This window comes from Corynebacterium sp. AOP40-9SA-29, assembly GCF_052377405.1.
Taxonomy (GTDB): domain Bacteria; phylum Actinomycetota; class Actinomycetes; order Mycobacteriales; family Mycobacteriaceae; genus Corynebacterium.
The window spans coordinates 170,051-281,994 of sequence record NZ_JBQSWR010000006.1 but is presented as its reverse complement, the minus strand read 5'-3'; the positions used below and the strand labels follow the sequence as shown (position 1 = coordinate 281,994).

The 111,944-nt window shown below is 67.1% G+C and carries 107 protein-coding genes and 3 tRNA genes (1 of these 110 cut by a window edge); 29 read left to right on the top strand and 81 right to left on the bottom strand.

Annotation, left to right across the window (positions count from 1 at the left end; genetic code table 11):
* Positions 1 to 127: 127 nt before the first annotated feature.
* The 18 genes from ACT3SZ_RS12405 to ACT3SZ_RS12320 form a co-directional block, all read right to left on the bottom strand.
* On the bottom strand, positions 128 to 427 hold the full coding sequence (locus ACT3SZ_RS12405; protein ID WP_444619027.1) for a hypothetical protein: 300 nt from the start codon (positions 425 to 427) through the stop codon (positions 128 to 130).
* Positions 427 to 660, bottom strand: coding sequence for a hypothetical protein (locus ACT3SZ_RS12400; RefSeq protein WP_444619026.1), 234 nt, complete (start codon positions 658 to 660; stop codon positions 427 to 429). Before ACT3SZ_RS12400 ends, ACT3SZ_RS12405 begins: the two co-directional genes overlap by 1 nt.
* Positions 661 to 772: 112 nt before the next feature.
* Positions 773 to 1,960, bottom strand: a complete 1,188-nt coding sequence (locus ACT3SZ_RS12395; RefSeq protein WP_444619024.1) for a DNA cytosine methyltransferase — start codon at positions 1,958 to 1,960, stop codon at positions 773 to 775.
* The gene (locus ACT3SZ_RS12390) at positions 1,957 to 2,160 is read right to left on the bottom strand and encodes a hypothetical protein (protein WP_444619022.1); all 204 of its coding nucleotides are present in this window, start codon (positions 2,158 to 2,160) and stop codon (positions 1,957 to 1,959) included. The genes ACT3SZ_RS12395 and ACT3SZ_RS12390 overlap by 4 nt, the downstream gene beginning before the upstream one ends.
* Positions 2,157 to 2,531, bottom strand: coding sequence for a hypothetical protein (locus ACT3SZ_RS12385; protein ID WP_444619020.1), 375 nt, complete (start codon positions 2,529 to 2,531; stop codon positions 2,157 to 2,159). Before ACT3SZ_RS12385 ends, ACT3SZ_RS12390 begins: the two co-directional genes overlap by 4 nt.
* On the bottom strand, positions 2,528 to 3,070 hold the full coding sequence (locus ACT3SZ_RS12380) for a hypothetical protein (protein ID WP_444619019.1): 543 nt from the start codon (positions 3,068 to 3,070) through the stop codon (positions 2,528 to 2,530). The genes ACT3SZ_RS12385 and ACT3SZ_RS12380 overlap by 4 nt, the downstream gene beginning before the upstream one ends.
* Positions 3,049 to 3,924 carry a hypothetical protein gene (locus tag ACT3SZ_RS12375; protein ID WP_444619017.1) on the bottom strand — a complete coding sequence of 292 codons (876 nt, stop codon included), beginning with the start codon at positions 3,922 to 3,924 and terminating at the stop codon, positions 3,049 to 3,051. The genes ACT3SZ_RS12380 and ACT3SZ_RS12375 overlap by 22 nt, the downstream gene beginning before the upstream one ends.
* A 185-nt stretch (positions 3,925 to 4,109) precedes the next feature.
* A complete protein-coding gene (locus ACT3SZ_RS12370; RefSeq protein WP_444619015.1) occupies positions 4,110 to 4,556 on the bottom strand; it encodes a single-stranded DNA-binding protein in 447 nt (148 codons plus the stop codon).
* The gene (locus tag ACT3SZ_RS12365; RefSeq protein ID WP_444619013.1) at positions 4,553 to 5,392 is read right to left on the bottom strand and encodes a hypothetical protein; all 840 of its coding nucleotides are present in this window, start codon (positions 5,390 to 5,392) and stop codon (positions 4,553 to 4,555) included. The genes ACT3SZ_RS12370 and ACT3SZ_RS12365 overlap by 4 nt, the downstream gene beginning before the upstream one ends.
* Positions 5,393 to 5,403: 11 nt before the next feature.
* Positions 5,404 to 5,796, bottom strand: coding sequence for a hypothetical protein (locus ACT3SZ_RS12360; protein ID WP_441582977.1), 393 nt, complete (start codon positions 5,794 to 5,796; stop codon positions 5,404 to 5,406).
* Positions 5,793 to 6,782, bottom strand: coding sequence for a hypothetical protein (locus ACT3SZ_RS12355; protein ID WP_444619011.1), 990 nt, complete (start codon positions 6,780 to 6,782; stop codon positions 5,793 to 5,795). The genes ACT3SZ_RS12360 and ACT3SZ_RS12355 overlap by 4 nt, the downstream gene beginning before the upstream one ends.
* Positions 6,779 to 7,024 carry a hypothetical protein gene (locus ACT3SZ_RS12350; protein WP_444619010.1) on the bottom strand — a complete coding sequence of 82 codons (246 nt, stop codon included), beginning with the start codon at positions 7,022 to 7,024 and terminating at the stop codon, positions 6,779 to 6,781. The genes ACT3SZ_RS12355 and ACT3SZ_RS12350 overlap by 4 nt, the downstream gene beginning before the upstream one ends.
* Entirely contained in the window at positions 7,021 to 7,299 is a 279-nt protein-coding gene (locus ACT3SZ_RS12345) for a hypothetical protein (protein ID WP_444619008.1), read from the bottom strand. Before ACT3SZ_RS12345 ends, ACT3SZ_RS12350 begins: the two co-directional genes overlap by 4 nt.
* Entirely contained in the window at positions 7,296 to 7,508 is a 213-nt protein-coding gene (locus tag ACT3SZ_RS12340; RefSeq protein WP_444619006.1) for a helix-turn-helix domain-containing protein, read from the bottom strand. Before ACT3SZ_RS12340 ends, ACT3SZ_RS12345 begins: the two co-directional genes overlap by 4 nt.
* 73 nt (positions 7,509 to 7,581) lie before the next feature.
* Positions 7,582 to 7,896, bottom strand: a complete 315-nt coding sequence (gene mihF, locus ACT3SZ_RS12335) for an integration host factor, actinobacterial type (RefSeq protein ID WP_441582972.1) — start codon at positions 7,894 to 7,896, stop codon at positions 7,582 to 7,584.
* 506 nt (positions 7,897 to 8,402) lie between these two features.
* Positions 8,403 to 9,188: a BRO family protein gene (locus tag ACT3SZ_RS12330; RefSeq protein ID WP_441582971.1), complete on the bottom strand. Its 786-nt coding sequence runs from the start codon at positions 9,186 to 9,188 to the stop codon at positions 8,403 to 8,405.
* Complete coding sequence (locus ACT3SZ_RS12325) at positions 9,185 to 9,382, bottom strand: hypothetical protein (protein WP_441582970.1); 198 nt, start codon at positions 9,380 to 9,382, stop codon at positions 9,185 to 9,187. The genes ACT3SZ_RS12330 and ACT3SZ_RS12325 overlap by 4 nt, the downstream gene beginning before the upstream one ends.
* A 64-nt stretch (positions 9,383 to 9,446) precedes the next feature.
* On the bottom strand, positions 9,447 to 9,680 hold the full coding sequence (locus ACT3SZ_RS12320; RefSeq protein ID WP_441582969.1) for an XRE family transcriptional regulator: 234 nt from the start codon (positions 9,678 to 9,680) through the stop codon (positions 9,447 to 9,449).
* A gap of 151 nt (positions 9,681 to 9,831) precedes the next feature.
* Between ACT3SZ_RS12320 and ACT3SZ_RS12315 the strand changes: the two genes are divergently transcribed.
* The 4 genes from ACT3SZ_RS12315 (at position 9,832) to ACT3SZ_RS12300 (ending at position 12,746) form a co-directional block, all read left to right on the top strand.
* Positions 9,832 to 10,338: a hypothetical protein gene (locus ACT3SZ_RS12315; RefSeq protein WP_441582968.1), complete on the top strand. Its 507-nt coding sequence runs from the start codon at positions 9,832 to 9,834 to the stop codon at positions 10,336 to 10,338.
* A complete protein-coding gene (locus tag ACT3SZ_RS12310) occupies positions 10,313 to 10,711 on the top strand; it encodes an ImmA/IrrE family metallo-endopeptidase (protein WP_441582967.1) in 399 nt (132 codons plus the stop codon). The genes ACT3SZ_RS12315 and ACT3SZ_RS12310 overlap by 26 nt, the downstream gene beginning before the upstream one ends.
* 150 nt (positions 10,712 to 10,861) lie before the next feature.
* On the top strand, positions 10,862 to 11,470 hold the full coding sequence (locus ACT3SZ_RS12305) for a DUF4352 domain-containing protein (protein ID WP_444619002.1): 609 nt from the start codon (positions 10,862 to 10,864) through the stop codon (positions 11,468 to 11,470).
* Positions 11,471 to 11,570: 100 nt separating this feature from the next.
* The gene (locus ACT3SZ_RS12300) at positions 11,571 to 12,746 is read left to right on the top strand and encodes a tyrosine-type recombinase/integrase (protein ID WP_441582965.1); all 1,176 of its coding nucleotides are present in this window, start codon (positions 11,571 to 11,573) and stop codon (positions 12,744 to 12,746) included.
* Between the two features lie 87 nt (positions 12,747 to 12,833).
* Here ACT3SZ_RS12300 and rplS read toward each other — a convergent pair whose 3' ends face one another.
* From rplS to ffh, 9 genes are all read right to left on the bottom strand, one after another.
* Positions 12,834 to 13,175, bottom strand: a complete 342-nt coding sequence (gene rplS / locus ACT3SZ_RS12295) for a 50S ribosomal protein L19 (protein ID WP_301443798.1) — start codon at positions 13,173 to 13,175, stop codon at positions 12,834 to 12,836.
* Positions 13,176 to 13,331: 156 nt separating this feature from the next.
* Positions 13,332 to 15,767, bottom strand: coding sequence for a Tex family protein (locus ACT3SZ_RS12290; RefSeq protein ID WP_444619000.1), 2,436 nt, complete (start codon positions 15,765 to 15,767; stop codon positions 13,332 to 13,334).
* On the bottom strand, positions 15,764 to 16,141 hold the full coding sequence (locus ACT3SZ_RS12285; protein WP_444618998.1) for a hypothetical protein: 378 nt from the start codon (positions 16,139 to 16,141) through the stop codon (positions 15,764 to 15,766). The genes ACT3SZ_RS12290 and ACT3SZ_RS12285 overlap by 4 nt, the downstream gene beginning before the upstream one ends.
* A gap of 42 nt (positions 16,142 to 16,183) precedes the next feature.
* Positions 16,184 to 16,903: a hypothetical protein gene (locus ACT3SZ_RS12280; protein ID WP_444618997.1), complete on the bottom strand. Its 720-nt coding sequence runs from the start codon at positions 16,901 to 16,903 to the stop codon at positions 16,184 to 16,186.
* Positions 16,904 to 17,038: 135 nt separating this feature from the next.
* Entirely contained in the window at positions 17,039 to 17,893 is an 855-nt protein-coding gene (gene trmD, locus ACT3SZ_RS12275) for a tRNA (guanosine(37)-N1)-methyltransferase TrmD (RefSeq protein ID WP_444618996.1), read from the bottom strand.
* 11 nt (positions 17,894 to 17,904) lie between these two features.
* Positions 17,905 to 18,498, bottom strand: coding sequence for a ribosome maturation factor RimM (locus ACT3SZ_RS12270; protein WP_301444166.1), 594 nt, complete (start codon positions 18,496 to 18,498; stop codon positions 17,905 to 17,907).
* A 64-nt stretch (positions 18,499 to 18,562) separates the two neighbouring features.
* On the bottom strand, positions 18,563 to 19,906 hold the full coding sequence (gene gdhA, locus ACT3SZ_RS12265) for an NADP-specific glutamate dehydrogenase (protein WP_444618995.1): 1,344 nt from the start codon (positions 19,904 to 19,906) through the stop codon (positions 18,563 to 18,565).
* Between the two features lie 372 nt (positions 19,907 to 20,278).
* Entirely contained in the window at positions 20,279 to 20,773 is a 495-nt protein-coding gene (gene rpsP / locus ACT3SZ_RS12260; protein WP_444618994.1) for a 30S ribosomal protein S16, read from the bottom strand.
* 276 nt (positions 20,774 to 21,049) lie between these two features.
* Positions 21,050 to 22,663 carry a signal recognition particle protein gene (gene ffh / locus ACT3SZ_RS12255; protein ID WP_444618993.1) on the bottom strand — a complete coding sequence of 538 codons (1,614 nt, stop codon included), beginning with the start codon at positions 22,661 to 22,663 and terminating at the stop codon, positions 21,050 to 21,052.
* 22 nt (positions 22,664 to 22,685) lie between these two features.
* On the opposite strand from ffh, the gene ACT3SZ_RS12250 reads away from it, so the two are divergent.
* Positions 22,686 to 22,862, top strand: a complete 177-nt coding sequence (locus tag ACT3SZ_RS12250) for a hypothetical protein (RefSeq protein ID WP_444618991.1) — start codon at positions 22,686 to 22,688, stop codon at positions 22,860 to 22,862.
* Here ACT3SZ_RS12250 and ACT3SZ_RS12245 read toward each other — a convergent pair.
* From ACT3SZ_RS12245 to ACT3SZ_RS12205, 9 genes are all read right to left on the bottom strand, one after another.
* Positions 22,859 to 24,268 carry an ammonium transporter gene (locus ACT3SZ_RS12245; RefSeq protein ID WP_444618989.1) on the bottom strand — a complete coding sequence of 470 codons (1,410 nt, stop codon included), beginning with the start codon at positions 24,266 to 24,268 and terminating at the stop codon, positions 22,859 to 22,861. The genes ACT3SZ_RS12250 and ACT3SZ_RS12245 overlap by 4 nt on opposite strands.
* A gap of 178 nt (positions 24,269 to 24,446) precedes the next feature.
* Positions 24,447 to 26,135, bottom strand: coding sequence for a signal recognition particle-docking protein FtsY (gene ftsY, locus ACT3SZ_RS12240; protein ID WP_444618987.1), 1,689 nt, complete (start codon positions 26,133 to 26,135; stop codon positions 24,447 to 24,449).
* A 248-nt stretch (positions 26,136 to 26,383) separates the two neighbouring features.
* Positions 26,384 to 30,019, bottom strand: a complete 3,636-nt coding sequence (locus ACT3SZ_RS12235) for a hypothetical protein (protein WP_444618985.1) — start codon at positions 30,017 to 30,019, stop codon at positions 26,384 to 26,386.
* Positions 30,020 to 30,030: 11 nt separating this feature from the next.
* Positions 30,031 to 33,570, bottom strand: coding sequence for a chromosome segregation protein SMC (gene smc / locus ACT3SZ_RS12230; RefSeq protein ID WP_444618984.1), 3,540 nt, complete (start codon positions 33,568 to 33,570; stop codon positions 30,031 to 30,033).
* A 16-nt stretch (positions 33,571 to 33,586) separates the two neighbouring features.
* Positions 33,587 to 33,883: an acylphosphatase gene (locus tag ACT3SZ_RS12225; protein WP_444618982.1), complete on the bottom strand. Its 297-nt coding sequence runs from the start codon at positions 33,881 to 33,883 to the stop codon at positions 33,587 to 33,589.
* 101 nt (positions 33,884 to 33,984) lie between these two features.
* Entirely contained in the window at positions 33,985 to 35,220 is a 1,236-nt protein-coding gene (locus tag ACT3SZ_RS12220) for a HipA domain-containing protein (protein WP_444618980.1), read from the bottom strand.
* Positions 35,221 to 35,238: 18 nt separating this feature from the next.
* Positions 35,239 to 35,538 carry a helix-turn-helix transcriptional regulator gene (locus tag ACT3SZ_RS12215; protein WP_444618978.1) on the bottom strand — a complete coding sequence of 100 codons (300 nt, stop codon included), beginning with the start codon at positions 35,536 to 35,538 and terminating at the stop codon, positions 35,239 to 35,241.
* Between the two features lie 73 nt (positions 35,539 to 35,611).
* A complete protein-coding gene (locus ACT3SZ_RS12210; RefSeq protein ID WP_444618976.1) occupies positions 35,612 to 37,090 on the bottom strand; it encodes an alanine/glycine:cation symporter family protein in 1,479 nt (492 codons plus the stop codon).
* A 301-nt stretch (positions 37,091 to 37,391) separates the two neighbouring features.
* Positions 37,392 to 39,227, bottom strand: coding sequence for a GmrSD restriction endonuclease domain-containing protein (locus tag ACT3SZ_RS12205; RefSeq protein WP_444618975.1), 1,836 nt, complete (start codon positions 39,225 to 39,227; stop codon positions 37,392 to 37,394).
* A gap of 258 nt (positions 39,228 to 39,485) precedes the next feature.
* Here ACT3SZ_RS12205 and ACT3SZ_RS12200 point away from each other — a divergent pair, with 258 nt between their 5' ends.
* The gene (locus tag ACT3SZ_RS12200; protein ID WP_444618973.1) at positions 39,486 to 40,742 is read left to right on the top strand and encodes a hypothetical protein; all 1,257 of its coding nucleotides are present in this window, start codon (positions 39,486 to 39,488) and stop codon (positions 40,740 to 40,742) included.
* Here the strand turns inward: ACT3SZ_RS12200 and ACT3SZ_RS12195 are convergent.
* Positions 40,715 to 41,413 carry an SGNH/GDSL hydrolase family protein gene (locus ACT3SZ_RS12195; RefSeq protein ID WP_444618971.1) on the bottom strand — a complete coding sequence of 233 codons (699 nt, stop codon included), beginning with the start codon at positions 41,411 to 41,413 and terminating at the stop codon, positions 40,715 to 40,717. The two genes, ACT3SZ_RS12200 and ACT3SZ_RS12195, sit on opposite strands and share 28 nt — an antisense overlap.
* Positions 41,414 to 41,871: 458 nt before the next feature.
* Positions 41,872 to 42,330 (bottom strand): GyrI-like domain-containing protein, encoded by a 459-nt coding sequence (locus tag ACT3SZ_RS12190; RefSeq protein WP_444619047.1) that lies wholly within the window; start codon positions 42,328 to 42,330, stop codon positions 41,872 to 41,874.
* Positions 42,331 to 42,567: 237 nt separating this feature from the next.
* Between ACT3SZ_RS12190 and ACT3SZ_RS12185 the strand changes: the two genes are divergently transcribed.
* Positions 42,568 to 43,566 (top strand): HNH endonuclease, encoded by a 999-nt coding sequence (locus ACT3SZ_RS12185; RefSeq protein ID WP_444618970.1) that lies wholly within the window; start codon positions 42,568 to 42,570, stop codon positions 43,564 to 43,566.
* Positions 43,567 to 43,729: 163 nt separating this feature from the next.
* On the opposite strand, the gene ACT3SZ_RS12180 is transcribed toward ACT3SZ_RS12185, so the two are convergent.
* The 12 genes from ACT3SZ_RS12180 to ACT3SZ_RS12125 form a co-directional block, all read right to left on the bottom strand.
* A complete protein-coding gene (locus ACT3SZ_RS12180) occupies positions 43,730 to 44,011 on the bottom strand; it encodes a helix-turn-helix domain-containing protein (RefSeq protein ID WP_444618968.1) in 282 nt (93 codons plus the stop codon).
* A 79-nt stretch (positions 44,012 to 44,090) separates the two neighbouring features.
* Positions 44,091 to 44,921: a bifunctional DNA-formamidopyrimidine glycosylase/DNA-(apurinic or apyrimidinic site) lyase gene (gene mutM, locus ACT3SZ_RS12175; RefSeq protein ID WP_444618966.1), complete on the bottom strand. Its 831-nt coding sequence runs from the start codon at positions 44,919 to 44,921 to the stop codon at positions 44,091 to 44,093.
* A 25-nt stretch (positions 44,922 to 44,946) separates the two neighbouring features.
* Positions 44,947 to 45,678, bottom strand: coding sequence for a ribonuclease III (gene rnc / locus ACT3SZ_RS12170; protein WP_444618964.1), 732 nt, complete (start codon positions 45,676 to 45,678; stop codon positions 44,947 to 44,949).
* Positions 45,678 to 46,265 (bottom strand): YceD family protein, encoded by a 588-nt coding sequence (locus ACT3SZ_RS12165; RefSeq protein ID WP_444618962.1) that lies wholly within the window; start codon positions 46,263 to 46,265, stop codon positions 45,678 to 45,680. The genes rnc and ACT3SZ_RS12165 overlap by 1 nt, the downstream gene beginning before the upstream one ends.
* Before the next feature lie 37 nt (positions 46,266 to 46,302).
* The gene (locus tag ACT3SZ_RS12160; protein ID WP_444618960.1) at positions 46,303 to 47,097 is read right to left on the bottom strand and encodes a DivIVA domain-containing protein; all 795 of its coding nucleotides are present in this window, start codon (positions 47,095 to 47,097) and stop codon (positions 46,303 to 46,305) included.
* 94 nt (positions 47,098 to 47,191) lie between these two features.
* Positions 47,192 to 47,680, bottom strand: coding sequence for a pantetheine-phosphate adenylyltransferase (gene coaD, locus ACT3SZ_RS12155; protein WP_301441852.1), 489 nt, complete (start codon positions 47,678 to 47,680; stop codon positions 47,192 to 47,194).
* 53 nt (positions 47,681 to 47,733) lie between these two features.
* Positions 47,734 to 48,306: an RsmD family RNA methyltransferase gene (locus ACT3SZ_RS12150; RefSeq protein ID WP_444618958.1), complete on the bottom strand. Its 573-nt coding sequence runs from the start codon at positions 48,304 to 48,306 to the stop codon at positions 47,734 to 47,736.
* Between the two features lie 6 nt (positions 48,307 to 48,312).
* Positions 48,313 to 48,525, bottom strand: a complete 213-nt coding sequence (locus ACT3SZ_RS12145) for a biotin/lipoyl-containing protein (RefSeq protein WP_444618957.1) — start codon at positions 48,523 to 48,525, stop codon at positions 48,313 to 48,315.
* A 59-nt stretch (positions 48,526 to 48,584) separates the two neighbouring features.
* Positions 48,585 to 50,873, bottom strand: coding sequence for an ATP-dependent DNA helicase RecG (locus ACT3SZ_RS12140; protein ID WP_444618955.1), 2,289 nt, complete (start codon positions 50,871 to 50,873; stop codon positions 48,585 to 48,587).
* Positions 50,874 to 52,511: a DAK2 domain-containing protein gene (locus tag ACT3SZ_RS12135; RefSeq protein WP_444618953.1), complete on the bottom strand. Its 1,638-nt coding sequence runs from the start codon at positions 52,509 to 52,511 to the stop codon at positions 50,874 to 50,876.
* Entirely contained in the window at positions 52,505 to 53,236 is a 732-nt protein-coding gene (locus ACT3SZ_RS12130; protein WP_444618951.1) for a uracil-DNA glycosylase, read from the bottom strand. Before ACT3SZ_RS12130 ends, ACT3SZ_RS12135 begins: the two co-directional genes overlap by 7 nt.
* A complete protein-coding gene (locus ACT3SZ_RS12125) occupies positions 53,229 to 54,221 on the bottom strand; it encodes a thiamine-phosphate kinase (RefSeq protein WP_444618950.1) in 993 nt (330 codons plus the stop codon). Before ACT3SZ_RS12125 ends, ACT3SZ_RS12130 begins: the two co-directional genes overlap by 8 nt.
* Positions 54,222 to 54,325: 104 nt before the next feature.
* Here ACT3SZ_RS12125 and ACT3SZ_RS12120 point away from each other — a divergent pair, with 104 nt between their 5' ends.
* A complete protein-coding gene (locus tag ACT3SZ_RS12120) occupies positions 54,326 to 55,303 on the top strand; it encodes a DUF3515 domain-containing protein (RefSeq protein ID WP_444618948.1) in 978 nt (325 codons plus the stop codon).
* 27 nt (positions 55,304 to 55,330) lie between these two features.
* Here ACT3SZ_RS12120 and ACT3SZ_RS12115 read toward each other — a convergent pair whose 3' ends face one another.
* Together ACT3SZ_RS12115 and ACT3SZ_RS12110 are read right to left on the bottom strand one after the other, a co-directional pair.
* Positions 55,331 to 56,419 (bottom strand): D-alanine--D-alanine ligase family protein, encoded by a 1,089-nt coding sequence (locus tag ACT3SZ_RS12115; protein ID WP_444618946.1) that lies wholly within the window; start codon positions 56,417 to 56,419, stop codon positions 55,331 to 55,333.
* Between the two features lie 36 nt (positions 56,420 to 56,455).
* Positions 56,456 to 57,493 (bottom strand): NAD(P)H-dependent glycerol-3-phosphate dehydrogenase, encoded by a 1,038-nt coding sequence (locus ACT3SZ_RS12110; protein ID WP_444618945.1) that lies wholly within the window; start codon positions 57,491 to 57,493, stop codon positions 56,456 to 56,458.
* Between the two features lie 218 nt (positions 57,494 to 57,711).
* On the opposite strand from ACT3SZ_RS12110, the gene ACT3SZ_RS12105 reads away from it, so the two are divergent.
* Complete coding sequence (locus ACT3SZ_RS12105) at positions 57,712 to 58,791, top strand: NUDIX hydrolase (RefSeq protein ID WP_444618943.1); 1,080 nt, start codon at positions 57,712 to 57,714, stop codon at positions 58,789 to 58,791.
* Between the two features lie 21 nt (positions 58,792 to 58,812).
* Here the strand turns inward: ACT3SZ_RS12105 and ACT3SZ_RS12100 are convergent, their stop codons facing one another.
* The 3 genes from ACT3SZ_RS12100 to leuC are packed head-to-tail and all read right to left on the bottom strand — an operon-like array spanning position 58,813 to position 61,821.
* Positions 58,813 to 59,712, bottom strand: a complete 900-nt coding sequence (locus tag ACT3SZ_RS12100) for a VOC family protein (protein ID WP_444618942.1) — start codon at positions 59,710 to 59,712, stop codon at positions 58,813 to 58,815.
* Between the two features lie 21 nt (positions 59,713 to 59,733).
* Complete coding sequence (gene leuD / locus ACT3SZ_RS12095) at positions 59,734 to 60,321, bottom strand: 3-isopropylmalate dehydratase small subunit (protein ID WP_444618940.1); 588 nt, start codon at positions 60,319 to 60,321, stop codon at positions 59,734 to 59,736.
* Between the two features lie 6 nt (positions 60,322 to 60,327).
* Positions 60,328 to 61,821 carry a 3-isopropylmalate dehydratase large subunit gene (gene leuC / locus ACT3SZ_RS12090; RefSeq protein ID WP_444618938.1) on the bottom strand — a complete coding sequence of 498 codons (1,494 nt, stop codon included), beginning with the start codon at positions 61,819 to 61,821 and terminating at the stop codon, positions 60,328 to 60,330.
* 113 nt (positions 61,822 to 61,934) lie between these two features.
* On the opposite strand from leuC, the gene ACT3SZ_RS12085 reads away from it, so the two are divergent.
* Together ACT3SZ_RS12085 and ACT3SZ_RS12080 are read left to right on the top strand one after the other, a co-directional pair.
* Positions 61,935 to 62,681 carry an IclR family transcriptional regulator gene (locus ACT3SZ_RS12085; protein WP_444618936.1) on the top strand — a complete coding sequence of 249 codons (747 nt, stop codon included), beginning with the start codon at positions 61,935 to 61,937 and terminating at the stop codon, positions 62,679 to 62,681.
* Positions 62,682 to 62,802: 121 nt separating this feature from the next.
* Positions 62,803 to 62,937 carry a hypothetical protein gene (locus ACT3SZ_RS12080; protein ID WP_444618934.1) on the top strand — a complete coding sequence of 45 codons (135 nt, stop codon included), beginning with the start codon at positions 62,803 to 62,805 and terminating at the stop codon, positions 62,935 to 62,937.
* Between the two features lie 116 nt (positions 62,938 to 63,053).
* Here ACT3SZ_RS12080 and ACT3SZ_RS12075 read toward each other — a convergent pair whose 3' ends face one another.
* From ACT3SZ_RS12075 to ACT3SZ_RS12065, 3 genes are all read right to left on the bottom strand, one after another.
* Positions 63,054 to 63,704 carry a hypothetical protein gene (locus ACT3SZ_RS12075; protein ID WP_444618933.1) on the bottom strand — a complete coding sequence of 217 codons (651 nt, stop codon included), beginning with the start codon at positions 63,702 to 63,704 and terminating at the stop codon, positions 63,054 to 63,056.
* Positions 63,701 to 64,489 carry a hypothetical protein gene (locus tag ACT3SZ_RS12070; RefSeq protein ID WP_444618931.1) on the bottom strand — a complete coding sequence of 263 codons (789 nt, stop codon included), beginning with the start codon at positions 64,487 to 64,489 and terminating at the stop codon, positions 63,701 to 63,703. The genes ACT3SZ_RS12075 and ACT3SZ_RS12070 overlap by 4 nt, the downstream gene beginning before the upstream one ends.
* Before the next feature lie 164 nt (positions 64,490 to 64,653).
* A tRNA-Glu gene (locus ACT3SZ_RS12065) sits at positions 64,654 to 64,726 on the bottom strand.
* Positions 64,727 to 64,843: 117 nt separating this feature from the next.
* On the opposite strand from ACT3SZ_RS12065, the gene ACT3SZ_RS12060 reads away from it, so the two are divergent.
* Positions 64,844 to 65,863, top strand: a complete 1,020-nt coding sequence (locus ACT3SZ_RS12060; protein WP_444618929.1) for a winged helix DNA-binding domain-containing protein — start codon at positions 64,844 to 64,846, stop codon at positions 65,861 to 65,863.
* 27 nt (positions 65,864 to 65,890) lie between these two features.
* Here the strand turns inward: ACT3SZ_RS12060 and ACT3SZ_RS12055 are convergent, their stop codons facing one another.
* The 5 genes from ACT3SZ_RS12055 to ACT3SZ_RS12035 form a co-directional block, all read right to left on the bottom strand.
* A complete protein-coding gene (locus ACT3SZ_RS12055) occupies positions 65,891 to 66,703 on the bottom strand; it encodes a histidine phosphatase family protein (protein ID WP_444619046.1) in 813 nt (270 codons plus the stop codon).
* Between the two features lie 129 nt (positions 66,704 to 66,832).
* A tRNA-Glu gene (locus ACT3SZ_RS12050) sits at positions 66,833 to 66,905 on the bottom strand.
* A gap of 36 nt (positions 66,906 to 66,941) precedes the next feature.
* A tRNA-Gln gene (locus ACT3SZ_RS12045) sits at positions 66,942 to 67,013 on the bottom strand.
* 151 nt (positions 67,014 to 67,164) lie between these two features.
* Entirely contained in the window at positions 67,165 to 68,664 is a 1,500-nt protein-coding gene (gene gltX / locus ACT3SZ_RS12040) for a glutamate--tRNA ligase (RefSeq protein ID WP_444618928.1), read from the bottom strand.
* An 11-nt stretch (positions 68,665 to 68,675) separates the two neighbouring features.
* A complete protein-coding gene (locus ACT3SZ_RS12035) occupies positions 68,676 to 69,437 on the bottom strand; it encodes a TIM barrel protein (RefSeq protein ID WP_444618927.1) in 762 nt (253 codons plus the stop codon).
* Positions 69,438 to 69,519: 82 nt separating this feature from the next.
* On the opposite strand from ACT3SZ_RS12035, the gene ACT3SZ_RS12030 reads away from it, so the two are divergent.
* The gene (locus ACT3SZ_RS12030; protein ID WP_444618925.1) at positions 69,520 to 70,290 is read left to right on the top strand and encodes an SDR family oxidoreductase; all 771 of its coding nucleotides are present in this window, start codon (positions 69,520 to 69,522) and stop codon (positions 70,288 to 70,290) included.
* Between the two features lie 53 nt (positions 70,291 to 70,343).
* Complete coding sequence (locus tag ACT3SZ_RS12025) at positions 70,344 to 71,486, top strand: isochorismate synthase (RefSeq protein ID WP_444618923.1); 1,143 nt, start codon at positions 70,344 to 70,346, stop codon at positions 71,484 to 71,486.
* Positions 71,487 to 71,530: 44 nt separating this feature from the next.
* On the opposite strand, the gene ACT3SZ_RS12020 is transcribed toward ACT3SZ_RS12025, so the two are convergent.
* The 3 genes from ACT3SZ_RS12020 to ACT3SZ_RS12010 are packed head-to-tail and all read right to left on the bottom strand — an operon-like array spanning position 71,531 to position 75,060.
* Positions 71,531 to 72,337, bottom strand: coding sequence for a fumarylacetoacetate hydrolase family protein (locus ACT3SZ_RS12020; RefSeq protein WP_444618921.1), 807 nt, complete (start codon positions 72,335 to 72,337; stop codon positions 71,531 to 71,533).
* Between the two features lie 60 nt (positions 72,338 to 72,397).
* Positions 72,398 to 73,069: an exonuclease domain-containing protein gene (locus ACT3SZ_RS12015; RefSeq protein ID WP_444618919.1), complete on the bottom strand. Its 672-nt coding sequence runs from the start codon at positions 73,067 to 73,069 to the stop codon at positions 72,398 to 72,400.
* 2 nt (positions 73,070 to 73,071) lie between these two features.
* Positions 73,072 to 75,060, bottom strand: coding sequence for a putative nucleotidyltransferase substrate binding domain-containing protein (locus tag ACT3SZ_RS12010; protein WP_444618917.1), 1,989 nt, complete (start codon positions 75,058 to 75,060; stop codon positions 73,072 to 73,074).
* Between the two features lie 134 nt (positions 75,061 to 75,194).
* Here ACT3SZ_RS12010 and ACT3SZ_RS12005 point away from each other — a divergent pair, with 134 nt between their 5' ends.
* From ACT3SZ_RS12005 to ACT3SZ_RS11995, 3 genes are all read left to right on the top strand, one after another.
* The gene (locus ACT3SZ_RS12005; RefSeq protein WP_444618915.1) at positions 75,195 to 75,809 is read left to right on the top strand and encodes a PadR family transcriptional regulator; all 615 of its coding nucleotides are present in this window, start codon (positions 75,195 to 75,197) and stop codon (positions 75,807 to 75,809) included.
* The gene (locus ACT3SZ_RS12000; protein WP_444618913.1) at positions 75,806 to 77,869 is read left to right on the top strand and encodes an oxidoreductase; all 2,064 of its coding nucleotides are present in this window, start codon (positions 75,806 to 75,808) and stop codon (positions 77,867 to 77,869) included. The genes ACT3SZ_RS12005 and ACT3SZ_RS12000 overlap by 4 nt, the downstream gene beginning before the upstream one ends.
* Positions 77,870 to 77,940: 71 nt before the next feature.
* Positions 77,941 to 79,467, top strand: coding sequence for a hypothetical protein (locus ACT3SZ_RS11995; protein ID WP_444618911.1), 1,527 nt, complete (start codon positions 77,941 to 77,943; stop codon positions 79,465 to 79,467).
* A 297-nt stretch (positions 79,468 to 79,764) separates the two neighbouring features.
* On the opposite strand, the gene ACT3SZ_RS11990 is transcribed toward ACT3SZ_RS11995, so the two are convergent.
* Positions 79,765 to 80,820 (bottom strand): 3-isopropylmalate dehydrogenase, encoded by a 1,056-nt coding sequence (locus ACT3SZ_RS11990; protein WP_444618909.1) that lies wholly within the window; start codon positions 80,818 to 80,820, stop codon positions 79,765 to 79,767.
* A 175-nt stretch (positions 80,821 to 80,995) separates the two neighbouring features.
* On the opposite strand from ACT3SZ_RS11990, the gene ACT3SZ_RS11985 reads away from it, so the two are divergent.
* On the top strand, positions 80,996 to 82,354 hold the full coding sequence (locus ACT3SZ_RS11985) for a glycosyltransferase 87 family protein (protein WP_444618907.1): 1,359 nt from the start codon (positions 80,996 to 80,998) through the stop codon (positions 82,352 to 82,354).
* A gap of 42 nt (positions 82,355 to 82,396) precedes the next feature.
* Here ACT3SZ_RS11985 and ACT3SZ_RS11980 read toward each other — a convergent pair whose 3' ends face one another.
* The 3 genes from ACT3SZ_RS11980 to serA all read right to left on the bottom strand — a co-directional run bounded on the left by ACT3SZ_RS11980 (position 82,397) and on the right by serA (position 85,875).
* Positions 82,397 to 83,617 carry an MFS transporter gene (locus tag ACT3SZ_RS11980; RefSeq protein ID WP_444618905.1) on the bottom strand — a complete coding sequence of 407 codons (1,221 nt, stop codon included), beginning with the start codon at positions 83,615 to 83,617 and terminating at the stop codon, positions 82,397 to 82,399.
* Entirely contained in the window at positions 83,614 to 84,135 is a 522-nt protein-coding gene (locus tag ACT3SZ_RS11975) for a MarR family winged helix-turn-helix transcriptional regulator (protein WP_444618903.1), read from the bottom strand. The genes ACT3SZ_RS11980 and ACT3SZ_RS11975 overlap by 4 nt, the downstream gene beginning before the upstream one ends.
* A 144-nt stretch (positions 84,136 to 84,279) precedes the next feature.
* Positions 84,280 to 85,875, bottom strand: coding sequence for a phosphoglycerate dehydrogenase (gene serA / locus ACT3SZ_RS11970; protein WP_444618901.1), 1,596 nt, complete (start codon positions 85,873 to 85,875; stop codon positions 84,280 to 84,282).
* 281 nt (positions 85,876 to 86,156) lie between these two features.
* Here serA and ACT3SZ_RS11965 point away from each other — a divergent pair, with 281 nt between their 5' ends.
* Positions 86,157 to 87,521, top strand: coding sequence for a CitMHS family transporter (locus tag ACT3SZ_RS11965; protein WP_444619044.1), 1,365 nt, complete (start codon positions 86,157 to 86,159; stop codon positions 87,519 to 87,521).
* On the opposite strand, the gene ACT3SZ_RS11960 is transcribed toward ACT3SZ_RS11965, so the two are convergent.
* Complete coding sequence (locus ACT3SZ_RS11960) at positions 87,518 to 88,492, bottom strand: cation diffusion facilitator family transporter (protein WP_444618899.1); 975 nt, start codon at positions 88,490 to 88,492, stop codon at positions 87,518 to 87,520. The genes ACT3SZ_RS11965 and ACT3SZ_RS11960 overlap by 4 nt on opposite strands.
* A 203-nt stretch (positions 88,493 to 88,695) precedes the next feature.
* Between ACT3SZ_RS11960 and ACT3SZ_RS11955 the strand changes: the two genes are divergently transcribed.
* Positions 88,696 to 89,388 carry an NADPH-dependent F420 reductase gene (locus tag ACT3SZ_RS11955; RefSeq protein WP_444618897.1) on the top strand — a complete coding sequence of 231 codons (693 nt, stop codon included), beginning with the start codon at positions 88,696 to 88,698 and terminating at the stop codon, positions 89,386 to 89,388.
* Here the strand turns inward: ACT3SZ_RS11955 and ACT3SZ_RS11950 are convergent.
* From ACT3SZ_RS11950 to ACT3SZ_RS11935, 4 genes are all read right to left on the bottom strand, one after another.
* Positions 89,385 to 89,804 carry a hypothetical protein gene (locus tag ACT3SZ_RS11950; protein WP_444618895.1) on the bottom strand — a complete coding sequence of 140 codons (420 nt, stop codon included), beginning with the start codon at positions 89,802 to 89,804 and terminating at the stop codon, positions 89,385 to 89,387. The genes ACT3SZ_RS11955 and ACT3SZ_RS11950 overlap by 4 nt on opposite strands.
* A gap of 308 nt (positions 89,805 to 90,112) precedes the next feature.
* On the bottom strand, positions 90,113 to 91,126 hold the full coding sequence (gene ilvC, locus ACT3SZ_RS11945; RefSeq protein WP_444618893.1) for a ketol-acid reductoisomerase: 1,014 nt from the start codon (positions 91,124 to 91,126) through the stop codon (positions 90,113 to 90,115).
* 153 nt (positions 91,127 to 91,279) lie between these two features.
* Positions 91,280 to 91,786: an acetolactate synthase small subunit gene (gene ilvN, locus ACT3SZ_RS11940; RefSeq protein WP_301443547.1), complete on the bottom strand. Its 507-nt coding sequence runs from the start codon at positions 91,784 to 91,786 to the stop codon at positions 91,280 to 91,282.
* Positions 91,786 to 93,663, bottom strand: coding sequence for an acetolactate synthase large subunit (locus tag ACT3SZ_RS11935; RefSeq protein WP_444618891.1), 1,878 nt, complete (start codon positions 93,661 to 93,663; stop codon positions 91,786 to 91,788). The genes ilvN and ACT3SZ_RS11935 overlap by 1 nt, the downstream gene beginning before the upstream one ends.
* Positions 93,664 to 94,032: 369 nt before the next feature.
* On the opposite strand from ACT3SZ_RS11935, the gene ACT3SZ_RS11930 reads away from it, so the two are divergent.
* The 3 genes from ACT3SZ_RS11930 to ilvD all read left to right on the top strand — a co-directional run bounded on the left by ACT3SZ_RS11930 (position 94,033) and on the right by ilvD (position 98,615).
* Complete coding sequence (locus ACT3SZ_RS11930; RefSeq protein WP_444618889.1) at positions 94,033 to 95,796, top strand: mechanosensitive ion channel family protein; 1,764 nt, start codon at positions 94,033 to 94,035, stop codon at positions 95,794 to 95,796.
* A 122-nt stretch (positions 95,797 to 95,918) separates the two neighbouring features.
* Complete coding sequence (locus ACT3SZ_RS11925) at positions 95,919 to 96,551, top strand: PH domain-containing protein (protein WP_444618887.1); 633 nt, start codon at positions 95,919 to 95,921, stop codon at positions 96,549 to 96,551.
* A 216-nt stretch (positions 96,552 to 96,767) separates the two neighbouring features.
* Positions 96,768 to 98,615: a dihydroxy-acid dehydratase gene (ilvD, locus tag ACT3SZ_RS11920; protein ID WP_444618885.1), complete on the top strand. Its 1,848-nt coding sequence runs from the start codon at positions 96,768 to 96,770 to the stop codon at positions 98,613 to 98,615.
* A 10-nt stretch (positions 98,616 to 98,625) separates the two neighbouring features.
* Here ilvD and ACT3SZ_RS11915 read toward each other — a convergent pair whose 3' ends face one another.
* Positions 98,626 to 99,366 carry an SDR family oxidoreductase gene (locus tag ACT3SZ_RS11915; protein WP_444618883.1) on the bottom strand — a complete coding sequence of 247 codons (741 nt, stop codon included), beginning with the start codon at positions 99,364 to 99,366 and terminating at the stop codon, positions 98,626 to 98,628.
* 31 nt (positions 99,367 to 99,397) lie between these two features.
* Between ACT3SZ_RS11915 and ACT3SZ_RS11910 the strand changes: the two genes are divergently transcribed.
* The gene (locus ACT3SZ_RS11910) at positions 99,398 to 101,806 is read left to right on the top strand and encodes an ATP-binding cassette domain-containing protein (protein ID WP_444618881.1); all 2,409 of its coding nucleotides are present in this window, start codon (positions 99,398 to 99,400) and stop codon (positions 101,804 to 101,806) included.
* A 90-nt stretch (positions 101,807 to 101,896) separates the two neighbouring features.
* On the opposite strand, the gene ACT3SZ_RS11905 is transcribed toward ACT3SZ_RS11910, so the two are convergent.
* Complete coding sequence (locus ACT3SZ_RS11905; protein ID WP_444618879.1) at positions 101,897 to 102,691, bottom strand: TetR/AcrR family transcriptional regulator; 795 nt, start codon at positions 102,689 to 102,691, stop codon at positions 101,897 to 101,899.
* A gap of 70 nt (positions 102,692 to 102,761) precedes the next feature.
* Here ACT3SZ_RS11905 and ACT3SZ_RS11900 point away from each other — a divergent pair, with 70 nt between their 5' ends.
* The 3 genes from ACT3SZ_RS11900 (at position 102,762) to ACT3SZ_RS11890 (ending at position 104,965) form a co-directional block, all read left to right on the top strand.
* Complete coding sequence (locus ACT3SZ_RS11900) at positions 102,762 to 103,742, top strand: ATP-binding cassette domain-containing protein (protein WP_444618877.1); 981 nt, start codon at positions 102,762 to 102,764, stop codon at positions 103,740 to 103,742.
* Positions 103,739 to 104,521: an ABC transporter permease gene (locus ACT3SZ_RS11895; RefSeq protein ID WP_444618875.1), complete on the top strand. Its 783-nt coding sequence runs from the start codon at positions 103,739 to 103,741 to the stop codon at positions 104,519 to 104,521. The genes ACT3SZ_RS11900 and ACT3SZ_RS11895 overlap by 4 nt, the downstream gene beginning before the upstream one ends.
* A 102-nt stretch (positions 104,522 to 104,623) precedes the next feature.
* Positions 104,624 to 104,965: a hypothetical protein gene (locus ACT3SZ_RS11890; protein ID WP_444618874.1), complete on the top strand. Its 342-nt coding sequence runs from the start codon at positions 104,624 to 104,626 to the stop codon at positions 104,963 to 104,965.
* 68 nt (positions 104,966 to 105,033) lie between these two features.
* Here the strand turns inward: ACT3SZ_RS11890 and ACT3SZ_RS11885 are convergent, their stop codons facing one another.
* Entirely contained in the window at positions 105,034 to 105,915 is an 882-nt protein-coding gene (locus ACT3SZ_RS11885; protein WP_444618873.1) for an ArgP/LysG family DNA-binding transcriptional regulator, read from the bottom strand.
* A 70-nt stretch (positions 105,916 to 105,985) separates the two neighbouring features.
* Here ACT3SZ_RS11885 and ACT3SZ_RS11880 point away from each other — a divergent pair, with 70 nt between their 5' ends.
* The gene (locus ACT3SZ_RS11880) at positions 105,986 to 106,741 is read left to right on the top strand and encodes a LysE/ArgO family amino acid transporter (RefSeq protein ID WP_444618871.1); all 756 of its coding nucleotides are present in this window, start codon (positions 105,986 to 105,988) and stop codon (positions 106,739 to 106,741) included.
* A 19-nt stretch (positions 106,742 to 106,760) separates the two neighbouring features.
* Here ACT3SZ_RS11880 and ACT3SZ_RS11875 read toward each other — a convergent pair whose 3' ends face one another.
* Positions 106,761 to 108,158: a DoxX family protein gene (locus ACT3SZ_RS11875; RefSeq protein WP_444618869.1), complete on the bottom strand. Its 1,398-nt coding sequence runs from the start codon at positions 108,156 to 108,158 to the stop codon at positions 106,761 to 106,763.
* Between the two features lie 192 nt (positions 108,159 to 108,350).
* On the opposite strand from ACT3SZ_RS11875, the gene ACT3SZ_RS11870 reads away from it, so the two are divergent.
* Positions 108,351 to 109,412 carry a glutathione S-transferase C-terminal domain-containing protein gene (locus tag ACT3SZ_RS11870; RefSeq protein WP_444618868.1) on the top strand — a complete coding sequence of 354 codons (1,062 nt, stop codon included), beginning with the start codon at positions 108,351 to 108,353 and terminating at the stop codon, positions 109,410 to 109,412.
* 18 nt (positions 109,413 to 109,430) lie between these two features.
* Here ACT3SZ_RS11870 and pntB read toward each other — a convergent pair whose 3' ends face one another.
* On the bottom strand, positions 109,431 to 110,933 hold the full coding sequence (gene pntB / locus ACT3SZ_RS11865) for a Re/Si-specific NAD(P)(+) transhydrogenase subunit beta (RefSeq protein WP_444618866.1): 1,503 nt from the start codon (positions 110,931 to 110,933) through the stop codon (positions 109,431 to 109,433).
* Position 110,934: 1 nt separating this feature from the next.
* Positions 110,935 to 111,944, bottom strand: partial view of a Re/Si-specific NAD(P)(+) transhydrogenase subunit alpha gene (locus ACT3SZ_RS11860; protein ID WP_444618865.1) — the 3' portion only. 553 nt of this gene lie beyond the right edge of the window; only the last 1,010 of its 1,563 coding nucleotides appear in the window; its start codon lies beyond the right edge, outside the window; the stop codon is at positions 110,935 to 110,937.

Genomic DNA, 111,944 nt, shown 5'->3' with positions numbered 1-111,944 from the left:
TGCGAGGGTCGCAGGCGGGGCGGGGACGTGACGGAAGATGGCGCGGGCGACCGAGTCATGAGCGCGGCCCTTATTGGCATGCGCCCATTCGTGCGCCTTGCGGTCGTCGTCGGTCGCGGGGGTCTGGTCAGGCATCAGGGGACTCCTGTCGGTACGTCGGGGTGGTTGGCGCGTCCGGGGGGTCGTCGACCTCCGGCACCTCGATGTCGGCGGTACGGCTGCGGGAATCCTCGAGGGTGAGGAGTCGGGTGTCGTGGTTGATCAGGCGGCGCTCATGGTCCGGCACCTCCACGTAGGCGACGTCGTAGAAGGTCGGTTCCATCGCGTCCAGGTCTCGTCGGAGTCGCCGGCGGACTCGCCACACGGCGACGGCGAGGCCCACGACGGCCCACACCAGGGCGATGAGGACGATGTCGGTGGGGGTCATCAGAGGTCACCCCACTGGTTCCGGTAGTTGTTTAGCTCCTCGTCGACAGTGTCGAGCATCCGCTTTAGCCGCTCGATCTCCTCCGCCTGGTCGATGACGGTGCGGGCGAGATCCGGGGCCGCAAGAGCCAGCTTGGCGACTCCGGTAGGGAATCTGGCGCCCATCGTCAGCCCCCAGTTTCCGGGGGTGTGTGCGGCGAGTAGCTGCCGCGCCTGGTCAGGGGTGATGGTCATCGTGATGTCCTTGTCTGGTTGTGGGTGCGGGGGATGTGCCAGCCGACGAGCCAGCGGGCGGCGCGGATACGCCACGGCAGGCGGCGGATCGGTCGAGTGTGTGGGGTGCGGGTCATGCGTCCTCCGTGAGTAGGTGGGTGAGTGCGGCCGCGGCCTGGGCGGGGCAGACCCCGTTGCCGATGGCCTTGAGTTGCTGTGCGCGGGTGACGCCGGGGACGGCGGTGACCCACCCCGAGGGCAGGCCCATCATCCATTCGGCGAAAGCCGAGTTCAGCCGGGGTTTTCCGTTGCGGTTCAGTTCGGTCGGGGCGGGCGCGGGGACACCTCGGATGGCCTCCCAGCGGCTGACGACCGGGGCGTACTTGCCGAAGACCGATTCCCCGTTCTCCATGACCGTGATGATCGTTCCGAGGAAGGTCGCCTTCTCGATCGGACGACCACTGGTGCGGGGCCGGCCCATCATCCCGTCCGATGCCTTCGGAGTCGGTAGATGGTCGATCCTGCCTCCGGTCTTCATGAGGTCGAGGTCGAGGACGGCGTCGATGAGCTGATGGGAGTGGCCCTGGCGCTTGTCTGTGGTCTGGCCTCCCCCGCTGCCGTCGGACGCATTGGGGGTTGGCAGGTGGGTCAGGTCGTCGGGAAGTGCACGCTGACGGTCGACAGGCTCGGTGACTTCCGCCGTGCCTGACTGGGGTTGTCCTCCCGCTTGTACTCCGATGCGCTCGGCGTCGGCAGGGTAGGCGATGAGGAAGACCCTGGCTCTGTGGTGCGGGGCTCCCACGTCGGACGCTCGAACAAGCGTCCACTGCGCGTCATACCCGAGCTCGGCAAGGTCTCCGAGAACACGTCCGAGTGCCCGAAGATGTCCTGACCTCCCCAGCCCCTCTCCCAGAGGTCCGCCGCCGGGTTCCATGTCGCTTTCGGATGCTGCTGTGGCACTTAGTGCTCCTCGAACGTTCTCCCAGACGACGAGCCTGGGTCGTAGTTGGTTGATGGCTTCGCGCATGTTCACCCAGAGGTTCGAGCGGGTGCCCTCCGTCATCCCGGCACGCCTGCCGGCAGCGCTGAGGTCCTGGCAGGGTGAGCCTCCGGTGATGATGTCAACCGGCTCAACCTCCGACCAGTCGATGGTTGTGATGTCGTGGTGGTTCGGTACGTCCGGCCAGTGGTGGGCGAGAATCTTGGAGGGCGCGTCGTCGAACTCGCAGTGCCACGCGGTACGGGCGCCCGTGACCGACTCGACGGCGAGATCCAGGCCGCCGTAGCCGGAGAAAAGGGAGCCGATGGTGAGGGTGCTCATTCGTCTTCCGCCCATTCGCCGTCGTCGGTGAGGGTGAGGCCGTAGAATTCGGCGGCTTCGTCCCAGTCGGCGCCGTGCTCTTCTGCCCACTCCCGGCAGGCGGGGCAGTGCGGGTGGGGCATGCGTACCTCCCCTTCCCGGTACGGGTCGCGGGGATCAGGACGGCCAGACGGGACAACGTCGCACACGGTGTGGGTCATGGTGGGTCTCCGATCGTGATGGTGAGCCAGAGGCCTGGGCCGTCTGGCGATGGTGGGTGGATTTTCGGCATGAGCTTGGTCATGTAGGCGCTGGTGTCGTCCGGGACTATCCCGGCGTCGACTAGCCCGTCCCACAGGGGTTTCGCCGTGGCGATGAGGTTGTCCTCGTCCCGGCGTCGGCGGTCCGGTGCTTGGTAGTGCAGGCGGGTGGTGATGTGGCCCAGGCCGGTGGGGACGCCGATCTTCCGGGCGGAAACCTTGGCCCAGGCGCGGAGGGCCTTGCGGTGCTGGTCGGTCTTAGCCCAGTGGCCGCGCTGGTTCAGCGTCAGCGGGGGCTTGTCGTACGACAGGGGCATGGTCCAGGTGGTCATGGGCCCTCCGGTTCGGTGACGTCGAGACGAGCCCGGACCTCGTCGGCCTGATAACGCTCGGCGACGCGGCGCTCACGGGCGCGCTGCGCGATCTGCGCTCGCGTCTCCCGCCACCGGTTCGTGGTGTCTGCACTCCGCGGCTCGATCGCGACCATGCCGGTGTCGCCGGTGGCCTCCGGTGCCGTGCCTGGCGGCAGTTCGCCACGCGCTTCCCGCGCCCGTAGACGGGACGACCGGTGCTCTTCGAGGATCCGCCGCCTCTCCGGGTGGGTTTCCCACACGTCACGGACGATGTGCTGCGCGGCGTCCTTGAGCTCTCTCGGGGTGGCCATCCGGTCACTGGCGGAGTTCATGGACCACCAGGCGATCGCTTCTGGCCACACGTCCGCGGGGACGCGCATCTCGCCGAGGACCATGCCCCAGGCGGTGAGCGCCTCCGGCGTTGGTCGGGGGAATCGGTCGGGGGTCAGGGACTTTCCGAACGCCAGCACGCTCGCGGCCAGCTTCTCGCGGTCGGTCAGTGTTCGATCTCCGGCCATGAGACCAGCTCTCCTTCCAGGACGTCGGGTGATCCGGGGTTGTTAAAGCCCTGCAGCCAGTCCTCCGGCCGGGTGCCGAAGGTGTGCGAGGGCCGAGGTTCAGCGACTTGCTGGTCGGTTTCCGTGACGGTTTCCCACTTGTGGCCCTTCAGCCACCGGTGGGCGTCAGGGCAGTAGTCAACGTCTGAGACGCCGGGATGGTCGGCGTACTCGCTGGTGAGGCGGAGCAGGTCGTCCGGGGCGATGATCTTGGTCGCCTTGCGCCACTCGGCGTAGGCGTCCTTCTTCGACCCGTTCTTGTGCTTCGGGTAGGTGCGCCACCACTCGTCGAACTCGGGCGGGTATGTGACTCGTTTCGGCTCGGTCGCCGGAACCGGAGGTTCGGGCGAAGTAGTTATCCCCTGCTCCCCTGCTCCCCTGCTCCCCTGCTCCCCTGCTCCGGGCAGTGAGGGTTCAGTGAGTCCTCCGTGAGTCCTCAGTGAATCACGGTATGCTTCCACCGTTTCCGCAGTTGGGAGGGGGTAGCAGTGCCCCTTCGACGGTCGGTTGATGACCTGATGCTCTTTCCACGTCGTGATGTGCAGCAGTCGCTTCTTCCCGACCATGTACCGCACGATCAGACCCGCGTTTTCAAGTGCGTTGAGGTCGTCATGAACCCTCACTGAGGCCTCAGTGAAGTCTCTTGCAATGTCCTCCGCGTAGAGGTCAGCGGCGATTACCGCCTCCCTCGCATCCCCCACACCGTTGTCGTCGGCGTAGTTCCACAGGCCGATGAACGTCAGCCGAGAGGAGATCGGCAGGGAGGTGATGTCCTCCGATCGCCAGAACTCCGGCTTAATCGACCGTATGCGCATCTTTTCCTCCTTCCAGTGGTTTGAGAATTTGAGAAATGGACTCAGCCGCGGCGACTGTGAGGTACACGGGCCTGCCGCGTTGGCAGCGCTCGCATCCCATCCAGCCGGCCACCCCGCGGGCGGTCATGTCGTCGGCGTGACGGTGGCAGTCACGGCCCGGTCGGACGATTCGAACAGGCATGCGCTTAGAAGGGCGGCGGGGTGCCGTCGTCGAATCCGGACGTTTGGGGGGTGCTCGGCGACGAGCTCCACGACCCTCCCCCACCCTGCTGCGCCTGGCCCTGGGGCTGCTGCTGCGGAGGGTTCGGAGAATCAGGCCGGATGTAGAACTCGAAGCCGGTCAGCTGGTTCTGCGACCGCTTGTTGCCCTCCCGGTCCTCCCACTGACTCGTCACGGGCTTCGCCTTCACCACGATCTGCTGCCCCTTGACCAGCTGGCCGGCAGCCTCGGCCCATCGGCCGAAGATCGTGACCGACCAGTAGACGGACTGGGTGTTCTCCCACTGTCCGGGGCTGACCTGCTTACTGTCGGACTCTCCGATGCGGAACCGGCAGCGCGGCTTCCCCTCGGGGCTGTACTCGAGTTCGGGGTCGGCGACAAGGCCGCCGGAGTAGTACTGGGGTGTGATCACGCCTGCTCCCCCTCGGTTACGAGTCCGAGTTCGTCGGCGCGCTGCCCGGCGGCTTCGGCCAGGGTGTTGATCTGCTCCCCGGCCAAGCCGAGGGTTTCGGCGTGGCCCATGATGCGGTCCAGGTCTTCGGCGGACTCCGCCGACCCGATCGCGGCGAGGGCCTTGTCTACTGGCCCCGGCCCCGACTCCTGCTTCTTCTTCGCCCGCTCCAGGGCAGACTGGCCACCCCGCGGACGATCCGTTCGCTCCGCGGTGGCACGGACGGGCTGGGACTGTTCGATGTCCTCCTTGACCGGCATACCGCCGGTGAGGTGCGGGATCATTCGGTCCGTGAGCTCACCGATGCACTTCCAGTACAGCATCTTCGACGGGCGGGACTTGTACTGCGCGCTGTTGCCCTTCACCAGGCCCTCCTGCTCGGCGCGCTGGATGGTGTAGCGCACCTCCATGCTCTGGCCGGCGGGGCTGGTCATGCGGACGGTGACGGCCTCGGCGGAGTCCTCGACGGTGTCAGCGGTGTATCCGTGCTGCAGGGCGATGGCCAACGACGTCTTGCCGTACAGCGCGGGGGCACCGTGCACGACGTAGATGGCTTTGCCGATGCTGGCGGCGGGGATGCCGAGTTCCGCGCCCTTGAGGATTGCGGCGGCGAGGTCGGCGGGCTTGCCCTTGAACGGTCCGGCGAAGTCGGTGCGGGCGAGCTGCTCGGCGATCTGCGCGGCGGCTCCCCATGCTTCGGCCTGCTGCTGGAGACCGGCGAGGACGCTGGTGTCGACGGGCGCCATCGGCATCAGGTCCGCGTCGTGGGCGGTGGTGTTGAGTTCGGTGCTGGTCATGATGTGTCCTTTCAGAACGGTGCCGCGGCGTCGTCAGCCTGCGGCGGGTTGAGGATGGTGGTGGCCTGGTCGACGAGGTTGCGGGCACCGTCCGGGTTGATGCCGATGGTCTGGCGGGCCTTCCGGAGCAGTTCGATGGCCTGCGCGTCTTCCTTCTCGTGGGTGTCGATGACGACCTGGAGCCGGTCGACGTCCTTGCGGAACATCGCTTCCCGGTTCTCGGCCATGTGCTGCTTGTAGGCGGCGTCGCGGAGCTGGTCGCGGGTCTCCTTCAGCGTGTCGGTGACGGCGTCGAGTTCGCTCTCGGTGACCTCCAGGATCTTCCGGGTGGAGTAGAGGACTTGCTGGAACCGGTCAGCCCGAATAGCTCTGCTGGTCGCGGTGTCGATCGGGTGGTCGGTCATGACCAGGCCTTCCTTTCGAACTGGAATGAGGGGTCGCCGACGGCCTGGGCGTAAAGGTCCGGGTGGTCGGCCTTGAGTGCGGCGGTGTCGAGCTTCTCGGTGGGCACCATGTACTTGGAGAGGATCCCCTGCTCGGGGAACCGCTTCTGCGCGAAGCGTCCGGGGCTGCGTCCGGCGACCTTGCGGCCGTCGAACACGGCTTTGCCGGTGTCGCCCATCGCGGCCATGACACGGTTCTCGGCGGTTTGGGCGGCGTCCTTGGCATCGGCGAGGCGGTCCCACGCGGTCTGCAGGTCGTCCATCACGTCCTGCTCCAGCACGGTCTCTGCCGTCTTCTCCGGGGTGGGGTGCAGTGCGGCGAGGACGTGGGCGGCGTTCTCGCTGCCGCCGGCGTCCGGCGGGGTGCCAGCTTCGAGCAGGCTCCAGAAGTGGGCACAGTCTGCGATGATCGCTTCGGCGAGGTCCTCGTCGTACTCCACTGGGATGATGCGCTCTTCTCCGTACTGGGGCATGAGGACGACGTCGGCGGCGTGGATGCCGGACAGTCGCATCTGCAGGGTGACCTGGATCAGCCACTTGTCGTGCACGCCCTGGTCCTTGCGGGGCGATTTCACCTCGACGATGCGGCGCGAGCGGCCCCGGCTGGCGCGGAGGTCTATGGTCGCCTGGTTCGGGAACGGCAGATCAGGATCAGTGAACGCGACCTCACCGGGCGACACGCGCCAGCCGGGGTTTGACCAGCGCCAGAACTCGCGCGCGGCGGGCTCCATCCAGTGGCCGCGTGCCATGAGCTTCTCGTCCGGCGGGTCGGGGGTCCAGGTGCCAGCCATGTCGTGGAAGAGGCTGTAGGCGTCGGTGTAACCAAGGCCGAGGTACTCACCGGTCAGCCCGTCGCGGATCATGGCGGGGGCCTTGGAGGCGGTGATCATCCGTCGCCACTGCGGTGTGCCCGGCGCGGGCGGGTTGCGTACGGGCTGGGGGGTCATGCGTGTTCTCCTTCTCGGCGTGCAAGGCGGGCCATGCGGCGCTCAACGATGCGGGCGGTGCGGCGGGCGGTGCGAGCCTCGGCTGATTGGCGTTGCTCTTGGGCGCGGCGTCCGGTGGCGATGAGGTAGTCGGCATCTTCAATGGCGTCGGACCAGGTGGCGTGCTGGTCGGTCTCGCCGTGGTCCTGGTCGAGGTGCCACAGGCCGGTGGCGTGGTCCTTGTGGATGTGGATGCGGTTCATCGGCGGTCCCAGGCGGCGACGACGAGCAGGACGATGATCGCGGCTGCGCCGGTGAGTCCGACCCACCCCCAGGCGTGCCAGGCCTGGACGGTGACCGCGGCGGCGATGATGAGGCCGAGGACCAGGCCGACGATGACGGCGAAGCCGCCCTCGCTGGCGGAGCCGATCCAGCCGGTGCGATCGGGCTGGCGGTGACGTCCCGGCGCGCCGGTTCCCGCGGGGTGGTTGACCATCGCGCGCATCAGCCGCTCCTGGTCGGTCATGTCGCGGATCATGCTGCTGTTACCTCCCCCGCGACCCACCGGTCGACGGCTTGCTTGGACCACGTGATCGTGCGGCGGACCTTCAACGGGCCGAGCCGCAGCACCGCGGCGTCTTTGTCGTTGATGCCCTCGCGGAGCGTGGTCTCGCTGATGCCGACCAGGCGGGCGACCTCGTCGGTGGTGTAGTACGTCCGGTCCTCGACCGGTATCCTGGTGTTCACGGTGACCTCCTAGTGGTCTCGTGTGAGCCGCCCCGGCCTTGGACAGTGGGGGCGGCTCTCGTGTGGGGTGGGGTCAGTCGGTGTAGCCGAAGCGTTCGAGCAGCGCGTCGCGCTGCCGCGGGCCGAGCCCACCGACCTTTCGGGTGGGGGCAATGTCCAGCTCGGTCATGATGTCGGCGGCTTTGACCTTGCCGATCTTCGGCAGGGCGGTGAGGATCTGGACCACTCGGGTTTTCTTCACGATGGGGTCGTCGCTGGCGATGACGTCGGCGATGCTGGTGGTGCCCATGCGGAGGCTGTGTCGTAGGTTGGCTCGGGCGGTTCGTGCGGCGGCGGCTTTGGCGAGAGATTCCTCGCGCTGCGGGCCGGTCAGGGGCGGGAGGGACATGGCGTTCTCCTTGTTGTCGGTGTGGGGGTTTCGGGGAGGGGTGGGGTGCAGCGGTCTCCTCGTCAGGCGAAAGTGGACCCGGTCCTGGGCCGGTGATGAAGCACCGGTGCCACGTATGCGGGCAAGACGCTTTCGCTCGGCGGAGCTTTCGGTACCGTGCTTGCGCACCCCACCCCCAGTGCCCTGATTCGTCCGTGACGACGGCGGCAGGCTCACCTGCGACCAGGGCTATAAGGGGGTCTGGATACCCCGATCGGTCGTTACCTCACGCGCTCCTGCATGGATGACAGCGTGGTGTGGGGCGGTCATGGCGCGTCTAAGTACCAGCGCTCACGTCCCGTATCTCCCCGATCGGGTTCCAGGATTCAGTTCTCAAATATCAGGGCCACCAGGGGCCTTGCTGCCAACGAGGGATTTGCACCCTCCCCACAGGAAGTGCGGTCCTGCAGGGCACTACGCGAAGGCAATGTGCTCGCCCGTGCTTCCCCACACAGGCGAACGGGGGGTCAGGCGACGGCGACGGAGTCCTGATCAAGCTGCGACAGCCAGCGCCTCACCGCACGGGCAACCGACATCGCCCCGTCCGGGGTGATCTTCAGGGTGTGCATCACCTCGCCACGGAACCTTGGGGCGTCGTGCACCTCCTGGCGCTGGAAGTACGGCTTCTTGTCCGCGTACTCGCTGTAGCGGTAGACCGTCTTCTTCTCCCCCGTCTTCGATGACCGGCGGGTGGACTCCTCCTTGTAGATCCACCCATGCTCGATCAGCAGCTCACGGAGGAACTTCTCAGTAATGCCGATGGTCGATGCGACCGTGGAGAAGCGAAGCAAGTCCTCGGTGCACACGAAGTCATCGTGATACGAGACCTTGTGCTCATCGGCGGACACCTTCGCCTGCAGTTCCTGCACCTGGCGGTAGGTAATCTGCAGGGCCTTCTGCACGACCTCTTCCTCCGTGAGGGCGGGTGCCCCGTAGGAGCCGGTGCGGCGGATAGCGGGGAGGACCTCGTCGGTGACCCAGTCCTGGAATTCCTCGGCGTCCGGGCGGCGGGACTTGAGGACCGCGGCGTAGAGGCCGGCCTCGGTGATGACCGTCATGGTCTGATCTCCGGAGGGGGTACCCACAGTGTGGGTACCCCGGTGACGGTCACGGAGGTTGCGAACCATCTTCTCGGAGTCGCGGTAACCGAGGACCTTGGCGACGTCGGCGGCGACCCAGCGGGGCTCGCCATCCTCGGCGGTGATGACGCGGACCTGATGCCCGTGGAAGTCGAACGGAGCGATGATGCTCATGCCGCCACCTGCTTTGCGGTGGTCTCGGCTTCCTGGGCGCGGCCGTCGAGTTCGGCGGCGAGGGCTTCGAGCTCGAGCCAGCCGGTAACGGACGCGGACGCCTTCAGTTCGGCGGCGCGGCGGCGGGCTTCGGTCGCGGCGGTGCGGTAGCCGACCGCCCTGCCGTACTCGTAATCTGCGGCAGTGTGCTGCATGGTGTACACTCCTTTGTGGTTGGTCCCCCGCTTCGGCGGGGGGCTTTTTCTATGTGCGGGTGGGCTACGCGGCGGCGAAGTCCTCCAGGGGCTCCGCGGCGACCAGGATCCGGTTCGGCCGGGCCCCGAGCTGCGCGAGAGCGTCGAGGATGTCCGGGGTGGGGCGTCGGGTGTTCACTGCCCGGGTCCACGTGGCCCGGCCCATCTCGGTCTTGCGTGCCAGGTCGCTGGTGCTACGCAGCCCGTTGATGCGCTTGACCCGGTCAAGTTCGTCGAGACTGATAAGAAAACGGCTCATTTGGTCACCTCCTCGGTTGCCGATGAACCAACTATGAACCACTATCGAATCAGGGTCAAGCCAGACACGCCATCGATGAACCATCTTCTGACCAAACGTCCACGTAGTGAACCACTTGCTGTATCGAAATTGAGTCACTAAGATGTGCGGCATGACAGACTTCCGCCACTGGCTCCGCGATCTCAACGGCCGCCGAGTTACCGCCGACGACATCGCCCACAAGCTCGGCGTATCCCGCACAACAGTCACGAGACGACTGGTCAGCGACGAACTAGCGACCGACGAGCTGATCACGCTCAGCCGTGCATACGACGTCAACCCCCTCCAAGCCCTGGTAGACCTCGGTCGCATTACCGATCAGGAAGTCTGGGCCTACCTAGAGTCCGAGGGTCAGCTGGTCGAAACCGCTGACGAGGGAGAGCTCGCCATCGAGCTGGCCAAGAGACTCAACCCCGCGACCCGCGCCCCCGAGATCGACCAGCTGGCTCAGCGTCGTGCTGCACGAATGCAGTCGAACGAACAGGGGCACCCACGTCCGGCCAGCAAGCATGATGGAACGGTGAAGCAGTTCGACTGGGCACCTGGCACGTACGCGGCAGACAGCTCACCGGACGAGCGAGCAGGAAGGGAGGATGAGGGCTCTGACCCCATCGATTGACGAACTGATCCACGAAGCGCGTGCCTACGACATCTGGGTTGACTGGCACCGCGGCGGACCGAAAGGCGCGTGGTGGCCCCCGGACACGATCAGCATCCAGCACGGCCTAACCGACGAGGAGTCGCTGACGACGATCGCCCACGAGCTCGCGCACGTCGCTAACGACGACCCGTGCGGCGAGGACCAAGCTATGGAGAATCGAGCCTGGAGGCAGGCTGCCGAGTGGCTGATATCCCCGAATCGGTACGCCGAAGCAGAGAGGACGTACGGAGCGCATGCGCAACTGATCGCCGCCGAACTGGGCGTGACGCGATATCTCGTCGAGGTGTGGCGAGAGCTCCACCCGGTGCCGCAGCTGCTACGGGTGATCTAAGTTCACCCATCCGCCCCTGCTAATACCCCCCGTGGCATACGCTAATGAGGATCTGGGAACTGCCAGATTCACACTGACCGCCGAGATGCTCGGCACCCCACAAACCTCGCCGTGACGTGGCGAGGGACTTTTCGAGAGGATCGATCCCCTATGACTGACCAGAACCAGTACGGCCAGCCCCCGCAGCAGGCTGCGCCGCAGAAGAAGCCGTTCTATAAGCGCGCATGGTTCATCATCCTGCTGATCATCGTCGTGATCATCGTCCTGGCTTCCGCGCTCAGCGGCGGCGACGATGAGGACTCGAGCAACTCCGACACCTCGTCCAGCAGCTCGAACAATGGCAATGACGGCGAGGACCAGGCCGAAGGCAACGAGGGCGGCGACGGGGGTGCCGCGCAGCTCGGCGACACCGTCCACACCGACAAGGCCGACATCACCGCCAGCAACCTCCGGCCCTCCAGCAGTGCCCTCGGTGGAGAGTACCTGTGCGTCGACGTGAACTTCGAGGTGACCGGCGAGGACTCTCTGAGCCTCAATGGCGCAATGGACTGGAAGCTGACCGACCCCAACGGGGTCACCCACAGCCAGACGTTCACCGAAGAGGCGAACTACGACACTGTGGAGGTCGGCCCCGGCGGTAACTACTCCGGGACCGCGTGCTTCGAGTCAGCAGCCGCCCCCGGCGACTACCGTCTGAACTTCGAGGAGGCCATGGCCTTCCTCAACTCGGCCGAGGCGGAGTGGAACGCCACTCTCTAAGAGAGGCTCCACACGACTGAAAGGCCCCCACTGCCGGGCAAGGGCGGTGGGGGCCGGGGTGTCCAACGTATATCCGCATGTCAGACAGGAGAAGACTACCATGAGCGTGCAACGACGACCGAAGACCGGCAACCCCGCCGGCGGCGGCCGACCGAAGTGGGTGGTGCGCTACCGCGACCCGAGCGGCCGCGAGCACTCCCGCACCTTCACCTACAACGACTACAAGAGACCCGAGAAAGCAGCGAAGGACTTCGACGCCGAACAGTCGAGAAACCTCGCTCAACGGACGTGGATCGACCCCGCACGACAGAAAACCACGCTCCGCACCCTCACCCAAGCGTGGATCGACGCCGCCGACAAGCCGGAAACCCGGACGACACGCCAGTCCCTCCTCGTTTCCCTCGGGCCATGGGCCGACTGGCCCGTGTCCGAAATGACCGCCGCCGAGATCCTGAAGTGGCGCCGGAAACTCCTGGATGGGCGGGACTGGCTCCCCGCCCCGAAGAAGGGGGCACGAGACCTCCGGAAACTGTCCCCGGCGACGACCGCGAACACCGTGGGCCAGCTGATGACGGTGTTGAAGGCAGCACACGAGGAGGGACTGATCGCCAAGATGCCGGTCGTGAAGGTGCCTAAGGGGGCGCCGTTGCGGGCGGTATCTCGTGGGGATCTGCTGACCATCGAGGATGTGCAGCGTATCGCCACCGCAGCCAACGCCGCGCACGGCCGGCTGAATGCCCGCCCGTGGCTGCGGTCCATGATCCTCGTCGCAGCGGGTACGGGGCTGCGGGTATCGGAGCTGTGCGCGCTGCGGGTCGAGGACATCGGCGTCGGGGTCGTCCGGGTGCGGCGGCAGATGGGGCGCGGGTGTGTGCCGATGGCTCCGAAGTCGGAGAAGTCCGTCCGGGATGTCCCCGTGGCGGAGTGGGTCACCACGGAGCTAACGGGGTGGGCTCTCGACCATCCTGGCGCGAGTGGGTGGGTGTGGACGCGGGAGGATGGTCGCCCGCATGACCGGAACTCGGCGACCCATGCCCTCGCCCGATTGGTGAAGCACTACGGCGGGCGACGGCTCACGTTCCACGATTTCCGGCACTTCTTCGCCTCGGCGCTGATTCACTCCGGGGTGCCGGTGCCGGCGGTGCAGCAGGCGATGGGGCACGCGAGCCCGTCGACGACGCTGGAGGTGTACTCGCATATCTGGCCGGGGTCGGATGATCTGGTGCGGACCGCGGGGTCCGGGGTGAGTGCCGTGCGGGATGAGTGCGGGATATGACGCAGAAACGGCCCCGTCCTGCGTGCTCTCTAGTGCGAGAACATGCAGGCCAGGGCCTGTTTCTTGTGCCCGTGGGGGCCTAGAAGCTCAGCGCTTCTCCTTGATCTTCGCAGCCTTGCCGCGCAGGTCACGGAGGTAGTACAGCTTCGCACGACGAACCTTACCGCGGGTCAGGATGTCGAGGTGATCGATGTTCGGGGAGTGAACCGGGAAGGTACGCTCCACGCCGACGCCGAAGGAAACCTTGCGGACCGTGAAGGTCTCGCGGATGCCGGAGTTCTGGCGACGGATGACCACGCCACGGAACACCTGGACACGGCTCTTGGCGCCCTCGATGACCTTGACGTGGACGTCGACGGTGTCGCCGGGACGGAAGTCGGGGATGTCGCTACGCAGCTGTGCGGCGTCGACCTTGTCGAGATAGTGCATGTTGTTTCCTTGCTTTGTCTTCGATCGGACAGAGGACCCACGACCTGCCCCGAGAGGCGGTACGCGTTCGTGCCCACACCATTGAATTTTGACGCGCGAATACCCCGCATCACGGGGAAGTTTCACGCAACCCGGCCATTATGCCAGCGTCAGGCCCTAGCGGCCAAACCCGGCCCGCTTCAGGGCGTCGGCCATGGAGCCCGAGGCGTTGGACGACTGCTGGTTGCCGCCTCCCTTTCCGCCACGACCACCGTTGCCGCCGTTATCCCGGCCGCCCTTGCGCGCCTGTCCGGGCTTCTTCCCGCCGCCGTTGCCGCGACCACCGCGGTCCCCACGACCACCGTCGCCGCGTCCACCGCCGTTGCCGCCATTCCCGCCACCTCGGCGGGCCGGCTCGCCCGGCTCGTCCTGCAGTCGCAGGCTCAGGCCGATGCGCTGGCGGTCGACGTCGACCTCCATGACCTTGACCTTCACGACCTGCCCGGAGCTGACCACGTCGTGCGGGTCGGAGACGAACTTGTCCGACATCGCCGACACGTGCACCAGCCCGTCCTGGTGCACGCCCAGGTCGACGAAGGCTCCGAAGGCGGCGACGTTGGTCACCGTGCCCTCCAGCACCATGCCGGGGCTCAGGTCGGAGAGCTTCTCGATGCCCTCGGCCAGCGAGGCGGTGCGGAATTCCGGGCGCGGGTCGCGTCCGGGCTTGTCGAGCTCGGCGATCACGTCGGTGACCGTGGGCACGCCGAAGGTGTCGTCGGCGAAGTCGCGCGGGTTGAGTTTGCCGAGCACCGCGGTGTTGCCGACCAGGTCGGTCACGGCCACGCCCGTGGCCTCAGTGATACGGCGCACCAGCGGGTAGGCCTCGGGGTGCACCGCCGAAGCGTCCAGCGGGTCGGTCGCGCCGTGGATGCGCAGGAAGCCGGCGCACTGCTCGAAGGCTTTCGGCCCGAGCCGCGAGACGTCCTTGAGCTGGCGGCGGGTGGCGAAGGCGCCGTTGTCCTCGCGGTGGCGCACGATGTTGTCGGCGATGGTGGCGTTGACCCCGGCCACGCGGCGCAGCAGCGGCACGGAGGCGGTGTTGACGTCCACGCCCACCGAGTTCACCGCGTCCTCCACCACGGAGTCCAGGCCGGACGCCAGCAGCGCCTGGTTCACGTCGTGCTGGTACTGCCCCACCCCGATCGACTTCGGGTCGATCTTCACCAGTTCCGCCAGGGGGTCCTGCAGGCGACGCGCGATCGAGACCGCGCCGCGCAGCGCGACGTCCATGTCGGGGAACTCCTCGGCGGCGAGCTCGGAGGCGGAGTAGACCGAAGCACCGGACTCACTGACCATCACCGGCGTGGGACGCGCGCCGGTGGCGTCCGCCACCGTGGCCGAGATCTCGCGGGCGAGCTTCTCGGTCTCACGCGAGGCGGTGCCGTTGCCCACCGCCATGAGCTCCACGTTGTGCTTGGCGCACAGCGTGGCCAGGGAGGACGCCGCGGCGTCCCACCGGTTCTGCGGCTTGTGCGGGTAGACCACCGCGATGTCGAGCACCTTGCCGGTCTGGTCGATGACCGCGCACTTCACGCCGTGGGCGTAGCCGGGGTCCAGGCCGATGGTGGCGCGCTGGCCGGCGGGGGCGGCCAGGAGCAGGTCGCGCAGGTTGCGGGAGAACACGTCCACGGCGGCCTCGTCGGCGCGCTCCTTCAGGCGCATTCGCACGTCCACGCCGGACGAGACCTGCAGCTTGGTGCGCCACCCGAAGCGGGCGCACTCGGCGCGGAAGCCGTCCGCAGCGTCGCCACGGGGCTCCAGGCCACGAGCCAGGGCGATCATGCCCTGGTAGATCTCGTCGTCGCCGGCATCGAGGTTGAGCTGCAGCACGCCCTCGGACTCGCCGCGCAGCAAGGCCAGGATGCGGTGGCTGGGCAGGCTGGTGAAGGACTCGGAGAATTCGAAGTAGTCGCGGTACTTCTGCGCTTCGGTCGAGTTTTCCTTGCCCGCGGCGACGCCGGCGGTCATCGTCCCGGTGTTGAAGTAGCGTTCACGGACCTCGCCGACCAGGTCGGCGTCGGTGGAGATCTCCTCGAGCACGATGGCACGCGCACCGGCGAGCACGGCCTTGGCGTCGGCGAAGCCCTCGGTGACGAAGCCGGTCGCTAGCTCGGAGGGGTCGGTGGTGCAGTCGCCGAGCAGGGAGTCGACGAGCGGCTCGAGGCCGGCCTCGCGCGCGATCGTGGCCTTGGTCCGACGGGTGGACTTGAACGGGAGGTACAGGTCCTCCAGGCGGGCCTTGGTCTCGCAACCGACGATCAGGTCGCGCAACTCATCAGTCAGCTTGCCCTGCTCGTCGATGGCGGCGAGCACGGTCTGCTTGCGCTCCTCGAGTTCACGCAGGTAGCGCAGCCGGGATTCCAGGTCGCGCAGCTGGGTATCGTCCAGCCCGCCGGTCACCTCCTTGCGGTACCGGGCGATGAACGGGACGGTGTTGCCCTCGTCCAGCAGCCCGACGGTGGCGACCACCTGGGACTCGTCGACCCCGAGTTCCCGGGCGAGAGTCGCAGTGATCGTGGAGGTGTGGGTTCCTGCGTTGTTTCGGACGCTCATTCGCACGATCGTAGCGTGGAGGTCTGCCCGAACCAGAGGCCGGGCGTGCCGTCCGGTGCCGGCGGCAGACAGCCGGCCACCTCAGCGGTGATATCAGCGGTGCCCGGCACCTCCCCGGCAGTCTCCCCTGTCCAGCTCGCCGACACGGTGAGGCGGTGAACCTGCCCGCTGATCGCGGGGCTGTCGAAGCGTTGCTGGTACTCGGCGAGCAGCATATTGTCCGGCTCGCAGGCGGACTCGATACCGGTCAACTCCACCTCCACCTGGCTCGCTCCACGCCGCGTGAGGACGCTGCGGACCGCCTCCACGACCTCCGACCCAAGGTCGGGTCGCAGCAGGACGTTCATATCGGTCCACGTGCCATGTGCTGTCATATCCGCCATCCTAACCACCTCAGCCGTCCCAGCCACCGCCAATCAGAACGCGGGGTACTCCTGGCTCGCCAGACGTGGCGGCTGCCCGCGGTGCTGCTCATAGAGTTCGCGCTCCTTGAGGTCGTCGTCCACCGCACCATCGACAACCTCGCGCAGCCGGTGGATCGTCACCGTGGAGCGTGGGATCAACGATCCGGAACCCGAGGAGGTAATCAGTCGGTGCGGACTGGCGATGAGCCAGTCGGCGACCGAGACCTCCACCGCCCGGTCCGCCGACGGGCAGTAGGCCGACTCGACGTCCGGGTAGCGCCGATGCCACGGGTTGTCCTCCACCATCGGCCGAACCGGAGCCCCGTAGTCCTGATCACCGGGATCCGCGCCGTCGTCATCCTCCCCGTCGCACTCACGTCCGCGCAGGTCACGCTCACGCTGCAAGTCGGCCTCCTGCTCCTCGATGTGGGCACGCAGCCCAGCGTGCCGGTCGAGTCGACGCCAAATAGCGTCCATATGGTCCAGCGTCATCCGCCCATCCTCCAGCGCCGCCCAGTACATCTCCGGCATCCGCCACGACAGTTCGGTGGCGTGCCGGAAACGCGCGGCGTAGGCAGCACCCCGGGTGCGCACCATCTCCGAGATCGCCGCGCGTTCGGCCGCCGAGCGTCCTTTCATCCCGCTCTGGGCCATCCGGAGTTCCATCCGGTTGAACGGGTACACGGTGAGTTCCTCGACCGATGGACTGTTCACCGGTTCGGTGACTGGCATGGTGTTCCTCCCCCTCGCACATGGCCGGCAGTTGTCCGGCCCTCGCCGCGAACACTAACCCCCGCCACCGAGCCCACCCTGCACTCAGCACGCATCCGCCCAGGACGCTGTGGACAACCCCGCCCCTGGGGAGAACTACTCCCCCAGTACGCTGCGATCGCGGGCGTCCAACCCGCCGTCCTGCTCCAGGGCGTCGATCAGTTCAGGACGCACCGCCGCGGTCCTGCTCAACGCCTGGTCGCGACGCCACCGATCCACCTTCGCGTGGTCGCCGGACAGCAGTACGTCCGGCACCTCCAGATCCCGCCACACCCGCGGTTTGGTGTAGCTCGGCCCCTCCAGCAGTCCGTCCTGGAAGGAGTCCTCCTCGTGGCTGCGCCGATTGCCCAGTACCCCGGGGATCAGTCGCACCACGGCCTCAGCCATCACCAGCACCGCGACCTCGCCGCCGATGAGCACGTAGTCTCCGAGGGATACCTCCTCGACGCGGTAGCGGTTGGCCGCGTCGTCGAAGACGCGCTGGTCAATGCCCTCGTAGCGTCCACAGGCAAAAACGAGCCGGTCCTCGGACGCCCACCTCTCGGCGGTCTGCTGCGTGAACGGCGCGCCGGCCGGGGTGGGCACCACGAGTACGGGGCGGTCGTCAGACGGCGCAGCGTCCTGCAGGTCGGACGCCGTGTCGGACGTCGCAGCGTCCTGCGCCTTTCCAGGCACGTGAGCCTGCGCGCTGCGCAGGCTCTCGCCGACGGCGGCGGGGCCGGTCAGCGCGGCGACGTCGTCCAACGCCGGGCCCCACACCGTGGGTTTCATGACCATGCCGGGCCCACCGCCATAAGGGGTGTCGTCGACGGCTTTGTGCACGTCGTGGGTCCAGGAGCGCAGGTCGTGGATACCGACCTCGAGGATGCCGCGCTCGATCGCCCGCCCCAGCAGGGCGTGCCGCAGCGGGTCGAGGTACTCCGGGAAGATGGTGACAACGTCAAGACGCATGGGCGTTGATCCTACCCGAGCTCCAGCAGCCCCTCGGGCGGGGTCAGCACCAATGCGCCGTTGTCGAGGTCGACGATCGGCACGATGGCATGTCGGAAAGGCACCAGGATCGTCGACCCCGCGGTCGACAGGGACGACTCGGCGTCGACGTCGACCTCCAGCAGCGTGCCGGCGGGACCGTGGACGACACCGCTGACCTCGCCGATGTCGACAGGCTCGGGTTCCACACCGTCGTAGGCGCGGGCATTGGCGGTGTCCTCGTCGACCTGGCCGCAGTCGAGCACGCGCAGGCCCACGAGCTGGTGGTCGTAGTAGCCGTCGTCCCCCTCGTCGAGCACCGGGTCGCCGAAGAAGCGCAGACCGCGCAGGGTCTCGGCCTCGGTACGGTCGGCAACCTCGGCGACGGTGACCAGGAGCCGCCCCTGGTGCGGACGCGCCGCGGTGACGGTGAGCGTGCGCTCGACCCCGCGGTTGCGTCCGGTAAGGACGGCACCGACGGCGAAGCGTCCCCCCGGGTCGTCCGTGGTGGCATCGACCACGAGTTCCCCGCGCACGCCGTGCGGCTTGATGACCCGTCCGATCTGGAGCTGTTCAGTGCCTGACATGGAGGTCAGGATACCGTACCTGCCCCGCCGGGCGGGTGCCGGCGGGTGCCGGCCAGATCATTCCCTAGATGATCCCCTGTGCGGCCATCGCGTCGGCGACCTTGCGGAAGCCGGCGATGTTCGCGCCCACCACGTAGTCACCTTCCATCCCGTACTCCTCGGCGGTGTTCGCCGTGGTGCGGAAGATGTTGCCCATGATGTCGCGCAGACGCTTGTCGGTGTAGTCGAAGGACCAGGAGTCACGCGAAGCGTTCTGCTGCATCTCCAGGGCGGACGTCGCCACACCGCCGGCGTTGGCGGCCTTGCCCGGGGCGAAGTCGATCTTGCGCTTCGAGAAGACCTGAACCGCGTCGTGGGTGCAGGGCATGTTCGCGCCCTCGGCGACGTACTTCACACCGTTGTCGGCGAGCAGCTCGGCGGAGGCGCCGTCAAGCTCGTTCTGCGTGGCACACGGCAGCGCCACGTCCGCCTCGACCTCCCAGACGTTGCCGCCCTTGTGGAAGGTCGCGCCCTTGGCCTCCTTGGCGTAGTCGGCGACGCGCAGGCGACGGACCTCCTTGATGTCCTTGAGCAGCTCGACATCCACACCGTCCGGGGTGGTGACGTAGCCCGAGGAATCGGAGAAGGCGACAACATTGGCGCCGAGCTCCTGGGCCTTCTCGATGGCGTAGATCGCCACGTTACCCGAACCGGACACGATGACCTGGGCGTTGTGGAGACGCTCGCCGCGGGCGGCCATCATCTCCTGGGTGAAGTACACCGCGCCGTAGCCGGTGGCCTCGGTACGCACCAGCGAACCGCCCCACTGCAGGCCCTTGCCGGTCAGCGTGCCGGACTCGTGACGGCCAGCCATACGACGGTACTGACCGAAGAGGTAGCCGATCTCACGGCCGCCGACTCCGATGTCGCCGGCGGGCACGTCGATCTTGTCGCCGATGTGGCGGCCAAGCTCGGTCATGAAGGACTGGCAGAACCGCATGATCTCCAGGTCGCTGCGACCCTTGGGATCGAAGTCGGAGCCGCCCTTGCCGCCGCCGATGGGCAGCCCGGTCAGCGAGTTCTTGAAGATCTGCTCGAAGCCGAGGAACTTGATGATGCCCAGGTTCACCGACGGGTGGAAACGCAGACCACCCTTGTACGGCCCGAGCACCGAGTTGAACTGCACGCGGAAACCACGGTTGACGTGGACGTTGCCCTGGTCGTCGACCCACGGGACCCGGAAGATGATCTGACGCTCCGGCTCGGTCAGCCGCTGGATCAGGCCCATGTCTGCGTAGTGGGGGTCCTTACGCAGAACGTGGGTGAGGCTGTCGAGAACCTCGGAGACCGCCTGGTGGAACTCCGGCTCACCTGCATTGCGCTGGAGGATCTGCTCGTAATAGGTCTTGACTGTGGCATCGACGTCCATCGTGCTCCCTTCGGTGAAATCTTCTTTACCTGGGATATTTTACCTGCCGGACACAGTCGATTTAACGCCCTCGCTACACAAGTGACCCATGACACACATTCTGACCTCGTTTGTTTCGTCCACAGCCAGCACAGGAAATAGTGCCGAAACATTAAAGAAATGTTCCGCGGACGCTCCCCAGGCACCCTGATCACCCCCGTCAGCCACCCCTGTCACTGATACCGGTAGCACCATCGCGCCCCGCGGCAGTGCCCCACAGCCCCAGCAGGCCCCGGACACGAAAAAACGCCGCCTCCACCGTATGCACGGTGGAGGCGGCGTCCGACTGGCCCGCCGAGGGCCTACAGCAGGCCCAGCGGGGAGACGGGAGTCCTACTCGGACTCAGCAGCCTCGGCGTCGTCAGCCTTCTCGGCTTCCTTCTCAGCGGCCTTGTCGGCAGCCTCAGCCTCGGCAGCAGCCTTGGCCTCAGCCTCTTCCTTGGCCTTACGCTTCTTGTCGGTGATGGCCTCAGCGGTGGGCGCGTCGGCAGCCTCGGCGAGAGCGGCGTTGAAGAGGTCCAGCTTGGAGGTCTTCTCCGGCTGGGGCTTCAGGGTGCCCTCGGAGCCCGGGAGACCCTTGTGGGCCTGCCAGTCACCGGTGACCTTCAGCAGGGCGAGGACCGGCTCGGTCGGCTGGGCACCGACGGACAGCCAGTGGCGAGCGCGATCGGAGTCGATCTTGATGACGGACGGCTCAGCCTTCGGCTCGTAGATGCCGATGTTCTCGATCACCTTGCCGGAGCGGGGGGTGCGGGCATCGGCGATGACCACGCGGTAGTGCGGGGTACGGATCTTACCGAGGCGCTGGAGCTTGATCTTGACGGACATGGTGGTCCTCTTTCCTGTTGACGGTCACCGGGCAGTACGGTCACCCGCTCCCCCACGCCTCCCACCACGGTGGGGACCTCTGGAGTCACGGGCCGGTTCAACCCTTGGATTTATCCTGCGCGTGACCACCGGACGACCGGGGTCGTGATCGGTGTTACGCAGACTGCTCGACACTACAGTGCGGCAGGTCAGACGAACAAATCCGCAGGACGCGCCGGCCGCTCCGCGCGGCCGGCCGGCGCGCACCTCACGGGAAGGTGCCTCGCAGGAAGGCGCCTAGCGTCCCTTGCCGAAGTCGAGGTTGTCCATGTCGATGTTCTCGAAGCCCTCGGGCATCTGCTGCTGCATCTTCTTCAGGTCGGCCATCGACGGCATTCCGCCGCCGCCACCGGGCATCCCCGGCATGCCTCCCATACCCGGCATTCCCGGCATCCCCTGCGGCATCTGCTGCTGCGACGGGCCCTTCTTCGCGGGCTTGCGCTTGCCGTTCTTACCCTTGCGACCCTTGGGCTTCTTCTTCGTCGCCGAACGGCCCATACCGCCGCCGCCCATGCCGAACTGGCCGGCCATCTTGCCCATCATCTTCTTCGCCTCGTGGAAGCGGCTGACGAGCTGGTTGATGTCGGCGACGGTGACACCCGAACCCGCGGCGATGCGCTTACGGCGCGAGGCGTTGAGGATATTCGGGTTCTCGCGCTCGGCCGGGGTCATGCCGCGGATGATGGCCTGGATCCGGTCGAGCTGCTTCTCGTCGACCATGTCGGCCATGTCGTTCATCTGCTTGCCGCCGGGCAGCATCTTGAGCACATTGCCCAGCGGGCCCATCCGGCGGATCATCAGCATCTGGTCGAGGAAGTCCTCGAGCGTGAGCTCCCCGGAGGCCATGCGGGCGGCGGAATCCTCCGCCTTGCGCTGGTCCATGACCTGCTCGGCCTGCTCGATGAGGCTGAGCACGTCGCCCATGCCCAGGATGCGGTTGGCCATGCGGTCCGGATGGAAGACGTCGAAGTCTTCGAGCTTCTCACCGGTGGAGGCGTACATGATCGGCTTGCCGGTGACCTCACGGATCGACAGGGCGGCACCACCACGGGCATCACCGTCGAGCTTGGTGAGCACCACACCGGTGAAGTCCACGCCGTCGCGGAAGGCCTCGGCGGTGGTGACGGCGTCCTGACCGATCATCGAGTCGATGACGAACAGGACCTCGTCGGGGTTGACCGCGTCGCGGATATTGCGCGCCTGGGTCATCAGGGTCTCGTCGATGCCGAGACGTCCGGCGGTATCGATGATGACCACGTCGTGCTTGGTGCGCGCAGCCTCTTCGATACCTGCCTGGGCCACGGCGACGGGGTCACCGTGACTGGTGCCCATCTCGTGGTCCAGCGAATCCAGCGAGGTGCCGGGGTCGGGCGCGAAGGTGGGTACCTCGGCGCGCTCACCGACGATCTGCAGCTGCTGCACCGCACCAGGACGCTGCAGGTCACAGGCCACGAGCATGGGCGTGTGCCCCTGCTTGGCCAGGTGCTTGGAGAGCTTTCCGGCCAGGGTGGTCTTACCCGCACCCTGCAGGCCGGCGAGCATGATCACCGTGGGCGGATTCTTAGCCAGGTTCAGACGCCGGGTCTCGCCGCCGAGGATGTTCTGCAGTTCCTCGTTGACGATCTTAATGACCTGCTGCGCCGGGTTGAGCGCCTCGGAGACGACCACGCCATTGGCGCGCTCCTTGACCCGCTTGATGAAGGCGCGGACGACCGGGAGGGAGACGTCGGCCTCCAGCAACGCCAGACGAATCTCACGCGCGGTGGCGTTGATGTCCGCCTCGGTCAGCCTGCCTTTTCCGCGCAGGCCCTTGAGGGCGCCGGACAGGCGATCGGACAAGGACTCAAACACTGTTGAACTACTCCCTTACGCAATGGCTTCTGACCCCACCACCGTACCCGGTGTGTGCGGACCTTCCTACTTACCCCCGAAAACGACGCAGGACGCACCGCGTGCGCAGGACGCCCCGCGGCCGGTGGGCCGTGGGGCGTCCGATGCGTCCGGCGCGTCCGGTGCGTCCGGTGCGTCCGGTGCGTCCGGTGCGTCCTAACTCTTTTGGTGCGCCTCGTCGGCGAGGTCGTTGGCCCGGTGGGCATCGCCCTGGGCGGAGTCGAAGTCGTCGACCTCCTCGAACTCCTCCTCGTCGGAGTAGGAGTAGGCGGACTCGGCGTGCTGGGTGGTGTCGATGCCGGCGGACTCGTCGTCGCCGGAGATCCTCCAGCCCATGGTGTACTTCAGCGCCAGGCCGATGACGGCGGTGACGATGGCGCAGAAGACCACGGCAACCAGAGCAATGACGATCTGGACGATGAAGAGCTTGAATCCGTCCGCGCCACCACCGGTGAGCAGGCCACGGTCGGTGGCCAGCAGGCCGATAGCCATCGTGCCCCAGATGCCGGCAACCAGGTGGACGCCCACGACGTCCAGCGAGTCGTCGAACTTGAAGCGGAACTTCAGGCCCACGCCGACGGCGGCCAGCGCACCACCGATCGCACCGAGGATGATGGCGGTGAGCGGGGTCAGGTCACCGGCGGCCGGGGTGACCGACACCAGGCCGGCGACAACACCGGACGCGGCACCCAGCGAGGTGGTGTGCCCGTCGCGCAGACGCTCCACCAGCAGCCAGCCGAGCATCGCGGCACAGGTGGCGGCGGTGGTGTTGAGCCACGCCAGACCGGCCTCGCCGTTGGCGCCGAAGGCGGAGCCGCCGTTGAACCCGAACCAGCCGAACCACAGCAGGGCCGCGCCGAGCATGACCAGCGGCAGGTTGTGGGGGCGCGAGCCCTCCTTCATGAAAGTGCGCGAACGGCCGATGATCAGGGCCAGCACCAGGGCCGCCACACCGGCGTTGATGTGCACCACAGTGCCGCCGGCGAAGTCGATCGGGGCGATCGCGGCGACGGTCTCGCCGTCCTCGGTCGCGGTGCCGAACATCATCGCGGCCAGGCCGTCCTCACCGTCGGAGAGCAGTCCGCCGCCCCAGACCATGTGGGCCATCGGGAAGTAGGCCAGCGTGGCCCAGATCCCGGCGAAGACCATCCAGGTGGAGAACTTCACGCGGTTGGCCAGCGAACCGGAGATGATCGCCACGGTGATCACCGCGAAGGTCAGCTGGAAGCCGATGTCGATCACATTGGCGTACCCCTCGGCGCCGACGATGTAGTTGCCGGCCGAGTCGGTGACGGAGTCCTTCAGACCGAAGAACTCGAAGGGGTTGGAGAACAATCCCCCCACGGTCTCTGTGCCATAGGACATCGACCAGCCCCAAAGCACGTAGATCACGCCGATCAGCCCCAGCGTGCCGAAGGACATCATCATCATGTTCAGGGCGGACTTCTGACGCGACATTCCGCCGTAGAACAGGGCCAGTGCCGGTGTCATCAGCAGCACCAGTGCGGCGGACATCAGCATCCAGGCCGAGTCGCCTGTGGCTGCCGCCATTTCCTCGGGTGTCATTTCGGGGGACTCCTCAGGGTTGCGTGGGGGTTGTCTCCGGCCGGTAGCGCCGGTGTCTCACCCTGAGTAGTTAAGTTGCCCGATGTTTCGACTGTTCATGCCGCATGATTTCGTGTGCATGAAAAACACCGCCGTAAGATTACGGCGGTGTTTCAGTGATGCGGTTCTAGGCTTGGAGTTAGCCCAGCAGGGCGTCCACGAAGCCCTCGACCTCGAACGGGGCGAGATCATCGGCGCCTTCGCCCAGGCCGACGAGCTTGACGGGCACGCCGAGCTCCTCCTGCACCTGGAAGACGATGCCGCCCTTGGCGGTGCCGTCCAGCTTGGTCAGGGCGACACCGGAGATGTCGACGACGTCGCGGAACATGCGTGCCTGGACCAGTCCGTTCTGGCCCACGGTGGCGTCGAGCACGAGGATGACCTCGTCGACCTTGGCCTTCTTCTCCACGACACGCTTGACCTTGCCGAGCTGGTCCATCAGGCCCACGGAGGTGTGCAGACGCCCGGCGGTGTCGACCAGGACGACGTCGATGCCGTCGTCCACGCCCTTGGCCACGGCGTCGAAGGCGACGGATGCCGGGTCAGCACCCTCCTTGCCGCGCACGGTCTTCGCCCCGACGCGACGTCCCCAGGTCTCCAACTGGTCGGCCGCTGCGGCACGGAAAGTGTCCGCCGCTCCCAGCAGGACGGAGTGGCCCATGCCCACGAGCACGCGGGAGAGCTTGCCGGTGGTGGTGGTCTTACCGGTGCCGTTGACGCCGACGACCATGATCACCGCGGGCTTGCCCTCGTAAGGCATCGCGTGGATCGAGCGGTCGAGGCCGGGCTTGCAGGCGTCGATGAGGCAGGAGCGCAGCAGGGCGCGGGCCTCCTCCTCGCTGGAGACACCCTGGTTGGAGATCCGGTTGCGCAGATCCTCGACCACGGCGAGGGTGGTCTTGGTGCCGAGGTCCGCCATGATCAGCGTGTCCTCGATCTCCTCCCAGGCGTCCTCGTCGAGGTCGCCGGCGGACAGGATGCCGAGCACACCACGTCCGATGACGTTCTGCGACTTGGAAAGGTTGCCGCGCAGGCGGCCGATACGTCCCTCGACCGGGGCGATCTCCTCGACGGGCTCGGGAGTCGGCTCGGGTTCCGGGGCGGGCTCTTCTTCCGGCTCCGTCTCGGGCTCGGCTTCGGGCTCTGCTTCGGGCTCGGGCTCGGGAGTCGGTTCCACGACGGGAGCAGGAGTCTGCTGGGGCTCCGGCTCTGCTTCGGGCTCCGGCTCTTCTTCCGGCTCAGGCTCGGGCGTGGGCTCGGGTTCCGGGGTGGGCTCCACGACGGGAGCGGGAGTCAGCTCAGGCTCGGGGGTGGGCTCGGGTTCCTGCTCAACCTCCGGCTCCACTTCGGGCTCAGGAGTCGGCTCAGGTTCCGGGGTCGGCTCAGGCTCAGGTGTGGGCTCGGGCTCGGGAGTCGGCTCAGGCTCCGGAGTCGCCTCCGGCTCCGGCTCCGGGGCTGGCTCAGGAGTTGTCTCAGGCTCAGGTGTGGGCTCGGGTTCGGGAGTCGGCTCAGGCTCAGGCTCCGGCTCCGGAGCAGGCTGCGCAACCGGCGGCGTCGGCGTGGCCGGCGGCTCCTTGTCCCCGCCGAGTTCCTGACCCGGAAGAACCTCAGGTTCCTTCTCCGACACACCGGCGGCGCTACCGGCGCTGAAGTTGAATCCACCCTGCGCCTGGTAGTTGCCAGAGGTCGGCTTCTTCTCCTCGATCTCCGACTTCTTCTCGAAGGAGATCTCCTTCTGCTTGCCCCGACGGATGCCGAGGACGATCAGCAGGGCGACGATGACAATGACCGCGACGGCGGCTATGACTATCCAGATAATCGGGTCCATGCCACCAGTGAACCAAACGACCGCCGCCCCGTGTGCCGCAGGGCGCGGATTTCTCCCCCAGCGCCCCCGTCTCCCCCGCCGCCGTCCACCAATTCGGGACGCCACCTTGACCCCTCAGGTCGCCGTGGCTCCTCCTCAACGACCTGAGGGCTCAAGGTGCGGCACCTTGAGCCCTCAGGTCATCCCAGCCCCTGCGAAACGACCTGAGGGCTCAAGATGAGCTCAGGACGCCCCGGAGGGCCAGCGCGCTACTCGCTGATGATGGAGTCGATCGCCGCATCAGCAGCATCAACCTCTGCCGAAGCATCAGCCTCAGCCGAAGCATCATCCTCCACCTCATCCGGCCCGAACACACCAAGCACCATCGCGTCGGCGGCGACGAGGTCACCGGTCACGAGATCAGGCACGATGCGCGCGATCTCCGCCCAGCCCGGGTATGCCGAGGACAGCTGCCCGGTCGATCCCAGCCGCCCGTGGGCGTGCATGCGTGCGGCAATCGCCAGAATCATGCTGATCACCGGGGTCAGAGCCCAGCGGTTGTCCGGGTTGTCGGTGTCCACGTTGTCGAGCTTGTCGAAACGCACGCGCGCGGAGGTGTACAGCTGCCGGTTCGTCTGGCGGATCCGGCGCAGCAGCGCCAGCGCCACGCGCAGCAGACCCGGATCGGCGAGCACCTGGCCGAGTTCCTCACGGTGACGGAAGGTCTCGAATACGGCGATCAGTCGCGAGTTCTCCTCCGACAGCGCACCGGGCACGACCTGCGAGCCGGCGAAGAAGGTCGACAGCACGGCCTCCTGCTGCTCCGGGGACAGTTGCGCGATCTGCACGGTGGTGGCGTCGATGCAGGACGTCTCCAGCGTGGCGTCGCGTCCGGTCTCCACGGTCTGCGACAGCGGTGTGCCGCCGATGCCGGAGAGCCGGCGTCCGATCTCACGGCGAGCCATGGTGTCGTCGTCATCGGTGGCGGCGAGTTCGCCAAGAATTTCCAGGGCGGCAATCCAGGCCACGCCAGGGCGCGGGTCCGGGGAGGTGGAGCGCAGTGAGGCGTGCACCAGCCCGGACAGGATGAACTGCGCCGGACGGTCCGAGGACGGCACCAGCGAACGCGACATCGCGCGCAGTGCTTCGCGCGGGTGGCGCGCCAGGGCTGCGTGCATCGCGGCACTGGCGTCCGCGGTGGCTTCTCCGGTCAGCCAGCCGGCCAGCACGTCCCACAGCACGGTGAGGACGTCGGTGTCCTCGGGCAGTTCGTCGGACGCTCCGGCGAGGTAGGCGGCGAGCTGCGTCCAGGGGCCACCGTCGTCCGGACGGGCGTGGCCAGGCACGTCGACGCGCAGGGAGCCGGGTCCGGGGGACGCGGCGGGGTGCAGCGGGCTGAAGCGGTCGCGGTTGTGGAACTGCACGCTCAGCGCGCCGGCATCGGTCAGCTCGGCGGGCAGTTCAGCGACGCCACCGGTGAAACTCAGGACGCGGGCGGACATCCACGGGGCGGTCAGCGACCAGACCCACGCCGGGGAGTCGACCTTCGGCGACACGCTCAAGCTGCCGCGGGTGCCGTCGCCTTCCGGGGCGGTGTAGGTCAGGGTGCGGTCCTCGGCAGGACGCATCGTCACCAGGCGCACACTGTGGCTGCGTCCGTCGGCGACGAACTCCAGCTCGCAGGAACCCTCGGTGAGCAGCGGAAGCGAGCCACGTACCGACGACAGCGACACCGACCAGGTCACCTGGTCCACGGTGCCCAGGCGCAGGGTGCGCACCGGGGCACCGTGCCGGTCACGAATGACCAGACGCGGGGACTCCACGGGCATGCCGGGACGGATCCGGAAGCGGGTGGCGGAGTTGATCTCCACGGCCGGGGCCACGAGCGACTCGGTGCGCCACATCGGATCCTCGCCGATCAGCGGCAGCTGGAAGCGCAGGCGCGGCGGCTCCACGACCAGCGGCAGAGCGTCGCCGGCATCGGTCTCGGCGATAACCTGGACGGACTTCTCATCGGTCTTCACGTCCACCGTGCGTGGGATGAACAGCTGCTTGTCGCCCTGGAACAGGGAGACGGTCACCGGGGTCAGCCCGGCGGCCAGGCCCAGTCGGGGGCTGGCCGGAGCCTCGATGTCCATGCCCTCGACGATGGCGAACTCGTGGCGGAAAGACTCATTACGCGGGCCGCGCAAGCGCACCAGGTACTCCCCGACCCACGGGGTCTCGTAGGCCTCGGGGTCGAAGACGTCGAACATGCCGCCCTCGGCGGGCACCTCCAGCGGCTCCTCCTCCGTGACCTCTTCGCCGGTCTCATCCGGGCCGGCCCAGGAGCTCACCGACAGGAACCAGATCTCCGGCGCACCGGAGACGGTGGCCGGGAACACGGCCTGCAGGCTCGAGGAGTGCACGGGCAGTCCACCGACGGTGCGGATGGCCTGCAGCACGTTCTCCGGCTCGCGGAACCACACGCGCTGGCGGGCGTCCACACAGCGCACGGTGCCCATCGCCGGACGTGCCACGCCCGGACGGTCGATCAGCAGTGCGGTGGCCTCGGACAGGTCCAGATCACGGATGACCCAGCCGTCCCACGCCTTGACCTGCCACTCGCCCAGCACCGGGATGGTGCGGTCGGCCACCGGATCCACCGCGGTGGAGTCTTCAGGGCAGACCACGAGCACGCGCGAGTGGTGCAGGGAGACACGGTCGGTGAGGTCCTTGCCGCGGCGGGTGAAGACCATGACCGGGTCGGCGTCGTCGACGACGGGCAGCACCCAGGACTCGCCGTGGGTCAGGTCGCGCACGCCGATCTCGCGCACCGGACGCCGCACCGGCAGGTCCAGCGTCTCGGTGACCGGACGCCCGGGGGCGTCGGAGCGACGCGTGCGGAAACCGGCCGGACGTCCGTCGACGTCCACGTGCCAGCGCACCTCATCGATAGATTCGACAGAGTCGACAGAATCATCAGCGTCGCTGGGATCCTCGAGCGGCTGCTCCGGAAGACGCAGCACCACGCGCTGCCGGGCCAGGTCGATGGCCAGGCGCGGACGGTCTTCACGGGTACCCACACCAACGCGGTGGCGTCGGGCTGTGGTGCCGGCGGGACGCTCACGCAGTTCCTCGACGACGTCCTCGAGCACCAGCGGCGCGACCGCGGCGTCCTGCCCTGAATCAGAACGAGCATCAGAACGGGCTTCCGTCACGGAGTTGACCCAGTGGTCGGGGTGTTCGGCGGCGAGCTGCACCACGCGCACCACCGGGGCGATCAGTCGCTCAGCGAGCGCGGGCAGCGCGGCACACAACGGGCCGGCCTGCAGGGACTCCTCGGCGAGCACGGCGACCACGGCGGCGGCTTCCTCGGCCGGGGTGGCCAGGGCCTCACCGGCGAGACGACGAGTGTCGATCAACTCAATGAGCTCGGGCACCCAGTCGGTGGCGATACCGACGTGGGCGAACAGGCGCCCCAGGTCCCCGTCGGAGCCGGCGGCCGCGGCGTCCATGGGGTCCAGGCCCGCACGGGTGAGGATCTCGGCGTAGTCGATCAGCGAGACCCGCTCGGCGGTCGGCTCGATGCCCAGGCCGGTCCAGAACTCCGACTCCAGCTCGCCGACCACGTTGAGCCTGGCGGCGCGGAAGATCAGGGTGGAGGCGGTCAGCGCGGGGCAGGTGCGCAGCAGCGCGTCCTCCCCCGCACCGGCGCGGATCTGGCGGGAGAGGAACTCCCCGTAGAAGATGGTGAGGCGTTCAAGCTCATCACCGGTGATGTCCAGGTCGACGAACACGGCGGGGTCACCGCTGAGTTCGCCGAGACGTCGGGCGAGTTCTATCTCCGTGCTGGACGCCCAGGCGAGGAGATTGTCGGAGAGATCGGCGATGGGGCTGTCTGCAGGAGTCGGGGTGTTGCTCACGTCGACCTATTCTAGGAGGAGCCGGAGGGTTCGGCAGGTTTGGGGTCCATGCGTTGGGAAATGACCCGCGTGACGCCGTCGCCGCGCATGGTCACCCCGTAGAGCACATTGGCCACGTCCATGGTGGGTTTCTGGTGGGTGATCACGATGAGCTGCGAGTCTTCGCGCAGTTCCTCGAACAGGGCGATGAGCCGGCGCAGGTTTACATCGTCCAGCGCGGCTTCGACCTCGTCCATGACATAGAAGGGGCTGGGGCGGGCGCGGAAGATGGCGACGAGTAGCGCCAGGGCGGTCAGCGACTTCTCTCCGCCGGAGAGCAGCGAGAGACGTTTGACCTTCTTGCCGGGCGGGCGGGCCTCGACTTCGATGCCGGTGGTGAGCATGTCGTCGGGGTCGGTGAGCACCAGGCGTCCGGCGCCGCCGGGGAACAGCGTGTCGAAGACGCGGGGGAATTCATCCTCCACGTCGTTCCACGCCTCGGTGAACAGGGTGAGGATGGTGTCGTCGACGTCCTTGATCACCCCGTCGAGGTCATCGCGGGCCTTCTCCACGTCGTCGAGCTGGGTGGCCAGGAAGCGGTGGCGTTCCTCGAGGGCGGAGTACTCCTCCAGCGCCAGGGGGTTGACCTTGCCCAGTGAACGCAGGGACTTCTCGGCCTGCTTGAGTTCGCGAGCGGCGAGGTCGCGGTCGAAGTCCTCGCCGGGTGCCTCGGCGAGTAGCTGGGCGGAGGTCATGGCGAGTTGGTCCATGGCCTGTTCCAGGGCCTGTTCGATGCGCAGCTGCGCCTGACTGCGGGCGATCTCGGCGGTGTGGGAGGTATTGGTCAGGTGATTCAACCGCAGGGTCAAGGTGTTGACCTTGTCCTTGCGCTCATTCAGCGCGCCCTGCCACTGCCGGTGCGCCTCGTCGGTGCGCGCCCGCGTGCCTTCGGCACGGTGCAGGGCATCGCGGATGCGCAGGTCCACTCTCCTGGCCTGCTCGGCGACGACCGCAGCGCGTTCACGGGCTGCCCGACGACTCGCCGCCGCGCGTTCGAACTGCTCGCGTGCCGCGGTCTCCTGGCGTGCCTGACGGCGCAGCCCCTCGCCGCGTCCCCGGTGGTTGCCGGCGCGTTCCTCGGCGGTGCGCAGCGACAGTCGGGCCTCCATCTCCATGGCGCGCGCCTGGGTCAGCGCCTGGGACGCCGCATCGCGTTCAGCTGTGGACGGTTCGGCGCCGCTGCCGGCGCCGCCGCCGTCATCTTCCTCGTCGAGCCGTGCCAGACGCTCGGCGACCTCATCGGCCTCGGTGGCCAGCGCGTCGCGTCGGGCTTCTGCCTCGTCGCGTTGGGCAACGACCTTGTCCAGCAGTCGGCGCGCCTGGCCCGCACTGCGTTCGGCGGCCTCGGCTCGCTGACGAGCTGCGGTGAGCCGGGTGCGGTGATCGCGCACCGCGGCGGTCGCCCCGGCTGCGGCGGTGCGCAGTTCCTCGGCGGCCTGCTCGGCGCCGGTGAGTGTGGCCTGCAGGTCGGCGAGTTCTGCCTGACGCTCGGCGATCTCCCCGGACGCCCGGTCGATGCGGGTGGACAGCTCCACCGGGGTCGTCCCTCCGGAGCCGGCGGCGACCCAGCCGGCGCCGAGGAGCACCCCGTCGGCGGTGACGGCGCGCAGGCGCGGATCGGCGGCGACCACGCGGCGTCCTTCCTCGACACCGGGGACGGCGACGACGTCGACGAGCAGGGCGGTGACGGCCGGCACCACGGCGTCGTCGACCTCCAGGTGGTCGAGCAGCCAGCCGGCGTGCGTGGTTGACGTGGTGATCGCCTCAGAGTCCAGCCGCCAGGAGCCTGAACTTTCTCCGGCACCGTCACCGGCGAGCAGGACGGCGCGCCCTTCCGCCGCCTCCACGAGAGCGTCCACCAGCGAGTCGACGGAGCCGGCGTCGCCGCCGGCGAGCCCGGCGGGCAGCACCGCGGCGACCGCGCGCTCCCAGCCGTCGTGCACGCTCAGTAAATCGGCGAGAGGACGCAGCGCGTCCAGCCCACGCTCGGCGGCCGCACGCACCGCCACCGCCGCACCGTCGGTAGGACGCAACTGGTCGCGCCACGCGTCCACCGACGCCTCCAGCGAGGCCACGGCGCGTTCCAGGTCGCGTTCGGAGCCGCGCAACTCCCCTACCCGCTGGTCGGCGCCGGTGGACTCCTCGGCCGCGCGCGCCGCAGCGTCCTCCAGTCCGGCGCCCTGGTTCTCCAACTCGGCCAGGGCGTCGGCCGCATCGGCCGCCTCGGAACCGGAGGTGGCCTCCAGGGCCTCGCGTTGCTCGTCGACCGACTGCTGGAGCCTCTCGATCTCCTCGGCGGCGGCGGTGCGCCGCTGGTCCACGGCGTCCTGCTGGGCAAGAAGCCGGACGATCCCCTCCCGCCGGTCGGCGATCGCGCGGACCTGGGCAAGGTGCTCGCGCTCGGCCTCGCGGGCGGCCTCGTCACGGGCGGCGACGTCCTCGCGGATGTTCTCCAGACGCTCCGCGGCGAGTTCCACCTCCTCATCGAGCACCGCCTGCTCCTCCTCGGCCTGCTCGGCGCGGGCGATGAGTTCCTCGGGGTCCTGGCCGGTCCATTGAGTGTCCGCGCCGGAGTCGTCGGCCCGGTCGGCGGCGATGCGCAGGGTGGCAGAGTTCTTCTCGGCGACCGTGGACAGCCGGAACCACAACGACTTCGCCGCCTCGGCCTCCTCCAGGGCGGTGCGTAGTTCCTCCTCGGTGACGGCCAGCGCGGTGGTGTGCTCCTCGAGCTCGGCGTTGAGCTCGGCGATGTCGGCGTCGAGGACCTTCGTCTGCGCGTCGGCGTCGTTGAGTTCCTCGGAGAGCCGACGGACCTTGTCGGCGGTGAGCAGCAGCCGGTTGGAGCGGATCGTGGCCTGCACCTGCTCGGCGCGTTGGGCGGCCTCGGCCTGGCGTGCCAGCGGCTTGAGCTGCTTGGCCAACTCGTCGGTCAGGTCGTGCAGACGATCCAGGTTGCCCTGCATCGACACCAGTTTGCGCTGGGCCTTCTCCTTACGACGGCGGTGTTTGAGGACGCCGGCAGCCTCCTCGATATAGGCGCGGCGTTCCTCGGGACGCGACTCCAGGATCTGGGCGAGACGGCCCTGCCCGACGATGACGTGCATCTCGCGGCCGATGCCGGAGTCCGAGAGCAACTCCTGGATATCCATCAGACGGGCCTTGGAACCGTTGATCTCGTACTCACTGGCCCCGTCGCGGAACATGCGCCGGGTCACGGAGACCTCGGAGTAGTCGATGGGCAGCGCGCCGTCGGCGTTGTCGATGGTCAGGGTGACCTCCGCGCGGCCCAGGGCCTTGCGGTCGCCGGCTCCGGCGAAGATGACGTCCTCCATCTTGCCGCCGCGCAGGGTCTTCGCGCCCTGTTCGCCCATCACCCAGGCAAGTGCGTCGACGACATTGGACTTGCCGGATCCGTTCGGTCCGACGACCGCGCAGATTCCGGGTTCCAGTTTCAGGGTTGTCGCCGACGCGAAGGACTTGAAACCCTTCAGGGTCAACGACTTGAGGTGCATGGCGGAGAATTTTACCTCAGCGGGTCTCGAACCCGGTGTACTCGCCACGCGGGCCCGTCACCGAGTCCACCACATGGTCCACCCGTCCCGGAGTATCGCCGGAGCGTAGCCAGTTGAGCAGGTCGCCCGTGGCGGTCTCGGAGCCTTCGGCGACGACGAGGACGCGGCCGTCCGGATAGTTGGACGCGAAGCCGACGAGCCCGAACTGCAGGGCCTTCGTCCTGGTCTTCCAGCGAAAGCCCACCCCCTGGACGTGGCCATGGACCCACGCGGTGAGACGCGTGGTGGGTGGTGTGCTGTCGGTGGTTGGCATGGTGCCGAGTCTATCGGGGGCACACCGGCGACCGTCAGTAGAACTCGGCCATCGCAGTGGGCGGACTGGTCATTACGAGTTTGACGTTCGCACCACCCCCTCTACGTTCGTAGCGTCTTTGCGGCTGCCGCGGCGAGGATCATGTCCCGCATCTCCACTGGAGCGTTACACGCACGCAAGGCATCAGCAGCAGCGTCGGGGACGCGGGCCCAAGTGTCTGCCACCACCGCGAGCACCCGGTCGACGTTCTGGTCGGTCTTCGTCGCGTAGAATTCCCAGTCTTTCGCGGTCACCTGACTCGGGCGGTAGTGCTTGCCGACCTTGAAGGCCAGCTCCTGGTCGAACTGCGGATACGGAACGACCGAGAGCAGATCATACGCCGGGGCCAGGCGGCTACCGACCGGTGTGATGATCACCGAGTGATTCTTCGCGTGCGCGTCGGCGTTACCGATGGCGACGTTGAACGCGAGGAGTCGGTTGAAAACGTCAAGGTCGGCGTCGGGGTCGGCGTCGGGGTCTGTGACGTTCGCCTTCAGGAAGGCAACGATCTCCCGCATTCCGGGGCCGCCCGTCTTCTGGTACTTCGCCGCCGCCGCGTAGCCCATCGCCTGGGCGAAGTCCTCCTGGTGGAGGCGCTGAACCCGGCCGGTGTCGTCGCGCACCCTGTCATAACGCTGGGTGACGAACACCTGCTCGCCACCGATAACTTCCACCGCTGACTGTGCCGTGGGGATCCCGAGGGCGGCTGCGGCCTGCAGCATGGCGGCCTCGTTGATGTCCAGTGCCGTGAGGCCTTCTGCTGCGGGCTTCAGGATATGTGCGGACGGGAGGTCACCGAATGGCAGTCTCCACCCGTGCTCGTCACGGTAGAGGCCGATCTTCGGCTGCTGGCCAGCCAACGACACCTTCGGAAACTCCATGGTGAACGGCATCGCCCCATGGTTCTCGCGGAGGTCTGCGAGCATGTCACCGACCTCACGGTCCGAGAGAACGACGCTGTCACGATGTTCCTCGGGGAGTTGCCCGGCTGGAACGAACCTGGCGGCACCAGCGACATCCTCACCCACGAAAGCGAGCACCGACGTCGGGTCGTTGGGATCCATCTTCCGGTGGCGACGATGCCAGTCGTTGAGGGTCTGCCGGTTCTCCGGAATCAACGACTCGAGAAACCGCACGGTGCGTTCAGGGTGTCCCTGTCCTGGCTGCATCGGCAGAGACAAAGACAGCGGGTACGAACCCGCGGTGTTCAGCCATTCATCGGTGTACGTAAGTGCCGGTGCCGCCAGTCCCCCTGTCGCCCGTCGGATCCGACCGGCCAACACCCCGGAGAGGTACACATCGAGGTCAGTGACCCCTTAGAGAGCCGTCCAACTTGCGAAGGTGGATAGGTCCGGGGGCGATGGATCTTCCCGTCGGAATCCCTGCAGAGGGCCGATGTGTTCAGCGATGGCGGCGTAGGTGTCCAAGGAGACTCCGGGTTCCCCATTCTCCACGCGGGACACCGTGCGGCGACTGCTACCAACGAGGTCGGCGAGGTCCACCTGCGTGAGTCCCCGAGCCTTTCGCACCTGGGTGATCTCACGGCCCAGACGCTTGCGTGCCGAGGCCGGCGACCGTAAGACACGGCGCTTGCTTACCGGAGCGGGGCTACCCATGGCGTGGTCCTTCTCAGTGATCAATGTGCCTTGTGTGGCTCATCGAGAACTCTACCAGCGCAATCAAGTGGCCTTAGCCGCGCAGCGTGCGCGCGGGCTGGGCATCGAAGGTGTCGTCCTTATCGTCCCAGCACTCCACGTTCTTCAGCTCGGGCAGCATGCTGCGCTTGAAGACGGGATCGAGCCCCTGCTTGCGCTGTTCGTTGTAGTTGCGCAGCAGTTTCAGCGCGACCGGGCACAGCGGAATGATCGCGCAAAGGTTCACGATCACCATGATCGCGGTGAAGGTGTCGGCCAGGGCCCAGATCACCGGGATGTCGACGATCGCGCCGAGGAAGACACAGACCACCACAAGCACGCGGAAGGTCAGCATCACGATCGGGTTCTTCGTGAAGTACTCCACATTGGACTGGGCGAGGTAGTAGTTGCCGATCACCGAGGAGAAGGCGAGGAAGAACAGGATGAAGGTCACCGCGTGGATGCCCCAGTCGCCGACCTCGGCGGCCATAGAGTCCTGGGTGAGGCTGGCTCCCTGGATCTCCTCACCGAAGGGCGGGTTGTTCAGCAGGATGATGAAAGCGGTGACGGAACAAACGACGAGGGTGTCGAAGTAGACGCCGAGGGTCTGCACCAGGCCCTGCTTAACGGGGTGGGATACCGCGGCAGTACCGGCGGCGTTGGGCACCGAGCCCTGACCTGCCTCATTGGAGAACAGGCCACGACGCATGCCGTTCATGAAGGCCGCGCCGATGGTCGCTCCGGCGATCTCACGGAAGCCGAGGGCGTGGCCGACGATCTGGGCGAAGATACCGGGGATCTCGGAGAGGTTCATCAGGACCACAATCAGGCCGAGGGCGATGTAAGCCACGGCCATGAACGGCACGACCACCTGGGTGAAGGAGGCGATGCGCTGCACACCACCGAAGACGATGAGGCCGGTGAGTGCGGCGACGATCAGTCCGACGATGATCTTCAGGCCGGTGCCGTCATTGTCGGCGGAACGCCCGACGGACTCGACGATGGAGTTCGTCTGCAGGGCGTTATTGATGAAACCGAAGGTCAGGGTGATGACGATGCCGAAGATTACGGCGAGGACGGGCTTATTCAGGCCGCGCGTGATGTAGTACGCCGGACCACCACGGTAGGCGTTGTTCTCGTAGTCACGGGTCTTGTACAGCTGGGCCAGGGTGGATTCCACGAAGGATGTCGCACCGCCGAGGATGGCGATGATCCACATCCAGAACACCGCTCCGGGCCCACCGAGGGTGATCGCGACGGCGACACCGGCGACGTTGCCGGTGCCCACGCGCGAGGCTGCGGAGATCGTGAATGCCTTGAACGGCGAGATCCCCTTCTTCTCCGCCGAGTGCGGATCATTCTTGAGCATCTCGTCGCCCTCGTACGGGGCCTCTGCCACCGCACCGAACATCTGGGGGAAGAGCCGGAGCTGAACCAGGGCGGTTCTGACTCCGAAGTAGAGGCCGACCGCGACGAGCACAAAGGCGAGAACAAACCATATGTTGTCGTTCAAGGATGAGATGAAGTCCGTCATGTTCGGGACGTTACTGCGCAATGCGTGAAACCGATGTACCAACACTCAGATACGTGGCGCAGATCACTTTTGCCTACCTCATTAGGTCACCCCTGGTCATTTCCAGGGGTTATCGCGGCTCCGAAGCGCTTGGAATCACGTGCTCCTTGACACTCGCCAGACCGCCGCATACCTACAGTGTCAGCTTCACAGGCACCATCCCCCGGAAGACTCCACGATGAGGGACAGCCCCGGTCACTGGTCTGCACCACGGCGACGCGTGTCGAAAAGGCGAGGATTCCCGAGGCGCTAGCCCGGCCTATCATCCTTGGGCATCGACGATGACCCGCTTCTCGGTTGCACCCTCGATGAGTGAAACAAGTTGCCGTTGTCGGTCCTTCATAAAATCATAGAAGTGGTCTGCTCGCAGTAGGCCCGGATCGACAAGATGACTCCGCAGTCTTTCATCGACTTCTTGCCCAGGATTATTCGCATCGTCGGCAAACTCAGCCTCCAGCGTCTGCAGATACCGGCTCGGGGCCACGCCTCCGATTATTCGGTTGGTTCGAGAAGACAGCGGTGTCTTATTGATGATTGAGTCATAGATCGCGGGCGGAATATCATTCTTTTTACACCAGTCCTTCGGGAAAATGTGGTGAATATCTACATTCTCATCAAAGAATATAGTGTGGCCATAGGATTGCCCGGTTCGAAAATCCCGTGCCCCGTGATACGTGAGAAGAGCATTGACCCCCTTGTACGCCGCCGAGGACCGAGAGCGCATCGACTCAAGACGATCCGCGCGAACAGTCGCATCATGGACGGTGGACGGCTCCTTCTCACCATCGATCCATCGCACCACTTCGACGAAGTCATGCGCGATACGGGTCTCGGTCGATGAGCCATAAAGTTCCCCGAATACGCCATTCCAGAACCACCTTTTCACCTTAGCCTGGGCAGCCGGAGAGTCACCTCGTTGTCCGAGGTCAGCGAGAATTGCAGCCAGGGGAACCACCTGACTCTGATAGGGAAGGTCTTTCACCCGGTAGATCCCGAGGTTTACAAGGAACTTCGCAGCGGCGAAAAACCCCTCCTCGATTTCGTCCTGATATTTAAGGTAGGCTTCCAGCGGAAGGTCGAGAAGGCTTTTTCTGGTCGCGGATATTTTCGGAAGGTCCTTCCCTGTCCTTCCGTTTTTCGCTGCATCATCACGAAGCCCCCTCGAATGAAACAACGAGATCGCCTGAAGGAAGTCCGTATTCCCCACGTCGCCGAGGACGCCAACCTCCTCCGTAGGAAGTCGGTGCGCTGCAGAGAGACGCTCCTTCCTTCCCTGGCTAGATTCACTTCCGTACCAGTCTTTCCTCAGCTCGTGACCCTCAGCTGCATACATGGCGGTCACCAGCTCGAAGGCATCCAGCGGCTTGCCGCCGGTATTGACCTTCTCGAAGACAACGCAGACAGCCTCTTTCGTTGTCGATGCAGCGAGTCTAATCTGCGGAACCAAGTACTCGGTAAAGTTGGAGATAACCCTGTCGTTAAAATTGAAGATCTCTGCCATACTCTCGGTACCAACATGCGTAAAGTAACCCTGTTGCCAATCAGTCCACGAGAAAATTTCGTTAAGGGGGAATAGCTTGTTCTCAAACTCTTTCTCACGCGTTGTTACATCTATGTCAACGCTGCGCCCAAAGTCCGAGGTCACTCGCTTATCTGCAGGCACCACAATCACGGCGTCCTCGCGGTCGCACTCGTCGTCTAGGCATTTCTCGATGTCTAGGTAGAACCAACGGTCGACTGGCTTACCTCGCGGCGTGACCGTAGACACCGCAACCTTTCGCTTCATCACCTGAAACAGGGATGTCAGTCTCTGCTGGCCGTCGAGCAGTAGTGACTCCACTGTGTTGTCGTCCGACGCAGGAGAAGCCCCTTCAACAGGACGAGGTTTGAACGTGACATTGCCACCGGTCCGCAACGTCATTACGGCACCGACTGGGAAGCCTCGGGACACGGAGGCAATCAGCGCGCGGATACGCTCTTCATCCCATACCCATCCTCGCTGGAAGTCGGGAAGTTGGAGTTGCCCCTTCTCCGCGTTGCCCAGCAGCTCGCTAAGTTTCACTGCCGATGCTTCGAAGCTCGTATCCGTGCCTGCCATCTGTCCTCGCAATCGTGTATGCGCCCCGTGGGCGACTGAAAAGTCGGCTACTCTCCGCACATTACCTGAACTCAGCTGCCACTTAGTATTGAATACGGCCCCAAGCTGCTCACCGGCTCACACTGGGGCACAATCGAGCCGCCCCGTTCCTGGTCGCTACGGTGGCTGCTCCGCGAGTCCAACTGGATAACCTGAGCTTCAGGTAGCCTGCAGCACATGATCGACTGGTCTGAACTCCGCCAGCTAGTCACACGGGGAGTGTCCGTGCCGGTGAGTGCGCAAGTGCATCTCCACGGTGCGTTCGACGGTTCCCATCTGGGCTGGGTGATCGGTGGAGAGCGCATGGCAAGCCTCGTCCTCGGCCCTGGTGACTACCGACTCCTCCGGGATGACCGCCGGCTCCTTCTCGCAGATCTGGCCGGCACCCCGCTACTCCTGGAGAACGAAGACGCCACCGTGGTCACGCTCGACGGATCTCCGGTAGATGGCTCAGAGAGTTTGTCGGTCATGTCGCCAGCAACATGGCTCATCTACCCACGCCTACTGCTACGCACGCTGGACTCGGTCTTCCCCGCTGGTCCAGTCGAGGACGTCAGCGTAGAGGGCCGACATGCTTTCCTCGTCCCGGGGTTACCTGGGTGTCACCTGGACAGTTCAGAAAAGGTCCGGTGGATCACGGTGGATGCAGAGACCGGTGTCCCGATGGTCGTGGATACCGGCGATGGGGGCGGGCAGCTCCTCAATGCCGAGTTTTCTCCAACGATTCCGGCTACCAGCTTCACCCGGGACGCACAGTTGCATGGGACGCCGCAACGCCCTGAGCCGTGGAGTCCTCCGAAATTCGAGGTCACGACGGAGCGACCGAATGAGGCATCTGCACCGGTTGAAGAGCAACCATCACCGGCCTGGCACGAACGACTCCCCACTGAACACGACATCCGCACGTTCCAGGAACACTGTGCCGCCCCGCGAGATGAGGATCGGAAACTACCCGGATACGACTTTGCGCATGATCACCCTGACGGCGGGCACATCGTCCTCAACGAGCAGGCCGACGCTAACCGACGGATGCTGCTCTACCAACTGGGCAGGGTGGTCAACGGTGAGATCCGCTGGGCAGAGGAGTCCTATAGCCCCGAAAGCTGGAAAGTACTCGTGGTCGGCGGCCGGATTTTCACCAGCGATGGCACCACCCTGACCCTACGAAACCGGGACCTCGACGTGGTCAGACGCTTCTGGGCACCGGCGGGGAATCACTGGCTCAACGCGGTCGGACCGTGGTTCGGCGCATTTAGCTTCAGACTCAGCTCACTGGATCCCGAGTGGACCGAGGACGATGACTCGGGCACCTACCGTCTCTACGATCCGGACTCCCTCGAGGAGGTGCTGGCAGTGTCGGTGTCGACGTCACAAGCCCGTGTCTGGTGGCACGCCGGCGAGCTGTGGGTCTCGGACGGTCAGCTGCGAATATTCTCCCCTCCCCCTCGTCACCGAGCGCTGGCGGCTGCCACCTGAGAGGCGAGAAAGCGGCTCCCCGGAGTCGATGGATGGGAGGTCATGTTGAATCCGCGGGTGGTGATGTCCCAGTTGCCGGAGATGTAGCGGGCGGCATCCTTCGCGCAGCTGGAGTGGCTGTCGATCGTCTTGGACCTGATGTCGATGAACTGCACGCCGGCGGTCACTGCCGCTGCCTTCTGGTTCGCCTGCGTGGCACGTTCATTGGACGCGGTACGCGGTGCAGGCTGGCCGGTGGGCATGTTCGGGATGATGTTGACGTCGCAATAGACCTGGTTGGAGCCCGTGGTGGCAAGGCGTCCGAGAATGAATACCTCAGCTTTCGGGGCGACCGCGCGGACCTTGTCCACCGCAGCGACGAGATTCGCCCGGACCATCGCGTCGTCGACGCCCTGATTCTTGTCGTTCATGCCGGCGGCGAAGACGACCGTGGAGGTGTCGTTCACGTGGCCGGCCATGATGGCCTGGTCGACCCGGCCGAGCATGTTCGCGGTGGTGTGCGTGTTGCACGCCCAGTTCTGGACGGGACGCCCCGTCTGGTTCGCAACCAGCCCGGGCCATGCGTCGGGTGCCACGAAACAACCTGACTGCTTCGGGTAGGAGCTGCCGAGAGCAGGGTAGCTGTTGATCCAATCGAGCGAGTTGGCGGTGAAGGAGTCACCGAAGGCCACGACGTTGCGCTCAGTCCTCGTGGAGTACAGGTTCGAGGTCGACGAAGATCCGCTAGCCCCACTCGACCCACTTGACCCGCTTGACCCGCTCGAGCCACTGGAGCCAGAAGATCCCGAGGAACCAGAGGACCCCGAAGATCCCGAAGATCCCGAGGAGTTCGCTGAGCCGCCTCCTGACGACGGCAGATCGGCCGCCACCGCCGCAGGGGAAGCGGCGAAGGCGGAAAATGCCAGGGCAAGGGCCGCGAGCGGAACCAGGGCGGTAGGACGACGGCGAAACAGTCGCACGGCAGAGTTCTCCTGAAGGAATGAAGTGTCAGAGGTGGAGAGAGGTAAAACCAGAGGTGGAGAGCGGCGGAGGAAGCGAACACCCTCCCCAGATCCCCGGCACCGCGCAAGGTGACTCGTGGGCCAAGGGCAACGTTATTCTAGAAAAACACTTTTCGTGGCGAAAGCCACTAATCTCGGGGGCATTTCCCCGTCATCCCCGCAAACGCCCCGCCAACATCCCACCATCGCCTACCCCAAGCAAGCACGGCGCTCACCGGTGCAACCCCAGGGCCCCACGCCGGGCTGACGGGCTGGCTCAGGATGGTTCGGCGCTTCTCCGGTGCGACCCTGCGCACGTCACTGAGGTAGATCTCGTGGTGCGTCCCGTCCAACCTCAGACCGTTCTCTGGGAGGAACTCGTGATGTATTCGCTCCAGAACAGGTCCCTCATCGTCGAAGGAGCCGACGTGGAGTATCTGCACGCATTTGCCCTCTGCGAGCGACCGGAGTCGGACGTCCCGCAGCCGCGCCGGTGACTTCTTGGCCGCGACCTGCGCGACACCGTGATGCGGTCGTCCGATTGGTCCCGGCGGCGTTGGCCGAGCAGCACGATGAATGGACCGAAGCGGCGCCGGTGCAGGAGGCAACGTCAACCGATCCCAGCATCACCCTCGTGACGGACCCTGGCCTGGCGCCACGCGCACAATTTCGGCAGAGAAAAGATACGCCACTTCCTCGGTGTTGACCACCCCCGCACCAGGAATAGCGGGCGAGGAAGACGAGGTTGCTGTTCTCCGTATGAGGTGCTTAATATCATGACTCCAGACTTGAAGAACTGAATACCCACAGCTCTACTCAAAAGAGCCCTACTCAGGAGAGACCCAGTGCCCAAGTGGCTCTTTGTTACGTTGCTGATCGCGTTGCCGTTGCTATTCGGTTCTGTTCACCCGATCCTCTTCTTCCTCGCCCTCGCCGGGGTACTGATCGCGAACCCAGTGATCTGGAATTACAGGAAGAACCAGTACTTCAATGGCCCAGAGTTCAATGGGCTCCGCGCTCAGATTTCCTCAGTTGTCGCCGAGCACAACGAGGTCGTGAACTACGTCGCGGAGATTCGCGGCGAAGGCGCGTTCGAGCTGGGTACGTCGTCCACCGGCCAGTACGCACACCTCGCGAACTTTGAGAACACGTCTAACTGGAACTACCAGCGCGACCGCAACGTGGCCGAGTACGCGCCCCACGTCCACAATGCATCCCTGCAGGTCGTACGCAACGCAAGCATGGATCCGATCAAGTACCTGATGAAGTACTTCGAGATCAAGGCGACCAAAGAAACGCTGGCCGACGTGCAGCGGATAGCTGCGGACGTCTCACGACTGGAAGAGGCCGTCGCCAACGTGCAGCGTCGTGAGGCCACGATCGTCACGATGATCAACCCGCCCGCATTCATCCTTCAGCGGTACGCGGACGAGTTCTGGAGCCTCGTCGGCGTGCATCTATCGCCGATTACGGTGCCGTACCCGAAGTACAAGTTCGAGTACGTCTCCGCCGGTGGCAACAGCGCTCAGACGGTGAACATCAATCTGAACACCCCGACCCTCGACGCACTCTCAGAGACACTCGTTCAGAAGATTCGTTGGGCGAAGTCGGCTGCCGGTCAGCGCGCGCTCATGACCGCCCGCCTGCGCGGGTGGATCAAAGATCGTGACGACCATACTTGCCAGAATCCCGCATGTGGGGTTTCCGTCGCTGTCGAGCCGAACCTGCTCCTTGAAGTCGACCACATCGTACCGGTGTCGAAGGGCGGTCTCAGCGAGCCCGACAACCTCCAAACTCTGTGCTGGCGCTGCAACCGCACCAAGGGCGCAAAGATGCCCGGGTAACATCTCCTCCCCCGCACGAGCGCCCCTCGGCGGAGAAGCCTCACACGCTTGATGCTCGGCGTGGATGGCTTCCAGCGCCCCGGGAGCAGCGCGAAGTCCGTCGGGTGCTGCCGGCGTCACCGATACACCAGGACGTTCGCGTCGACAACGACTCTTGGGCCGTTCACCGGGTATGGATCACACGATCGGGCGGCGTGTCTTCCGTGACATCCTGCGCCAGCGCGACCAGCGCGGCCCGCCGGTGCCCCGCGCTAGCTCTGCGGTAGCGCTCCAATTCCGCCGCACTGACCCGACGATGGACTCCCCCGCCCGCTACTGTTAGCTCGCCCCGGTCGATCAGCCGCACCACCGTCATCCGACTCACACCCAGCAGTTCCGCCGCCTGCTGCGTACTCAGTAACGCATCCGCGGGAAGGACGACGGCACCTCCGCTCGATTCCAACACCTCGACGACGCGCAGTAGAGCATCGCGCGCCTGCTCCGGAATCCCCGCACCGTTGTTCGTCGGAACATCAAGCGCCTCACTACCGCTGCTGGCACACCGGACAGAAGTGCGAAGACCGGTTCATCCACTGCTCGCGCACCATCGGTGTCCCGCACCGGTGGCACGGCTCCCCCGTCCGCCCGTAGGCGTTCAACGACCGCGAAAAATACCCGGACGCCCCGTTGACGTTCACATACAGGTCATCGAAAGTCGTCCCGCCAGCCGCCAGGGCGCGCTCCATGACCTCACGGGCGCACTCCAGGACGCGCAGGACGTCCTGCTGTCGCATCGCGCTGGCGCGCTTACGCGGGTGCACGCCGGCGTCCCACAGCGCCTCGTCGGCGTAGATATTGCCGATTCCGGAGACCACCGTCTGGTCCAGCAGCACCCGCTTGATCTCCGAGCGTTTCCGCCGGATCGCCCGGGCGGTCTCAACGGCATCGAAGGACGCATCGAGCGGGTCCACCGCGATATGCGGGACGGGGTCACTGTCGGTGAGTTCCCAGCGTCCGAAGGTGCGCTGGTCAACGAAGGTCAGCTCCAGCGGCCCCTCGTCGGCCGTCGCCAGGCGTGAACGGATCCGCACGTGTGGGGAGAGCACCTGCCCCGGTTCCCCGAGCAGCATCTGCCCGGACATGCCCAGGTGCACCAACAGGTTGCCGCGGTGCCCCAGGTCTAGCCAGAGGTACTTGCCGCGGCGGCAGACCTGCGACACGACCGCCGCGTCCAACCCGGCGATGAGGGCGGACGCTCCCCCGTCCTGCCCGCGCACTGCGCGCGGGTGCAGCACCTCGGTGTGCAGGAACGTCGCGTCGAGGATGTGCTCGGCCAGTCCGGCGCGCACGACCTCAACCTCGGGAAGCTCAGGCATGGTGGCTGGTTACCCTCGGCTCAAGTCAGCTCAGGGCCTTGTAGGCCTCGCGGGCGGCGTGATGTTCGGCCTCCTTCTTCGTGTGGCCGGTACCCCGGCCACGCACCTGGTCACCGATGGTGACGGTGGCGTTGAAGGTCTGGTCGTGGGCGGGGCCGGACGCCTCGGAGACGTACACGGGGTCGCCGCCGATGCGCAGGTCGCTGAGCTTCTCCAACAGCACGGTCTTCCAGTCCATAGTCAGACCGGTGGACGGTGCCGTAGTGATGCGCTCGGCGAAGATGCGCAGCACGGCATCGCGGGCGGTGGCGAACCCGTGGACAAGGTAGATCGCCCCGAGCATTGCTTCCACCGAATCGGCGAGGATGGAATGCTTGTCGTTGCCGCCAGTGAGCATCTCACCGCGGCCCAGCAGGATGTTATCGCCCATGCCGAGATCGCGTGCCACGTCCGCCAAGGCGTACATGTTGACCACCCCGGCACGCATCTTGGAGATGTCCGCCTCAGAGCGGTCCGGGAACTGCACGTAGAGCTGCTCGGCAACGCTGAGGCCCAGCACCGCGTCGCCGAGGAACTCCAGGCGCTCATTGTTCGGGAGGTTGCCGTTCTCGTTGGCGAAGGAACGGTGCGACAGCGCCAGACGCAACATCTCGTCCGGCAGGTCCACGCCCCACGCTTCCTTCAGCGGGCCGTGGTCGGTCTTCGAGAACGCGGCTTGAAGGGCGGCCTCACCGGTGAGGCGGCGCTTGCGTGCCATTAGGCGTCCTCCCCCGGCTTCGCATCATCATCGGCCTCGTCATCGTCCGCGTCATCGCTGACGTCGGCGAACTTCTCAGCCAGCGCCGCCCAGCGCGGGTCCACGACCTCTTCCTCGCCGGACACGCCATCCGGCTCGGGGGTGGCGTCCGAGCAGGTCAGCCCGTAGTCGGCGCAGACCGGGTTGAACGGGAGGTTCAGGCCGGCTTCGTCGACCAGCAGCTGGGTGACGTCCGCCTGGTCCTTCTCCACCAGGTTTGGCTCGTCGCCGTCCTCGGCGTCCTCCCCGGAGATGAAGTCCGGGGTCATGCCGAAGACATCACTGATGTGCAGGGAGATCTCACGGTCGATGGGCCCGAGGCAACGGGAGCACTGGCCGGTGGCGTGGGCGTAGGCGGTGGCGTCGACCAGCAACGACTCCCCCAGGTTCGTAATATCGGCGACGACCTCGACCTGCGCGCCCTCGGCCACACCGAGCATCTCGCCACCCAGCCGGACGGTAGCCGTCCCGGTGGTGGTCACATGGTGGGGCACGCCGACGGTCTGAAGCGGCTCACGGACATCGAGGAGAAAAGGATCGTTACTCACACCATGTTTCTACCCTCGCGACGGGGGGTAGTGCGAATCAGTCGCGGTAGTCGTCCCTGTAGTCATCCCGGTACTCGCCGCGCGACTCCCCTCGCGCCTCCCGGCGGGCGGGCTCGCGTCCTGCCGCCTCACCGTGGCGTGTGCCGGACACCCCGGCGCCCTTGCGCAGCGCCGAGCGGTCGCGCGAGACGGTGCGCAGCGTCCCGGTGAGCGACTCCTCGAACTGGGCCAGGGTGGAGTCCACGTAGTGGTCGCACTCGCGGCGCAGGCGGTCGGAATCCGAGTGGGCGGACTCCACGATGCGGCGGGCCTCGTCCTGCGCGACGCGCACGACCTCGGACTCGCCGACCAGGCGCTGCTGCTCGGCGATGCCCTCATTGACCGAACGGTCGTAGGACTCATTACCGGCGGTGACCAGACGCTCGGCCTCCGCCTCAGCGCGGGTGGTGGTCTGCTCGTACTCCGCACGCGCATCAGAGACCAGGCGGTCGGCCTCGGACTCGGCGCGGGCGACGGTGGAGTGGGCACGCTCCTCGGCGTCGGTGACCATGTCCTCGGCCTGGCGGCGAGCCTCCTCGAGGATCCGGTCGCGCTGCGCCTCAGCATCGCGCACCAGGGTGTCCGCCTCGTCCTCGGCGTTGGCGATGATGCCATCGCGGTGATCGAGGACGTCCTGCGCATCGTCCATCTCCACGGGGATGGCGGTGCGCACCTCGTCGAGAAGGTCCTGGACCTCGCGGCGCGGGACCATGCAGTTGGAGGTCATCGGAACGCCGTACGCCTGGTCAACCATGTTCTGGAGGTCATCGAGGCCCTGGAAAGTCTTGTACATGCGTTCCAGCATGCCAGAAATGGGGCGGACGGTACGGGTGTGACACGCAGACGCCACACCCCCTCGGGTGTCGGCCGGGTGTCAGGCGGGCGTGTCAGGCCCCGTAACGGGCGGTCACCGCGGCGGCGACGTTCTCCGGCAGCAGGCCGTTGACGTCCCCGCCGTACTTGGCGACCTCCTTGCAGATCGTCGAGGACACGTAGCCGAACTGCGGGTTGGTCAGCAGGAAGAAGGTCTCCGCCCCGGACAGCCGCTGGTTCATCTGTGCCATCGGCAGCTCGTACTCGTAGTCCAGGGAGCTGCGCAGCCCCTTGACCATCGCCGGGATCTTGTTGTCGGTGAGATAGTCCACCAGCAGCCGGTCCCAGGTGTCCACGGTGATCCGCGACGCCTCCGGGGAACCACTGGCGTCCAGTGCCTCACGGATCAACGTCACGCGCTCCTCGGCGGTGAACAGGCCGGACTTGTTCGGGTTGTAGGTCACCAGCACGGTCACCTCGTCGAAGTTGCGCGCGGCGCGCGTGAAGATGTCGAGGTGACCGTTGGTGACGGGGTCGAAGGACCCGGGGCAGCAGACTCGCATGCCGCCGATCCTACCGCTCCGTGTTCTCCCCTACCGGCTGTCCCCTGCTGCGCTTACTCCCCGTCGCCGCGCCAAATGGCCATGTCCATGCGCGCGATGCCGTAGGTGCGCTTCTTGAGCTTCTGGTTGGTCTTCTCGAAACCTTCCGGCCAGCTCACCTCCGCCGAGGCCACGTGCCGTTCGATCACGACGACGGCGTCGCGCATCAGCGTGGGCACCAGGGCTGCGACCATCTCGTCGACGGCCTCGTCGGAGAGGTCGTAGGGCGGGTCGGCGAGCACCATGGTGAAACGGTTGTGCGGCGCAGTGCCCAGGAAGCTGGACGCCTTGGCCTCCACCACGTGCACATTCGGGTGTCCGACGATCGCAGCATTGGCCCGGATCGTCTCGCAGGCCTGGTGGTTATCGTCGACGAGGGTGACCTCGGCGGCGCCGCGGGAACCGGCCTCCAGGCCCAGGGCACCGGAGCCGGCGAAGAGGTCGAGCACGACCTCACCCTCGAAGCCGAAGCGGACCTGCAGCGAGGAGAACAGTCCTTCGCGTGCCCGATCAGAGGTGGGACGGGTGACGTCGGCGGGAACCTTGATCTTCCGGCCGCGTGCGGTGCCGGAGATGATGCGTGTCACGGCGGATCAGGCCTCCCCGAGGGCGAGGATCAGGTCCCCGCCGTCGACGCGGGCGTAGTCTTCCACGGCCCCCCGGCGGACCACGCCGGGCCCCGGGGCGTCCACGGCACTCTCGAGCTTGGTGGCCTCGACCACGGCGAGGCGGTCTCCCGTGTCGACGGTCTGGCCGTCCTCGACGGCGAATCTGACGATCCCGGCAAAGGGGGCGTGAATGTCCATGGTCGCTGATTCTATCGTGCCGGGGTTCGCCCCCGCCGCCCAACACCAGTCAGCCCCAGTCAGCTCCGTTCGATGTACTCCTGGTCGCCTTCGGTGAAGTCGGCCGCCAGGGTGCGCGCCAGGGGCTCGTCGTAGGCGACGAGGTCCTCGGCGTAGCGGCGCGCCTCGGCGACGGTCTCGCCGTCCTCGGCGAGGTTGAGCAGTCGGGCCCGTCGGTCCCGGGCACCGGACTGGTGCTCGCCCAGGACGTCGCCCTCGGTGCGGGTGCGCAGGTCGAGTTCGGCCAGCGCGAAGCCGTCGGTGGTTGCGGCGACGGCCTCCAAACGCCGGTAGGACGCCGCGGCGACCGGGGTTGTCTCCTCGGCTTCCGGATTCACCGTGGTTGTGAGGAAGCACAGGGATTCCGCCGCGCCTCGCCCGACCCGGCCGCGCAGCTGGTGGAGCTGGCTGACGCCGAAGTTCTCGGCATCCATGATCACCATCACGGTGGCCTCGGGGATATCGACACCAACCTCGACGACGGTGGTGGACACCAGCACGTCAACCGCGCCGGTAGCCAGATCATCCATCACCTCGGCCTTGTCGGTCATGCGCCCGTGCAGCCGGCCGATGCGCAGACCCTGCAGCGGGCCGGCCTCCAAGCGGTCGGCCACGTCGTCAACCCCGCCGAACCCCTCGATCTTCGGCACCACGACGAACACGCGGTGGCCGCCGGCGACCTGCTCGCGGATCACGGCGAACAGCCGCTCGACCCAGGAGCGTTTCCACATCGGCACCACGTGGGTGTGCACCACCCCGCGCCCGGCCGGTGAGGTGTCGAGCGTGCAGATCGACAGGTCGCCGAACATCGTCATCGCCACGGTGCGTGGGATCGGCGTGGCGGTCATCACCAGCAGGTGCGGGGTGCGTTCCACCGGGGATTCTTCGCGCAGTTTGTCACGCTGGCGCACGCCGAAGCGGTGCTGCTCGTCGACCACGACCATGCCCAGATCGTAGAACTCCACGGCGTCCTGAATCACCGCGTGGGTGCCGACCACGATGTCGGTGGTGCCGGAGATGATGTCGAGCAAGGTGTCGCGGCGTTCCGAGACCGGCTGCGATCCAGTCAGCAACGAGACGGTCGCCCCCGTGCCCTTCAGCAGCCCGGTCAGGGTGCGGTAGTGCTGCGCGGCGAGGACCTCCGTGGGGGCCAGGAAGGCACATTGGGCGCCGGAGTCCACGACCCGCAGCATCGACAGCAGCGCCACGATCGTCTTGCCCGAGCCCACGTCGCCCTGCAGCAGCATGCTCATTGGCGACTCGGTACCCATGGCCTGCCCGATGGTGTCCAAGGCCGCCTGCTGGGCCTCGGTGAGTTCATAGGGCAACGCGCGCACCAGCGTGGAGTAGCGCGACTCGTCCTCGATCGCCACCACGGCACGCCCGTGGCGGGCGGTGGTGTCGGCCCTGCGCAACGCCATGACCAGCTGCAACGCTAGAGCCTCGTTGAACTTCAGCCGGGTGCGGGCGTCCTGCGCGGGCACCTCCGCCCCCAGTCCGGAGGTCTCCTCCGGTGGACGGTGGATGTCGTGCAGCGCGGTGGCGAAGTCCACCAGCGCCCGGCCCTGCACCGCCGGCCAGCGCGGAGCGCCTGTCGCGTCGGACGGTGCGGGCAGCATATCGGCGGGACGTCCCATCGCCTCGAGGACGTGGGCGGTCACCGCCATGACCTCGGCACCGGTGGTCCCGGTGCGTCGCGGATACGTCGGCAGCCACGGCACGGAGAGGATCTCCTGGGCCGCGCGCATGCCCCCGGCGACCTCGACGATGGTCTCCAGCGGACCGAAGGCGCCGAACGCCGCCTCGTAGGCCTCGCCCTCCAGGGGGCGTCCATCCGGGCCGGGCCCGGGGTGCAGGGTGATGTAGCTGGGATTGCGCAGCTGCCACTCCTCGCGGAAGAGCTTGAGTTTGCCCGACAGCATGATCTTGGCACCCACGGTGATGAAGGGCTGGTGGCTGCGCGCGGCACCGAACAGGGCCGAGGAGAAGTCCTCCCCGTTGACCCGGACGCGGAACGCAAGGATCTCCCGGGGGCCTTTGCGCCCTCGGTTGTCCTGCACCTGTGACCAGGTGACCTCCCCGAGACAGGTCAGCAGTTCGCCCTCAATGAGAGCATCGGTCCACACCTCCCCGACTGCCCCATCGGGCCCATCGGTCATGGCCCCGGTGCCGCTGGTGTGCACATAACTGGCCGGGAAGTTCATCAGCGCCTGGCCCAGGGTCGACAGCCCGGGTTTGCCCGCGAGTTTGCGGGCACGCTCGGGCGAGACCACCAGGCTCAACGGCCGCGGATCATCCCACCCGAGCATCTACTCCACCCCCACCTGCACGTCGGTCCCCAACCCGGGGACGCGGTAGGAGTGCAGCTCCACACCCGGGTGCTCGGCGCGCAGCGCCTCCACGGCATCTTCCACGCAGGACGCTGCGAGGTCGGACGCTGCGGGGTCGGACGCCCCGTCACCGTCGACGTCCCCGGCCAGGTCGTACAGGACGGTGACGAGCTCGCCGCCGTCGGCGAGCAGCCCGCTGACCATGCTGGTCACCAGGTCAGCCAGCGCTGCAGCGCCGTCAGCGGTATCGGTGCTACCGTCGCTATCTTCTTGGATCCAGCGCTGGGCAGACACGGCGTCCGCCATCTCCTCGGCGTTCTCGTCGAGGTCGGCGGTAGGGCTGTAGACGGCCATGGCCGCGAGCCCTCCCACGAAGGACTCGGTGTCCACCACGGTGGCTTCACCATCCGAGGAGGCCAGGCGGCCGAAGAGTTCGGCGGTGTCCTGCCCATTGGTCAGCACGATGCAGCCGGTGCCGCGTCGTTCGAACTCGGCGATCACCGTCGCAGTGTCCCCGGCAGTTGCCCCGGCGGTGGCGAACATGCCGCGCAGTCCACCCTCCGGCACCAGGGCCAGCACCGGCGCACTCGGGCGCTCCTCCTCGGCGGGTTCGACCACAGGCAACGCCTCCAGGGCCAGGTCGGTGACCTCACCTGTGGCGAAGGCAAGTTCAATCAGCGGGCCGCCGGCGGTGGTGTGCACGTGCACCCGCCAGGTGCCGTCGGACTCGCCGGGCACGATGACCACACTGTTGCCTCGGGTGTTCAGCTCGCCGCGCAGGGTGTCGAGGTGCTCCTCGGTGGCGCGCAGGGTGAACATCACCTCGATCTCGGCACCAGCAGTACGTTCCGCACCCTGCTGCGACGACGACTGCGCGCCGATCTCCTCGTCCGGCTGGCTGCCGTCATCCTGCGAGGACGTATCAGCGTGGCCCTCCCTGAGAGCGTCTTCAAGGGCGTCAGCGAGGGCGTCGAGAATGACCACCAGCCCCCGGCCGCCAGCGTCAACGACCCCGGCGGATGCGAGGGCGGGCAGTTGCGCGGTGGTCTCGGTGAGAGCCTTCGCCGCCGCATCGCGCGCGGCGCGGGCAATGTCCACGGCAGTGAGGTCGGTAAGACCCGAACCGTCCTGACTGGTGCCCTCACGCTCGGCGACGATGGCCGAGGAGGCCTCCGCCGCGGCGTGCAATACCGAGATGATCGTGCCCTCCACCGGCTCGGACACTGCCCGACGCACCAGCTTCTCCGCCCGGTGCAGCATCCCAGGGATCGAACCGGCCGATAGGGAGTCCTTCCCCGTGGCGGCGGCGGAGTCCGCCAACGCCCGCAGGAACTGGCTCAGCACCAGGCCGGAATTGCCGCGGGCACCGGTGACAGCCCCGGCGGCCAAGGAGGCGGCGACATCGGCCACGCTCGTCGCAGCGACGGCCTGCGATCCGGCCTTTCCGTGATCCTGGTGCATACGCTCGACCGCCGAGCCCATGGTGGCGGTCATATTCGACCCAGTGTCGGAATCCGGGATCGGGAAGACATTGAGTTCGTTGATTTCGTCCTTGTGCTCCGCCAGGCCTGCCGCGGCCTGCTCCGCCCACCTGGCGACATGTGCCCCGGTCAGCATGCCTGCTCCTGACCTGACAGGTCCCAGTCCACCGGGTCCGCGCCCTGCTCGGCCAGCAGGTCATTGGCGCGGGTGAATGGGCGCGAGCCGAAGAACCCGCGATAAGCCGCCAGCGGCGACGGGTGCGGCGACAGGATGCACCGCTCGCGCCCCACAACATCGGCCATGTCCTGGGCCTGGCGACCCCACAGCACGGCCACGAGCGGGCGGGACGCCAGACTGCGCACCACCGCTTCCGTGATCTCCTCCCAGCCCTGATCACGGTGGCTATTCGCCGAGCCCGCACGCACCGTCAGTACCCGGTTGAGCAGCATGACCCCGGCGTCCGTCCACGGTGACAGGTCCGCGGTGCGTGGCCGCGGCAGGCCCAGGTCCGACTCGTACTCGGTGAAAATGTTCACCAGCGACTTCGGCAATGGTGTGGTGTCAGCCGTGGAGGAGAACGACAGGCCCACCGCGTGCCCCGGGGTGGGGTACGGGTCCTGGCCCAGGATCAGCACCCGCGTCTCAGTCGCCGGACGCGCCAGAGCGCGGAAGACATTCTGTGGTGCCGGCAGGACGTCCTCGCCCTCGGCGATACGCCCGGCGGCCCACTGCGCCATCGACTCCAGCGCCTCGTCCGGCTGGCCGGACGCGGCGAGCTCTGCGCGCCACGACGGATGCACCGTCGCCAGGATGCGCCCCGCCAGCTCGTCCTGCGACGGGCTTGTATCTGTCTCAGCCAAGGGAGTCCCAGCCTCCCGTGTAGATCGGCGGCTGGCCGTCGACCGTCACCACCGGCAGGTCGGACTCGCCAGACACCTCATGCACCACACCCAGCCGGCGGTACCCGGCAGGCACCTCGGTGCTGGTGGTGCCCATCAACGTGTGATCCTCACCGCCGGTGAGCACCCACTGCCACGGGTCCACACCCAGCACCTCCCCGGCGTAGTACAGCTGCGCGTCCGGCGTCAGCGACGCCCCGTCCAGGTCGAACCGCACACCCGAACGCTGCGCCAGCGTGGTCAGGTCACGCAACAGCCCGTCGGAATTGTCCGTCATCGATGACACCCCGGCAGCACGCGCCACCGAACCACGGCCCACGACCAGTTCCGGGGCACAGTGCCGGCGCACCAGGTCCTGCAAAACGGCATTGTCCGGCACCGCCTCACGCGAACCGAAGTATCGCAGAATCGCCTCACCGGCGGCCGAATGACCGATCACCCCGCTGGCGATCACCTCATGGCCGGGCTCGGCCCCCGTAATAGCCATCGCCGGATCCGGGCCGGCCAGCACACCGACGGCCGTGACCGACACCACCAGCTGTGTGGAGGAGACCACGTCGCCACCGACGAGTTCCACCGCCCAGGGTGCCGCGGACTCCCCGATGCCGCGGGCGATTTCCGAGACCACCTCCAGCTCCAGATCCGGCGGGGTGGCCAAGGACATCAGCACCGCCGTCGGCCGCCCACCCATCGCCTGGATGTCGGCGAAGTTCTGCGTCACCGCCTTGGCACCCACCTCGAAGGGGGTGGACCAGTCGAAACGGAAGTGCACGCCCTCTACCAGCACATCCGTGGTCGCCAGGTGCCGGGAGTTCGGCGGGGCCGGGTCCAGCACGGCGGCGTCGTCACCGTTGATCTCGCTGGGGGCCGCCTCACGGATGGCGGCAATCGTCGCCGCCTCACCGGCCTGCGCCACGGTGAGCTTGCCGGAGGTGTCTGCCGTCATCGGTCTCCTCGAATCATCACACACCGTGGGTAACTTGACTGCCGGAACGCTTCACCGACCCCGAGGATCGGGTCCTGCACCCGCGGGGCCGTAGAATCATCCGCATGTCTTCACGGTCTAAGGTCACCGATCAGGGTAGCAGTACCTCCGGACACGGAATGCCACGACGCAGCGGAGTCGCCCTCGCTCTGCTGATCGCGGTGGTCTTCGTGGTCTTCGTCCTCGTCGGCGCGAAAATCCTCGTGGACCGCAGCGTGTACACCCCGGTCGCCATGGGCCCGGTCGACGCGCCGGACGCTGACAGCGCCGTCTGCGCCGACATCACCGACGACCTGCCGGACCGCATCGGCGATTACCGCGATGTGGGCGTCGCCGACCCCGCCCCCGACGGAGCCGCCGGCTACCGAGACAGCGGCGGCACGGAACTCTCCCTGCGCTGCGGGGTCAGCGTCCCTGCCCAGTACACCGAACTGAGCTCCACCGAGGAGTCCGGCGGCGAACAGTGGCTGCCCATCGCCGATGCCACCCAAGGTTCGGCGCTGACCACCTGGTACTCCGTGGGCCACTCCCCCGTGGTCGCCGTGACCACCGACGGCCGGCTCACCGCCGGCGACCTCTCCGGTGTCGGTGAGTCGATCAGCTCCCACGGCGACGCCGACAACGCCCCCACCCCCGGCGACGTGCCACTGGCCGGGCTCGCCGAGCAGGACGACGCCGACGCAGCGTCCTGCACCGCCCTACAGGACGCCCTACCCGACACCCTTGGTGAGTACCGGCGCATGGAATCCGGGGAACCCGAGGGCTCGCTGGTGTGGGTCGCCGAGGCCCGCGAACCGGTCGTCCTGCGCTGTGGCGTGGAGCTGCCCGATAGCTACGAGGCTGGCGCGCAGCTCACACAGATCGACGAAGTGCCATGGTTCCAGGACACCGCCTTGGCAGAGGGTTCCACCGCAGGGGTCTGGTACGCGCTGGGCTACGCCGATACCGTGGCGGTCTCGCTGCCGCTGGACGCGGGCAACAGTGTGCTGACCGCGGTGTCCGAGGCCATCGACGAGCACCTGGAGCGCACCGCCGAGCGCTAGTGGCCAGCGGCGCTACCCTGCGCTGCGCTACCCCGCCAGGGCGTGGGCGATGAGGATGTCCAGCAGGTCGGTGTACTCCACCCCGCTGGCGGCGAACATCTTCGGGTACATGCTGATCGGGGTGAACCCCGGCATGGTGTTGGGCTCGTTGAGCACCGGGCCGTCGGGGGTGACGAAGAAGTCCACGCGCGCCAGACCCGAGCAGCCCAGGGCACGGAAGGTCTCCACCGCCAGGCGGCGGACCTCGGCGACCTGCTCATCGGGCAGCGGCGCGGGGATCTCGTAGGTGATGATGTCGTCGAGGTACTTGGTGTCGAAACCGTAGAAGCCCTCCGGCCCGTCACCGGTGCCCATCAACATCGACGGGTAGGACGCCTGGATCGTGCCGTCCGGGTACTGCAGCACACCGCACTCCACCTCCGGTCCCTGCAGCATGGACTCGACGAGCACCTTGTCGTCGGCGGCCAGCGCGGTCTCCAGGGCGGCCGGGAAGTCCGCCCAGTCATCGACCTTCGAGATGCCGATCGACGAACCACCGCGTGCCGGCTTCACGAACACCGGCAGCCCCAGGGCGTCCTGCTCCTCGGGCGTGAGGACGCGCCGCTCGGTGACGATCACCTCGTCGCCGACGGGCACGCCGGCGTGGCGGGCGACGGCCTTGGTGTACTGCTTGTCCATGCACGCCGCGGAGGCGAACACGCCATTGCCCACGTAGGGCACGTGGGCGAGCTCGAAGAGGCCCTGGACGGTGCCGTCCTCGCCATTGACCCCGTGCAGGACGGGGAAGACCACGTCCACCTCGGCGTAGAGGGAACCGTCGCCGAAGCGCAGCTGGCCGCCGCGCCTGCCGCCCCGTCCGCCGAGGTCGAAGTTCACCGCACGGCCGCCGGTGACCTCCGGCAGTTCCCGGTCGTGGACGCGCAGGGCGTCCAGGTCAGTGGTTCCCTTGACCCACACGCCGTCGCGCGTGATGCCGACCGGCACGATGTTGTAGCGCTCGGGGTCGAGGTGGGCCATCACCGCACCGGCGGAGATGCAGGACACGCTGTGTTCAGTGTTCTGACCTCCGTAGACAACGGCAACGGTGGTTTTCGCCTGGTTCGTGGGGGTATTCACGGGGACCAAGTGTAGCGCCCAGGGCGGCTCCTGCGGTCACTCGGCTTTCTTCGTGCGTCCCATCAGGTCGCGGATGGCGGTCTGCACATCGCCACCGTGGTGGCAGACCCGCACGACCTGGCGGGTAATCGGCATCTCCACCCCGTGTGCCTCGGCGAGTTCGGCGACGGACATGCTGGAGATCACGCCCTCGGCGACCTGGCCCTTCGTCGCGCCGGAGGCCTGGTCCAGGGACTCGCCCATGCCGAGGCGCTCGCCGAAGGTGCGGTTGCGCGACAGCGGGGAGTTGCAGGTGGCCACCAGGTCGCCCATGCCCGCCAGGCCGGCCATGGAGCGTTCCTGGCCGCCGAGGGCCACGGTCAGGCGGGTGATCTCGGCGAGGCCGCGGGTGATCACGGTGGCGATGGTGTTGTGCCCCATGCCCATGCCGGCGGCCATACCGCAGGCAAGCGCGATGACGTTCTTGCACGTGCCGCCGACCTCGCAGCCGATGACGTCGTCGTTGGTGTAGGGACGGAAGTAGGCGGTGGCCAGGGCGGACTGCACCAGCCGGGCACGACGGTCGTCGGTGCAGGCCACCACGCTGGCGGCGGGCTGCTGGCGGGCGACCTCCACGGCCAGGTTCGGCCCCGAGAGCACCGCCACGCGTGAGGCGTCGACCTCGGCGACCTCGGCGATGACCTCACTCATCCGCCGTCCGGTGGAGTGCTCGATGCCCTTGGCGAGACTGACCAGGGTGGCGTCGGACGGAATGAGGTCGCGCCACTGCTCCAGGTTGGCGCGCAGTGACTGCGAGGGGACGCCGAGGAAAACGACGTCCGCGCCGTCCAGCGCCTCGGCGGCGTCGGTCGTCGCGCCGATCGAGGACGGTAGGACGGTGTCCGGCAGGTAGGTGCTGTTGGTGTGGTCCCGGTTGATCTCCTCGGCGATCTCCGGGCGACGAGCCCACAGCGTGACCGCCGGACGCGCCGCCGAGCCCGTCGGTGCCGAGCGCGCGCCCACCTCGGTGTCCGCGCAGACCTTGGCCACCGTCGTCCCCCAGGAGCCGGAGCCCATCACCGCTACGCGAACCATACCTGCTGTGCTCCTCTGTGTCGTGGGTGGCGGTCGCCGTCATCGGGCGGTGTCGGCTTATGCCGGGAGTCTTCCCGACTACGTGCCCCACACCGGTCACCGCTAATGTGGGTGGGAGGAAGAGATTCCGCCGTATCTGCTCCCCAACATTGAACCATGACGCACCCGGTCCGTGGTGACGGCACGACCGGACCGGTGCGCTCGGGAAGGCGTCACCCTTGATCAGCCACACCGGCACCGGAGACCTGTCCACCTCCCTGGCTTCGAGAAACCTCGAGGAGGGGACGCCTGTGACCGGTAACGCTGCCGGGCACGTTGCCCGGATCGGCAGCACCCCCGCCGACGAGTTCGAGCGCCCCGTCTTCGCCGCCGGCGCGGTGTTGTGGCGTCGCACGGTCCCCCAGGGCCCCGGCGCCCCGGAGACTGCCGGCAGCTCGGACGGGCAGGACGGCGACGACGCGATCGAGATCGCGGTGATCCACCGTCCCCACTACGACGACTGGTCACTGCCGAAGGGCAAGGTCGACCCCGGCGAGAACCTGGTGGAGACCGCCACCCGGGAGATTGCCGAGGAGACCGGCTACTACCCCACTCTCGGCTGGCTGCTGGGCCATGTGCACTACCCGCTGGGCAATAAGACGAAGGTGGTCTACTACTGGACCGCCGAGGTCACCGGCGGCGACTTCAAGGACAACAACGAGGTCGATGAGCTGCACTGGCTCTCCCCGGAAGACGCGAAGGCGAAGGTCAGTTACGACGCCGACCGCGACGTGATCAGTGCCGCGCTGGAGGTCCTGGCGTTGGGCTGCACCCGCCGGGTGCTCTATGTGCGCCACGCCAAGGCGATGGCGCGGGACAACTGGAAGCAGGACGACAACCTGCGTCCGCTGACGAAGAAGGGCTACCTGCAGGCCACCTCCCTGCCCACGGTGCTGGAGGGTTACCGCCCGCGCACGGTGTCCTCGGCCAGCCCCGAGCGTTGTCGCGCCACGGTGGAGCCCACGGCCGCCTGGTTAAACCTGGACATCGAGACCGATGTAAACCTCGGCGACGCTGCCCTGGCGCACTCCCCACGCACCGTGATGGAAGCCCTGGTCAGGGCGAGTTCCGCACCGGTGAGCGTGGTGTGCGCCCAGGGTGAGATCATCCCGGCGGTCGTCTCTGGGCTGGCGCAGGACGCCGGCTTCGAGGTCGAGGACCTGCGCGCCAAGAAGGCCAGTGTGTGGGTGCTGCACTTCGGGCAGGGCGACACCCTGCTGGGTGCGGACTACCTGGCGTCCCCGCTGCCGGTGCGCTGAGGCTGCTTCACTTCAGCCCACTCAAGGCTGCAGCAGGATCTCCCAGCTCACGCCGAAGCGGTCCACCCCACAGCGGGTGTGACCGTCCAACCCCAGTTCACGGCTGAGCACCTCGGCCTGCACCGGGGTGTCGCAGTACACCCGGAAACTCACCGCGTCGGTGAAGGTGAAGGGTTGTTCGGTGGCCGAGTCCATCATCGAGAACCAGGTCCCGAGCAGTCGCACATCGGCGAACATCACCGAGCCGGCGACCGCCGGGCCAGTCTCCTGCGGGTAGGTGACCATGGTGCCGGTTCCGGTACCTCCGCCACCGTCACGACCGAAGACGTCCATGAACACCTCGGTCCACGCCTCGAGCGCCTCGCCGGCCCGATTCTGCGCCTCCCCGCCGAAGAGGAACGAGGGGATCAACGCCGGGCGTGGCTGGCCGGTCGGATCGGTGAGCATGACCTGCCAACTCATCCCGTACCTGTCGAGCACCCAGCCGTAGCGGGCGCTGAAGGGGTATTCGTCCAGTGGCATGAGTACGGCCCGGGCGTCCTCGGCGAGCCCCTCCCAGACGGTGTCGAGCACCGCGCGTGCCCGTGCCTGCGCGGCGCGCCTGGCGTCCTGCGTGCCGTCCGGCGTCCAGCCGAAAAACACCGGGTCGATGTTGACCATCATATTGGTCGCCGGAGAGATCCCCTCGGCGTCCGGATTGTCGGCGGCGTCGGTGAGGTGCAATCGCATGCCGGCGACGAGTAAGTCGATGCCCTCGTCGGTGGCAGTGCCCCCGGTCGCCCCGAGTTCCAGGCCCGCCTCCTCGAAGGGGCGGAAGGCGTCGGTGTAGAACCGGGCCGCCCCGACGACCCCGTGGTCGCCGACCTGCAGGCGCAGCCGCGGGACGATGCGCTGGTCATTGCTGGTGGTGTGGTGGGTCATGCTCCCCGAGAGTACGACACCTCAGCCGATCAGCGGCTTGAATCCGGGGCGGGTGGCCTCGAAGTCGCTGATCGCCGCCTCGTCCTGCAAGGTGATGCCGATGTCGTCGAGGCCGTTGAGAAGTCGCCAGCGCGTGTCGTCGTCGACCTCGAAGGCGAAGACGTGCTCGCCCAGGCTGGCGGTACGTGCCTGCAGGTCAACGGTGATTTCCACACCGGGTCGCTGCTCGATGAGCTTCCAGATCAGCTCGATGTCCTCGGCGGTCATCGTGGCGGCGAGCAGCCCGTTCTTGGCGGTGTTGCCGCGGAAGATATCGCCGAAGCGTGGGGAGAACACCACGCGGAAACCGTAGTCGAGCAGCGCCCACACGGCGTGCTCGCGGGAAGAGCCGGTACCGAAGTCGGGCCCGGCGACCAATACCGAGGACGCCACGAACGGCTCCTGGTTGAGGATGAACTCCGGGTCGCGTCGCCAGGACTTGAACAGCCCGGACTCGTAGCCGGTCTTGGTGACGAGCTTGAGGTACTCGGCGGGCACGATCTGGTCGGTGTCCACGTTCGAGCGGCGCAGCGGGCAGGCCACGCCGGTGTGGGTGCTGAACTTCTCCATGATCGCTTATGCTCCCTTCTCGAGGTTCTCGGACGCTTCAGGCAGGTCGGTGGGGCTGGCGAGGTGGCCGAGCACGGCCGTCGCCGCGGCGACGGGCGGGGAGACCAGGTGGGTGCGTCCTCCCTTGCCCTGGCGTCCTTCGAAATTGCGGTTGGAGGTGGACGCGGAGCGTTCGCCGGGGGCGAGCTGATCGGGGTTCATGCCCAGGCACATCGAGCAGCCGGCGGTGCGCCACTCCGCCCCGGCGTCGAGGAAGACCTTGTCCAGGCCCTCCTGCTCGGCCTGGGTCTTCACCGCGGTGGAGGACGGCACGACCATCATCTGCACCGACGGATCCACGCGGCGTCCGCGCAGCACGTCGGCGGCGGCGCGCAGGTCCTCGATGCGGCTGTTGGTGCAGGAGCCGAGGAAGACGGTGTCGATGCCGATCTCGCGCAGCGGGGTGCCCTGCTCCAGGCCCATGTACTCGATCGCGGACTCGGCGGCGATGCGCTCGGTCTCGTCGGTGATGTCCTCCAGGTACGGCACCGCGGCGTCCAGCGGCAGGCCCTGGCCGGGGTTGGTACCCCAGGTGACGAAGGGGGTCAGCGCGGCGCCGTCGATCTCGACGACGGTGTCGTAGGACGCCCCGTCGTCGGTGGGCAGCGAGCGCCAGTAGGCGACGGCGTCGTCCCAGTCCTGGCCGGTCGGCGCGTAGCGGCGTCCCTTGAGGTAGTCGAAGGTGGTGTCGTCGGGGGCGATCATGCCGGCGCGGGCACCAGCCTCGATGCTCATGTTGCACATCGTGAGCCGCCCTTCCATGGACAGCTTCCGGATGGCCTCGCCGCGGTACTCGATGATGTGGCCCTGGGCGCCACCCGTGCCGATCTTCGCGATGATCGCCAGGATCAGGTCCTTGGCGGTGACCCCGGGGCGCAGCTCCCCGGAGACCTCGATGGCCATGGTCTTGAACGGTGTCAGCGGGAGGGTCTGTGTGGCGAGCACGTGCTCAACCTCGCTGGTGCCGATGCCCATGCCGATGGAGCCGAAGGCGCCGTGGGTGGAGGTGTGCGAGTCGCCGCAGACGATGGTCATGCCCGGCTGGCTGGCACCGAGCTGCGGGCCGACCGTGTGCACGATGCCCTGTTCCCCGTCGCCCATGGAGTGCAGGACGACGCCGTATTCCTCGCAGTTCTTGCGCAGCGTCTCGACCTGCAGGCGCGAGACCTTGTCCTCGATCTCGAGCAGGTTGCCGGAGTGCACGCCCAGGGTGGGCACGTTGTGGTCCTCGGTGCCCAGGGTGAGGTCGGGACGACGCAGCGGACGGTTGTTCTGCCGCAGTCCGTCGAAGGCCTGGGGACTGGTGACCTCGTGAATGAGGTGCAGGTCGATGAACAGCAGATCGCGTCCGCCGTTCTCTCCCCTGGTCACGACGTGGGCGTCCCACACCTTCTGTGCGAGGGTGCGCGGGGCCTGTGCGGTGGTGTCGTCTGGGTGCGTCTGCCGGGTCACAGCATTCACAGTTCTCTCCTCGTGCTTGCTCGCTGCAGTCGTCCGGGGGTTCCGGTCGTCGCCCGCCCGTCACTGCGGGGCAACCTGGAAGTTCCACTGGTTGGAATGTATAGTATCAGATCATGGGAAAACCCACCTACACTGAGACGCCCTCTCCAGCCACGGCGCCCACGACCACCAGCGGTATCCAGGTCCTCGACCGTGCCCTGCTCATCCTGGGCATCGTCGCACGTCGACCGCACAGTCTCTCCGAATTGTGCGAGACCACGGGCCTGCCCCGCGCCACGGCGCACCGCATCGCCGTCGCGTTGGAGAAGCACCGCATGGTCACGCGGCTGGAGGACGGCCAGTGGACCGCCGGACCCGCGCTGGCCGAGCTGGCGCCGAAGTCCTCGACCCGTCTGGACGAGGCGGCCGAGCACGTGCTGCCGGACCTGGTGGAGCGCACCGGCGAGGCCGTGCAGATCTACAAGCTCTCCGGCCACGAGCGCGTGTGCATCGCCACGGCGGAGCCGCGTCAGGGTCTGCGGGACACGGTACCAGTGGGCAATCGACTCACCCTCACCGCAGGTTCCGCGGCGAAGGTGCTCGTCGCCTACTCCCCCAAGGTCTTCCAGGACGACGTCCTGACCTCCGCCCACTACACCGCCAACGACTTGGAACTGGTCCGCGCCGGCCAGATCGCCGAGTCCGTCGGTGAGCGCGATGCCGCCCTGGCCAGCGTCTCGGTGCCGGTGCGGGACGCCTCGGGCGTCATCGCCGCGCTGTCGATCTCCGGACCGGCCGAGCGCATGGGCCCCTCGCCCGCAGCACGCCACCGCGAGGCCCTGCAGCACAGCGCCGCTGAGTTGGAGCACTACCTGCGCTGATTGGGGGCGATGGTCTGGGGGATGTTCCGGGGGTTGTTCCGAGGTGGCTCCACTGCCTGTGTCTCCCATACGCCCTGCGCAACCCGCAGAGGTGCCTTACGCTGACACGGGTAATACCGCCGTGCCTCACACCGGCACCAACGAATGGAGATCCATCATCCTCGGCATAAACGAACTCGCCATCATCGTCCTGACCGTTGCGGTCATCGCGGTCATCGTCTGGGCGGTGGTGAAGGTCATCAAGTACCTCTCCTGACGATCCCAGAACCCCACGCTATTGGTGGTTTTCGCAGATCAGATATCCTGACACAAGTGTTACCGATGTCCTGCGACATCGGACTTGATGGCAGCGGACGACCCACTGGCAACGTTCTATCGCTGACTCTCCGAAAGCCAGAGCGCGTGATCGAAGTGGGTGAGAGTCTCCCCCAGTCCGGTCACTGCGTGAGCCTCTTCGACCAGTTCCCGGGCCGCATGCGGACTTACGTCACTAAGATCCGCAGCAGCAAGCGCTCTGGCGACGAATCTCATAATCATGACATCCACCTTCACTCCTGGAACTCCAAGGAGCATGGCGAAATATTCAAACGTCTCTGGACCGAGTCCACGCACTCCGGTGTACAAGCGCTTCGCCGTCTTGGGATCCAACTCGCGGAAATCATCGGCGGTGTTCACACCCGCCGTTCTGAAGGCCTCAGCAGCCTCGATAGCCGCCACTGCCTTCGGGCGACCGTGTGTGACGGTAGAGCCCATGATCGCCTCTATCTGACCGGATCCAATGGAGATCAATGCCGCGAGATCATTGATGACATCCGGGTACTCAGCGCGGAAGTTCTGCACTCGACCCCAAACACCACGGCCCGGCGTCGTCGAGTTGTATCGCGCGCGCATCGAGAAGACGGCGTCGAGCAGAGACGTCGAGATCTCCTTAGGGTAACCGCCACGGTAGGCGGTGAAGTTGGCCTCCGGGACCCGGCCGACGGCGTCGACGACGGCGTCGAGCTGGGCACTATTCGCGCTCATGCAGGCCTCATTTCGGTTCCATCGGAACTAGTCACGACATAGTTCGGATTCGCCAGGGAGAGCCCCGCGAGGTGCTTCTGCAGACGCTTGGCCATCGGCAAGAACGTAGAAAACGTCAGACCACCTGAGATTACGGCGCCGACCAGAGGGATGATCTTTGCTGATCCCTTGGCAAAGATTTGAGTCGTCATCCGAACTCCGAGGACACCGGCAACCTTCTTGACGACCGGATAGATGATGCCTCTTGTCAAGGCCTTCCGAGGCAACGTCTTGGCGACCTGTTGCGCGACCATGGCCGCCACTTTCGCCACACCGACCTGAGCCGCATTCACGCCGAACATGACACCCACAAACAGGATGAGCATGCCCTCGGTGGCTGAGTCCAGCCCCTCACCGTCCTCGTCGAACAACTCCGGCCAGCTATAGATGTACGCCAGCTTCTGAACCACACGCAGGACATGACCATAGTACTGAGCGAGGTCAGCGGGAACCGTTCCGAATGCCGCCAGACCTCCGGGAATGCCCGCGACAGTAGAAAGCGTTGTCACTTTCCCAGTCTCATATCTGATGATGCTTGTGGCGATCTTATTCACTACGTCGAGTGGCACACCAGCTTCTGCCGGACTCGTGGCGACGGCGCGGTCGAGCTGGTCATCAGTACAGAAGTGGCGCAGTTCCCGGCGGAGGAAACTCGCCCGGTCGATCCGCACCCCAGGCATCTGAACGGAGCCGCGAAGCGCTTGCTCGAACTTGGTCGACGAATCTACCGCCGGACTTTTAGACATGGGAGGATCGTACAGCAGCTCCCTAAATATCACTTATCCGATGCTACCGATACGAGAGCAAGAGAACTGATCCAGGGCTTACCCTGACCCTCAAACCTTATTCACCGACCCCGGACATGCGAAAAGCCCGGTCACGAAGACCGGGCTTTTCGCCTACTACCTTGTACCCCGTACGGGATTTGAACCCGTGTTACCGGCGTGAGAGGCCAGCGTCCTAGGCCGCTAGACGAACGGGGCAGGAACTAACATATGTTGTTCAGCAGGGCACCGTGGCCGCGCTGTGCAACGGGGAGAACTATATATGACGATCCACATCGACACCTAATCACCCCAATGACGTGCAATGATGGTGACATGAACCCGCTCACCACCTCGCAGCTGCGGGCCCTGCGCCTCACCGCCCAGCTGCTCGCCCCCGCCGCGGCACGTCCCCCACTGCCGGACTCCCCGCGCGGACAGGACGCGCCGGTACACGCCGTCGCCGCGCACATGCTCGCCAGCCAGGCGCAGAACCTCCCCGCAGGCGTCCGCGCGCTGGGACTGCGTGCCGGTGCCCCGACTCTCACCGAGGAGGATCTCAGCGCCGCCCACGTGGTGCGCAGCTGGTCGCAGCGCGGCACCCACCACCTGCTCGCCGCCGAGGACGTCCGCTGGCTCACACGCCTGTGCACCCCGCGGGTGCAGAAGGCCTCGGCGAAGCGACGTGGCCAACTGGGCCTGTCCGACGCGGACGTCGACGCATGCCGCACTGCTCTGCTGGACGCGCTGGCAGCGTCCGGTACTCCCCTGCCCCGCAGCGAGGCCTACCAGGTATTCGCCCGCGCCGGCATCGACCCCGACGGCGGACGCGGGCCGCATATGCTGCGCCACTTCGGCGGGGAGGGCGACATCGTCCAGGGGCCGCGTTCCTCGGCCGCAGGACGCCCCGAGGACACCTTCGTGCTGCACAACAGCCTCGTCACCGACCCGCTGAACCTCGACGGGGAGGACGCACTGCGCGAACTCGCCTGCCGCTACTACCGCTCGCGCGGCCCGGCCGGTGTCAAGGACCTGGCGTGGTGGTCGGGACTGACCGTGCGCGACGCCCGCGCCGCCACTGCGCTCGCACTCGCCACCGGCACGGTCATGGAGGGCTCCACGCAGGACGGACGCAGCATCCTGCTGGCCGACTGGCAAGCCGACGTCACCGCCGCGGAGATCACCCAAGCACTAGCCGTACCGCTGGAGTTGCCCGCGTTCGATGAGTACCTGCTCGGCTACGCAGAGCGCTCGGACGTGATCTCGGACGCAGTCGCCGCCGAGGTGGGCCCCACGAAGAACGGACTGTTCCACCCCTGCCGTGTGGAGGACGGGGCCGTCACCGGCCGAATGTGACAGCGAAGGACAGCCAAGGACAGCCGCCTACTCAGAGAGCAGGCGCGACTGCTCCTCGGCGACGGCGGCCAGGTCCTCGTTGCTGAGGTAGTCGCGGTCGAAGCGCTGCCACGGCTGCTCCACCATGCGCCACACCCCGGTCGTCCGGTCGCAGAACGGGTGCGCGGCGCGCACCCAGCGCATCCACGGGGCGACCTCCCCGGTGTCCGGGTCGATGCGGGTGTAGTGCAGGACCGTGCAGTTGAAGATGGTCATCTCCTTGTCCTTGTCGTAGCGCAGGAACTCCTCGTCGCTCCAGCGCTCCAGGACCAGGCGGGTGGACCACATGAAGTCGCCGTGGGTCACCACGAGCACGTTGTCCTCGCTGCTCTCACGGTGCAGGGTGCTGAGCATATTGCGCACGCGGTTCTCCGCCACGTTGGCGATCGACTCGCCTGCCGGCGGGGCCCAGTACAGCGGGTCCTTGCGCCGCAGCAGGGCGTTGTGGGCGTACTGCTCCTCGAAGACCTTGCGCGGCAACGGGGAAATCTCACCCCAGGAGCGTTCACGCACCACCCGGTTCTCCTCCCACAGCGCACCCTCGAGACCGAGATTCGCCGCGGTCTCGCGGGTACGCACGTACGGGGAGGTGATGCAGCGGTCCAGCGCGTCGACGTTGTCGGTGATCCACTGCCCCGCGGCATGGGCCTGGGCCACTCCGGCGTCGGTCAGACGCCATGAGCGGTCGGCGACCAGCATGGTCTCCTCACTGAAGAGTGCCTGGTCGCCGGCCTTGTCCGCACGTTGGATCACGTTGGCCTCGCTCTGGCCGTGGCGGACGAGGATCAGGTTCTTCGGCATGGTCACCCCACCCACCCTAGACCTTTCGCCTAGGAACAGTTGCACCCCCTTCTGCTCTGGGGATACCCCAACCCCGGACATGCGGAAAGCCCGGTCCGAAGACCGGGCTTTACCGTTTCACATACCTTGTACCCCGTACGGGATTTGAACCCGTGTTACCGGCGTGAGAGGCCAGCGTCCTAGGCCGCTAGACGAACGGGGCAAGAAAACAAACTGCACATCGTGTTCAGCGTTTCCGCTGGCCTACCAGGACTCGAACCTAGAACGACGGTACCAGAAACCGCTGTGTTGCCAATTACACCATAGGCCAATCGTTGCTGTGCTCCGCGGTGTTCGCCGCGCTGCCTTGCAACGGTGGATACTATAACCAGAGCGCTCGCACACTCGCAAACTGCCAGGTCAGGACGCCGATCGTGGCGTCCTGCGCCCGTTGCAACCGACTCACGCCGGCTGCAGTCCTGCTATTCCGCGGCGACGTACGGCGTAACCGCCCGTGCGGCACGCAGACGGGCCAGCGTGGACCCGCGCCCCAGCAGCTCCATCGACTCGAACAGCGGCGGGGACACCGCCGCGCCCGAGACAGCCACACGCAGGGCCCCGTAGGCCTTGCGCGGCTTGAGCTCCATCGAGTCGATCAGACGCGCCGACAGGGCTGCCTCGATCTTCTCCGTGACGAACCCTGCCTCGCCGAGAGACTCCAGCGCCTCGATCTCCTCGATCGCAGCGTCCAGGACCTCCACGGCGTCCTCCTTGAGGTTCTTCTTCGCCGCCTTCTCGTCCAGCTCCAGGTCCGCGTCGGCGGTGATCAGGAAACGCAGCAGACCGTCGGCGTCGCCGAGGGTCTTGATGCGGGTCTGCACCAGTTCCGCGGCGAAGGCGAACTTCTCGGCCGGGTAGTCGGTCGGGAAGCCCTTGTACTCCTCCAGGTAGCTGCGCAGGCGGGTGGTGAAGTCGGCCAGATCCAGCAGGCGGATGTGGTCGGCGTTGAGCGCCTCGAGCTTCTTCTGGTCGAAACGGGCCGGGTTCGGCTTCACGTCGGCGACGTCGAAGTTCGCCACCAGCTCGTCGATGCCGAACACGTCCTGATCGGCGGACAGGGACCAGCCCAGCAGCGACAGGTAGTTCAGCATGCCCTCGGGGATGATGCCGTTGTCGCGGTGATTGAAGAGGTTGGACTCCGGGTCACGCTTGGAGAGCTTCTTGTTGCCCTCGCCCATCACGAACGGCAGGTGCCCGAAGGTCGGGGTCGCATCGGCCACACCGATGCGCACCAGCGCCTCGTACAGGGCCAGCTGGCGGGGCGTGGACGGCAGCAGATCCTCGCCGCGCAGCACGTGGGTGATCTTCATCAGCGCATCGTCCACCGGGTTGACCAGCGTGTACAGCGGCTGACCGTTGGAGCGGGCGACCACAAAGTCCGGCACGGTGGACCCGTCGACGTTCATCTCGCCGCGGACCAGGTCGTTCCACGTCCAGGTCTTCTCCGGCATGCGCAGACGCCACACCGGCGAGCGACCCTCGGCCTCGAAGGCGGCGACCTGCTCGGAGGTCAGGTCCCGGTCGAAGTTGTCGTAGCCCAGTTTGGGGTCACGGCCGGCGGCGCGGTGACGCTCCTCGACCTCCTCAGCGGTGGAGAACGCCGGGTACACGTCGCCGGACGCCTTGAGCTTCTCCAGCACCTCGACGTAGATCTCCATGCGCTGCGACTGGCGGTACGGGCCGTGCGGGCCGCCGGGCTCGCCGACCCCCTCGTCCCAGTCCATTCCGAGCCAGGTCAGGGACTCGACGATGGCCTCGTAGGACTCCTCGGAGTCCCGGGCGGCGTCGGTGTCCTCGATGCGGAACACCAGCTTTCCGCCGGTGTGCCGGGCGTAGGCCCAGTTGAACAGTGCGGTGCGGACCATGCCGACGTGCGGGGTCCCGGTCGGCGAGGGGCAGAAACGAACGCGAACATCACTCATGGTGCACTATTTCACCACATCCACTCCCCCGCCACGTCCCCGGAGTACCCGGCGGCCCGCAGCGCACCCACCCAATCGTCCAGCGGGAGGTTCCCGCTGCCCGGTGCGCCGCGTCCGGGATCGTCGGCGATCTGGACGTGGTCGGGGAAGGTGAACGGGTCCCCAGACTCCCCGGCCCCAGACCCTTCTGCGCCGTCCAGATCGTCCAACCACGCCGCAACGTCATCGGTCCGGCTGAGGTGCCACAAGTCGGCCAACAACCCGGTGCCGGGGAAGCTGCTGGTCACCGCGCGGGCGTCGACGATGGTCTGCACGGGGTAGTCGTCGAACCCGGAGCTAGGCTCGATCAACACGGTGCCGTGTCCTCGGCCCTGCACCAGGTTGGCCAGGGCCGCGGTGTTGTCGAGCTGTATGGGGCTGAGCCGGCGTCCTCCCCGGCCGAGCAGCAGGTTGAAGCGGTCTGCACCGGTGGCGTCGGCCAGCCGGGACATCGCGTCGACGTGGCGCCTACTCAGCGGTTCCTCGTGCAGGACGCCCCGCTCGCCGGCGGCGACGTCGCCCGCCCAGAAGTTCACGGCGACGAGCGTGAGCTCGCGGCGTGAGAGTTCCGCGACGAGGTCGTCGACCTCCGTGTCTTCCGGCTCCGGGGTGGCCCACGGCCACCACAGTTCGATCCTGTCGACCCCCAGGGCGCCTGCCCTGTCGAGGTCGGGCTCTCCGGCGGGCCTGCCGATCGAGCAGTTCACTGCCGTCGTTCCGGTCGTGCCTGTCATGTCTCTCATGGCTCTCGCCCCTTAGATCGGGTTCCCCCAATCTACGCGACCCGCCAGACGCACATCGGCCATAATGAGGCCCATGGTTGATTCCCCACACTCCCCCAGGGACGCGCCCAGAGTCGCTCTCGTCACCGGCGCCGGCGGCGGGCTGGGCCGCGCCTTCGCCACCGCCCTGGCGCAGGACGGATGGAGCGTCGCGGCGTTAGGACGCAGCGTCGGCACGCTGGAGGCCACCGTCGAGGCCTGCCGCGCGGCAGGCGTCACGGCAGGCCCCGCCGACCACCTCGCCGTCGTCTGCGACATCACCGACGAAACCTCCGTGTCCGCCGCATTCGCCAAGGTCACCACCACCCTGGGACGCCTCGACTTGCTGGTCAACAACGCCGGCGTGCCCGGAGCCACCGGGCGGATCGACACCGTCGATGCCACCGCCTTCGAGGCCACCATCGCAACCAACCTCACCGGCACCTTCCTGTGCACCCGCGCTGCCTTCGCCTGGATGGCCGCCCACGGCGGAGGACGCATCATCAACAACGGCTCCATCGCCGCGCACGCCCCGCGCGCCGGCGCGGCCGCCTACGCCGCATCCAAGGCCGCCGTAGCGTCCCTCACGGTCTCCACCGCGCTGGACGGACGGGGCCTGGGCATCACCGCCACCGAACTCGACATCGGCAATGCCGCCACCGAGCTGCTGGGCACCTTCACGGCGGCCGAACCTGCCCCGGAGCCCACCTTCGACGCCGCCGAAGCCGCCCGACTGCTGGTCAGCGTGGCCGATATGCCGACCGGAGTGTCCGTGGACCGGGTCACCGTCACCGCGGCAGGCATGCCGTACCTCGGGAGAGGATAGGGACGACCCGCGATAATTTCAGTTTGTTTCCCACCCCTGAGTACGGTGACGGTGTGATCAACAACGATCGCCCGTCAACTGCGCCGGACTTCCTGCTCTCCCGCGCGTCGGGCAGCATCCGCACCCAGGGGACACGCGCGTCCTTTCCCGACCCGTTCGAGGCCGCCACGGCCCTGCGCGACGGCAGTGCGCGGCTCGTCGTCGGCGCCGTCCCCTTCGATACCGCCAACCGGGCCGCACTGACCGTGCCCGGCAGCGTCGTCGAGACCGAGGGGCCTTTGGAGCCGCCGGCCTACTACCGTGGCCGCGATCTCGGCGACCAGCTCGAAGTACTCAACGTCCACCCCACGAGCAGTTCCGAGGAACACCAGTCCACGGTGGCCGCCGCCGTCGAGACGATGCGCACCACCACCCTGCGCAAGGTCGTTCTCGCCCGCGCGGTGGACATCGAGTTCGCTGAGGAGGTCGACCCCCTGCTCGTCGCCGCACGGCTGATCGACCTGTCCGCCCAGCGCGACGGCTTCGCCGTGGACCTCTCGGCGACAGGACGCTCCGACGACCGCGGCACGATGCTCGTCGGCTCCTCCCCCGAGGTCCTCATCCGCCGACGCGGCACGACCGTGGAGGCCCGTCCGCTGGCCGGCTCTGCTGCCCGGCTGTCTGACCGCGAGGCCGACGAGGCCGTGGGACGCACACTGCGCGACTCCACCAAGGACCTCACCGAACACCAGCTGGTCGTGGATCACTACCGACAGGTGCTTGGCGGGGTGTGCTCGGAACTGTCCATCCCCCGGACCCCCGAGCTGATCAAGACCAATGAGATGTGGCACCTGGCCACCCCGGTGCGCGGCACGCTGCCGGACCTGCACTTCTCCGCGCTGGACTTGGCACTGATGCTGCACCCCACCCCCGCAGTCGGAGGGACCCCCACCGACGACGCGATCGGGATCATCAACGAGGTCGAGGAACCACGCTGCTTTTACGCCGGCTTCGTGGGCTGGTGCAATGAGGACGGCGACGGCGAGTACATGGTCAGCATCCGCTGCGCCGAACTCGCCGGTGCCACCGCGCGGGCATGGGCCGGCGGCGGGATCATCGCGACGTCCTCCCCCGCGGCTGAGGCCGCCGAGACGACGGCGAAGCTGCAGACCGCGCTACGGGCACTCAACGTGCCCGCCGCAATGCGGGCGGTCTAAATCCCCCTGTAAGAGGCTCCAAGCAGAGCCTCTGGGTTGAGGCTCTAGTAGGCCTCGATGGGGTTGACCAGGTGCCCCAGGCCGGGGATCTCGATATCGATACGGTCGCCGGGGACCATCTCGGCGGTACCGGCCGGGGAGCCGGTGCAGATCACGTCGCCGGGCAGCAGGGTGAAGGCCTGGGAGACCCACTCCACGATCTCCGGGATGGACTTGATCATCTGGTCGGAGTTGGAATCCTGCTTGGTCTCGGTCGCGCCGTCGTGGGTGAGGTGCGCCTTGATCGGCAGGTCGGTCAGGTCGGCGAAGTCCGGGTCGGTTTCGATCCACGGGCCCAGCGGGCAGAAGCTGTCCAGGCCCTTGGCACGCGACCACTGACCGTCGGCGAACTGCAGGTCACGCGAGGAGACGTCGTTGACGATGGTGAAGCCGAGGACAACGCTCTTCCAGTCGTCGCGCTTGACGTCCTTGCAGGGCTTGCCGATGACGATGGCGAGCTCGCCCTCGAACTCCACGCGGGTGGCCCACTCCGGCTTGCGGATCGGCGCGCCGGTGCCGACCACGGCTGTCGGCGGCTTCAGGAACAGTGTCGGCGGCAGGTGCTCGGCGGACTTGTTGAACACCTCCTTGACGTGATCGGCGTAGTTGCGGCCCACGGCCACGACCTTCGACGGCAGGATCGGAGCGAGCAGGCGGACGTCCTCGAAGGCCCAGCTGCGTCCGGTGAACTCGGGCTCCCCGAAGGGGTGGCCGGCGATCTCACGGCAGGTTGCGCCGGTTCCGTCGGCCTCCCCGCCCTCCAATGCCACGAAGGCCATGCCTTCCGGATGTGCGATTCGCGAAATTCTCATGGTCGGTTAGCTTACAGTGGGAAACTGAGCTAGCTGTGGGCGGCCCCGACTTGCCCGCGCCTAGACCTGTGCGGAGCGCAGAGTCGAGTAGGGCGAGCGGCCATTAGACGGCGAGGTCATCGCCAAAAACAGCTCCGCACACGACAACGCGTCGGTCACCGCACGGTGCGGCGGGTAGGTCGGCAGGCCGTAGCGTTCGCGGATGCGCGGCAGGCGCAGGTCCTCCCCCCGGGGGTGCACGGATTTACGCTGCATACGACGCTGCTCCAGGCCGTAGGTATCCAGGGTCGGCACCGTGAGCCCGGCACCGAAGGCCGTCCGGCACGCCGCGGAGAGGAAGTCCTGCTCGATCATCGCGAAATGGGCGAGCATCGCCCGGCCCTGCAGGGCCTCCAGGAGCTCGCTCAACGCATCGGCCAAGGGCATGCCGGCATCGACGACGTCGTCGGTGAGCCCGTGCACGGTGGCGGACTGGCCCACGCCCTCGTCGTCGTCCTGCGGTCCGGCGATCACCACCTCGCGCGCCCCGGACAGCACGATGCGACGTCCTTCCATCGGCACCCAGCCGATCGACAACAGCCTGTCGGTCGACAGGTCCAGCCCGGTGGCCTCGACGTCGACGGCGAGCACCGGCAGGTCCTCCAGGCGCGTCGAGCCGGCGGGAGGACGCTCGGCATAGAAGTCCGCCAACGCCCCGGTCGCCCGACGCTTGTTCCACGTCCTACGAAGCATGCTCACGTACTCCTCACCGGGTACTTCACGGCCAGGGAGGTCTGGATGCTCTTGATGATGCCGAAGGCGTCGCGCAGGTTCTCGCGGTCGAGCTTGCCCAGGTTGTCCGGATCAATACGGTAGTCGGCGACCTCACCGCTGCGCAGCTGGCCGGCCTGGTGACGCAGCGAGAGCGCCTTGAGGAAGTTGAACGCCTCCGTGAGGTCGCGGGCGGCCTTGTGCGTCAACGCCCCGGTGGACGCCGCCTGCGCCAGGCGTTGATGGGTACCCACCGCCTTCACCCCGCCCATCAGGGCGTACAAGCGGGCGATCTGCACGATCGGCGCGGTTCCGCCGGCCTTAACGTCCAGCGTGTTGCGGTAGTCGCCGCCCCGCTGGACGACCAGGCCGCGGAAGATGCCCAAGGGGGTCTCCTTGCGCGCGACCAGGGCGGCAAGCCGGGCGTGGAAACGCGAGGAACTGCGCGCCAATGCCACCGAGTAGCGGTGCACCCGGTCGGCGAGTTCGCGCGCGCCGTAAACCGGGCGCATATCGAAGAAGGTCTGGGCGTGCAGCAGCGCATCCGGATTCGGGGCGGTGACCCAGGTGTGGAAGGAGTCCTTCCACTGGTCCACGGTCATGCGCCACTTCGGATTCATCGCCATCATGTCGCCGGGGCACAGCCGCTGGCCGGCCTCGTCCAACCCGGTGCACACCAACCGGCCCAACTCGGCGAAGTATTCGCCGTGGAGTTCCTCGTCGTAGGAGTTGTGCAGCACCAGGCCGTTGTCCTGATCGGAGGAGAAGCCCACCGCCCGGCGCGCCTGAGAGCCGATGACGATGAAGGCATAAGGCACCGGGGGCGGCCCGAGCTCCTCCTCGGCGAGCACCAGCAGGCGACGGGCCAGGGAGTCCAGTGCCACGGTGAGGATCTCGCTGGCCTCCTCGGCCGAGGCACCGCGGGTGATGAACCCACTGGTCATCTCGGCGGTGTCGTTGATGATGCTGCGCATCTGCTCGGTATCGGTGGCCTTGGCCAGGTCTGCGGTGAGGTAGATCGGGTCATTACGCAGTGCACGCATGATGTCGGAGGCTGAGATCACCCCGATGACTCCGTCGCCGCCGCCGTCGAGCCCGCCGACGACGGGCAGGTGGTGCACGCCCTGCTCGCTCATCATCAGCATGGCCTCGAAGGCTGTGGTGTCGGATGAGGTGGAGAACGGGTTCTGCGTCATGATTCCGGACACCGCGGTGTCGGGGTCCAACCCCTCGGCGAGCACACGGGTACGCAGGTCGCGGTCGGTGATGATGCCGACGAGCTCATTGCCGGAGACGTCCGGAAGCTCCGGGCCGGCAGTGTCGGCTGTGTACGCAGTGTCAGCATTGTCATCAGTGTCGGCCGTATCAGCAGTGTCAGCAGTGTCAGCCAGCACCGGCAGGCAGGAGATGCTGTTCTCGCTCATCAGCTGTGCGGCTTCGCGCACGCTGGCCTCGCAGCCCACGGACACCAGGTCACGATCCACCAGTTCTGCCACGCGCGTGCGCAGTGCGTCCGACCCGGAGCGCACGCTGAGCCGCTCGGCGGCGGCACGGATGCGTTCGGACACCCCGGCGAAGTAGCGGGCGACCTCGGGGTTGCGCTCGATCAGGCCGCGGACTTCCTCGCGGTCCATGGTGAGCAGCAGGCTGTCCTCGACGGCGATCATCGTGTAGCGCGAGGGGCCCGGGTCCGCCCCGAAACCGCCCTTGGTGACGATGGTGGAATGTCCGAAGAAGCGTCCGGCGCCACGGCGGTCGAGCAGCACGTCCTGGGCGTCGAGGACGTCGACGGCACCGGAGCGGATCACGTAGAGGGCGTCGTTGGGCTGCCCGGCGGTGATTACCGTCTCCCCGCGCCGCACGTAGATGATCTCCATCTTCGCCGGCAGGTCGTCGAGTTCATCGTCCGGGAGGTGACTGAACGGCTCGTGGCCGCTGAGGAACCGCCGGACCTCGTCAAGTTCCACGCTCATGGTCGGCAAGTGTATGGGGTAGCCGCTGTACGCCGGGCACCCTCAACCCCGAAGTGGGGGTATATGAAACGAGTTTCACATCAATTCGTGGCATAGTGCTGTATTTCACTGTGACGTGGATTACCCTGACGTCCATGGCACTGGAACACGCAATCATGATCTCCCTGGCGGAACGCCCAGGGACCGGTTATGACCTGGGACGACAGTTCGCCACATCCCTGGGCCACTTCTGGCCCGCCACCCGCCAGCAGATCTACCGCACACTCGGACGCCTGCACGACGACGGCCTGGTGACGTGTCGCGACGTCGCCCAGGACGGCAGGCCGGACAAGAAGATCTACACCCTCGCTCCTGCCGGGCGCGCAGCCCTGCACGACTGGATCGCCGACCCGTCCGAGGTCATGAAGATCCGCGACGACCTGTCGGTCAAAATCCGCGGTGCCGAACACGGCGACCTGCGCGACCTGCTCGCCGACGTCGCCGCGCACCGCGACGCCCACACCGAGACCCTGCGGCTCTACCGCAGCTACGAAGCCCGCCAGTTCCCCGAACTCGCCGGGAACGGCGGGGACGGCACCAGCTGCGGCGGGGCCGCGCTGACCGGACGCCGCCTGCACCAGCACCTCGTCCTACGCCTGGGCATCCGCCTGGAGAACAGCTTCGTGGACTGGTGCACCGAGGTAATTGACGCCCTCGGTAGTACTGGCACAGAAACGACTACACACGAGAAGGAAGACGACGGATCATGACGAGTTCCCCGTTCCCCCACCTCTTCACCCCCCTGACCATCGGCGGCCTCACCCTGCCGAACAGGTCGGTGATGGGGTCGATGCACACCGGCCTGGAGGACCGCATTTGGCATGCCGATGAACTCGGCGAGTTCTACGCCGAACGCGCCCGCGGCGGCGTCGGCCTCATCGTCACCGGCGGCATCGCCCCGCTGCGCAGCGGTGACCTCATGCCCTTCGGCGGACGGATGGCCACGCCCCTGTCGGTGCTGCACCACCGCCGCGTCACCGACGCCGTCCACCGCGAGGGCGGACGCATCGCCATGCAGATCCTCCACGCCGGACGCTACGGCGTGACCCCCTTCAAGGCCGCGCCCGGTTCCGAACCGTCCCCCATTCACCCGTTCAAGCACATGCGGATGACCGAGCGGATGGTCCGTCGGGCGATCCGCGCCTTCGGACGCTCCGCCCGCCTGGCCCGCAAGGCCGGCTACGATGCCGTGGAGATCATGGGCGGCGAGGGCTACCTGGTCAACCAGTTCCTGTGCCCGCACACCAACGACCGCACCGACCGCTGGGGCGGCTCGACGGCCAACCGCCAGCGCTTCCTCATCGAGGTCATCGACGAGATCCGCCGGCAGGTCCCCCGCGACTTCCCGGTCATCCTGCGCCAATCCATCGCCGACTTCGTCAAGAACGGGCAGACCTTCGACGAGATCGCCCTGCTCTCCCGGCGCGCCGAGCGCCACGGGGTCGACGCCATCAACACCGACATCGGCTGGCATGAGGCCCGCGTGCCCACCATCGTCACCTCCGTGCCGCGCGGTGCCTTCGTGAAGTTCACCGAGCGTCTGCGCGACGAGGTGTCCATCCCGCTGATCGCCTCGAACCGCATCAACACCCCCGAGGTCGCCGAGGGGATCCTGGCCAACGGCAAGGTCGACGCCGTGTCCATGGCCCGCCCGCTGCTCGCCGACCCGCACTTCATGGCCAAGGCGCAGCAGGACCGCGCCGACGAGATCAACACCTGCATCGGCTGCAACCAGGCCTGCCTGGACCACATCTTCGTGGGCAAGAGCGTCTCGTGCCTGGTCAACCCGCGTGCCGGACGCGAAACGAAACTGGTGCTCTCCCCCACCCGTCATGCGCAGAAGATCGCCGTGGTCGGTGCCGGGCCGGCGGGCCTGTCCGCCGCGGTCTCCGCCGCCGAGCGTGGACACCACGTGGAGCTCTTCGAGTCCCGCGACGCCATCGGCGGACAGTTCTCCATCGCCGCGAGGATCCCGGGCAAGGAGGAGTTCCACGAGACCATTCGCTACTTCTCCACCCGGCTGAACACCTTGGGTGTGGACGTCCACCTCAACACCCGCGCCAGCGCGCAGGACCTCATCGACGGCGGCTTCGACCACGTGATCGTCTCGTCCGGCGTGGCCCCGCGCATCCCCGACATCGAGGGTGTGGACCACCCCAGCGTGATGACCTACGCCGAGGCTGTGCTGGGCGACCGCGAGATCGGCGACCGCGTCGCCGTGCTCGGTGCCGGCGGTATCGGCTTCGACGTCTCCGAATTCCTCACCACCCCCACCGGGCCCGACTCCCCCACCCTGAACCTCAAGGAGTGGGAGCAGGAATGGGGCGTCGACGCTGACCCGGCCACCGCCGGCTCGCTGACGAAACCGCGTCCCACCGCGCCGCTGCGCAAGGTCTACATGGTGCAGCGCAAGAGTTCCCGGCAGGGCAAGTCGCTGGGCAAGACCACCGGCTGGGTGCACCGTGCGGCAGTGAAAATGAAGGAGGTCGAGCAGATCAGCGGGGCGACCTACGAGAAGATCGACGACGCCGGCCTGCACCTCGCCTTCTACGAGGACAAGGACGGCACCCGCACCCTCACCGACCGCCGCGTGCTGGAGGTCGATTCGATCGTGCTGTGCACCGGCCAGGAGTCCGTCACCGAACTCGTCGCACCGCTGCGCGAGGCGGGGGTGACCTTCGACGTCGTCGGAGGTGCCGATCTCGCCGCTGAACTGGACGCCAAGCGCGCCATCCGGCAGGGAACCGAGGCCGCCGCCGCGATCGCCTGAGTTCCGCGATAGGGTCGAGACGCTCCCCCGCCTGACTCTCCCGCCTGTCATCGTCCGAAAGGCTCGCCCACGTGCCACTGTCCCGCCGCAAGTTCCTGCTGAGCGCCGGAGCGTTCTCCCTGGCCGCCGTCGTCCCGCTCGCGGCCTGCTCACGCGACGGTTCCGGTAGTGGGCAGGACGCCACGTCCGGCGACAGCCAGGCCACCGCCGCGGACGGCGTCGGCGTAGCCGTCGTTCCCGATGACCCGTCCGGCGTCGCCACGAGTGCGGCCCTCTTCGCCTCGGCGAGCACCGCGGTGCTCGTAGCGTCCGACCCCACCCCGGAACAGGTGAACGCCGCCTGCACCCTGGCCCGCGACAACGGCGTTCCCGTCCTGCTCGACGGTGCCGATTCCGGTCCCGTCCTCCAAGAACTGTCGCGACTCGGTGCCACCGATGTCGTGCTCGTCGGCGGCAGTGCCGACGATGTCGAGGGCCTCGGGGACCTCAACGATGTCACCGTTCATGCTGTCGATGCAGATAGTTGGCCCGAGGATCTGGACTCCGGGGTCGCCGGCGAGGACCTGGAGTCCGCAGGAGTGGCACTCGCCGCCAGCACGTCCTCCGCCGTCAGCGTCGCCACCACGGTCGCCGCCGGATACTCACTGACCCGCGTCATCGCCGCCGACCCGCGCGCCAGCGACGAATCCGTGGCCGCCAGCGTCGAGGCGATCACCGGCGACGGCAACCTCATCGCCCTCGGCGACCACTTCGGCACCAGCGAGGACCTGCGCCGACGCGCCGAACTCGCCGCCACCGTGGAAGGCAGCCTGCCCGGCGGCGGACAGGTCATGTTCCCCGGGCGCAAGATCATTGCCCTCTACGGCCACGCCGCCGAACCCCTGCTCGGCGTGATGGGCGAACAACCCCCGAAGGACGCCGTGGAACGCGCCCGCCGCCTCGCCGCCGAATACGACGCCACCAGCGACGTCCCCGTGATCCCCTCCTTCGAGATCATCGTCACCGTCGCTGCGTCCGAACCCGGCCCCTCCGGGAACTTCAGCAACTACAGCGACCCGGCGGAGGTCGTGCCCTGGATCGACGCCATCGTCGACGCCGGCGGCTACGCCATCATCGACATCCAGCCCGGGCGCGAAACCCTGCTGCAGCAGGCCCAGCACTACGCCGACCTGCTGAAGAACCCCTCGGTCGGCCTCGCCCTGGACCCGGAGTGGCGGCTCGGCCCCGACGACCAGCCGATGGTCGAGGTCGGTCACGTCGACGCCTCGGAGATCAACGAGGTCGCCGACTGGCTCGAGGGACTCGTGGTCGCCGAGAAACTGCCGCAGAAACTGCTGATGATCCACCAGTTCCAGCTCCAGATGATCCGCAATCGCGAGACCATGACCACCGGCACCGACAACGTGAGCATCGCCGTGCACTGCGACGGGCACGGACCGCAGGGCGTGAAGATGGAGACCTGGAACGTGGTGCGCCAGGGCCTCGACCCCGCGATCGCCCTGGGCTGGAAGAACTTCATCGACGAGGACGAGCCGATGCTCGACCCCGCCCAGACCGCCGCGATCGCGCCGACCCCGGACATCGTCAGCTACCAGTAGGCGGGTGCGGGGTGGTCACGATCCCCGATGTAGCCCGATCACCCACGCTCCCCGCACCCAGCTGCACCGGTCCACCCCGATGTAGCGAGATCACCCTTCCAGGTAGGAAAAATGCCCCAATCCCTACCTGGGAGGGCGACTATTTCGAACTCGTGCCGCGGGAAGCGACACCGAGCCCCCTGACCGCGTCAACGATCAACCCGATGTAGCCCGATCACCCTTCCAGGTAGGAAATTTGGCCGAATCCCTACCTGGAAGGGCGACTATTTCGCGGTCTTGCGCCGCGCAAAAGCTCAGCTAGACCGCGGCGGCGATCCGGTCGCCGACCTCCACGGTGCGCACCGGGGAACCGTCGCGCGAGCCGGCCTCCGCAAGCACCGCAGCCTCGATGCGCTCCGCCTGCGACACTCGCAGTGCGGCGTCCTCCCCGGTGGCGCCCTCATCGTCTGCGAGGTGGCGCAGCAGCAGCGCGGCGGACAGGATCGCCGCACACGGGTCGGCGATACCCTGACCAGCGATGTCTGGTGCCGAGCCGTGGACGGGTTCGAACATCGAGGGGTTGCGGCGCGACGGGTCGATATTGCCGGAGGCGGCCAGGCCGATCCCACCGGTCACGGCACCGGCCAGGTCGGTGAGGATGTCGCCGAAGAGGTTGTCGGTGACGATCACGTCGAAGCGTCCGGGGTCGGTGACCATGTAGATCGTCGCGGCGTCGATGTGGCAGTAGTCCACGCTGACGTCCGGGAAGTCCGCGCCCACGGTCTCCACCGCACGCGACCACAGTCCACCGGCGTTGACCAGCACGTTGGTCTTGTGCACGAGGGTGAGCCTGCCGGAGCGGGCCTGGGCGCGGGTGAAGGCGTCGCGCACCACGCGCTGCACGCCGTACCAGGTGTTCTGGCTGACCTCGCTGGCGACCTCATTGTCAGTGCCTTCGCGTAGGGTGCCGCCGTTGCCGCAGTACAGGCCCTCGGTCCCTTCACGCACGACCACGAAGTCGATCTCGCCGGGGGCGGCCAGCGGGGAGGACGACCCGGGGTACAACTTCGCGGGACGCAGGTTCACCGCGTGGTCCAGGCGGAAACGCAATGGCAGCAGCAGGCCGCGTTCGAGCACACCGGCAGGCACGGAGCGCGGGTCGCCGATGGCGCCGAGGAGGATGGCGTCGTGAGTGCGCAGGGAGTCCAGGTCGGCATCGGTGAGCAATTCGCCGTTGCGTAGGTAGCGGCGTGCCCCCAGGTCATAGTCGGTGGTGTCGATGGTCTCGTCTCCGGTGACCGCGTCGAGGACCTTCAGGGCCTCGGCGGTGACCTCGGTACCGATTCCATCTCCGGCAATGACCGCGAGTTTCATTCTGTGGACCCTTTCTGGCGTTTTTGTCTCACATCGTTGGAAAAATCCTCCCACAGGCTACCACGCCGCGCCGTGGGCCTAACCCGCCGCGGGACACGAGGGGAGCTACACTTTACTTTCCTCGGGCGACGTTCCTTCGTCGCGTCCACCACCTGTCCCCCGGAAGGCAGATGCCTTGACCTCGCACCACCCCGCCGACACCACACCGACCGGATCCTCACCGACGGCTGGCCGTCCTCTCGCAGGACGCCTCGCAGGACGCACCGTCCTGACCGTAGGCCTCGCTCTGGTCCTGGCCGTGGTCGCCTACCGCGAGACCCGTCCGGTGGTCTTCGAACGCACCCTGGACCTCTACAAGGTGCCCACCGACTTCATGGTGTATTTCCGCGCCGGTGAGGCGTTGGCCCGTGGTGAGGGCATTTACGACGGCCCGCTCTACGGCCACCTCCCCTTCACCTATCCCCCGTTCGCCGGCAGCATCTTCCGCTATGTCGCCTCCGCACCGGCGGAGATGTCGGCGACGTTCTGGCAGCTCGCCTGCGTCGGCGCGCTGATCGCGGTGATCCTGGGAACGTTGGTACAGCGCGGCTACCGGCTCGACACCGGGACGATCGCCCTGGGCGTGGCCGCCGCCATGGCCGCACTGGCGCTGTCCCCGGTGCGCGACAGCTTCTTCTACGGCCAGATCAACATGCTGCTGATGCTCCTGGTGGCCCTGGACTTCCTGCGCACGCGTGACCGGCTGACCGGCATCGGCGTGGGGATCGCCGCAGGCCTGAAGCTCACGCCAGCTTTCTTCATCCTCGTCTTCCTCATGCAGCGCCGCTGGCGTGAGGCGGCGACGGCCACGGCCACCTTCGCCGTCACGGTGGGTATCGGGTTCCTGACGGTGCCGGACGCAATGCGCTTCTGGACGTCGGCCATCTTCGACTCCTCCCGGATCGGCAGCGACACGGTGTCTGCCTCGCAGTCGCTGAAGGGCTTTACCGAGCGCACCTTCGCCAGCGACACGGCGGGCACGGCGGTGTGGTTGGTGTCCTGCGTGATCGTGGTGGCGCTGCTCTACGTGGCCGTGCGGTGGGCCACTCGCCGCGACAACCAGGCGCTGGTGATGGCACTTGGCGGAATTACCGCGTGCCTGATCTCCCCGTTCTCCTGGCACCACCACTGGGTGTGGCTGGTGCCGTTGGTGGTGTGCATGGTGGACCTCGGGGTACGTTCGGCGCCAACGTGGCCACAGCACCGGGTCCGGTCGTGGTTCTCCGCGCAGGTCGGCGCACTGCTGGCCTTACTGGTGGTGTGGGTGGCGATGATCCCCTTCGTCAGTCACCAGGTGTCGGTGCACTGGTCGTTCATCGGCCAGCAGTACATGTCGGTGCCGTGGAACAGCATGTGGGTGCTGTGGGGAGTCCTGATCCTGGTGGCATTCGCCGTGGTGGGGCTGGTGGATACGGTGCGCTCGCGTCGTCGCGAGAACGTCCCCGAGGACGCCGCCGCTGAGGAGTCGGCAGACAGCAACCCCGCAGGACGCTGAAAGCGTCCTACGGGGTTGCGGTCGCGCGAAAGCGCCGTGGCGCTAGACGGCCTCGGGGCCGTGGACCTCGACGTGGTCGCGGGACGCCATCATCACGAGGATGGCGATGACGGCCACGACCGCGGCGACGTAGTAGGGCACGGCGACGCCGACACCCTCACCGATCTTCGTGGCGGCGAAGGGGGCGATCACGCCACCCATCCAGCGCACGAAGTTGTACCCGGCGGACGCCACCGGCTGCGGGGCGTCCGAGACGCTCATGGCCATCTCGGTGTACATCGTGTTGTTGATACCCAGCAGCGCGCCGGAGAGAACGACCAGCACGACGACGACCGGGATGGTGTCGTGGAAGACGCCGAGCAGGGCGTAGATCACGAGCAGGCCGGTCAGGGTGGCGATGGTGGTGTTCGCCGCACCGATGCGGTTCTGGATCAGCGGGGCAACGAACACGGAGAACACGGCCAGGCAGCAGCCCCAGCCGAAGAACACCGCACCGATGCCGATCTCACCGAAGCCGAGGACGAACGGGGTGTAGGCCAGCACAGTGAAGAAGCCGAAGTTGTAGAACAGGGCGGAGAAGGAGACGCCGAACAGGCCGCGGTGCTTCAGGGCCTTCAGCGGGGCGGTCACGCTGGTCTTCTCAGCCGGCGGAGGGGTGGCCGGCAGCTTGAACAGCAGGACGACCAGGGCGATGAGCATCAGCAGGGCGGTGCCGAAGAAAGGCCCGCGCCAGTTCAGGGAACCCAGGACAGCGCCGAGCAGCGGGCCGGCGGCCATGCCCAGGCCGAGTGCGGCCTCGTAGAGGATGATGGCCACGGCACGTCCGCCGCTGGCCACCGACACGATTACGGCGAGGGCGGTGGCGACGAACAGGGCGTTGCCCAGTCCCCAGCCTGCCCGGTAGCCGACGAGTTCACCGACGCTGTTGGACGTCCCGGCCAGGCCGGCGAAGATGACGATCAGCGCCAGGCCGGTCAGCAGCGTCTTCTTACCACCGATACGGCTGGACACGGCACCGGTGACGAGCATCATCACGGCGGTCACCGCGAAGTAGCTGGTGAAGAGCAGGGAAACCTCGGACGCGCCGGCGTCCAGGTTCTCCGCGATCGCTGGGAGGATCGGATCGACAAGACCGATTCCCATGAACGCGAAAACGCAGGCGAGGGCCGTGGCCCAGACTGCGACAGGCTGCCGCATCATCGACGTCTTCTCTGATTCGAGTGTCGCGCCGTTGAGCGTGGCCTCCTGGGTGTCCTGTCTCATTCGCGGTCGTGCCTTTCCAAGTTTCTCGATGTGTCTTCGCTGACCCGGCGGATGTACGCGCTGGCGAAGGCCGTCAGCGGTTCCAGTGCGTCGGCAATGCGCCGTCGTGCGTCCTCGTCGAGCAGGTCGAAGTGCTCGGCGAGCGCCCGGTTACGCAGGTTGTTGTCCCGCGTGCGGGTGGCATGTCCCTCGTCAGTGATCTCGACGAGGGTGACCCGGGCGTCCTTGGGACTCCGGACCCGGCGTACCACGCCTGCGCGTTCCAGCTTGTCGATCTGCTGGGTCATGCCCGGCTGGGTCATGCCGTTGATCCTGGCGAGCAGTCCGATGGAGTGCGGCTCCTCGGTCAGGGTGTTGAGGATGCCCAACTGGGTGAGCGTGTGGCTCCCCCGGTGATCGAGAAGGCGCACCATGTGCAGTCCTTCACGCAGGGCGTCGCGGAACTCGTCGGCGAGCTGGTTGTCCTCGTCCGTAGGAACGGGGGCAGACGTGTGGTTGGCAGCATTGTTGTCAGTCACAGCAACGAGCATAACCCATAAGACAGTTATTTACATAACGCCCGATCGTTTTATATACCCCCGACGGGCACCCCCGCCCCGGCCGATGCCCCCACATCGGCCGGGAGTGAACCCGAGAATCCCAAGTACTGAACTAGCGCAGCACTAGCTCAGGTCGAGCAGAACGGTGCGCGATGCCGACAGGGAGTCGGCGATCTGCTCCTGCAGGTCCTGCGGGACGTCCTTCTCCACGCGCAGCACCAGGGTGGCGGAACCCTGGTCGGCGTCCTGCGTCAGCGCAGCGGCATCGATGTTGATGCCCGCACGGCCCAGGAAGGTGCCCACGGTACCCAGGGCACCGGGCTGGTCGTTGTAGTTGAGGAACAGGTTGAGCCCCTGCGCACGCAGGTCCAGGCCACGGCCGTTGATGCGCACGATCTTGTCCACGCGATCCAGGCCGGTCAGCGCACCGATGACCGAGACCGAGGTGCCATCGCCGGTGACGACGGTGACCTCGAGGACGGAGCGGTGGGTGACGGACTCGTCGGCGGTGGTCACCGAGAGGTCCACGCCGCGCTCGGCAGCGATCTGCGGGGTGTTGACGAAAGTGACCTGCTCGTCGACGACGCCGGAGAACACACCGCGCAGTGCCGACAGGCCCAGGGCGTCGACGTTCTCCGAGGACAGCTCGCCGCGGGCCTCAACGTTGACGGCGGTCACGGCCTGGTCCAACAGACCGGACGCGACCTTACCCAGCTTGGTCGCCAGGCCGAGCCACAGCGCGACTTCCTCGCTGACCTTGCCACCGGTGACGTTCACAGCGTCCGGCACGAAGTCGCCGGCCAGGGCCTTGAGGACGGAGGCAGCCACGTCGGTGCCGGCGCGGTCCTGCGCCTCGACGGTCGAGGCACCCAGGTGCGGGGTAACAACGACCTCGTCGAGCTCGAACAGCGGGGACTCGGTGCAGGGCTCGGAAGCGTAGACGTCGAAGCCAGCGCCGCGCACCGGACCGTTCTTGATCGCCTCGGCCAGGGCGGCCTCGTCGACCAGCCCACCGCGGGCGGCGTTGATGATGATCTGACCCTCCTTCGCCTTGGCCAGGAGCTCGGCATTGAACATGCCCGCGGTCTCCTTGGTCTTCGGCAGGTGGATGGTCACGAAGTCGGAGCGGCCGACCAGATCGTCGAGCTCCACAAGCTCCACGCCGAGCTGCGCGGCACGGGCCGGGTTGGCGTAGGGGTCATAGGCGATGATGTCGGTCTCGAAGGCCGCCAGACGCTGGGCGAAGAGCTGCCCGATGTGACCGAAGCCGACGATGCCGACGGTCTTGCCGAAGATTTCCACACCCTGGAAGGACGAACGCTTCCACTCGTGGTCGCGCAGGGTCTTGTCCGCAGCCGGGATCTGACGCGCGGCAGAGAGCAGCAGCGAGATGGCGTGCTCGCAGGCGGAGTGGATATTGGACGTCGGGGCGTTGGCGACCATCACGCCCTTGGCGGTGGCGGCGTCGATGTCGACGTTATCCAGGCCCACGCCGGCGCGTCCCACGATCTGCAGCTTCGGGGCAGCCTCCAGGACCTCCGCGTCCACGGTGGTCGCGGAGCGGACCAGCAGGGCGTCGGCGTCCCCGACGGCCTCCAGCAGCGCGGGACGGTTCGGACCGTCGACCCAACGGACCTCGACGGAGTCCCCCAGCGCGTCCACGGTGGACTGGGCGAGCTTGTCGGCGATGAGAACGACGGGACGGGAATTCTGACTCACGGATACTCCTGACAGCTGTACATGTCCCGGCCCCTCCGGCACGACCGCGTCGAAGAGGTCAGGGCCCACGCCTGACTCCCCACACCGTTAAAAAGCCCAGGGGTGACGTGCGACATGGACAGCTTAGTACGTCTTTCATTATCTGGCCCGACAAACCCCCGATATCGTGGCCGCCGACGCCATAAGCAGCCGTTGTGACAGGGGGCACCCCCTACTGCCATAATGTGTTGGTTCACCTATCTTTCTTGAGGAGACCCAACATGGACTCGTTTGCTGAAACGATGCAGTCCCCAGGCGGGCTAACAGCCATAGGCCTGGGAATCATCATCGTCACCGTCGGCATCCTGCTGAGGGGCAGGAGCAATCCCACCGTCGTCATGACCCTGGTCCCGGTGCTTGGTGCCTTCGTCGCAGGCTACGGCATCAAGAGCATCGGAGATTTCTACGAGTCCGGGCTCGGATCCGTGATGAACGTCGTGGTGATGTTCATCTTCGCCATCATCTACTTCGGCATCCTCAGTGATACCGGACTATTCACTCCCCTGGTCAAGGGGCTGATCATTGCCACACGTGGCAATGTCATCCTCGTCGCCCTGGGCACCGCGGCCATCGGCATGGTCGTGCACCTCGATGGTGCTGGTGCCACGACCTTCCTGATCACCATCCCCGCACTGCTGCCGTTGTACAAGGCACTGCACATGTCTCGTTACGTCCTGCTGGCCATCGTGGCCACCGCGGCGTCCGTGATGAACATGGTGCCCTGGGCCGGCCCGATCGGCCGTGCGTCCTCCGTGGTCAACCAGACTCCCGTTGAACTGTGGCAGCACATCCTGCCGCTGCAGGGCATCGCCCTCGTCCTCGTCTTCGTGATCGCCGGCCTCCTCGGCCTCAAGGAGTCCCGCCGCATCGCCAAGCTGCGCAAGACCCCCGAGTTCGTCGGCACCGGCGACGTGGACGTCCAGACCCTCGCCGCGGACTTCGTGCAGCGCGAGAAGGAGAAGCAGGAAGAGATCGGCGCGCAGATGCGCACCGGCCGGTGGGTCACCATCGTCAATATCGTCCTGTCGGTGTGCATGCTGGCCCTGCTGATGTCCGGCTGGATCCAGCCGGGCCCGGTCTTCCTGGTCGGTACCGCAATCGCCCTGGTCGTGAACTTCCCGCTGTCCGGCGAGCAGGCCGAGACCCTGAAGCGTCACGCCCCGAACGCCTTGTCCATGGCTGGCGTCATCCTCGCCGCCGCGATGTTCCTTGGTGTGCTGAACGAGTCCGGCATGCTCGAGGAGATCGCGCTGAGCCTGCTGCACATCCTGCCCGACTCCGTCGGCGCGCAGCTGCACGTCATCGTCGGCCTGCTCGGTGTGCCCCTGGACCTGCTGACCTCGACGGATGCTTACTACTTCTCGGTGCTGCCTGTTGTGCAGGAGACCGTGGCGACCTTCGGAGTCTCCGGCTCCGGCGCCGCGGCCGCCCTGATCATCGGCAACATCATCGGTACCTTCGTCAGCCCCTTCTCCCCCGCCCTGTGGCTGGCCATCGGCCTGTCCGGCGGCACGATCGGCAAGCACATCAAGCTGACCTTCCCGATCGCCTGGGGCTTCGGCATCATCATGGTGCTCATCGCCCTGGCGCTTGGGCTCACAGCCTAGGCGTCGCGACTACTGTCCTGCCCGTGCTGCCCGTTCTGGCGGGGCAGGACGCACTCCTCGCCGCACCCGGAGTCGCACGCCTGCGCGCGCGGCGCCCTGGTGGGCGCGGCCAGGGCCTCGGTCTGGACGGTGACGTGCCCGATTCCCCGGTCGGCGAACACTCTCCTCACGTCCTTGCGAACATCCTGTTCGTCACCGGTGGTGACCACGTGAACGGTCGCCATGGACGTTTCCCCGTCCACCGACCAGATGTGGAGGTCGTGTGAGTCGTAGACCCCCTCGGTCGCGCTGACGGCCTCCTGGACCTCTACCGGGTCCACCCCGGCGGGCACCTGCTCCATGAGCACGGTGCCCGCCTCCTTCATCAGCGACCACGCCCGCGGCAGGATCATCGCCGCGATGATCAGCGAGGCGACCGCGTCGACCCAGTACCAGCCCGTCGCACCAATGATCAGGGCCGCGACGATCACGGCGACCGACCCCAGCAGGTCCACCAGAACATGTAGGTAGGCACCCTTCATGTTCAGCGACTCGCCTGCACTACGGCGCAGAATCACCGCCGAGATTACGTTGGCCAGCAGGCCGATGATCGCCACGGTGAGCATCAGTCCGGTCTGGATCTCCGCCGGGCCCTCCCCCATCCGACGGAATGCCGCCACGGCGATCCACACACCGATGACCGCGACCGCACCGGCGTTGACCGCGGCGGCGAGCACCTCGGCACGACGGAACCCGTAGGTCGAACGCGCGGTGGCGGGCTTCGACCCGACCATCATCGCGAAGGCCGCGACGACGAGGCCCCCGGCGTCCGACAGCATGTGCCCGGCGTCGGCGAGCAGCGCCAGCGATCCGGACACCACCCCGCCAATGACCTGCGCGACGAAGATCGTCGAGGTCATCGCGATGACGATCCACAACGCCCTGCCCCGGACCTGGGTATGTGAGTGATCATGGTCGTGATCGTGCGCCATGGCGAACCTCCATTTTCATTAACGGTAGGTGCTCACCGTAGAACGAGATTTGACCCAGGTCAAGGGCGATCTTTGGGTAGCGTAATCATTATCATTAAGGACCTCTTCCGCGCGGGCCGCCTCGGATACGGAATACCGTGGCACCGCGTGCGGTTGGCCCTGAGGTAACACACCATCGATCTGTAGCAAGGACCTGAAGACATATGAGCACAGTGGGATTCATCGGCGCGGGACTGATCGGGGCCACTGTCGCCCGGCTCTCCGTCCTCGCCGGTCACGACGTGGTCCTGAGCAATTCCCGGGACCCGAAGACCCTCCTCCCCCTCGCCGCGGCGCTGGGCCCCAACGCCCGGGTCGACACCCCCGAGGGCGCGGCCACGGCCGCCGACATCGTCGTCGTCACCATCCCCCTCGGCGCGCTGACCGACGTTCCGGTGGCACCACTGGCGGGCAAGACCGTGATCGACACGTCCAACTACTACTGGCAGCGTGACGGCCACATCGACGTATTGGACGCCCGGGAGATCACCACCTCCCAGATCCTGCAGGACCACCTGCCGGACTCCCACGTGGTGAAGGGCTTCAACAACATCAACTTCGCCCACCTCGGCGAGCTCGCCCGCCCGGCCGGCGACGCCGCCCGCACCTCCCTGGTGATCGCCGGTGACGACGACGCCGCCAAGCAGGACGCCGCGTCCTTCCTCGACTCCCTGGGGTACGGCACCCTCGATGCCGGCGTTCTGGCCGAGGGCTGGCGCTTCGACAACGGCGAGCCTGCCTACGGCAAGCCGTACATCTCGCCGGACGCCACGCCGACGTCGCTCTACGACATGGGGCCGGGCAAGGCCGCCACCGACGAGGAACTGCGCGAGGCGCTGGCCGCCGCAGAGCGCTAAACCAGCTCGAGCTTCATATCCTGCATCGTGAAACGGTGCACGTCCGTATCCAGGCCCTTCTCAATGCCCCACTTCTTCGGGGTGAGTGCCTGGTAGACGTGTCCGACGAGACTGTCGTCGTGTACTTCGTTCTCGGCGATCGCATCCCCCACGAAATCCGCGTCCTTTAGAGCGGCCAGCAGATAAACATCGTCACCTTCGCGAATAAGGATGAGCACCCCCGGCACGTCCCCGCCCCTCTTGGCCGCGAGGAGCATCGAGCGAACCTCCTTCATGGAGGCCCCCCACTCGCAGACCACCACGGGCGTCCCGACTGGCGTATGGGAGCGTCGTAGGCGCTCCTGAACATCAGACCGGGCGAGGAAGCGCAGAGCCAGCCTGCCGCTCATCTTGCGCTCAGTAGTCACGTCGCCCATCGCTCTCCCACCTCCCGTAGTTCACTTGCCAGCCATCCACCATCTGATCATAGCGAGAGTCCTAGATTTCATCTATGGCCTCCCAAGATGTCTCCGGCCACTGGGGACGGCGGGCCGACCGATCCTGGAGGTGTCACGGGTGATGCGGCACTCAAACGCGCCGATGGCGCTGGCTATCGACATTCACGTTCTCGACCGAAACGGGGTCGAGACTGCGGAATGCGATATCCAGCGCCATCGGGTGCGGGATGAGTGCGGGATCGCGGCACCTCGAAGAGGTGCCGGATACCGGTTCTTACCAGTTCAGACTACGCGGTGGCGTCGAGCGGGTTCTTGACCCAGCTCATGAGATCGCGCAGCTTGGTGCCGGTGGTCTCGATCGGGTGCTTGGCGTAATCGGCGCGCAGACCCTCGAGCTCCTTGTTGCCGCCCTCGACGTTGGCGATGAGGCGCTTGGTGAAGGTGCCGTCCTGGATGTCGGACAGGATGTCCTTCATGCGGTCCTTGGTGCCGGCGTCGATGACGCGAGGGCCGGAGAGGTAGCCGCCGAACTCAGCGGTGTCGGACACCGAGTAGTTCATGTTGGCGATGCCGCCCTCGAACATCAGGTCCACGATGAGCTTGAGCTCGTGCAGGCACTCGAAGTAGGCCATCTCCGGCTCGTAGCCGGCCTCGGTGAGGACCTCGAAACCGGTCTTGACCAGTTCCTCGGTGCCACCGCACAGCACGGCCTGCTCACCGAAGAGGTCGGTGACGGTCTCGGCCTCGAAGGTGGTCGGGATGACGCCGGCGCGCGCACCACCGATGGCGGCGGCGTAGGACAGGGCCAGGTCGCGACCCTCGCCCTTGGGGTCCTGCTCCACGGCGATGAGGCACGGCACACCCTTGCCGTCGACGAACTGGCGGCGCACCAGGTGGCCCGGGCCCTTGGGGGCAGCCATGGCGATGGTGATGTTGTCGGCCGGCTTGATCAGCTCGAAGTGGATGTTCAGCCCGTGGCCGAAGAACACGGCGTTGCCGTCCTCCAGGTTCGGGGCGATGTCCTCAGTGTAGACGGTGGCCTGGGTGGTGTCGGGGACCAGAACCATGACCACGTCGGCCCAGGCAGCGGCCTCGGCGTTGGACAGGACCTTGAAGCCCGCCTCCTCAGCCTTCGCGGCGGACTTGGAGCCCTCGCGCAGACCGATGACGACCTCGACGCCGGAGTCGCGCAGGTTCTGGGCGTGGGCGTGGCCCTGTGACCCGTAGCCGAGCACGGCAACCTTGCGGCCCTGGATGATCGACAGGTCGGCGTCGTCGTCGTAGAAAACGTCAATTGCCATGAGGTGAAGCCTTTCGTGGGAAAACGGGTGTGGATCGGTTCATAGAACCGGGTACTGCGTTCTGTGCCGCTATCGTACCAGTAAGGATTATCAGAGTGTGAGACTGGGTATCCCACCCCGTGAATGGCCACGGGGAGGGATTGGAGGGGCCGATCAGAGCTTGGCGGGGTACATCGCCTTCTGGCCGCGACTCACCGCGGTCACGCTGGACTCCACCAGCTCGCGGATACCGAAGGGCTCCAGGACCTCCAGCATCGCCTTGAGCTTCGTGGGCGTACCGGTGGCCTCGATGACCAGCGACTCCGGTCCAACGTCAACCACGTGGGCGCGGAAGAGCTTGGCGGATTCCACGACCTGCGTGCGGTTGGAGTTGTCGGCGGAGACTTTCACCAGCATCAGCCCACGGCACACGATGGAGTCCGGCTCGTGCCGGCTGACCTTGATCACCGGGATCAGCTTGTTGAGCTGCTTGGTGATCTGCTCGATCACGTGGTCTTCGCCCTCGACCTGGATGGTGAACCGGTTAACTCCGGCCACCTCCGTCTGGCCCGAGGCGATGGAGATGATGCTGAAGGCACGACGGGTGAACATGCCGGTGATACGCGACGCGATTCCGTCGACGTCCTCACACAGGACGCTCAGAGTGTGGACTTGAGACATTAGTTCTCCTCGCCTTCCTCGATGATCTTACGGATGTCGTCGGGATCCTCCGCCGCCGACTGCTCCTGCTCGAACAGCGGGCGCAGGTCGCGAACGTACTGGACCTCGTCATTGGAGGCCCCGGCCGAGATCATGGGCCACACCTGGGCGTCCTCGCCGACGATGAAGTCGATGACCACGGGACGGTCGTTGATCTCCCGCGCCTTGGCGATCGTGGCGGCCACGCCCTCCGGGCCGTCCTTCTCGGTCACACGGAAAGCCGCGCAGCCCATGGACTCGGCGAGTCCCACGAAGTCCGGGAGGTAGTTCTCGCCCGGCTTGAGGTTGGTGTGCGAGTAGTGGCCGTCGAAGAACAGGGTCTGCCACTGGCGGACCATGCCGAGGTTGCCGTTGTTGATCAGGGCGATCTTGACCGGCAGCCCCTCGACCGCGCAGGTCACGAGCTCCTGGTTGGTCATCTGGAAGCAGCCGTCGCCGTCGACGGCCCAGACCTCGGTGTCCGGGGCGGCGGCCTTGGCGCCCATCGCCGCGGGCACGGCGTAGCCCATCGTGCCCAGCCCACCGGAGTTCAGCCAGGTGCGCGGCTTCTCGAAGCGCAGGAACTGCGCGGCCCACATCTGGTGCTGGCCGACGCCGGCGACGTAGACGGCGTCGGGGCCCGCGGCCTGGGTGAGCTCCTGCAGGACGAACTGCGGGGCGAGCTTGCCGTCGGCCGGCTCCTCGAATCCCGGGGGGAAGTCGGTCTTCAGACCGTCGAGGTAGGTCGTCCAGCGCGAGGTGTCCTGGCGTCCTTCACGTCCCTCACGCTCTTCCACTGCACGACGCAGGGCGAGGAGCACCTCGCGGGCGTCGCCCACGATCGGCACGTTGACCTCGCGGATCTTGCCGATCTCCGCCGGGTCGATGTCGGCGTGGATGATCTTGGCACCGGGAGCGAAGGAGTCAACGTCGCCGGTAACCCGGTCGTCGAAGCGCGCACCGAGTGCCAGGATCAGGTCGGACTTCTGCAGGGCAGCAACGGCCGGCACCGTGCCATGCATGCCGGGCATGCCGAGGAACTGCGGGTGGGACTCGGGGAACACACCCAGCGCCATCAGCGTGGTGGTCACCGGCAGGCCGGTGGACTCGGCGAAGGCGAGCAGCTCCTTGTGGGCATTGGCCTTCAGGACGCCGCCGCCGGCGTAGATGACGGGACGCTTGGCCTCGGCGATGAGGCGGGCGGCCTCATCGATCTGGCGCGAGTGCGGCGTCGTGACCGGGTGGTAGCCGGGCAGGCGGTAGGTCGGCGGCCAGCTGAAGTCGAGCTCGGCGTTCTGCACGTCCTTCGGGATATCGACGAGCACCGCGCCCGGACGTCCGGTGACAGCCACGTGGAAAGCCTCGGCGATTGCCGCGGGGATGTCCTCGGGGCGGGTGACCATGAAGCTGTGCTTGGTGATCGGCATCGTGATGCCGCGGATGTCGGCCTCCTGGAAGCCGTCGGTGCCCAGCAGGTGGCTGCCGACCTGACCGGTGATCGCCACGATCGGCACGGAGTCCATGTTGGCGTCCGCCAGCGGGGTGACCAGGTTCGTCGCACCGGGACCGGAGGTGGCGATGCACACGCCGACCCCTCCGGAGACCTGCGCGTAGCCGGTGGCGGCGTGACCTGCGCCCTGCTCGTGGCGGACGAGGATGTGATTGAGCTTCTCGGAACCGTAGAGAGCCTCGTAGAGCGGGAGCACCGCACCACCGGGGAGGCCGAAGACTACGTCAGTACCCAGTTCCTCGAGGGAGCGGACTACCGCCTGGGCCCCGTTGATGCGCTCGGGCTTACGGCTGCGTCCTGAGGCAGCGACTGTCGCAGGACTGGGGTGTGGGCGTGAGGTGTCATTCACCGTCCGTGCACTCCTTTGGGTGGTCATGTGTTGTGGATATCCGACGATCGAGGTCTCGTGGGGTGTGGTTTCCGCCGTAGAACCGACTGTGCCCCCGCTACCCGTGGTTCGGGGCGGGGGCGCCAGATTGTTCCGCGAAGTGACCGCAGGGGCTCTAGCGCCCGGCGGATACAAGAATCAGGAACGTCGTCATAACTCACGACCATAGCGGAGCACCACCCCCCCGGTCAATGGATTTCGGGAAATATTCCCACCCGCTGATACCCCCCGTCTCACTGCGTGAACGTCGTCCGTGGTCCGCGCGGGGACGCGGTTTCGCGTATCGAATCATCCAGCGAATCCCCAGAAACACCGTCTATGGTGAGTCTCATGTTCGACGTCAAGTACCTCTTGTTCTCCCTCTGGGAATGGATCATTCAGCACGGGCTTCCACTGTCCGCCCTGTTGATCGCGGCAATCCTCATCCCCCGGGTCGGTCGCCAGGTCGTCCGTATCCTCACCGACCGTCTTGAGAGCGGCCAGGAGGAGACGAAGTCGAAGCTCGCCCTCGTCGGCGCCCTGGTCTACATGCTCGAGATCGTCGCCTACTTCGTCCTTGTGCTCCTCGCACTGACGAACCTCGGTGTACCCGCCATGGGTGCGGCTATCCCCGCGACCGTGGTCTCCGCTGCCATTGGTTTCGGCTCGCAGAACATCATCGGTGACTTCCTCACCGGGTTCTTCATCATCTCCGAGCGCCACTACGGTGTCGGCGACGTGGTGACCTTCGACGACACCTCCGGGCAGATCACCGGCACGGTCGTGAAGCTGACCCTGCGTTCCACGCAGATCCGCACCGTCGCCGGCGAGCTCGTCACCGTGCCCAATAGCAAGGCGAGCGTGACGATCAACTACTCGCAGCGTTGGTCGCGTGCCGTGGTCGACCTCGACATCCCGATGGTCGACGAGGAGTCCATGGCGGACCTGCTCACCAAGGTGGAGACCGCCGCGGCTAAGGCCGTGGAGTCCGCCGGGGTGGACGCAAGCATCCTCGGTGAGATTGAGGTCCAGCCGGCCCGCAGCATCACCCCGCCCGCCGCCGCCGGCCAGCCCTGGTCGGTGGGCATGCGCGTGGGCGTGGATACCGGCCCCGCCGACCAGTGGCTCGTGGAGCGCGCGATCCGCGCGAACCTCGTCAACACCTTCTGGGATCGCTATCAGTCGCGCGGTGACGTGCTCGGAGCAGCAGGGGCCACGCAGCTTCCTTCACCCGACACCACCCAGGCGCCGTCGAAGCACGCGGCGAAGGAGACGTCCGAAGACACCTCCGAGGACGATACGTCCCGCGTCGTCGCGGCCGCAGCGTCCGGCTCCGACCACATGTCCTTGGACGACGGTGCCGACGGCACCGATAACGCCGCCGCGGACGCCGACAAGGTCGCGGACGCGCAGGACGCAGCGTCCGACGCGTCCGATGCCGACACCGTGGCGCAGCCGGATCCGGACGACCCGGCAACCCAGGTGCTGCCCTCCCCCGCTTCGGCGGAGGACGGGAAGGACGGCGCCGAGGACGACAAGTCCGACCTCGCCGACCTCGTCGATGGCCCCTATGAGTCGAAGACCAAGAACCTGCTGAGCTTCGGCGGACGGTTCCGCCCCTCGACCTCGGGCCTGTTCATCGCCCTGGTGATCGTGGGGATGCTGGCGCTGTTCTCCAGCAACCCGGACGACGGCAACCCCGGCATCCTCTCGCCGGACCGCTACCGCAACGCCAGCACCGAGGTGGAGTCCACCGAGACCAGCGTGTCGGACACCCCGACCGAGACCGCGGAGAACACCGACAACGAGACCACCGACGATACGGAGCCCTCCGACACCGAGGAGTCCGACAACTCCGGCGAGGTCACCGACACCGAAGAGTCCGACGGGTCCGGCGACAGCTCGACCAACAGCGGCAACTCCTCCGGCACCGGGAACTCCGGCAACTCGAACAACTCCGGTTCCGGCACCTCGGGCACGGATGGCACAGAGGGCACCGGCACCACGGACGGCACCACCGAGTCTGACGGCTCCACGCAGAACCAGGGTCAGAGCCAGAACCAGGGCACGACCCAGCAGGACGGCACCTCCGGCGACGAGACCACCACGCCCTAGCGTCCTTCCCTGCACCACTGCACCACTGCACCACTGCACCACCTCCACACCACCGCATCGCCCGGACCACACGGTCCGGGCGATGTGTGTGTGAACCACCGGTGCTGATTAAATAGACAACCATGAGTTCCGCGGAGTCGCCCACCATGCCGTACAAGGTCCGCACGGATCAGGCCCACCTGATCGCCGGTTTCCTCATGGTGGCCATGTCGATCGTCGGCGTGGCCTACGCCCCGAGTGTTCTCTTCTGGCTCCCGCTCCTCCCCCTCCTGTTCATCGTCGGCGTGCTGCGCACCCGCACGGAGTTCACCGACGGCGGCATCACAGCCCGCTACCTCCTTCGCCCAACAAAGTCATTGGCGTGGGACGACTTCGAAGCGTTACGATTCACCCGTGGAGGCAAGGCCCTTGCGGTAAGCAAGGACGAGACGACATTCCCGCTCCCCGGAGTGAGCTTCAATTCGCTGGTGACCCTGGCGGAAGTGACCGGGGGCAGGATCCCGGACCCGGTGACCCCGAGTCTCTCCGCGATCGACGAGAAGGTACGAGTCGTCGAACGCGACAGCGGTCTGGCCGTCCTCATGGACGAGGACGAGTACAGCGAGTACGAGGCCGCGCAACGGGCCCGGCACATGGCCCGCGAGGAACTCGAACGCCGCCGCGCCGCTGCCGGTGAGCAGAACGCAGACCAGAACGCCGAGCAGGACGGCACACAGGACGCAAAGCCGGACGCCAAGCCGGACGCTGCGAACTGACCGCCCGCGCCGCGCGGCGCGCTGCGTCCGATAGCGGCGGGTAGAGTAATCGAGTCGACAGCTGACTACTGTCCCTCAGGCTCCTGCCGCGACTCCGCACCTATAAATCAACGCACGAACCCCCACGCACAAACCCCCAAGCACAAACCCCCACCGACACAACTGCCCACGGGCCGGGCAGCCGCACGAGGCCCCACGAGAGGACGCTTTCCCACCATGAACGAGATCTCCTACCGGTCATCAGTGACCACCCAGGGACGCAACGCCGCCGGCGCACGCTCCCTCTGGCGAGCCACGGGCATGAAGGACAGTGACTTCGACAAGCCGATCATCGCGATCGCGAACTCCTACACCCAGTTCGTCCCCGGGCACGTCCACCTGAAGAACGTCGGTGACATCGTTGCCGAGGCCGTCGCCGAGGCCGGCGGCGTGGCCCGTGAGTTCAACACCATCGCCGTGGACGACGGCATCGCCATGGGGCACTCCGGCATGCTGTACTCGCTGCCGAGCCGCGAGATCATCTCGGACTCCGTGGAGTACATGGTCAACGCCCACCAGGCCGACGCCATCGTGTGCATCTCCAACTGCGACAAGATCACCCCCGGCATGCTCAACGCCGCGATGCGCCTGAACATCCCGGTGGTCTTCGTCTCCGGCGGGCCGATGGAGGCCGGCAAGGCTGTGGTCGTCGACGGTGTGGCCCACGCGCCCACCGACCTGATCACCTCGATCTCGGCGTCCGCCAGCGAGCAGGTCTCCCGCCAGGGCCTGATGACCGTGGAGCAGGCCGCCTGCCCGACCTGCGGTTCCTGCTCCGGCATGTTCACCGCCAACTCGATGAACTGCCTCACCGAGGCCCTCGGCCTGTCCCTGCCCGGCAACGGCTCCACCCTGGCGACCCACTCCGCGCGCCGCGAGCTGTTCAGCGAGGCCGGACGCACCATCGTGAACCTGTGCAAGCGCTACTACGGCGAGGGCGACACCTCCGTGCTCCCGCGCAACATCGCCACCAAGGAGGCCTTCCAGAACTCCATGGCCCTGGACATGGCCATGGGCGGGTCCACCAACACGGTGCTGCACATCCTCGCCGCCGCCCAGGAGGGTGGCATCGACTTCGACCTGCAGGACATCGACGACCTGTCGCGCAACGTCCCCTGCCTGTCGAAGGTCGCGCCGAACTCCGACTACCACATGGAGGACGTCCACCGCGCCGGCGGAATCCCCCGCATCCTCGGCGAGCTGTGGCGTGGCGGCAAGCTCAACGAGGGCGTGCACACCGTGCACTCCCCCAGTCTCGCCGAGTGGCTCGAGGACTGGGACGTCAGTGCGGCCTCGCCGCGCCAGGAGGCGATCGACCTCTACCACGCCGCGCCCGGCGGTGTGCGCACCACCGAGCCCTTCTCCACGGACAATGTGTGGGACGACCTCGACGTGGACGCCGAGAACGGTTGCATCCACGACGTGGAGCACGCCTTCACCGCCGACGGCGGGCTGGTCATCCTGCGCGGCAACCTCTCGCCCGACGGCGCGGTCATCAAGGCCGCCGGCATCGACGAGTCCCTGTGGCACTTCTCCGGACCTGCCCTGGTCGTGGAATCGCAGGAGGAGGCCGTGGACGTGATCCTCAAGAAGAAGGTCACCGCCGGCGACGTGGTCGTCGTGCGCTACGAGGGCCCGTCCGGCGGGCCGGGCATGCAGGAGATGCTGCACCCCACCGCCTTCCTCAAGGGCTCCGGACTGGGCAAGAAGTGCGCCCTGATCACCGACGGGCGTTTCTCCGGCGGATCCTCGGGTATCTCGGTCGGCCACATCTCCCCGGAGGCCGCCGACGGTGGACTGATCGGGCTCGTCGAGAACGGTGACACCGTGACCATCGACGTCCACAACCGTCAGCTCACCCTCGACGTGCCGGACGAGGAGATCGCGCGTCGCCGTGCGGCGATGGACGCCTCGCAGAAGCCCTGGTCCCCGGCGACCCGTCAGCGCAAGGTCACCAAGGCGCTGCGTGCCTACGCCAAGATGGCCACCAGCGCCGACAAGGGCGCGGTGCGCGAGGTCGACTAGACCCTGCCGCTCACAACGTGCCCGGGTACGCCCCGCCGTCGATGAGCATATTCTGCCCGGTGATGTAGCCGGCCTGCGCCGAACACAGGAAGGCGCAGGTCGCGCCGAACTCTGCCGGGTCGCCGAAGCGTCCTGCCGGGATGCCGTCGGTGGACGGCGACGAACCGGTGCGCGCCAACCGCGCGGTCGCGAAGCGTCCCGGCAGCAGGTTGTTGATCGTCACGTTCGCCGCGGCCAACTGGGGTTGGCGTGCCACCCCGGCCACGAAGCCGGTCAGCCCGCCGCGCGCCCCATTGGACAGGCCCAGCGTGGCGATCGGAGCCTTCACCGCCGCAGAGGTGATATTGACCACTCGCCCGAAACCGCGGGCGGCCATGTCGTCCACCGTGGCCTTGATCAACTCCACCGGGGTGAGCATATTCTGCTTCAATGCGGCGAGCCAAGCGTCCTCGTCCCAGTCGCGGAAATCGCCGGGCGGCGGCCCGCCGGCGTTGGTGACCAGGATGTCGACCTGCGGGGCGGCATCCAGCAGGGTCTCGCGGATGCCGGATTCGCTGATGTCCCCGACGACCTCTCGTACCTCTACCCCGTGAGCGCGCAGGCGCTCGGCGGCCTCGGCGAGCGGCCCGGCGCGTCGGGCATTGACGACGAGGTTCACCCCCTCGGACGCCAAAGCGTCGGCGCACCCGAGGCCGAGCCCCTGACTGGAGGCGCCGACCACGGCCCATCTGCCTGCTATCCCAAAGTCCATTCCCCCACGCTACCGCCTAGAATGGACGGCCATGGTCGACCCGAGTTCAACTGTCCGTGTCCACGATGCCCACCTGCGCAACCTGCGCCACGTCTCCGTGGAGTTCCCGCGGGGCAAGCTGGTGGCAGTGACTGGGGTGTCGGGGTCGGGGAAGTCATCATTGGCGTTCGGCACGGTGCACGGCGAGGCGCAGCGCCGCTACCTGGAGTCGGTCGCGCCCTTCGCCCGCCGGCTGATCGCCGGGGCGGTGGACCCGAAGGTCGGACGCATCGACGGGTTGCCGCCGACGGTCGCACTGGAGCAGTCGCGCTCCGGCGGTGGGGCGCGTTCCACGGTGGGGACGTTCTCCACGGTGTCGAACTCGGTGCGTCTGCTGTTCTCCCGCTCGGGCACCTACCCGGAGGAGCTCCGCGAGCGGGTGGGCCGGTTGGACTCGGACCGCTTCTCCCCCAACACCGCCTCGGGCATGTGCCCCACGTGCCAGGGCACCGGGACGGTGCACGCGCCGACGGAGGCGTCGATGGTGCCGGATGCCTCGGTGTCGATCGACGACGGTGCGATCGCCGCCTGGCCCGGCGCGTGGCTGGGCAAGAACTTCCACGACATCCTGGTCACCCTCGGCTACCGCACGGACGTGCCGTGGTCGCAGCTGTCTCGCGAGGACCGGGACTGGATCCTGTTCACCCCGGACAAGCCGGTGGTCACGGTGCACCCGGTGCGCGGCGCCCACCAGATCCAGCGCACCTACGACGGGACGTGGCGCTCGGTGGCAACCTACCTGCGTGAGACGCTGGCCTCGACGTCGTCGGACGCCACGCGTCGTCGCGTCCTGTCCTTCATGGACCATTCGGTGTGTCCGGAGTGCGGTGGGCGCCGGCTCACCGCGGACGCGCTGTCGGTGACGTACCTGGGGCTGACCATCGACGAGCTGAACGCCGTGCCGTTGGAGGAACTCGCTGGTCTCTTCGCCGGGGTCACATCCCCGTCGGAGGCCGAGCGGTTGCTGCTGGAGCAGGTGACCCCGACGGTGCGCGCGGCGGTGGAGCTGGGACTGGGCCACCTGAGCCTGGACCGTGCCGCCTCGACGCTATCGGCCGGGGAACTGCAGCGCCTGCGCCTGGCCTCGCAGCTGCACTCGGGCCTGTTCGGCGTGGTCTACGTGCTGGACGAACCCTCCGCCGGGCTGCACCCGACCGAGCGGGTGGCGGTGCGTGAGCTGATGACCCGCTTCCTGGAGGCGGGCAACAGTGTGGTGCTCGTGGAACACGACATGTCCCTGGTCGCCGGGGCGGACTGGGTGGTGGACGTCGGCCCGGGTGCCGGGGAGAACGGCGGCGAGGTGCTGTGGTCCGGGCCGGTCGGTGGTGAAGACGGTGGTGAAGACGGCCTGGCCGGGCAGGACACCCCCACCGGCCGCGCGCTCGCCGCCGCAGCCCCCACGCTCACCGGGGGACGCCACCCGGCGCGCGCAGCGTCCTCCCGCCTGCCGGTGCGCAGCACCGAGCGCACCTTGGACATCGACACCTCCCTCGGGTTGGGCCAGTTCACCGCGGTGACCGGGGTGTCCGGATCAGGGAAGTCGACGCTGCTGTCGGGCGTATTGCCGCAGGTCTTGGACGATGCCGGGGTGCGCACCGTGCACATCACCCAGCAGCCCATCGGCCGCACCACGCGCTCCTGCCTGGCGACCTACACCGGCCTGTTCGACCACGTGCGCAAACTCTTCGCCGGCACCGACGGGGCGCGCGAGCGCGGGTGGACGGTCTCCCGGTTCTCCTACAACGTCACCCAGGGACGCTGCCCGACGTGCAACGGCGAAGGCGCGATCGAGGTGGAACTGGTGTTCCTGCCCGGCAGTTACACCACCTGCCCGGACTGCCACGGTGCCCGCTACAACGACGAGACACTGCAGGTCACCTGGCACGGCTATACCGTCGCCGGGATCCTGGATCTGACGGTGAAGGACGCCCTGGACGTCTTCGCCGACGAGCCGGCGGTGCTCACCGCACTGCAGGCGTTGGACGCCGTGGGCCTGTCCTACCTGCGCCTGGGCCAGGGCGCCCCGGAGCTCTCCGGTGGGGAGGCCCAGCGCATCAAACTGGCCACCGAACTACAGCGCAGCCGCCGGGCCCGCCGCGGCACTCCTACGGTGCACCTGTTGGACGAGCCAACCACCGGCCTGCACCCGGCGGACGTGGACCTGCTGGTCACCGAACTCAACCGACTGGTCGACGCCGGTGACACCGTGGTCGTGGTGGAGCACGACCTGCGTGTGGTCGCCCAGGCCGACCGGGTGGTGGATCTTGGCCCCGGTGCCGGTGTGGAGGGCGGACGCATCGTTGCCGACGGCACCCCGGCCGAGGTCGCCAACGCTGGTACCGCCACCGGCCAGGCGCTGCGTGCGGTGGCAGGTGCCGGCGCGGTGGCGCAGGACGGGTAGCGCGCGCCTCCCCTCCCTATAACCCCACTCAGATGTCGGTCTCCCGGATCCGGACCAACATCTGCGAGGGGTTTCAGGAGGCAGCAGCAGTCAGCGGGCCAGCCGGTGGAGCACACCGTCGAGAATGACCTCGAGTCCGTATCTGTAGACCGCGGTCGGGTCGGTGACCGCCTGGTACTTCTCCCCCACCGCGGTTCCGACGCGTCCGGACACCGGGAAGTCCTCGTCCTTCATGACCTGGGACAGGACCGGTGCGTTGACCTGCCACCAGTCCGCGTCACTGACCCCAGTGTCCCTGGCGAGGTCTCGGGCGTTCACGCTCGCCGCCGCACTGGCCACGGCATGGGACTCGACCAGTGAGATGGTGTGATCCATGGCCACGTCGTCCAGTCCGCACCCTTCCACGGCGGTGAGCTGCCATTCGTAACGACGCGACACATTCGGCCCGAGCAGGGGCCGGTGGCGCTGGGCGTTGAGCAGCCAGGGGTGCTCAAGTATCTCCTCCCAGGCGACGGCCGACACCATGCGGAGTCTCTCGGCCACGCTGTGCGGATCCGTGGTCGCACCGTCGAACGACGGGAGGTCGACGCGTCCCATGACCTGGTCGACCATCAGCCCGAGGAGCTCGTCGCGACCGGGGATGTAGGTGTACAGCGTGGCAGCAGAGGTGTCGAGCTTCTCCGCGATCCGGCGCATGGAGAGTCCCTCGACACCGCTGACACCGGCGGCGTCCGCCTCGGCGATGGCGGTGTCCACGACCTGGTCAACAGACCACTTCTTCCGTGGGCCACGCGCGCCGGACTCCTCGCCAATCTCGTGGCGCCACACCAGTCGCAGCATGCGGTCAGGTTCAGGGGCAGTGACGTTGTGGCTCTCGGAATCCATGTTGACAGCTTACTCCGAACGGCGTACGTTAAAACATCCTCGTAACTTCGTACACCGTTTGGAGTTTATTGTGCCCTCGGCTTCCCCTCCCGCCATCCACGCTGAATCGCTGGTCAAGACCTACGGCGACCACCGCGCGCTCGACGACTTCACCCTCACCGTCCCCGCCGGCACCATCCACGGGCTACTCGGACCCAACGGTGCCGGCAAGACGACCGCCGTCGGCGTCCTCACCACTCTGACCACCCTCGACAGCGGGACCGCCCGGATCGCCGGCACCGATGTCCGCGACGGGAACGCCCTGCGCTCACGCATCGGCCTGGTCGGTCAGTACGCCGCCCTGGACGAGGTCATCGGCGGACGCCAGAACCTCGTCATGTTCGCCCGACTGCTCGGACTACGCCGACAGGACGCCCGGCGTCGTGCTGACGAACTCCTGGAACAGTTCTCCCTGACCGAGGCCGCTGACCGGGCGGTATCCGGCTACTCCGGCGGCATGCGCCGACGCCTCGACATCGCCGTCTCCCTCATCCGCGAGCCGGACGTCCTCTTCCTCGATGAACCCACCACCGGACTCGACCCCCGCGGACGCGTCGACGTGTGGGACGCCGTGCTGCAAACCGCCCGCGCCGGCACCACCGTGCTGCTGACCACCCAGTACCTCGAGGAGGCTGACCGCCTCGCCGACCGCATTTCGATCATGAAGGACGGACGGGTGATCGCCGAGGGAACACCGGACGAACTCAAACGCAGCCGCGGCGGTGACCGGGTCGACGTCACCTTCCCCTCCACCACTACCAAGGCCGAGGTCGAGGCCGCCGCCGAATGGCAGTCACTGACAGAGTCCCCGGACGGGATCCACGCCAGCGTGCCCGCACCACGCGGCACCGCCGACATGGTCGATCTCATCCGACAACTCGACGAGGCGAACCTGTCGCCCACCGACGTCGCACTGCGCCGTCCGACCCTCGACGAGGTCTTCCTCTCCGTCACCGAGACCCCGACTGATCCCTCCACCCCGACCATCCCGAACCCCGAGGAGAACCGATGAACAGCATCACCAGCGGCATGATCCTCACCACGAGGGAACTGCAGCACTGGCGCCGCCAACCCCTGACCCCGGTGTTCAGCATCCTGTTCACCGTGATGCTCCTGCTGATGTTCGCCCTGCTCTTCGGCGGGTCGATCGAGCTGCCCGGCGGCGGGGACTACATCGACTACCTACTGCCCGGCATGATGGCCCTGTCCATGATGTTCGGTGTCGAGGCGACCACCACCGCCATGGCCAACGACGCGAAGAAAGGCATCACCGACCGCTTCCGCTCGCTGCCGATCGGAGATGCCTCCGTCGCGCTCGGACGCGCCGGCGCGGACATGATCACCTCCGCGGTGGAACTCGTCGTCCTGGTCATCGGCGGGCTCCTGCTGGGGTGGCGGATCACCGGAAGCCTCCCCGAGGCGGTTCTGGCGATCGCGCTGCTGCTGTGGTTCCGCTTCGCCGTGCTGTGGATCGGTATCTTCCTCGGTTTAACCCTGGGCAGGAACGAGGGGGCTGCCACGGCGGTGCAGGTCCTGGTCTGGCCGATCGGGTTCCTGTCCACCGCCTTCGTATCCCCGGAGTTCATGCCGTCCTGGTTGGAGCCCCTGGCCACCTGGAACCCGGTGTCGGCCACGGCCACCGCCGTCCGCGAGCTCTTCGGCAACCCCACCGGGCTCACGGGCGGGGCGCTGGCCGACCATGCCGTGCTGGCGGCGTTGTTGTGGCCGTTGGCACTCGTGGCGGTGTTCCTCCCCTTGTCGTCCCGCGCGTACCGTCGGCTGAGGCGCTGATTCCAGAAATCCCGGTGCGCTGCGCCCTACTCCTGCGCCGACCCCGAGCGCCCCACTAATCTCGATGTCCCAGGCCCCTACCGACCGAACAGAGGAGCCAGCATGTCCTCCGGGAACTCCGAGCACGAACGGATGTTGTACCGAAATACCAAGGTCTACGCGGTCCCGGACTCCCTCGACGACCTGCGCGGACCCACCGGTGGCATGTTGGACGTTCCCCAGTCGATCCACTGGGCGAAGAAGGGCGGCAGCACCGTCGATCTGTCGACCCCCGGTGGACGCTCCATCGCCTACGGTGCCGCGCTAGGGGAAGGCACCATCGAGGATGTGTGCTCCATCATCAACAAGGACCACCTGATCGCGGACTGGCCGAGGATCCCCAAGGCAATCCGCACACAACAGTTGTGGGAGGACCGCTTCTCCGAGCTGCGGCACAGAACCTGAAACCCCACTCAGATGTTGGTCTCCGGGATCGGGACCACCATCTGCGTGGGGTTTCAGGAGGCATGGCCCTACCCCAACCCCGCAGCCGCGGCGGCGTGCACGGCGTCGGTGAGCACGCCGAGGGTGTCGGACTCCAGCCGCCAGTGCTGCCAGTACAGCGGCACCTCGATGACGTCCTCGGTGAGCCGCACCATCGTGCCAGCCGACACATAGGGCCGCGCGGCGGACACCGGTACGAGCGTCCACCCGAGCCCGGCGACGACGGCGTCGTTAAGCCCCTCGAAACTGGGGATCCGGGAGACCCGACGGTCGGCGCGCGGGGTGACCTCGCGGGGCACCAGAACACCATCGGTCATCCGGTCGTGCGGTCCAATGACCAGCAGCGGAAGACCCGCCCACGCGGAGTCCCCCTGCTCGGCCAGGCCGCGGTGCAGGGTCTCGGCGAGCCCCGGGGAGCCCACCGGCCAGTAGTGCAGCACACCGAGTTCCTCGACCACACATCCGGCGACGGGTTCGGCCTCGGCAGTGACCACACCCATGCAGTCGCCACGGCGCAGCATGGCCAGGGAGCGTTGCTCGTCCTCCACGGTGAGTTCCAGCGAGATCCCGCCGGACGCAGCCACGTGCCCGAGCACGGGACGAAACCACGTCCCCAGCGAGTCGGCGTTGACGCCCACACTCACGGGCCGTTCACTGATCTGGCCGCGCAGCCGGTCGTCGGTCTCAACCTCGAGCAGCCGCATCTGCCGTGCACTCTGCACCAGCACTTCCCCGGCGCCGGTCACCCCGACCGGTGACGTCCGACGCACCACCACGCGCCCCACGTCCGACTCCAGCGCCTTGATGCGCTGACTCACCGCCGACGGACTCACCCCCAGGCGCGATGCGGCGGCCTCGAAACTCCCCTCATCGACGACGAGCAGCAGTGTATCCAGGTGACGTGGGATCATGAAGCACATCTTAACTGTGCCCAGTTCTGCTTGCTTGTCTTCACTTCGCCCGGTTCCTAGGCTCTGGCGGGTGACCTACGATTCCCTCCTCCCCGCACTCAGGATCGCCCTCGCTGGCATGGTCTTCCAGCTCTCCGTGATCGCCGCCGTCGGCCCGCAGAACATCGTGCTGCTCAAACAGGGCGTGAAACGCTGGGGCGTGGGCCTGGTGATCAGCGTGTTCATCGTGGGCGACCTCATCCTGCTGCCCGCGGGCACCGCCGGCGTCGCCGTGGTCACCGACAAGTTGCCCGTACTCATCGAGATCCTGCGCTGGGGCGGCGTCGCCTACCTGCTCTGGTTCGCCTCGACGTGCCTGCGCGACGTGCGTCACCCCACCGCCATCGAAGGCGTCGAGCCGGCGTCCGAGCACACGCAGGACGCCGGGAGCGCGCTATCCCGCGACGTCCTGCCCGCCGGCGGCGGCCAGGTGGCCACCAAGACGCGTCCCGCCCCCACCCGGCAGGACGCCGCGCAGCGACTGCGCCGACTGCGCCGTCCCCGCGCGCTCTCCGCCCTGCCCACCGCACTGGCGGTGACATTCCTCAACCCGGCGGCCTACGTCGACGGCATCGTGGTGTTCGGCACGATGGCCAACCAGTACGACCCCGGCAAGTGGGTATTCACTGCCGGGGCCTTGGTCGGGTCCGTCCTGTTCTTCGTGGTGGTGGGCTACGGGGCCCGCCTACTGAGTCGTCCGTTGTCCAGTCCCGGGGTGTGGCGCTGGATCAACCTGGGCATTGGACTGCTGATGATCGCCATGGCCGCCCGGCTCGCGTTGGGCTAAGCGGGCGTAGCCGGGGACGTCAGAACGGGTTGCCGCCCGAGACCGCCAGCCACAGTCCGGCGGCACCGGCCACACCGATGAGCGCGAACAGCCACGCCGACGCCAACGGCCTGGTCGCCCAGCCGCGCGAGATGTCCGCGGAGTAGCGGCCCGGGCCGGTGAACGTGAGCACCAGTCCGACGAGGGTCAGCAGACCCCAGAACTGCACGTGCGGGCTCAGGGTGTACGGCCAGTAGCCGGAGTCCCACAGAGAGAGATTATGCAAGGTCAGGAACCCGGCGACCACCACGGCCAGCGCGCTGCCGACCGGGGTGAGCAGGCCGAAGACCAGCAGACCGCCGGCCACGATCTCCGCGACCGGCAGAGCAACGGCCAGGATATCGGCGAAGTTGTAGGCCGACAGGGTCTGCTCGAAAGCGCTGATCCCCGGGTCCCCACCGAAGGCGAAGAGGGTCTGCAGACCGCGCACGATCAGCAGCGCGCCGACAACGACCCGCAGGAAGAACAGGCCCAGATCAAGCGTGCCGCGCTTTGCCTCGGGCTCGGCCGAGACGGTCGAGACGGGCTCGCCGTTCTCGTCCACTGCCGTAGCGGCGTCCTCCTCGCCGGACGCCACGACACCGGCGGTACCTGCAGCACCCGCAGTACCAGCAGCGCCGGCAGCAGTCGGGGCGAAGACCGCGGTCGCGCCCTCCCCGGCATCGGCCGGGGCCTGAGCCGGATTCTGGGACTCGGTCGGCTCCGGGATGGCAGAGCGACGCGGCGTCGCAGCAGCACCCGCAGCGCCCAATCCACCGCCAAAGGCGAGTGTCTCGTGGCCGGATTCCTCAGAGTCGGGTACATCCTGCGAGGTCTGCGTGCCGTAGGCAGGGTCGGCGGACGCGGCGGTGAACACTTCGGTGCGTGAGTCGTCGCCGCGCGGCTCGATCTTCTGCGGACGCGCACGCCCGGACACCGCGTAGATGTCGCGCTTCGGCCGGGGAGCCTCAATGTCCTCTGCGTCCTCTGCGTCTGCAGTATCGGCGGTGTCGGCAGTGTCGGCAGTGTCCGGCTTCTCCGAATCGACCGAGTCGATCGAGTCGCTCGAGTCGTCCTTCACGACGGACTCGTCCGGCGCGTTCTCATCCGACGCAGCATCGGTCACAGGCGCACCCTGCTCCTCGCGCGCGGGCGACACCGGCCCCACGGAGAGCGGACGGGTTGTATCGGGCACGTCGATGGCGTCCACCGAGTCGATCGCCTCGAAGAGGTCGTCGTCGGTGTGGTCCACCCGCCCGGCGGACTCCGACGCGTCGACCGCGTCCGTAGCGTCGCTACTGTCCTTGCCGACGACGGCGTCCTTTGCGTCCTTACTGTCCTCGGCGACCGAGTCTCCCGGGTCGCCCGGTTTCGCCGGCTTCCGGTCAAACAATCCCATGGTCTCCCACCTTCTGCGCCTCCGGTGTGGTGACCTCTGGCGCGGCGATCTCGTGCTGGTCTCGTGCTAGTTCATGTGCTCGTCTCCGCATGGATACGTGCGTCAAGCCTAGGCTAGAAACCACGCGTCACAGCGGAGGACGAACGGTATGTCGCACCACCGCAACCACGAACACACAAAATGGAGGACACCATGGGATACGTCGCCAGCGGGGCCGAAGGCTTCGACCGGGACATGAGCTACATCGACGACCGCGTCGTCGCCGACACCGACGGGTTCGACGCGGCGAGCACCGCGTCCGGCAAGGGCATCGCCTGGCCCGTGACGGCAGGACGCTACCGCCTCGTCGCGGCGCGCGCGTGCCCGTGGGCGCACCGCGCGGTGATCGTCCGGCGACTGCTCGGCCTCGACGGGGCCGACTCCCCCGAGGCGCCCGCCCCGCTGAGCCTGGGGCTGACCGGGCCCACCCACGACTGGAAGTCGTGGACCTTCGACCTCGACCCCGATTCCGTGGACCCGGTGCTGGGCGTCGGACGCCTGCGCGACTGCTACCTGCACCGCTACGCCGACTACCCCAAGGGCATCACCGTCCCCGCCCTGATCGACATCGACTCGAAGGCCGTGGTCACTAATGACTTCCGCACCATGGTGCGCGACTTCGTCACCGAGTGGACCCCGCTGCACCGCGACGGTGCCCCGGACCTCTACCCCACCGAACTGCGCACCGAGATCGACGAGATCGCCGATCGGGTCTTCCGCACCGTCAACAATGGCGTCTACAAGTGCGGATTCGCCGGGTCCCAGGACGCCTACGAGAAGGCCTTCGGCGAACTTTTCGACACCCTCGACATGCTCGAAGAGCGCCTGGCGACGCGCCGCTACCTCGTCGGCGAGCACATCACCCTGGCCGACATCTACCTTTACGTGACCCTGGTCAGGTTCGACATGGTCTACCACGGGCACTTCAAGTGCAACCGCTACACGATCTCCAGCAGGCCGAACCTGTGGGGCTACCTGCGAGACCTGTTCCAGACCCCCGGCTTCGGCGACACCACCAACTTCGGCCAGATCAAGGACCACTACTACATCGTCCACACAGACGTGAACCCCACCGGGGTCGTGGCCGTGGGGCCAGACCCGGCGGGGTTCACCACCGCCCACGACAGGGGGCGGCTGGGCGGATCACCGTTCGGTGACGGTAGCGCACCGGCGGCACCGCGTCCGGAGGACGTCCGGGACGGTGACGGTGCCTGACGGTGACGGGGCGTCCTCCTAGAGGGCGGAGGTGATCGCCTCGACGGACTGCTTGGCGTCGCCGAGCAGCATGTCGGTGTTGTCGTTGAAGAACAGCGGGTTCTGCACGCCGGCATAGCCGGAGCCCATGGACCGCTTGAACACGACGACCTTGTTGGCCTCCCACACCTTGAGCACCGGCATGCCGGCGATCGGGGAACCCGGCTCCTCGGCGATGGGGTTGACCGTGTCGTTGGCACCGATGACCAGGACCACGTCCACGTCGGCGAAGTCATCGTTGACCTCGTCGAGCTCCAGGACGATGTCATAGGGCACCTTAGCCTCGGCCAGCAGCACGTTCATGTGGCCGGGCAGACGACCCGCAACCGGGTGGATGCCGAAGGTCACGTCGATACCCTGCTCACGCAGCTTGGAGACCAGCGAGGCGACCGGGTACTGCGCCTGGGCGACGGCCATGCCGTAGCCCGGGGTGATCATGACCGACTTCGCGCCCTTGAGCAGCTCGGCGGTGTCCTCGGCCGTGACCTCGGTGTGCTCGCCGTAGTCGCGGTCGTCGCCAGCAGAGGTGTCGGCGCCGAAGCCACCGAGGATCACCGAGATGAACGACCGGTTCATCGCCTTGCACATCACGTAGGACAGGTACGCACCGGAGGAACCGACCAGCGAACCGGTGATGATCAGCAGCGGGTTGGCCAGCATGAAGCCGGCGGCCGCGGCGGCCCAACCCGAGTAGGAGTTCAGCATCGAAACCACGACGGGCATATCGCCACCGCCGATAGCGGCGACCAGGTGCACGCCCAGGGCCAGGGCCAGCACGAGCATCACGCCGAGCACGGTCCAGGACAGTGCCGCGTTGTCGGTACCGGCGGCGATGAAAACGCCCATGCCGACCAGCGACACCACGATCACGGCGATGTTGAGCAGGTTGCGGCCGGGCAGCATCAGCGGCGAACCGCTGATCTTCCCCGACAGCTTCAGGTAGGCCACGATCGAGCCGGTGAGTGTGACCGCACCGATGAAGATGCCCAGGTAGATCTCACCCAGGTTGAAGCCGGCGACGTGCTCCTCGGACTGCGAACGCTGGATGAAGGAGTTCACGCCGATGAGCACGGCGGCCAGACCCACGAAGCTGTGCAGCATCGCGATGAGCTCGGGCATGCCGGTCATCTCGACCTTGCGGGCACGCGGGATACCGATCGCGGCACCGATGATCATCGCGATGGCGATGAGGATCAGGGTGGCGAACGGGCTGTTGTAGTTCTCGGAGTCATCGGCGGAGGCCACGACGGCCTTGACGATGGTGGCGATCAGGGCGATCGCCATGCCCGCCATGCCAAAGCGGTTACCGCGCGAGGCGGACTGCTGCTTGGCCAGGCCCGCAAGAGCCAGGATGAACAGCAGAGCGGCGATGATGTAGGCCAGGTTGGTGACCTTGTCCGTCCACTCCACGACGGCGGGGTCCAGGACCCCGTTCTCGGTGCTGGTGCTAGCTGCAAGAAAAAGCTGATTGGTCAAGGTCATGTCAGTTGCCTCCCTCGAACATGGTGAGCATGCGCCTGGTGACGAAGAAGCCACCGAAGATGTTGATCGAGGCGACAACGATCGCGATGAACGCCAGGACGGCCACGGCGATATTGGACGAGCCGACCTGGAGGATCGCTCCGACCAGGATGATTCCCGAGATCGCGTTCGTCTCACTCATCAGCGGGGTGTGCAGCTTGTGGGTCACCGCGGTGATCACGTAGAAGCCGACCACGACGGCCAGCAGGAGCACCATGTACTCGTCGGCGACCTCCAGGGGGCTGACCAGCACCAGGGCGATGCCGAGGATTCCGGCGAGGATCTTCCACGGCAGGGTGGACTTCGCCGGAGCCTCCTCCTCGGCGGCAGGTGCCGCCTCGGCCTTCGGCGCCGGCGCCGGCGCGGCGGAGACCTTCACCGGTGGCGGTGGCCACAGGATCTCGGCCTGAGCGTCCTGCGCGGCGTGGGCACCGTCCTGTGCGACGTCCTGGGCCTTGGTCACGGTGATGCCGCGGACGATCTCGTCCTCAAGGTCCAGGATGGTCTGGCCGTCCTTGCCCGGGGTGACCAGCTTGAACAGGTTCACCACGTTCTGGCCGTAGAGCTGCGAGGACTGCGCGGGCAGGCGTCCGGCGAGATCGGTGTAGCCGATGATCTTCACACCGTTGTCGGTGGTGGTGACCTCGCCGGCGACGGTGAGCTCGCAGTTGCCGCCGTTGGCAGCGGCCATGTCCACGATGACCGAACCCGGCTTCATCTTCGCCACGTCCGCCGCGGTCAGCAGCACCGGGGAGGTACGTCCCGGGATATTGGCCGTGGTGATCACGATGTCGGACGCTGCGGACTGCTCTGCGTAAAGCTTCGCCGCCGCGGCGGCCTGGTCCTGCGTCATCTCCTTGGCGTAGCCGTCGTCGGATTTCTCCGAGGCGGTGGGGATGGCCACGAACTCCGCACCCATCGACTCCACCTGCTCGGCGGTCTCCGGACGCAAGTCGGTCGCCTTGACCACCG

Coding starts and splice junctions, on each gene's coding strand:
- ACT3SZ_RS12405 (WP_444619027.1), bottom strand. CDS start 427: ATGACCCCCACCGACATCGTCCTCATCGCCCTGGTGTGGGCCGTCGTG.
- ACT3SZ_RS12400 (WP_444619026.1), bottom strand. CDS start 660: ATGACCATCACCCCTGACCAGGCGCGGCAGCTACTCGCCGCACACACC.
- ACT3SZ_RS12395 (WP_444619024.1), bottom strand. CDS start 1,960: ATGAGCACCCTCACCATCGGCTCCCTTTTCTCCGGCTACGGCGGCCTG.
- ACT3SZ_RS12390 (WP_444619022.1), bottom strand. CDS start 2,160: ATGACCCACACCGTGTGCGACGTTGTCCCGTCTGGCCGTCCTGATCCC.
- ACT3SZ_RS12385 (WP_444619020.1), bottom strand. CDS start 2,531: ATGACCACCTGGACCATGCCCCTGTCGTACGACAAGCCCCCGCTGACG.
- ACT3SZ_RS12380 (WP_444619019.1), bottom strand. CDS start 3,070: ATGGCCGGAGATCGAACACTGACCGACCGCGAGAAGCTGGCCGCGAGC.
- ACT3SZ_RS12375 (WP_444619017.1), bottom strand. CDS start 3,924: ATGCGCATACGGTCGATTAAGCCGGAGTTCTGGCGATCGGAGGACATC.
- ACT3SZ_RS12365 (WP_444619013.1), bottom strand. CDS start 5,392: ATGACCAGCACCGAACTCAACACCACCGCCCACGACGCGGACCTGATG.
- ACT3SZ_RS12360 (WP_441582977.1), bottom strand. CDS start 5,796: ATGACCGACCACCCGATCGACACCGCGACCAGCAGAGCTATTCGGGCT.
- ACT3SZ_RS12355 (WP_444619011.1), bottom strand. CDS start 6,782: ATGACCCCCCAGCCCGTACGCAACCCGCCCGCGCCGGGCACACCGCAG.
- ACT3SZ_RS12350 (WP_444619010.1), bottom strand. CDS start 7,024: ATGAACCGCATCCACATCCACAAGGACCACGCCACCGGCCTGTGGCAC.
- ACT3SZ_RS12345 (WP_444619008.1), bottom strand. CDS start 7,299: ATGATCCGCGACATGACCGACCAGGAGCGGCTGATGCGCGCGATGGTC.
- mihF (WP_441582972.1), bottom strand. CDS start 7,896: ATGTCCCTCCCGCCCCTGACCGGCCCGCAGCGCGAGGAATCTCTCGCC.
- ACT3SZ_RS12330 (WP_441582971.1), bottom strand. CDS start 9,188: ATGAGCATCATCGCTCCGTTCGACTTCCACGGGCATCAGGTCCGCGTC.
- ACT3SZ_RS12325 (WP_441582970.1), bottom strand. CDS start 9,382: ATGCAGCACACTGCCGCAGATTACGAGTACGGCAGGGCGGTCGGCTAC.
- ACT3SZ_RS12320 (WP_441582969.1), bottom strand. CDS start 9,680: ATGAGCCGTTTTCTTATCAGTCTCGACGAACTTGACCGGGTCAAGCGC.
- ACT3SZ_RS12315 (WP_441582968.1), top strand. CDS start 9,832: ATGACAGACTTCCGCCACTGGCTCCGCGATCTCAACGGCCGCCGAGTT.
- ACT3SZ_RS12310 (WP_441582967.1), top strand. CDS start 10,313: ATGAGGGCTCTGACCCCATCGATTGACGAACTGATCCACGAAGCGCGT.
- ACT3SZ_RS12305 (WP_444619002.1), top strand. CDS start 10,862: ATGACTGACCAGAACCAGTACGGCCAGCCCCCGCAGCAGGCTGCGCCG.
- ACT3SZ_RS12300 (WP_441582965.1), top strand. CDS start 11,571: ATGAGCGTGCAACGACGACCGAAGACCGGCAACCCCGCCGGCGGCGGC.
- rplS (WP_301443798.1), bottom strand. CDS start 13,175: ATGCACTATCTCGACAAGGTCGACGCCGCACAGCTGCGTAGCGACATC.
- ACT3SZ_RS12290 (WP_444619000.1), bottom strand. CDS start 15,767: ATGAGCGTCCGAAACAACGCAGGAACCCACACCTCCACGATCACTGCG.
- ACT3SZ_RS12285 (WP_444618998.1), bottom strand. CDS start 16,141: ATGACAGCACATGGCACGTGGACCGATATGAACGTCCTGCTGCGACCC.
- ACT3SZ_RS12280 (WP_444618997.1), bottom strand. CDS start 16,903: ATGCCAGTCACCGAACCGGTGAACAGTCCATCGGTCGAGGAACTCACC.
- trmD (WP_444618996.1), bottom strand. CDS start 17,893: ATGCGTCTTGACGTTGTCACCATCTTCCCGGAGTACCTCGACCCGCTG.
- ACT3SZ_RS12270 (WP_301444166.1), bottom strand. CDS start 18,498: ATGTCAGGCACTGAACAGCTCCAGATCGGACGGGTCATCAAGCCGCAC.
- gdhA (WP_444618995.1), bottom strand. CDS start 19,906: ATGGACGTCGATGCCACAGTCAAGACCTATTACGAGCAGATCCTCCAG.
- rpsP (WP_444618994.1), bottom strand. CDS start 20,773: ATGTCCGTCAAGATCAAGCTCCAGCGCCTCGGTAAGATCCGTACCCCG.
- ACT3SZ_RS12250 (WP_444618991.1), top strand. CDS start 22,686: ATGGCTTCTGACCCCACCACCGTACCCGGTGTGTGCGGACCTTCCTAC.
- ACT3SZ_RS12245 (WP_444618989.1), bottom strand. CDS start 24,268: ATGACACCCGAGGAAATGGCGGCAGCCACAGGCGACTCGGCCTGGATG.
- ftsY (WP_444618987.1), bottom strand. CDS start 26,135: ATGGACCCGATTATCTGGATAGTCATAGCCGCCGTCGCGGTCATTGTC.
- smc (WP_444618984.1), bottom strand. CDS start 33,570: ATGCACCTCAAGTCGTTGACCCTGAAGGGTTTCAAGTCCTTCGCGTCG.
- ACT3SZ_RS12225 (WP_444618982.1), bottom strand. CDS start 33,883: ATGCCAACCACCGACAGCACACCACCCACCACGCGTCTCACCGCGTGG.
- ACT3SZ_RS12215 (WP_444618978.1), bottom strand. CDS start 35,538: ATGGGTAGCCCCGCTCCGGTAAGCAAGCGCCGTGTCTTACGGTCGCCG.
- ACT3SZ_RS12210 (WP_444618976.1), bottom strand. CDS start 37,090: ATGACGGACTTCATCTCATCCTTGAACGACAACATATGGTTTGTTCTC.
- ACT3SZ_RS12205 (WP_444618975.1), bottom strand. CDS start 39,227: ATGGCAGGCACGGATACGAGCTTCGAAGCATCGGCAGTGAAACTTAGC.
- mutM (WP_444618966.1), bottom strand. CDS start 44,921: ATGCCTGAGCTTCCCGAGGTTGAGGTCGTGCGCGCCGGACTGGCCGAG.
- rnc (WP_444618964.1), bottom strand. CDS start 45,678: ATGGCACGCAAGCGCCGCCTCACCGGTGAGGCCGCCCTTCAAGCCGCG.
- ACT3SZ_RS12160 (WP_444618960.1), bottom strand. CDS start 47,097: ATGTACAAGACTTTCCAGGGCCTCGATGACCTCCAGAACATGGTTGAC.
- coaD (WP_301441852.1), bottom strand. CDS start 47,680: ATGCGAGTCTGCTGCCCCGGGTCCTTCGACCCCGTCACCAACGGTCAC.
- ACT3SZ_RS12145 (WP_444618957.1), bottom strand. CDS start 48,525: ATGGACATTCACGCCCCCTTTGCCGGGATCGTCAGATTCGCCGTCGAG.
- ACT3SZ_RS12140 (WP_444618955.1), bottom strand. CDS start 50,873: ATGCTCGGGTGGGATGATCCGCGGCCGTTGAGCCTGGTGGTCTCGCCC.
- ACT3SZ_RS12135 (WP_444618953.1), bottom strand. CDS start 52,511: ATGCTGACCGGGGCACATGTCGCCAGGTGGGCGGAGCAGGCCGCGGCA.
- ACT3SZ_RS12125 (WP_444618950.1), bottom strand. CDS start 54,221: ATGACGGCAGACACCTCCGGCAAGCTCACCGTGGCGCAGGCCGGTGAG.
- ACT3SZ_RS12120 (WP_444618948.1), top strand. CDS start 54,326: ATGTCTTCACGGTCTAAGGTCACCGATCAGGGTAGCAGTACCTCCGGA.
- ACT3SZ_RS12110 (WP_444618945.1), bottom strand. CDS start 57,493: ATGGTTCGCGTAGCGGTGATGGGCTCCGGCTCCTGGGGGACGACGGTG.
- ACT3SZ_RS12100 (WP_444618942.1), bottom strand. CDS start 59,712: ATGACCCACCACACCACCAGCAATGACCAGCGCATCGTCCCGCGGCTG.
- leuD (WP_444618940.1), bottom strand. CDS start 60,321: ATGGAGAAGTTCAGCACCCACACCGGCGTGGCCTGCCCGCTGCGCCGC.
- ACT3SZ_RS12085 (WP_444618936.1), top strand. CDS start 61,935: ATGGGAAAACCCACCTACACTGAGACGCCCTCTCCAGCCACGGCGCCC.
- ACT3SZ_RS12075 (WP_444618933.1), bottom strand. CDS start 63,704: ATGAGCGCGAATAGTGCCCAGCTCGACGCCGTCGTCGACGCCGTCGGC.
- ACT3SZ_RS12070 (WP_444618931.1), bottom strand. CDS start 64,489: ATGTCTAAAAGTCCGGCGGTAGATTCGTCGACCAAGTTCGAGCAAGCG.
- ACT3SZ_RS12060 (WP_444618929.1), top strand. CDS start 64,844: ATGAACCCGCTCACCACCTCGCAGCTGCGGGCCCTGCGCCTCACCGCC.
- ACT3SZ_RS12055 (WP_444619046.1), bottom strand. CDS start 66,703: ATGCCGAAGAACCTGATCCTCGTCCGCCACGGCCAGAGCGAGGCCAAC.
- gltX (WP_444618928.1), bottom strand. CDS start 68,664: ATGAGTGATGTTCGCGTTCGTTTCTGCCCCTCGCCGACCGGGACCCCG.
- ACT3SZ_RS12035 (WP_444618927.1), bottom strand. CDS start 69,437: ATGACAGGCACGACCGGAACGACGGCAGTGAACTGCTCGATCGGCAGG.
- ACT3SZ_RS12030 (WP_444618925.1), top strand. CDS start 69,520: ATGGTTGATTCCCCACACTCCCCCAGGGACGCGCCCAGAGTCGCTCTC.
- ACT3SZ_RS12020 (WP_444618921.1), bottom strand. CDS start 72,337: ATGAGAATTTCGCGAATCGCACATCCGGAAGGCATGGCCTTCGTGGCA.
- ACT3SZ_RS12015 (WP_444618919.1), bottom strand. CDS start 73,069: ATGCTTCGTAGGACGTGGAACAAGCGTCGGGCGACCGGGGCGTTGGCG.
- ACT3SZ_RS12010 (WP_444618917.1), bottom strand. CDS start 75,060: ATGAGCGTGGAACTTGACGAGGTCCGGCGGTTCCTCAGCGGCCACGAG.
- ACT3SZ_RS12005 (WP_444618915.1), top strand. CDS start 75,195: ATGGCACTGGAACACGCAATCATGATCTCCCTGGCGGAACGCCCAGGG.
- ACT3SZ_RS12000 (WP_444618913.1), top strand. CDS start 75,806: ATGACGAGTTCCCCGTTCCCCCACCTCTTCACCCCCCTGACCATCGGC.
- ACT3SZ_RS11990 (WP_444618909.1), bottom strand. CDS start 80,820: ATGAAACTCGCGGTCATTGCCGGAGATGGAATCGGTACCGAGGTCACC.
- ACT3SZ_RS11980 (WP_444618905.1), bottom strand. CDS start 83,617: ATGAGACAGGACACCCAGGAGGCCACGCTCAACGGCGCGACACTCGAA.
- ACT3SZ_RS11965 (WP_444619044.1), top strand. CDS start 86,157: ATGCAGTCCCCAGGCGGGCTAACAGCCATAGGCCTGGGAATCATCATC.
- ACT3SZ_RS11960 (WP_444618899.1), bottom strand. CDS start 88,492: ATGGCGCACGATCACGACCATGATCACTCACATACCCAGGTCCGGGGC.
- ACT3SZ_RS11955 (WP_444618897.1), top strand. CDS start 88,696: ATGAGCACAGTGGGATTCATCGGCGCGGGACTGATCGGGGCCACTGTC.
- ACT3SZ_RS11950 (WP_444618895.1), bottom strand. CDS start 89,804: ATGGGCGACGTGACTACTGAGCGCAAGATGAGCGGCAGGCTGGCTCTG.
- ilvC (WP_444618893.1), bottom strand. CDS start 91,126: ATGGCAATTGACGTTTTCTACGACGACGACGCCGACCTGTCGATCATC.
- ilvN (WP_301443547.1), bottom strand. CDS start 91,786: ATGTCTCAAGTCCACACTCTGAGCGTCCTGTGTGAGGACGTCGACGGA.
- ACT3SZ_RS11930 (WP_444618889.1), top strand. CDS start 94,033: ATGTTCGACGTCAAGTACCTCTTGTTCTCCCTCTGGGAATGGATCATT.
- ACT3SZ_RS11925 (WP_444618887.1), top strand. CDS start 95,919: ATGAGTTCCGCGGAGTCGCCCACCATGCCGTACAAGGTCCGCACGGAT.
- ilvD (WP_444618885.1), top strand. CDS start 96,768: ATGAACGAGATCTCCTACCGGTCATCAGTGACCACCCAGGGACGCAAC.
- ACT3SZ_RS11915 (WP_444618883.1), bottom strand. CDS start 99,366: ATGGACTTTGGGATAGCAGGCAGATGGGCCGTGGTCGGCGCCTCCAGT.
- ACT3SZ_RS11910 (WP_444618881.1), top strand. CDS start 99,398: ATGGTCGACCCGAGTTCAACTGTCCGTGTCCACGATGCCCACCTGCGC.
- ACT3SZ_RS11905 (WP_444618879.1), bottom strand. CDS start 102,691: ATGGATTCCGAGAGCCACAACGTCACTGCCCCTGAACCTGACCGCATG.
- ACT3SZ_RS11895 (WP_444618875.1), top strand. CDS start 103,739: ATGAACAGCATCACCAGCGGCATGATCCTCACCACGAGGGAACTGCAG.
- ACT3SZ_RS11890 (WP_444618874.1), top strand. CDS start 104,624: ATGTCCTCCGGGAACTCCGAGCACGAACGGATGTTGTACCGAAATACC.
- ACT3SZ_RS11885 (WP_444618873.1), bottom strand. CDS start 105,915: ATGATCCCACGTCACCTGGATACACTGCTGCTCGTCGTCGATGAGGGG.
- ACT3SZ_RS11875 (WP_444618869.1), bottom strand. CDS start 108,158: ATGGGATTGTTTGACCGGAAGCCGGCGAAACCGGGCGACCCGGGAGAC.
- ACT3SZ_RS11870 (WP_444618868.1), top strand. CDS start 108,351: ATGGGATACGTCGCCAGCGGGGCCGAAGGCTTCGACCGGGACATGAGC.
- pntB (WP_444618866.1), bottom strand. CDS start 110,933: ATGACCTTGACCAATCAGCTTTTTCTTGCAGCTAGCACCAGCACCGAG.